This is a genomic window from Micromonospora sp. NPDC007230 (genome assembly GCF_042869115.1).
Classification (GTDB): domain Bacteria; phylum Actinomycetota; class Actinomycetes; order Mycobacteriales; family Micromonosporaceae; genus Micromonospora.
The window spans coordinates 1-110,460 of record NZ_JBIAFE010000008.1 but is presented as its reverse complement, the minus strand read 5'-3'; the positions used below and the strand labels follow the sequence as shown (position 1 = coordinate 110,460).

Annotated in this window: 106 protein-coding genes and 3 pseudogenes (1 of these 109 only partly in view); 65 read left to right on the top strand and 44 right to left on the bottom strand. The window is 73.5% G+C overall.

The window, feature by feature from the left end:
- Both ACFYML_RS13835 and ACFYML_RS13830 read left to right on the top strand, forming a co-directional pair.
- Positions 1–64, top strand: partial view of a type II toxin-antitoxin system PemK/MazF family toxin gene (locus ACFYML_RS13835; protein ID WP_073836525.1) — the end only. It extends 431 nt beyond the left edge of the window; only the last 64 of its 495 coding nucleotides appear in the window; its start codon lies beyond the left edge, outside the window; it ends in the stop codon at positions 62–64.
- 39 nt (positions 65–103) lie between these two features.
- The gene (locus ACFYML_RS13830) at positions 104–1,129 is read left to right on the top strand and encodes a phosphotransferase (protein ID WP_387420921.1); all 1,026 of its coding nucleotides are present in this window, start codon (positions 104–106) and stop codon (positions 1,127–1,129) included.
- Positions 1,130–1,159: 30 nt separating this feature from the next.
- Here the strand turns inward: ACFYML_RS13830 and ACFYML_RS13825 are convergent, their stop codons facing one another.
- Positions 1,160–1,810 carry a GGDEF domain-containing protein gene (locus tag ACFYML_RS13825; RefSeq protein ID WP_387420920.1) on the bottom strand — a complete coding sequence of 217 codons (651 nt, stop codon included), beginning with the start codon at positions 1,808–1,810 and terminating at the stop codon, positions 1,160–1,162.
- Between the two features lie 264 nt (positions 1,811–2,074).
- On the opposite strand from ACFYML_RS13825, the gene ACFYML_RS13820 reads away from it, so the two are divergent.
- The 5 genes from ACFYML_RS13820 to ACFYML_RS13800 all read left to right on the top strand — a co-directional run bounded on the left by ACFYML_RS13820 (position 2,075) and on the right by ACFYML_RS13800 (position 6,294).
- Entirely contained in the window at positions 2,075–2,329 is a 255-nt protein-coding gene (locus ACFYML_RS13820) for a DUF397 domain-containing protein (protein WP_387420919.1), read from the top strand.
- Positions 2,330–2,443: 114 nt separating this feature from the next.
- A complete protein-coding gene (locus tag ACFYML_RS13815) occupies positions 2,444–3,325 on the top strand; it encodes a helix-turn-helix domain-containing protein (protein WP_387420917.1) in 882 nt (293 codons plus the stop codon).
- Between the two features lie 130 nt (positions 3,326–3,455).
- A complete protein-coding gene (locus tag ACFYML_RS13810; protein ID WP_387420916.1) occupies positions 3,456–4,520 on the top strand; it encodes a LacI family DNA-binding transcriptional regulator in 1,065 nt (354 codons plus the stop codon).
- A 2-nt stretch (positions 4,521–4,522) separates the two neighbouring features.
- Entirely contained in the window at positions 4,523–4,726 is a 204-nt protein-coding gene (locus ACFYML_RS13805) for a hypothetical protein (RefSeq protein ID WP_387420915.1), read from the top strand.
- Between the two features lie 128 nt (positions 4,727–4,854).
- On the top strand, positions 4,855–6,294 hold the full coding sequence (locus tag ACFYML_RS13800; protein WP_387420914.1) for a protein kinase: 1,440 nt from the start codon (positions 4,855–4,857) through the stop codon (positions 6,292–6,294).
- Positions 6,295–6,378: 84 nt separating this feature from the next.
- Here the strand turns inward: ACFYML_RS13800 and ACFYML_RS13795 are convergent, their stop codons facing one another.
- The gene (locus ACFYML_RS13795) at positions 6,379–7,236 is read right to left on the bottom strand and encodes an alpha/beta fold hydrolase (protein ID WP_387420913.1); all 858 of its coding nucleotides are present in this window, start codon (positions 7,234–7,236) and stop codon (positions 6,379–6,381) included.
- Positions 7,237–7,434: 198 nt separating this feature from the next.
- Here ACFYML_RS13795 and ACFYML_RS13790 point away from each other — a divergent pair, with 198 nt between their 5' ends.
- Entirely contained in the window at positions 7,435–8,187 is a 753-nt protein-coding gene (locus tag ACFYML_RS13790) for a DedA family protein (protein ID WP_387420912.1), read from the top strand.
- A gap of 816 nt (positions 8,188–9,003) precedes the next feature.
- Here ACFYML_RS13790 and ACFYML_RS13785 read toward each other — a convergent pair.
- Positions 9,004–10,128 (bottom strand): annotated as a pseudogene (locus ACFYML_RS13785) (RNA-guided endonuclease InsQ/TnpB family protein).
- Between the two features lie 182 nt (positions 10,129–10,310).
- Between ACFYML_RS13785 and ACFYML_RS13780 the strand changes: the two are divergent.
- On the top strand, positions 10,311–11,399 hold the full coding sequence (locus ACFYML_RS13780) for a CapA family protein (RefSeq protein ID WP_387420911.1): 1,089 nt from the start codon (positions 10,311–10,313) through the stop codon (positions 11,397–11,399).
- Between the two features lie 73 nt (positions 11,400–11,472).
- Here the strand turns inward: ACFYML_RS13780 and gdhA are convergent, their stop codons facing one another.
- Together gdhA and ACFYML_RS13770 are read right to left on the bottom strand one after the other, a co-directional pair.
- Positions 11,473–12,810, bottom strand: coding sequence for an NADP-specific glutamate dehydrogenase (gene gdhA / locus ACFYML_RS13775; RefSeq protein WP_387420910.1), 1,338 nt, complete (start codon positions 12,808–12,810; stop codon positions 11,473–11,475).
- A 214-nt stretch (positions 12,811–13,024) separates the two neighbouring features.
- Entirely contained in the window at positions 13,025–14,491 is a 1,467-nt protein-coding gene (locus ACFYML_RS13770) for a PLP-dependent aminotransferase family protein (protein ID WP_387420909.1), read from the bottom strand.
- Positions 14,492–14,513: 22 nt separating this feature from the next.
- Here ACFYML_RS13770 and ACFYML_RS13765 point away from each other — a divergent pair, with 22 nt between their 5' ends.
- From ACFYML_RS13765 to ACFYML_RS13755, 3 genes are read left to right on the top strand one after another with little or no spacing between them, the layout of a single operon-like run.
- On the top strand, positions 14,514–15,458 hold the full coding sequence (locus tag ACFYML_RS13765) for a DMT family transporter (protein ID WP_387420908.1): 945 nt from the start codon (positions 14,514–14,516) through the stop codon (positions 15,456–15,458).
- A gap of 32 nt (positions 15,459–15,490) precedes the next feature.
- Positions 15,491–16,462 (top strand): pirin family protein, encoded by a 972-nt coding sequence (locus ACFYML_RS13760; protein ID WP_387420907.1) that lies wholly within the window; start codon positions 15,491–15,493, stop codon positions 16,460–16,462.
- Positions 16,463–16,493: 31 nt separating this feature from the next.
- Positions 16,494–17,159 (top strand): hypothetical protein, encoded by a 666-nt coding sequence (locus ACFYML_RS13755; protein ID WP_387420906.1) that lies wholly within the window; start codon positions 16,494–16,496, stop codon positions 17,157–17,159.
- Between the two features lie 211 nt (positions 17,160–17,370).
- Here the strand turns inward: ACFYML_RS13755 and ACFYML_RS13750 are convergent, their stop codons facing one another.
- Together ACFYML_RS13750 and ACFYML_RS13745 are read right to left on the bottom strand one after the other, a co-directional pair.
- Positions 17,371–18,033, bottom strand: a complete 663-nt coding sequence (locus ACFYML_RS13750) for a DUF1345 domain-containing protein (RefSeq protein ID WP_387420905.1) — start codon at positions 18,031–18,033, stop codon at positions 17,371–17,373.
- Between the two features lie 9 nt (positions 18,034–18,042).
- Positions 18,043–18,312, bottom strand: a complete 270-nt coding sequence (locus ACFYML_RS13745) for a DUF2795 domain-containing protein (RefSeq protein WP_357445842.1) — start codon at positions 18,310–18,312, stop codon at positions 18,043–18,045.
- Between the two features lie 153 nt (positions 18,313–18,465).
- Between ACFYML_RS13745 and ACFYML_RS13740 the strand changes: the two genes are divergently transcribed.
- Entirely contained in the window at positions 18,466–18,873 is a 408-nt protein-coding gene (locus ACFYML_RS13740) for a DUF2267 domain-containing protein (protein WP_387420904.1), read from the top strand.
- 88 nt (positions 18,874–18,961) lie between these two features.
- Here ACFYML_RS13740 and ACFYML_RS13735 read toward each other — a convergent pair whose 3' ends face one another.
- Positions 18,962–20,110 carry a CaiB/BaiF CoA transferase family protein gene (locus ACFYML_RS13735; RefSeq protein WP_387420903.1) on the bottom strand — a complete coding sequence of 383 codons (1,149 nt, stop codon included), beginning with the start codon at positions 20,108–20,110 and terminating at the stop codon, positions 18,962–18,964.
- Positions 20,111–20,371: 261 nt separating this feature from the next.
- On the opposite strand from ACFYML_RS13735, the gene ACFYML_RS13730 reads away from it, so the two are divergent.
- The 4 genes from ACFYML_RS13730 (at position 20,372) to ACFYML_RS13715 (ending at position 23,155) form a co-directional block, all read left to right on the top strand.
- Complete coding sequence (locus ACFYML_RS13730) at positions 20,372–21,391, top strand: TerC/Alx family metal homeostasis membrane protein (protein ID WP_387420902.1); 1,020 nt, start codon at positions 20,372–20,374, stop codon at positions 21,389–21,391.
- 94 nt (positions 21,392–21,485) lie between these two features.
- The gene (locus tag ACFYML_RS13725) at positions 21,486–22,085 is read left to right on the top strand and encodes a sulfite oxidase-like oxidoreductase (RefSeq protein WP_387420901.1); all 600 of its coding nucleotides are present in this window, start codon (positions 21,486–21,488) and stop codon (positions 22,083–22,085) included.
- Position 22,086: 1 nt separating this feature from the next.
- Positions 22,087–22,848, top strand: a complete 762-nt coding sequence (locus ACFYML_RS13720) for a ferredoxin reductase (protein ID WP_387420900.1) — start codon at positions 22,087–22,089, stop codon at positions 22,846–22,848.
- 13 nt (positions 22,849–22,861) lie between these two features.
- Positions 22,862–23,155, top strand: coding sequence for a DUF6510 family protein (locus tag ACFYML_RS13715; RefSeq protein WP_387420899.1), 294 nt, complete (start codon positions 22,862–22,864; stop codon positions 23,153–23,155).
- Between the two features lie 143 nt (positions 23,156–23,298).
- Here the strand turns inward: ACFYML_RS13715 and ACFYML_RS13710 are convergent, their stop codons facing one another.
- Positions 23,299–24,522 (bottom strand): MFS transporter, encoded by a 1,224-nt coding sequence (locus ACFYML_RS13710; protein WP_387420898.1) that lies wholly within the window; start codon positions 24,520–24,522, stop codon positions 23,299–23,301.
- Positions 24,523–24,957: 435 nt separating this feature from the next.
- Here ACFYML_RS13710 and ACFYML_RS13705 point away from each other — a divergent pair, with 435 nt between their 5' ends.
- Complete coding sequence (locus tag ACFYML_RS13705) at positions 24,958–25,491, top strand: GNAT family N-acetyltransferase (RefSeq protein ID WP_387420897.1); 534 nt, start codon at positions 24,958–24,960, stop codon at positions 25,489–25,491.
- A gap of 49 nt (positions 25,492–25,540) precedes the next feature.
- On the opposite strand, the gene ACFYML_RS13700 is transcribed toward ACFYML_RS13705, so the two are convergent.
- The 3 genes from ACFYML_RS13700 to ACFYML_RS13690 form a co-directional block, all read right to left on the bottom strand.
- Complete coding sequence (locus ACFYML_RS13700) at positions 25,541–25,699, bottom strand: hypothetical protein (protein ID WP_387420896.1); 159 nt, start codon at positions 25,697–25,699, stop codon at positions 25,541–25,543.
- Positions 25,696–26,307, bottom strand: a complete 612-nt coding sequence (rpsD, locus tag ACFYML_RS13695; protein ID WP_387420895.1) for a 30S ribosomal protein S4 — start codon at positions 26,305–26,307, stop codon at positions 25,696–25,698. Before rpsD ends, ACFYML_RS13700 begins: the two co-directional genes overlap by 4 nt.
- An 83-nt stretch (positions 26,308–26,390) precedes the next feature.
- The gene (locus tag ACFYML_RS13690; protein WP_387420894.1) at positions 26,391–27,839 is read right to left on the bottom strand and encodes a M20/M25/M40 family metallo-hydrolase; all 1,449 of its coding nucleotides are present in this window, start codon (positions 27,837–27,839) and stop codon (positions 26,391–26,393) included.
- A 170-nt stretch (positions 27,840–28,009) separates the two neighbouring features.
- Here ACFYML_RS13690 and ACFYML_RS13685 point away from each other — a divergent pair, with 170 nt between their 5' ends.
- The gene (locus ACFYML_RS13685) at positions 28,010–29,308 is read left to right on the top strand and encodes an NAD(P)/FAD-dependent oxidoreductase (protein ID WP_357445873.1); all 1,299 of its coding nucleotides are present in this window, start codon (positions 28,010–28,012) and stop codon (positions 29,306–29,308) included.
- 53 nt (positions 29,309–29,361) lie between these two features.
- On the opposite strand, the gene ACFYML_RS13680 is transcribed toward ACFYML_RS13685, so the two are convergent.
- From ACFYML_RS13680 to ACFYML_RS13670, 3 genes are all read right to left on the bottom strand, one after another.
- Positions 29,362–30,540: an AI-2E family transporter gene (locus tag ACFYML_RS13680; RefSeq protein ID WP_387420893.1), complete on the bottom strand. Its 1,179-nt coding sequence runs from the start codon at positions 30,538–30,540 to the stop codon at positions 29,362–29,364.
- A gap of 42 nt (positions 30,541–30,582) precedes the next feature.
- Positions 30,583–31,374: a spermidine synthase gene (locus ACFYML_RS13675; RefSeq protein ID WP_387420892.1), complete on the bottom strand. Its 792-nt coding sequence runs from the start codon at positions 31,372–31,374 to the stop codon at positions 30,583–30,585.
- Positions 31,375–31,438: 64 nt separating this feature from the next.
- Positions 31,439–32,416, bottom strand: a complete 978-nt coding sequence (locus tag ACFYML_RS13670; protein ID WP_387420891.1) for a DUF2267 domain-containing protein — start codon at positions 32,414–32,416, stop codon at positions 31,439–31,441.
- 203 nt (positions 32,417–32,619) lie between these two features.
- Between ACFYML_RS13670 and ACFYML_RS13665 the strand changes: the two genes are divergently transcribed.
- The 4 genes from ACFYML_RS13665 to ACFYML_RS13650 all read left to right on the top strand — a co-directional run bounded on the left by ACFYML_RS13665 (position 32,620) and on the right by ACFYML_RS13650 (position 34,588).
- On the top strand, positions 32,620–32,931 hold the full coding sequence (locus ACFYML_RS13665; RefSeq protein ID WP_357445885.1) for a hypothetical protein: 312 nt from the start codon (positions 32,620–32,622) through the stop codon (positions 32,929–32,931).
- A 138-nt stretch (positions 32,932–33,069) separates the two neighbouring features.
- Entirely contained in the window at positions 33,070–33,417 is a 348-nt protein-coding gene (locus ACFYML_RS13660; protein ID WP_387420890.1) for an STAS domain-containing protein, read from the top strand.
- Between the two features lie 69 nt (positions 33,418–33,486).
- Positions 33,487–33,933: a response regulator gene (locus ACFYML_RS13655; RefSeq protein ID WP_387420889.1), complete on the top strand. Its 447-nt coding sequence runs from the start codon at positions 33,487–33,489 to the stop codon at positions 33,931–33,933.
- A gap of 133 nt (positions 33,934–34,066) precedes the next feature.
- Positions 34,067–34,588: an ATPase gene (locus ACFYML_RS13650; RefSeq protein ID WP_387420888.1), complete on the top strand. Its 522-nt coding sequence runs from the start codon at positions 34,067–34,069 to the stop codon at positions 34,586–34,588.
- A gap of 7 nt (positions 34,589–34,595) precedes the next feature.
- Here ACFYML_RS13650 and ACFYML_RS13645 read toward each other — a convergent pair whose 3' ends face one another.
- Positions 34,596–35,429, bottom strand: a complete 834-nt coding sequence (locus ACFYML_RS13645) for a hypothetical protein (RefSeq protein WP_387420887.1) — start codon at positions 35,427–35,429, stop codon at positions 34,596–34,598.
- 330 nt (positions 35,430–35,759) lie between these two features.
- Between ACFYML_RS13645 and ACFYML_RS13640 the strand changes: the two genes are divergently transcribed.
- On the top strand, positions 35,760–36,710 hold the full coding sequence (locus ACFYML_RS13640) for an endonuclease/exonuclease/phosphatase family protein (RefSeq protein ID WP_387420886.1): 951 nt from the start codon (positions 35,760–35,762) through the stop codon (positions 36,708–36,710).
- A gap of 3 nt (positions 36,711–36,713) precedes the next feature.
- On the opposite strand, the gene ACFYML_RS13635 is transcribed toward ACFYML_RS13640, so the two are convergent.
- The gene (locus ACFYML_RS13635) at positions 36,714–37,142 is read right to left on the bottom strand and encodes an OsmC family protein (protein ID WP_387420885.1); all 429 of its coding nucleotides are present in this window, start codon (positions 37,140–37,142) and stop codon (positions 36,714–36,716) included.
- A gap of 152 nt (positions 37,143–37,294) precedes the next feature.
- On the bottom strand, positions 37,295–38,239 hold the full coding sequence (locus tag ACFYML_RS13630; protein ID WP_387420884.1) for a serine/threonine-protein kinase: 945 nt from the start codon (positions 38,237–38,239) through the stop codon (positions 37,295–37,297).
- Between the two features lie 164 nt (positions 38,240–38,403).
- Here ACFYML_RS13630 and ACFYML_RS13625 point away from each other — a divergent pair, with 164 nt between their 5' ends.
- From ACFYML_RS13625 to ACFYML_RS13600, 6 genes and pseudogenes are all read left to right on the top strand, one after another.
- Positions 38,404–38,637 (top strand): hypothetical protein, encoded by a 234-nt coding sequence (locus ACFYML_RS13625; RefSeq protein ID WP_357445906.1) that lies wholly within the window; start codon positions 38,404–38,406, stop codon positions 38,635–38,637.
- Between the two features lie 191 nt (positions 38,638–38,828).
- Complete coding sequence (locus ACFYML_RS13620; RefSeq protein WP_387420883.1) at positions 38,829–39,575, top strand: response regulator transcription factor; 747 nt, start codon at positions 38,829–38,831, stop codon at positions 39,573–39,575.
- Positions 39,553–41,052, top strand: a complete 1,500-nt coding sequence (locus ACFYML_RS13615; RefSeq protein WP_387420882.1) for a sensor histidine kinase — start codon at positions 39,553–39,555, stop codon at positions 41,050–41,052. Before ACFYML_RS13620 ends, ACFYML_RS13615 begins: the two co-directional genes overlap by 23 nt.
- Before the next feature lie 88 nt (positions 41,053–41,140).
- A pseudogene (locus ACFYML_RS13610) lies at positions 41,141–42,577 on the top strand (RNA-guided endonuclease InsQ/TnpB family protein); the annotation flags it as partial.
- Positions 42,578–42,589: 12 nt separating this feature from the next.
- A pseudogene (locus ACFYML_RS13605) lies at positions 42,590–43,084 on the top strand (GtrA family protein); the annotation flags it as partial.
- 31 nt (positions 43,085–43,115) lie between these two features.
- Positions 43,116–43,913 carry a helix-turn-helix domain-containing protein gene (locus ACFYML_RS13600; protein ID WP_387420881.1) on the top strand — a complete coding sequence of 266 codons (798 nt, stop codon included), beginning with the start codon at positions 43,116–43,118 and terminating at the stop codon, positions 43,911–43,913.
- Between the two features lie 28 nt (positions 43,914–43,941).
- On the opposite strand, the gene ACFYML_RS13595 is transcribed toward ACFYML_RS13600, so the two are convergent.
- Positions 43,942–44,340, bottom strand: a complete 399-nt coding sequence (locus tag ACFYML_RS13595; RefSeq protein WP_387420880.1) for a VOC family protein — start codon at positions 44,338–44,340, stop codon at positions 43,942–43,944.
- 177 nt (positions 44,341–44,517) lie between these two features.
- Here ACFYML_RS13595 and ACFYML_RS13590 point away from each other — a divergent pair, with 177 nt between their 5' ends.
- From ACFYML_RS13590 to ACFYML_RS13575, 4 genes are all read left to right on the top strand, one after another.
- Positions 44,518–44,667, top strand: a complete 150-nt coding sequence (locus ACFYML_RS13590) for a hypothetical protein (RefSeq protein WP_167666652.1) — start codon at positions 44,518–44,520, stop codon at positions 44,665–44,667.
- 5 nt (positions 44,668–44,672) lie between these two features.
- A complete protein-coding gene (locus tag ACFYML_RS13585; protein ID WP_387420878.1) occupies positions 44,673–46,088 on the top strand; it encodes a class I SAM-dependent methyltransferase in 1,416 nt (471 codons plus the stop codon).
- The gene (locus ACFYML_RS13580) at positions 46,081–48,123 is read left to right on the top strand and encodes a sulfatase-like hydrolase/transferase (protein WP_387420877.1); all 2,043 of its coding nucleotides are present in this window, start codon (positions 46,081–46,083) and stop codon (positions 48,121–48,123) included. Before ACFYML_RS13585 ends, ACFYML_RS13580 begins: the two co-directional genes overlap by 8 nt.
- Positions 48,124–48,321: 198 nt before the next feature.
- Positions 48,322–49,605 carry a citrate synthase gene (locus ACFYML_RS13575; protein WP_073836571.1) on the top strand — a complete coding sequence of 428 codons (1,284 nt, stop codon included), beginning with the start codon at positions 48,322–48,324 and terminating at the stop codon, positions 49,603–49,605.
- 70 nt (positions 49,606–49,675) lie between these two features.
- Here ACFYML_RS13575 and ACFYML_RS13570 read toward each other — a convergent pair whose 3' ends face one another.
- The 5 genes from ACFYML_RS13570 to ACFYML_RS13550 all read right to left on the bottom strand — a co-directional run bounded on the left by ACFYML_RS13570 (position 49,676) and on the right by ACFYML_RS13550 (position 57,822).
- A complete protein-coding gene (locus ACFYML_RS13570) occupies positions 49,676–52,498 on the bottom strand; it encodes a M14 family zinc carboxypeptidase (RefSeq protein WP_387420876.1) in 2,823 nt (940 codons plus the stop codon).
- 99 nt (positions 52,499–52,597) lie between these two features.
- Positions 52,598–53,305, bottom strand: coding sequence for a fasciclin domain-containing protein (locus ACFYML_RS13565; protein ID WP_387420875.1), 708 nt, complete (start codon positions 53,303–53,305; stop codon positions 52,598–52,600).
- Between the two features lie 76 nt (positions 53,306–53,381).
- A complete protein-coding gene (locus tag ACFYML_RS13560) occupies positions 53,382–55,484 on the bottom strand; it encodes a M14 family zinc carboxypeptidase (protein ID WP_387420874.1) in 2,103 nt (700 codons plus the stop codon).
- A gap of 123 nt (positions 55,485–55,607) precedes the next feature.
- Positions 55,608–56,264, bottom strand: coding sequence for a response regulator transcription factor (locus ACFYML_RS13555; protein ID WP_387420873.1), 657 nt, complete (start codon positions 56,262–56,264; stop codon positions 55,608–55,610).
- Positions 56,265–56,433: 169 nt separating this feature from the next.
- Entirely contained in the window at positions 56,434–57,822 is a 1,389-nt protein-coding gene (locus ACFYML_RS13550) for a glycosyltransferase family 4 protein (RefSeq protein WP_387420872.1), read from the bottom strand.
- A 320-nt stretch (positions 57,823–58,142) separates the two neighbouring features.
- On the opposite strand from ACFYML_RS13550, the gene glgX reads away from it, so the two are divergent.
- Both glgX and treZ read left to right on the top strand, forming a co-directional pair.
- Positions 58,143–60,263 (top strand): glycogen debranching protein GlgX, encoded by a 2,121-nt coding sequence (glgX, locus tag ACFYML_RS13545; RefSeq protein ID WP_387420871.1) that lies wholly within the window; start codon positions 58,143–58,145, stop codon positions 60,261–60,263.
- A gap of 189 nt (positions 60,264–60,452) precedes the next feature.
- On the top strand, positions 60,453–62,177 hold the full coding sequence (gene treZ / locus ACFYML_RS13540) for a malto-oligosyltrehalose trehalohydrolase (RefSeq protein ID WP_387420870.1): 1,725 nt from the start codon (positions 60,453–60,455) through the stop codon (positions 62,175–62,177).
- 9 nt (positions 62,178–62,186) lie between these two features.
- Here the strand turns inward: treZ and ACFYML_RS13535 are convergent, their stop codons facing one another.
- On the bottom strand, positions 62,187–63,665 hold the full coding sequence (locus tag ACFYML_RS13535) for a glutamate--cysteine ligase (protein WP_387420869.1): 1,479 nt from the start codon (positions 63,663–63,665) through the stop codon (positions 62,187–62,189).
- A 185-nt stretch (positions 63,666–63,850) separates the two neighbouring features.
- Between ACFYML_RS13535 and ACFYML_RS13530 the strand changes: the two genes are divergently transcribed.
- Positions 63,851–64,189, top strand: a complete 339-nt coding sequence (locus tag ACFYML_RS13530) for a DUF3817 domain-containing protein (RefSeq protein WP_387420868.1) — start codon at positions 63,851–63,853, stop codon at positions 64,187–64,189.
- 30 nt (positions 64,190–64,219) lie between these two features.
- Here ACFYML_RS13530 and ACFYML_RS13525 read toward each other — a convergent pair whose 3' ends face one another.
- On the bottom strand, positions 64,220–64,765 hold the full coding sequence (locus ACFYML_RS13525) for a hypothetical protein (protein WP_387420866.1): 546 nt from the start codon (positions 64,763–64,765) through the stop codon (positions 64,220–64,222).
- 143 nt (positions 64,766–64,908) lie between these two features.
- On the opposite strand from ACFYML_RS13525, the gene ACFYML_RS13520 reads away from it, so the two are divergent.
- The 3 genes from ACFYML_RS13520 to ACFYML_RS13510 all read left to right on the top strand — a co-directional run bounded on the left by ACFYML_RS13520 (position 64,909) and on the right by ACFYML_RS13510 (position 69,045).
- The gene (locus tag ACFYML_RS13520; protein ID WP_387280365.1) at positions 64,909–66,033 is read left to right on the top strand and encodes a Vms1/Ankzf1 family peptidyl-tRNA hydrolase; all 1,125 of its coding nucleotides are present in this window, start codon (positions 64,909–64,911) and stop codon (positions 66,031–66,033) included.
- A gap of 240 nt (positions 66,034–66,273) precedes the next feature.
- Positions 66,274–67,686, top strand: coding sequence for a hypothetical protein (locus ACFYML_RS13515; protein ID WP_387420865.1), 1,413 nt, complete (start codon positions 66,274–66,276; stop codon positions 67,684–67,686).
- A 222-nt stretch (positions 67,687–67,908) separates the two neighbouring features.
- Positions 67,909–69,045, top strand: a complete 1,137-nt coding sequence (locus ACFYML_RS13510; RefSeq protein WP_073838182.1) for a SigB/SigF/SigG family RNA polymerase sigma factor — start codon at positions 67,909–67,911, stop codon at positions 69,043–69,045.
- Positions 69,046–69,106: 61 nt separating this feature from the next.
- Here ACFYML_RS13510 and ctaD read toward each other — a convergent pair whose 3' ends face one another.
- The 5 genes from ctaD to ACFYML_RS13485 all read right to left on the bottom strand — a co-directional run bounded on the left by ctaD (position 69,107) and on the right by ACFYML_RS13485 (position 74,778).
- Positions 69,107–71,110 (bottom strand): cytochrome c oxidase subunit I, encoded by a 2,004-nt coding sequence (ctaD, locus tag ACFYML_RS13505; RefSeq protein ID WP_387420864.1) that lies wholly within the window; start codon positions 71,108–71,110, stop codon positions 69,107–69,109.
- Positions 71,111–71,193: 83 nt separating this feature from the next.
- Entirely contained in the window at positions 71,194–71,925 is a 732-nt protein-coding gene (locus ACFYML_RS13500; protein WP_387420863.1) for an ATP-binding protein, read from the bottom strand.
- Positions 71,926–72,014: 89 nt separating this feature from the next.
- The gene (locus ACFYML_RS13495) at positions 72,015–72,482 is read right to left on the bottom strand and encodes a DUF4383 domain-containing protein (protein WP_387420862.1); all 468 of its coding nucleotides are present in this window, start codon (positions 72,480–72,482) and stop codon (positions 72,015–72,017) included.
- 69 nt (positions 72,483–72,551) lie between these two features.
- Positions 72,552–73,706, bottom strand: a complete 1,155-nt coding sequence (locus ACFYML_RS13490; RefSeq protein WP_387420861.1) for a glycosyltransferase — start codon at positions 73,704–73,706, stop codon at positions 72,552–72,554.
- A 58-nt stretch (positions 73,707–73,764) separates the two neighbouring features.
- Positions 73,765–74,778, bottom strand: a complete 1,014-nt coding sequence (locus ACFYML_RS13485; protein ID WP_387420860.1) for a glucosyl-3-phosphoglycerate synthase — start codon at positions 74,776–74,778, stop codon at positions 73,765–73,767.
- 191 nt (positions 74,779–74,969) lie between these two features.
- Here ACFYML_RS13485 and ACFYML_RS13480 point away from each other — a divergent pair, with 191 nt between their 5' ends.
- From ACFYML_RS13480 to ACFYML_RS13455, 6 genes are all read left to right on the top strand, one after another.
- A complete protein-coding gene (locus ACFYML_RS13480) occupies positions 74,970–76,010 on the top strand; it encodes a Gfo/Idh/MocA family protein (RefSeq protein ID WP_387420859.1) in 1,041 nt (346 codons plus the stop codon).
- Positions 76,003–77,091 (top strand): zinc-binding alcohol dehydrogenase, encoded by a 1,089-nt coding sequence (locus ACFYML_RS13475; protein ID WP_387420858.1) that lies wholly within the window; start codon positions 76,003–76,005, stop codon positions 77,089–77,091. Before ACFYML_RS13480 ends, ACFYML_RS13475 begins: the two co-directional genes overlap by 8 nt.
- Before the next feature lie 152 nt (positions 77,092–77,243).
- The gene (gene secA2 / locus ACFYML_RS13470; protein WP_387420857.1) at positions 77,244–79,538 is read left to right on the top strand and encodes an accessory Sec system translocase SecA2; all 2,295 of its coding nucleotides are present in this window, start codon (positions 77,244–77,246) and stop codon (positions 79,536–79,538) included.
- A 183-nt stretch (positions 79,539–79,721) separates the two neighbouring features.
- Positions 79,722–80,462 (top strand): GAF and ANTAR domain-containing protein, encoded by a 741-nt coding sequence (locus ACFYML_RS13465; RefSeq protein WP_387420856.1) that lies wholly within the window; start codon positions 79,722–79,724, stop codon positions 80,460–80,462.
- A 77-nt stretch (positions 80,463–80,539) separates the two neighbouring features.
- Positions 80,540–81,064 carry a DUF2231 domain-containing protein gene (locus tag ACFYML_RS13460; RefSeq protein ID WP_387420855.1) on the top strand — a complete coding sequence of 175 codons (525 nt, stop codon included), beginning with the start codon at positions 80,540–80,542 and terminating at the stop codon, positions 81,062–81,064.
- A gap of 42 nt (positions 81,065–81,106) precedes the next feature.
- Positions 81,107–81,865, top strand: coding sequence for a class I SAM-dependent methyltransferase (locus ACFYML_RS13455; RefSeq protein ID WP_387420854.1), 759 nt, complete (start codon positions 81,107–81,109; stop codon positions 81,863–81,865).
- Between the two features lie 158 nt (positions 81,866–82,023).
- On the opposite strand, the gene ACFYML_RS13450 is transcribed toward ACFYML_RS13455, so the two are convergent.
- A complete protein-coding gene (locus ACFYML_RS13450) occupies positions 82,024–82,971 on the bottom strand; it encodes a DUF3500 domain-containing protein (RefSeq protein ID WP_387420853.1) in 948 nt (315 codons plus the stop codon).
- A gap of 167 nt (positions 82,972–83,138) precedes the next feature.
- Between ACFYML_RS13450 and ACFYML_RS13445 the strand changes: the two genes are divergently transcribed.
- The 9 genes from ACFYML_RS13445 (at position 83,139) to ACFYML_RS13405 (ending at position 89,233) form a co-directional block, all read left to right on the top strand.
- A complete protein-coding gene (locus ACFYML_RS13445) occupies positions 83,139–83,516 on the top strand; it encodes a signal peptidase I (RefSeq protein ID WP_387420852.1) in 378 nt (125 codons plus the stop codon).
- 116 nt (positions 83,517–83,632) lie between these two features.
- Positions 83,633–84,085, top strand: coding sequence for a cysteine dioxygenase (locus ACFYML_RS13440; protein WP_387420851.1), 453 nt, complete (start codon positions 83,633–83,635; stop codon positions 84,083–84,085).
- 56 nt (positions 84,086–84,141) lie between these two features.
- Positions 84,142–84,633 carry a rhodanese-like domain-containing protein gene (locus ACFYML_RS13435; protein ID WP_387420850.1) on the top strand — a complete coding sequence of 164 codons (492 nt, stop codon included), beginning with the start codon at positions 84,142–84,144 and terminating at the stop codon, positions 84,631–84,633.
- Between the two features lie 51 nt (positions 84,634–84,684).
- Positions 84,685–85,275, top strand: a complete 591-nt coding sequence (locus ACFYML_RS13430; protein ID WP_387420849.1) for a winged helix-turn-helix domain-containing protein — start codon at positions 84,685–84,687, stop codon at positions 85,273–85,275.
- A 311-nt stretch (positions 85,276–85,586) separates the two neighbouring features.
- The gene (locus ACFYML_RS13425; protein ID WP_387420848.1) at positions 85,587–86,192 is read left to right on the top strand and encodes a winged helix-turn-helix domain-containing protein; all 606 of its coding nucleotides are present in this window, start codon (positions 85,587–85,589) and stop codon (positions 86,190–86,192) included.
- A gap of 111 nt (positions 86,193–86,303) precedes the next feature.
- Positions 86,304–86,933, top strand: a complete 630-nt coding sequence (locus ACFYML_RS13420; protein WP_387420847.1) for a uridine kinase — start codon at positions 86,304–86,306, stop codon at positions 86,931–86,933.
- Between the two features lie 257 nt (positions 86,934–87,190).
- Positions 87,191–87,589, top strand: coding sequence for a TraR/DksA C4-type zinc finger protein (locus tag ACFYML_RS13415; RefSeq protein ID WP_357442374.1), 399 nt, complete (start codon positions 87,191–87,193; stop codon positions 87,587–87,589).
- Positions 87,590–87,636: 47 nt separating this feature from the next.
- Positions 87,637–88,509: a DUF72 domain-containing protein gene (locus tag ACFYML_RS13410; RefSeq protein WP_387420846.1), complete on the top strand. Its 873-nt coding sequence runs from the start codon at positions 87,637–87,639 to the stop codon at positions 88,507–88,509.
- 295 nt (positions 88,510–88,804) lie between these two features.
- Complete coding sequence (locus tag ACFYML_RS13405) at positions 88,805–89,233, top strand: DUF2267 domain-containing protein (protein ID WP_357442378.1); 429 nt, start codon at positions 88,805–88,807, stop codon at positions 89,231–89,233.
- 51 nt (positions 89,234–89,284) lie between these two features.
- Here the strand turns inward: ACFYML_RS13405 and ACFYML_RS13400 are convergent, their stop codons facing one another.
- Positions 89,285–90,055 carry a DUF72 domain-containing protein gene (locus ACFYML_RS13400; protein WP_387420845.1) on the bottom strand — a complete coding sequence of 257 codons (771 nt, stop codon included), beginning with the start codon at positions 90,053–90,055 and terminating at the stop codon, positions 89,285–89,287.
- Between the two features lie 9 nt (positions 90,056–90,064).
- Positions 90,065–90,808: a PIG-L deacetylase family protein gene (locus tag ACFYML_RS13395; RefSeq protein ID WP_387420844.1), complete on the bottom strand. Its 744-nt coding sequence runs from the start codon at positions 90,806–90,808 to the stop codon at positions 90,065–90,067.
- Between the two features lie 228 nt (positions 90,809–91,036).
- Here ACFYML_RS13395 and ACFYML_RS13390 point away from each other — a divergent pair, with 228 nt between their 5' ends.
- Together ACFYML_RS13390 and ACFYML_RS13385 are read left to right on the top strand one after the other, a co-directional pair.
- Positions 91,037–91,324 (top strand): hypothetical protein, encoded by a 288-nt coding sequence (locus ACFYML_RS13390; RefSeq protein WP_357442384.1) that lies wholly within the window; start codon positions 91,037–91,039, stop codon positions 91,322–91,324.
- 9 nt (positions 91,325–91,333) lie between these two features.
- On the top strand, positions 91,334–92,659 hold the full coding sequence (locus tag ACFYML_RS13385; RefSeq protein WP_387420843.1) for a cupin domain-containing protein: 1,326 nt from the start codon (positions 91,334–91,336) through the stop codon (positions 92,657–92,659).
- Between the two features lie 124 nt (positions 92,660–92,783).
- On the opposite strand, the gene ACFYML_RS13380 is transcribed toward ACFYML_RS13385, so the two are convergent.
- Positions 92,784–93,452 (bottom strand): hypothetical protein, encoded by a 669-nt coding sequence (locus ACFYML_RS13380; protein ID WP_387420841.1) that lies wholly within the window; start codon positions 93,450–93,452, stop codon positions 92,784–92,786.
- A 98-nt stretch (positions 93,453–93,550) separates the two neighbouring features.
- Here ACFYML_RS13380 and ACFYML_RS13375 point away from each other — a divergent pair, with 98 nt between their 5' ends.
- Positions 93,551–94,687 (top strand): RNA-guided endonuclease InsQ/TnpB family protein, encoded by a 1,137-nt coding sequence (locus tag ACFYML_RS13375; RefSeq protein ID WP_387420839.1) that lies wholly within the window; start codon positions 93,551–93,553, stop codon positions 94,685–94,687.
- A gap of 118 nt (positions 94,688–94,805) precedes the next feature.
- Here ACFYML_RS13375 and ACFYML_RS13370 read toward each other — a convergent pair whose 3' ends face one another.
- From ACFYML_RS13370 to ACFYML_RS13355, 4 genes are all read right to left on the bottom strand, one after another.
- Entirely contained in the window at positions 94,806–97,478 is a 2,673-nt protein-coding gene (locus tag ACFYML_RS13370; protein WP_387420837.1) for an FtsK/SpoIIIE domain-containing protein, read from the bottom strand.
- A complete protein-coding gene (locus ACFYML_RS13365; protein ID WP_387420836.1) occupies positions 97,471–98,361 on the bottom strand; it encodes a hypothetical protein in 891 nt (296 codons plus the stop codon). Before ACFYML_RS13365 ends, ACFYML_RS13370 begins: the two co-directional genes overlap by 8 nt.
- 9 nt (positions 98,362–98,370) lie before the next feature.
- Positions 98,371–98,631 carry a hypothetical protein gene (locus ACFYML_RS13360; RefSeq protein ID WP_387420835.1) on the bottom strand — a complete coding sequence of 87 codons (261 nt, stop codon included), beginning with the start codon at positions 98,629–98,631 and terminating at the stop codon, positions 98,371–98,373.
- Between the two features lie 200 nt (positions 98,632–98,831).
- The gene (locus tag ACFYML_RS13355; RefSeq protein WP_387420834.1) at positions 98,832–99,236 is read right to left on the bottom strand and encodes a hypothetical protein; all 405 of its coding nucleotides are present in this window, start codon (positions 99,234–99,236) and stop codon (positions 98,832–98,834) included.
- 116 nt (positions 99,237–99,352) lie between these two features.
- Here ACFYML_RS13355 and ACFYML_RS13350 point away from each other — a divergent pair, with 116 nt between their 5' ends.
- From ACFYML_RS13350 to ACFYML_RS13340, 3 genes are read left to right on the top strand one after another with little or no spacing between them, the layout of a single operon-like run.
- A complete protein-coding gene (locus ACFYML_RS13350) occupies positions 99,353–101,899 on the top strand; it encodes an ATP-dependent Clp protease ATP-binding subunit (protein WP_387420833.1) in 2,547 nt (848 codons plus the stop codon).
- Entirely contained in the window at positions 101,896–102,084 is a 189-nt protein-coding gene (locus ACFYML_RS13345) for a hypothetical protein (RefSeq protein ID WP_357442568.1), read from the top strand. Before ACFYML_RS13350 ends, ACFYML_RS13345 begins: the two co-directional genes overlap by 4 nt.
- Positions 102,084–102,434, top strand: a complete 351-nt coding sequence (locus ACFYML_RS13340) for a DUF3140 domain-containing protein (protein WP_387420832.1) — start codon at positions 102,084–102,086, stop codon at positions 102,432–102,434. Before ACFYML_RS13345 ends, ACFYML_RS13340 begins: the two co-directional genes overlap by 1 nt.
- A 48-nt stretch (positions 102,435–102,482) precedes the next feature.
- Here ACFYML_RS13340 and ACFYML_RS13335 read toward each other — a convergent pair whose 3' ends face one another.
- The 3 genes from ACFYML_RS13335 to ACFYML_RS13325 form a co-directional block, all read right to left on the bottom strand.
- On the bottom strand, positions 102,483–102,722 hold the full coding sequence (locus ACFYML_RS13335) for a hypothetical protein (protein WP_387420831.1): 240 nt from the start codon (positions 102,720–102,722) through the stop codon (positions 102,483–102,485).
- A gap of 19 nt (positions 102,723–102,741) precedes the next feature.
- Complete coding sequence (locus tag ACFYML_RS13330) at positions 102,742–103,728, bottom strand: LysR family transcriptional regulator (RefSeq protein ID WP_387420830.1); 987 nt, start codon at positions 103,726–103,728, stop codon at positions 102,742–102,744.
- A 101-nt stretch (positions 103,729–103,829) separates the two neighbouring features.
- Positions 103,830–104,447, bottom strand: a complete 618-nt coding sequence (locus ACFYML_RS13325; protein WP_387420829.1) for a hemerythrin domain-containing protein — start codon at positions 104,445–104,447, stop codon at positions 103,830–103,832.
- A 148-nt stretch (positions 104,448–104,595) separates the two neighbouring features.
- Here ACFYML_RS13325 and ACFYML_RS13320 point away from each other — a divergent pair, with 148 nt between their 5' ends.
- Positions 104,596–105,924: a M20/M25/M40 family metallo-hydrolase gene (locus ACFYML_RS13320; RefSeq protein ID WP_387420828.1), complete on the top strand. Its 1,329-nt coding sequence runs from the start codon at positions 104,596–104,598 to the stop codon at positions 105,922–105,924.
- Positions 105,925–105,984: 60 nt separating this feature from the next.
- The gene (locus ACFYML_RS13315) at positions 105,985–106,638 is read left to right on the top strand and encodes a hypothetical protein (protein ID WP_387420827.1); all 654 of its coding nucleotides are present in this window, start codon (positions 105,985–105,987) and stop codon (positions 106,636–106,638) included.
- 74 nt (positions 106,639–106,712) lie between these two features.
- On the opposite strand, the gene ACFYML_RS13310 is transcribed toward ACFYML_RS13315, so the two are convergent.
- Entirely contained in the window at positions 106,713–106,904 is a 192-nt protein-coding gene (locus ACFYML_RS13310) for a DUF5703 family protein (protein ID WP_073838148.1), read from the bottom strand.
- Positions 106,905–106,995: 91 nt separating this feature from the next.
- Positions 106,996–107,967, bottom strand: a complete 972-nt coding sequence (locus ACFYML_RS13305; protein ID WP_387420826.1) for an aldo/keto reductase — start codon at positions 107,965–107,967, stop codon at positions 106,996–106,998.
- Between the two features lie 170 nt (positions 107,968–108,137).
- On the opposite strand from ACFYML_RS13305, the gene ACFYML_RS13300 reads away from it, so the two are divergent.
- Both ACFYML_RS13300 and ACFYML_RS13295 read left to right on the top strand, forming a co-directional pair.
- On the top strand, positions 108,138–109,190 hold the full coding sequence (locus ACFYML_RS13300; protein ID WP_387420825.1) for an LLM class F420-dependent oxidoreductase: 1,053 nt from the start codon (positions 108,138–108,140) through the stop codon (positions 109,188–109,190).
- Positions 109,187–110,023 carry an undecaprenyl-diphosphate phosphatase gene (locus tag ACFYML_RS13295; protein WP_387420824.1) on the top strand — a complete coding sequence of 279 codons (837 nt, stop codon included), beginning with the start codon at positions 109,187–109,189 and terminating at the stop codon, positions 110,021–110,023. Before ACFYML_RS13300 ends, ACFYML_RS13295 begins: the two co-directional genes overlap by 4 nt.
- Positions 110,024–110,460 lie beyond the last annotated feature (437 nt).

Genomic DNA, 110,460 nt, shown 5'->3' with positions numbered 1-110,460 from the left:
GCTGGACCGGCGGCGGTTCGACCGGGTGGGCCAGGCCCTGCGCGCCGGTTACGGCTGGCGATAACTGCTCGCCCACTGGTCTGCGGAATGGCATCTTGGCCCGGTGACGAGCGACGTGACGACGAGCGTGGATGAGCGGCTCGCCCGGTGGGTGGCGGAGGACTTCGGCCTGGCCCTGGTCTCCGCCGTGCCCGTGGGGTACGGCGCGGACCCCACGGCCGAGCTGTGGCGGGCCACCACCGCCGACGGTGGCGACTACGCGGTCAAGCTGAGCGGCGGTGGCACTCCGGCCGGGCTGTTGGTAACAGCGCAGTTGGCCCGCCAAGGCGTACCGGGCATCGTCGCACCGCTCACCACCGCCTCCGGCGAGGTGTGCACCGTCCACGAGGGGCGGCGGTTGTCGGTCGTGCCGTGGGCGTCGGACGAACGGGCCCTCGGCGGCGGCATGCACGCCGCCCACTGGCGTGCGTACGGTGAGGTGCTGGCCGCGACGCACGCGGCCACCGCGACCGACGAGTTGGCCGGGTTGCCCCGGGAGGACCACACGCACGCGGCGATCGGCGCGGCGGTTCGGGAGATGGATCGCCGGCTGCGGGGAGTGGACGACCCCGATCCGTGGACCCGTGCCGTGGCGGCCCACTGGCGGGAGTGGGCCGATGACCTGGCGATCCTGCTCGACCGGGTGGACCGCCTCGGCGCGGAGCTGCGGTCCCGTCCGGCGGACCTGGTGGTCTGCCACGGCGACCCGCACCTGGGGAACCTCCTGCTCGGCCCCGACGGGCGGGTTTGGCTGATCGACTGGGACGACGCGGTGCTCGCTCCGCGCGAACGGGACCTGATGTTCGTCGTCGGCGGTGTGCTCGCGTTCGCGCCGGTGACTCCCGCGCAGCAGGCGGCCTTCTTCGAGGGGTACGGCCCGGTGGAGCTGGATCCGGTCCGGCTGGCCTACCACCTCGGGGTCCGCGCGTTGGACGACATCGGGAGCTGGGCCGGCGACGTGGCGGATGCCGGGCGGTCCGAGGCCGACCGGGTCCGCGCGCTGAAGATCGTGGCGGGCCTGCTGTCGTCGGTGGGCCTGGTCGGCCTGGCCCGTCAGGCGCTGCGAGACCTGGGCCGCTGGGACGACTGACCCGCCCCCGGCTGGCGGCCGGGTCGCCGATCAGCACTCGGCGAGGTGAGATGCCTCCACGAGTTGGCGGGTCGCGCGGCCGCCGCTGATGCTCTTCGCCTGGTACATCGCCGCGTCGGCCCGGCAGAGCGCGTCGGTGAGCTGGGCGGGACCGTGCACCGGGGCGAGCCCGACCGAGGCGGTCACCCGCACGGTGCGGGTGCCCAGCGGGATCGGCGCGGCGAGCGCCTCGCAGAGCCTGCGGGTGGCGTGCTCGATCCACCGCCGGTCCACCGTCGGGCTGGCGAGCAGGCCGGCGAACTCGTCCCCGCCGAGGCGGGCGACCAGGTTGTCCCCGGCGAACGCGGACAGCCGCTGCGCTGTGCTGACCAGCACCTGGTCGCCGGCGGCGTGCCCGTAGCGGTCGTTGACCTGCTTGAAGTCGTCGAGGTCCAGCACGATCGCCACCAGCGGCTGGCCGGCGGCGTCGGTCAGCAGGGCCGCCGCCAGCCGGAAGAAGGCGCGGCGGTTGGGCAGCCCGGTGAGCGGGTCGTGGCTGGCTGCGTGCCGCTCGGCCTCCAGTTCGGCCTGGAGCAGCTCGAGTTGCGTCTCCGCCCGCAGTGCCCGGCGGCGCAGTTGCCAGGCGGAGACGATGGCGCCGGCGGCGGAGAGACCGGAGGCGATGGTCATCGGATCCGGCACGCGCCCTCCTTTACCGCAGCCCTCGGCCTCGCCGGCCACTGGGGCCGACCGCGCCAGGCCCGTGTCTTCCCCGGTCGCAACCGGCGTCTGGGTAACCCAGAGTGAACCTGTGGGTACACCGCACGTGTGGTTATCATGCTTGCTGTCCAATGCAGATGCAATAGCAGATGCACGTGCATCTCACTCCTCAGTCGACAGAACCCGCGTCGCCACCCACCGCTCCTCCCCGCGGCATCGGCTGGCTCTTGCACAGAAAGACGCCCCATGCAGCAGCCTGAGAATGGCGTACCGACCAGTCAGCTGCCGCCGCTGCGCTGGCAGAAGAGTCGCCGGAGCAACCCGAGTGGCAACTGCGTCGAGCTGGCCGAGTTGCCCGGCGGCGCCGGAATCGCCGTCCGCAACTCCCGGCACCCCGACGGACCCGCGCTGATCTACACAGTGGACGAGATCGCGGCCTTCGTGCTCGGCGCCCGCGACGGCGACTTCGACGACCTGATCACCCGCCGCGCCGCCGGCTGACCGGCGGGTCGGCCGTTCGGAGGGGTTCACCTCACTGAGGGGTCATGGCATGCTTACACGTCGGCCGGGCCGGGGCGTCCGGTCGGCGACAGTCGGCATGCGAAGGACGGCCAGGTGACGACGGTACCCGCGGGTGATCCGGCCAGCGGGCCGACGGTGCTGCGCATGCTGCTGGGGGCGCAGCTGCGGCGCCTGCGCGAGGGCGCCGGAGTGAGCCGGGAGAGCGCCGGCTGGGAGATCCGCTCCTCCGAGTCGAAGATCAGCCGGATGGAGCTGGGCCGGGTCGGCTTCAAGGAGCGCGACGTCGCCGATCTGCTCACCCTCTACGGCGTCACCGCCGCCGAGGAGCGGGAGGCGTTGCTCAAGCTGGCCCGGGACGCGAACAGCCCCGGCTGGTGGCACCGCTACGGGGACGTGCTGCCCAGCTGGTTCCAGTCCTACCTGGGGCTGGAGGCGGCCGCCGCGCTGATCCGCACATACGAGGTGCAGTTCGTGCCGGGTCTGCTCCAGACCCCCGAGTACGCCCGGGCGGTGATCCTGCTGGGCCACCGCGGCGCTCCCGACGAGGAGGTCGACCGGCGGGTGAGCCTGCGCACGAAGCGCCAGGAGGTGCTGCGCCGGGACAAGCCGCCCCAGCTCTGGGCGGTGCTCGACGAGGCTGCCCTGCGCCGGCCGATCGGTGGCCCCGAGGTGATGCGCGCGCAGCTCGACGCGCTGATCGCGGCGACCGCCCAACCGCACGTCCAGCTCCAGATCGTGCCCTTCGCCGCAGGTGGGCACGCCGCCGCCAGCGGCGCGTTCAGCATCCTGCGCTTCGGCGACCAGGACCTGCCGGACGTCGTCTACATCGAACAGTTGACCAGCGCGATCTACCTCGACAAGCGCGACGATCTCGACTACTACGCGCTGGCCATGGAGCGGCTCTGCGTGGAGGCCGCGCCGCCGGAGCGTACCCGGGAAATGCTCGTCGAGATCCGGGACGAGTTCTCGGCCTGATCCGGCTGATCCGCCTGCCGGCCGGGGCCGGGCCCGGCTCTTCGCCGATGTCCATTGACGCGTGCCGACCCGCGCGGGTAATCTCTGGATCGATACAGTTCTGAATCGATCCAGAAGGGGTGGCGGTCCGGTGAAACCGACCCTGCAGGACGTCGCGGACGCCGTGGGCGTGTCCCGGAGCACCGTGTCCAACGCCTACAGCCGCCCCGACCAGCTCTCCACCGCCCTGCGGGCGAAGATCCTCGACGCCGCGCAGGGCCTCGGGTACCCCGGCCCCGACCCGACCGCCCGATCGCTGCGCCGCGGGTTCGTCGGCGCGATCGGCGTCCTCTTCACCTCCCAGCTGTCGTACGCCTTCACCGACCCGTTCGCGGTGCGTTTCCTCGCCGGGGTCAGCGCGGCGGTCGAGCAGCACGACATCAGCCTGCTGCTCGTCCCGCTGCCGGCCGAGCACACCCGGGTCCGCGCCGCCGTCGAGAACGCCGCCGTCGACGGCTTCTGCGTCTACTGCGTCGGGGACGAGGACTGGGTGTTGGGCGCCATCCGCGACCGGGGACTGCCCTACGTCACCACCGCGTCCCGCGCCGACGCCGGCCCGACCGACCGTTACGTCGGCATCGACGAGCGCGCGGCGGCCCGGTCCGTCGCCGAGCACGTCGCCGCCCTCGGCCACCGCCGGGTGGCCCTGCTCGGCGACGCCGTGCTGCCCGACGCCCCGCCCGGGCCGCTCCGCCTGGCCGACCCGTCCGACGCGCCGCACCCGACGACCCGTGGCCGCCTCACCGGCTTCGCCGACGCGTTCGCCGCCACCGGCGTGCCCTGGCCCGCGATCACCGTGCTCAACGCCAGCGTCAACAGCCGCGCCGCCGGGGCCGCCGCCGTCGCTACCGTCCTGGCCGGAGACGCCCCACCAACCGCCGTCCTGGCCTGCTCCGACGTGCTCGCCCTCGGGGTGCTCGACGCGCTCGCCGAGATCGGCCCGCGGCTGGCCCACCCCGTCTCGGTCACCGGCTTCGACGACATCGCCGAGGCCGCCACCGCCGGGCTCACCACCGTGCGCCAACCGGCCGAGGAGAAGGGGCGACTCGCCGCCGCGCTGCTGCTGGCCCCGCCGGCCGACCCGGCCGCGGGACACGTACTGCTCCCCACCGAACCCGTCATCCGAACCTCCACCCGTCCCGTCACCAGGAGTTGACCATGGAACAGCCCACCGGTTTCGTCCTCGCCGTCGACGCGGTGACCCGGCACGTCAACTCGGCCCGGCCCGACGCGCCGGTCCGCCCCGACCGGCCGCGCGCGCCCCGCCTGGCCCCCACCCGGCTGGCCGTCGCCGGCGCCCTGCGCCGGCTCGCCGACCGGATGGAACCCCACCCGGCCTCCATGCCGTCCTGCACGCCCTGACCTCGACGGCTCGCCCGGGCGCCGACGCCACCCGGGCGACCCCCGTTTCCGCCCACCCGTGCCTGCTCGGGGCGGAACCGGGCACCGGGTTGGTGGGGCGCGCGGATCGCCAGGCAGACTGGACCATCATGTCGCCGTTCACACCCACGCTGCGGCTCCACGATCGGTACGTCCTGCGCGAGCGCATCGGGCTCGGCGGGATGTCCGAGGTGTGGCACGCCGACGACGAGGTGCTGCACCGCCCCGTCGCGGTCAAGGCCCTCGCCACGGAACTCGCCGCCGACCCGCAGCTGCGGGCCACCATCCAGCGCGAGGCGCGCGCCGCGGCCCGCCTCACCCACCCGCACGTCACCCAGGTCTACGACTACGGCGAGGCGACCCTGCCGGACGGTTCGGTGGTGCCGTACCTGGTCATGGAGCTGGTGGAGGGGCGGACCCTCGCCGACCGGCTCGCCGGCGGGCCGCTCGCCTGGCCGGAGGCGGTCCGGCTGGCCGGCCAGGTAGCCGCCGCCCTGGCCGCCGCGCACCGGATCGGCGTCGTGCACCGCGACATCAAGCCCGGCAACGTGATGCTCACCGAGACCGGCGCGAAGGTGCTCGACTTCGGCATCGCCACGCTCGCCGGTCCGCGCCACCCCCTCGCCGGCCAGACCGGCGAGCTGATGATGGGCACCCCCGCGTACTTCGCCCCGGAGCGGATGACGCCCGGCCCGGCGAACCCCGCCAGCGACGTGTACGCCCTCGGCGCGCTGCTCTACCGCACCCTCACCGGGCGGGCCCCGCTGCCCGTGCAGACCTGGGACGACGTGCTCGACGTGCAGGCCCGGCGACCCCCGGTGCCGCCGCCGCACGTACCGGGGCTGCCGGCCGACGTCGCCGACCTCACCCTGGCCTGCCTCTCCGTCGACCCGGCCCACCGGCCCACCGCCGCCCAGCTCGCCACCCGCTTCGGCGCCGGCCAGCCGGCCGACCCGCCGACCGCGATCCTGCCCACCGTCGTCCGGGCCGAGCACCCGCCGACCCTCATCGACCGCGCGGCCGCGCCGGCCCGCCCGGCCCCGCCGCCGCCGTCGCGCCCGCCCGGCCGGTCGAACCGGCCCATCGGGATGCTGCTCGCGGCCGGGCTGGTGCTCCTGCTCGGCCTGGTCGGCGCATTGCTGCTCGACGGCAACTCCGGCAACCAGCCGGCCGCCGGGCCGAGCATCACCGCGCCCACGGAGGAGGCCACGCCGGAGTCGTCCGCCCCGGAGCCGGCCGCCACCGAGCCGGCCGCGACCACTCCGGCGGCGCCGGTCACCCTGCGCGAGCTCGTCGCGCGGTTCGGCGAGGTGCTCGCGCAGGCGGCCGGCCGCGACATCGACCGGAAGACCGCCGTAGACCTGCTGAAGAAGGCCCGGGAGCTGGAGCGGGGCAAGCCGAAGGATCGCCCCGAGCGCATCGAGGACCTGCGCGAACGCATCGAGAAGGCGGCCGACGAGGGCAAGGTCGATGAGCGGACCGCCGCCGACCTCCAGGACCTGCTCGACACGTACGCGCAGGTGCGCGGCGGCAGCCAGGACGAGGGCTGAGCCGACCCACCGCGCCGGATCACCCCGCCGCCGGCCCCGGGCTGGCGGCGGCGATGCTGTTCCTCGTGGGCCAGCCCGTCGGCGTCACCGCCCCGCGTCGGCTGTCACCTGTCCGCTCTCCGTGCGCTGCGCCGGCCCGACCAGGTCGGCGCAGCCGGCGAAGAAGTCCGCCAGCACGGGTGCCAGGTCGGCGTCGGGCACCTGGTGCCAGTCCCCGCGCATGCTGCGCCGGTGGCCGTGCGGCAGCGCCGCCACGACGCCGGCGGCCCACTCGCGCAGCCGCGCGTCGCTCTGCTCGCTGTCGACCACCAGGGTCGGCACGGTGACCCGGGCCAGTTCCTCCGCCGGCAGCGCGTCGACGATCGTCAGGTCGTAGACCAGGGTGTGGGCCAGCCGCTCCAGCGCCGGCCACCAGGGGCTCTCCCGCATGCCCACGGTCATCTCGGCCGGCACGCCGATGCTCGTCTGGAAGTGCGCCACGGCGTCGCCCCGGCGACCCGCCGCCACCAGCTCGGCGATCTCCGCGGCCAGCCCCGGCTCGCCGGTCGGGGCGCTGGCGAGATCCAGCGGGGGCTCGAGCAGCGCCAGCCGGTCCACCGGCAGCCCTCGCGCGGCCGCGATCAGCGCCAGCACCGCCCCGGACGAGAAGCCGAACAGGCACGCCGGGGCGGCGATCTCCTCGATCAGCGCCCGCAGGTCGTCGACCTCGCGGTCCACGTGGTAGGGCGCGGTGTCCGAGCTGCCGCCCCGGCCCCGCCGGTCGTAGCAGACCACGGTGAACTCGTCGGCCAGCCGGGCGGCCAAGGGACGCATCGGCCCCATCTCACGGAATCCGCCGGCGGCGTCCACCATCACCACGGTCGGCCCGGAGCCGCTGCGTTCGTACGCGATGGTGGTGCCGTCGGCGGACCGGATGGCGCCCTCGACGGGTGCGCGCGTCATCGGCCCTCTCCTCTCCGAGGCCGGCGGCCCCACCGGCTCACTGTAGGTCACCGGTCCGACACGATCGCCCGTGCTCAGTGGAGTGTCGCCTGGTCCGCGCCTGCGGGTGGCCGGCCTCGCGGGTGACGCTCTGGCCCTCCGCAGCCGGCCGGCGACGGTTTCGTGGTCGCCGGCCGCGGCGGACCGTAACGTAGTCGGATGATCGGAAACGCACCGCTCCTGCTCGGCCCCCGTGTCAACGCCCCGAGGGCCGCGGAGCCGGCCGGTGACGGGCCCGTCGGCTGGGTCACCGGCCTGGTCGAACGGCTCGGCGGCCCCGGCGCCGGTCTCGCCGTGGCACTGGAGAACCTCTTCCCGCCCATCCCCAGCGAGGTGATCCTCCCGCTCGCCGGGTTCACCGCCAGCCAGGGCCGGATGAGCCTGCCCGGGGCGATCCTCTGGACCACCCTCGGCTCGGTGCTGGGTGCGCTCGCCCTCTACCGGATCGGCGCCGCCCTCGGCCGGGACCGGATGCGCGCCATCGTGGCCCGGCTGCCGCTGGTCAAGCTGGAGGACGTCGACCGTACCGAGGCGTGGTTCCTCCGGCACGGCGTCAAGGCGGTCTTCTTCGGCCGGATGATTCCGATCTTCCGCAGCCTCATCTCCATCCCGGCCGGCGTCGAACGGATGCCCGTGCCGATCTTCCTGCTCTACACCACGCTGGGCAGCCTGATCTGGAACAGCGTCTTCGTACTGGCCGGCTACCTGCTCGGCGAGAACTGGCACGTGGTCGAGACGTACGTCGGGACGCTGCAGAACGTCGTCATCGTAGTCTGCGTGGGCGCGGTCGGCTGGTTCGTGTTCAGCCGGGTACGCCGGGCGCGACGGTCCCGGTCGGTCCCGGTCGAGCCGCCTCGCGGGACCCTGTACCGGGGCGGCTGGTACGTGCCCGAGGAGAGCGACGACCGGTAGCTCGCGGGTCCCGTCTCGCCTGTCGCCGCTGCTGGGCATGGCCCGCCGCTTGTTCGGTCGCGGATGGGGGTGCGGCCCGGCGCCGTCTCCGGTCGCTGCTGGGTGTGGCCCGCCGTGCCCGGCTCCGGGCGGTCAGGCTTGATCCCTGCGCCTGTCACGGCGGGCCACACCCGCGTCGTGCTTGCGCGCCGCCCGGCTGTGCGGGCCTGCGTGGTCCGCGCATCGGGTACGGGGTGTGCGCTGGCCCCGGAGGCACGCCTCGCTGCGGGTGCCTCTGCTCGGGGCTGTACTTTCGAGGAAAGTGTGGTCTTTCGGCGGTCGGAGGGCCACTTTCCCGGAAAGTGGTGGCTCGACGGCCGGCTAGACGTTGATCGACTCGGTGTGCGGTATGCGGCGGCATTGGTCGTTGCCGGATGGCGGCGCCGTTTACGCGACATGGAGTGGATCACCCGAGGTTTGCTGCCGCCGATCGGGGTGGTGGCAGGACATACCGCTGACCGAGGCTGCGCAGACGGTGCAGGTGTCGGCGTACCCGGACGCGTACGCCCAGTGGGAGCAGCAGGCCGCTGACCTAGTCGCCCAGCACTGGAACAGCTGACAACCACGCGGCAATCCGAATGGGCCCTCCCTCTTGAGAGGGATCCTTTCGTGTTCGTCCCTCCTAGCGGACCGGAGCTGAGAAGACTTCCGGAGTTGACATCTCCCGGCCTTGAAGGGGCCGGGGTTCTCACGGTTGCCCGTGAGGTTTCCTGTTTCATTGCCGACTGCCTTTCCGGGAGGTTTCCCTTGAGGTCTTACATCAGCTCCGCAGGCGTTTTACCTCTCCGCCAGCCCGGCGGCGAGGATGTTGCGTGCAGCGTTGATGTCCCGGTCGTGCTCAGCTGTGCAGCCTGGGCATGTCCAAGTGCGGATATTGAGTGCGAGGGTGGTGTTGACCTGTCCGCACTCCGAGCAGGTCTTGGACGACGGGTACCACCGGTCGACGGGGATGACCTTACGCCCGTACCACTGGGCTTTGTACTCCAGCATGCTGGGGAACTGGCCCCAGGCCGCGTCGGAGATGACGCGGGCCAGGCGGCGGTTGCGGAGCATGTTACGCACGCTGAGGTCTTCGATCGCGACCGTTTGGGTCTCACGGACGAGTCGAGTGGTCAGCTTGTGCAGGTGGTCGCGCCGCCGGTCGGCGATACGGGCATGAATCCGGGCCACTCTGAGCCGGGCCTTCGCCCGGTTCGCGGAGCCTTTCTCCTTGCGGGACAGGTCGCGCTGCGCCTTGGTCAGCTTGCGCCGGTCGGCCTGCCCGTAACGCGGGTTGGCCACCTTGCCCTGCTCGTCGCTCACCCCGGGCATCGGGTGGGACAGGGTGAGCAGGCTGGTGATGCCCGCGTCCACACCCACCTCGACCGCGACGGGCGGCAGCGGCTTCACCGTCGGGTCCTCCACCAGCAGGGACACGAACCAGCGGCCAGCGGCGTCCCGGGACACCGTGACCGTGGAGGGCTCCGCCCCCTCGGGCAGCGGCCGCGACCACACGATATTCAGCGGGGTGTTCATCTTCGCCAGAGTGAGCTGACCGTCGCGCCACCGGAACGCCGAGCGCGTGTATTCGGCCGACGCCCGCGACTTGCGCTTGGACTTGAACCGCGGGTACCGGGCCCGCTTGTCCCAGAACGCCACGAACCCCGCCTGAAGATGCCGCAACGTCTGCTGCAACGGCACCGAACTGACCTCGTTCAGAAACGCCAGGTCATCGGTGCGCTTCCACCCGGTCAGCCACCTCGACGACTGCACATACGTGGTGCGCTGGCGGTCCACCGCCCACGCCCGAGTGCGGGCTTCCAACGCCCGGTTGTACACCAGACGTACGCACCCGAACGTCCGGTTTATCTATTCGGCCTGCTCAGGAGACGGGTAAAAGCGGTACTTGTAAGCCCGCTTCACCACCTCACCCACGCCCCCACCCTACCAACCGTCCATGTAAGACGGTCACCGAAGGGGAGGGGGCGGCGTTTCCTCCCGGCCGTAAACGGCCGGGTTTCCACGCCGCAATTCCGATGAGGGTGAAGCTGGGCCTTGCGGCCATGCTGGCGTTGCTGGTGGGGGCCTGTACCGAATCGGCGCGAGTGAGTCCGGGACCGTCCACCACCCCGCGCGCCGTGGCGCCGGCCCCGGCGCCGAAGAACCAGCTCACCGTGGTGGCCGCCGGTGATCTGCTGGTGCACCCGCCGCTCACCGAGCAGGCCGCCGCCGACGCGCAGGCGGCGGGCCGCACCGGGCACGACTTCACCCGGGTGCTCAGCGCGATTCGGCCCCGGGTGAGCGCTGCGGACCTCGCCATCTGTCACATGGAGACGCCGCTGGCGGATCCGCAGGGCCCGTTCACCGGATGGCCGGCCTTCAGTGTGCCGCCGGAGTTGGCCGACGCGGCGGCCTGGGCCGGATTCGACACCTGCTCCACGGCGTCCAACCACTCGCTGGACACGGGCATGGAGGGCATCACCCGGACCCTGAACAACCTTGACCGGGTCGGGCTGCGGCACGCCGGCACAGCCCGCAGCGCCGAGGAAGCGGCCCGGACAAACATCCTCGACGTGGCGGGCGTGAAGGTCGCCCAGCTGTCGTACGCGCTGAGCTTCAACGACATCCCACTGCCGGAGGGCAGGCCGTGGGCGGCGAACCTCATCGACCGGGACGCCATCCTCGCGGCGGCGCACAGGGCGCGGGCGGCGGGCGCGGAGATCGTCATTCTCTCGATGCACTGGGGGACCGAGTACCAGAACGCGCCGAACGACGACCAGCTGGACCTCGCCCAGGAGTTGCTCGCCTCGCCCGACGTCGATTTGATCATCGGACACCATGTCCACGTGGTACAGCCGTTCGAGAAGATCGGCCGGAAGTGGGTCGCCTACGGGATGGGCAACCTGACCGCCCGGTTCGACGACGGCTCCCCGGAGAACACCCAGGACGCCGTGGTGCCCGAGTTCACCTTCACCCGCACCACTTCCGGGGGCTGGGAGGTCACCAATGTGAGCGTGCTGCCGACCTGGATGGAGTACCGCCCGGCGGCTCGGGTGGTCGACCTGGTCGGCGCGGCCAAGGACCCGGCGGTGTCCGCCGGGCAGCGGGCGCACTATGCCGAGACCGAGAAGCGGATCAACGGGTACGTGGGCATGCGCGGCGCCTTCGAGGCGGGGCTGCGCCCCCTCTCCTGACTCGCCGGCCGGTGTCGGGTGACCGTGACGGATGCGCCTCCACCACGGTCGCCCGGCCGCCCACAGTGGTCGCTCAGACCAGGCCGTGCGCGAGCATCGCCTCCGCCACCCGCCGGAAACCGTTGATGTTCGCGCCGGCCACGTAGTCACCCGGCAGGCCGTAGTCCTGCGCGGTGGCCCAGCAGCGGGCGTGGATGTCCCGCATGGTCTCCCGCAGCCGCTGCTCCGACTGGGCGAATGTCCACGAGTCGCGGCTGGCGTTCTGTTGCATCTCCAGTGCGCTCACCGCCACGCCGCCCGCGTTGGCCGCCTTGCCCGGGGCGAACTTCACCCCCGCCCGGCCCAGGATCCGCACGGCCTCCGGCGTGGTGGGCATGTTCGCCCCCTCCACCACCGCGACGCAGCCACCGGCCACCAGCGCCGCGGCCTCCGCGCCGCCGATCTCGTTCTGCGTCGCGCACGGCAGCGCCAGGTCGCAGGGCACCTCCCAGACGGTACGACCGGTGACCGCCACCGCGTCCGGCACGTGCTTGACGTAGTTGTCGAGCCGGACCCGGCGCTCCTCCTTCAGCTCCCGCAGCAACTCCAGGTCGATGCCCTGCTCGTCCAGCACGTACCCGTGCGAGTCGGAGCAGGCCACCACCCGGCCGCCGAGCTGGTGCACCTTCTCGACGGCGTAGATCGCCACGTTGCCCGAGCCGGAGATCACCACCCGCTTGCCTTCCAGGCTGTCCCCGGCCTGCTTCAGCATCTCCTCGGCGAAGAAGACCGCCCCGTACCCGGTCGCCTCTCGGCGCACCTGCGCGCCCCCGTACGACAGGCCCTTGCCGGTGAGGACCCCCGACTCGTACCGGTTGGTGATCCGCTTGTACTGGCCGAACAGGTAGCCGATCTCCCGGCCGCCGACGCCGATGTCGCCGGCCGGCACGTCGGTCTGCGCGCCGATGTGCCGGTACAGCTCGGTCATGAAGCTCTGGCAGAAGCGCATCACCTCCCGGTCCGAGCAGCCCTTCGGGTCGAAGTCCGCGCCGCCCTTGCCACCTCCGATCGGCAGGCCGGTCAGCGCGTTCTTGAAGATCTGCTCGAAGCCGAGGAACTTGACGATGCCCAGGTAGACCGACGGGTGGAAGCGCAGTCCGCCCTTGAACGGGCCCAGCGCGCTGTTGAACTCCACCCGGAAGCCGCGGTTCACCCGGATCCGGCCGCGGTCGTCCTCCCACGGCACCCGGAAGATGACCTGCCGCTCCGGCTCACAGATCCGCTCGATGATCCGTGCGTGCGCGTACTCGGGGTGGCGGGCCAGGGCCGGGCCGATGCTCTCCAGCACCTCCCGTACCGCCTGGTGGAACTCGGGTTCACCGGGGTTGCGGTTGACCACGTCCGCGAACACCGTCTCGATGGTCTCCGGCATCACCCGACACGTCCCTTCCGGTCCCGGGCTGCCCCGTCGCCCACACCGGATCGGCCTCGCGCCGACCGTCCCCGGATACGATAATCACCATCGTCCGGTTCACTGGTCCCGTGGACGAGTTGATCTGGGACGCCGCGCGAGCCTCCCGTGACTGGCTGGACGGCGCCAACGGCACCGGGGACGCCGAGCTGACCTGCCGGCGGCACCCTGATCCTCACCGCAGGTTGGTGCATCGGCCGGCTGGTGCGGGCGGCTCGGCCGACTGACCTCGTGGCCGGCGCGCGCCGGTGACGGCTTCGACGGCGCGAGCGAGGCGGCGGACGGCCTCGTCCATGAGATCGGGCGGGGCCGCGGCGTAGGTCAGGCGCAGGTGCGGCGCCGGGGGTTCGGCCGCATACCACGGGCGGCCGGGGAAGACGATGACGCCTTCGGTGGCAGCCGCGGCGGCCAGCGCGACGTCGTCGGTGCCGTCGGGCAGGCGGACCCACAGGTGCAGGCCGCCACGGGGGATCATCGCCGGGGCGAGCTGCGGCAGGTGCCGGCGCAGCGCCGTCAGCAGCGCCTCGCGCCGCGCCCGCAGCGCGGTCCGCAGGGTGCGGCGGTGCCGGGTCCAGGACGGGGCGGTGACGAACTCCAGCGTGGCCTGCTGCAGCGGACCGGCCACGAAGAAGTCGTCGAGCAACCGGGCCGAGCGCAGCCGGGCACCGGCCGGGCCGCGGGCACCGATCGCGGCGACCCGCAGCCCGGGAGCGGCGGACTTGGTCAGTGAGCGCAGGTAGACGACATGCCCGTCGGGGTCGTCGGCGGCCAGCGGTGGTGGGCACTCTCCGTCGATGGTGAGGTCCCGGGCGTAGTCGTCCTCGATCAGGAATGCACCGGCGTCTCGGACGGCGTCGGCGACCCCGGCTCGGCGGTGAGCTGCCAGGCTCGCACCGGTCGGGTTGGCGTGCAGCGGTTGGCAGTAGAACAGTCGCGCGCCGGTGCGGGCGAACGCGGCGGAGAGCTGGTCCGGGCGTACGCCGTCGGCGTCGGCGGGCACCGGCACCACCCGCAGCCCGGCCGCCCGGGCCGTGGCCAGCGCCCCCAGGTACGTCGGAGACTCGACGAGCAGGGTGTCGCCGGGCGCGGCGAGCGCGCGCAACGCCGACGACAGCGCCGCCTGCCCGCCCGGGCAGATCACCATGTCGTCGGCGTGCAGCCCGGTCCCGGCCTCGCGGGCGAACCAGGCGCGCAGGTCCGCGCGTCCCTCGGCCGGTCCGCGCTGCCAGGCGGCGGGCTGCCGGGCGGCGCGGGCGAGCGCTGCGCCCAGCGCCGCGGCCGGCTGCAGATCGGCGTCCAGGTAGCCGCCGGACAGCGGAATCGCTCCCGGCCGCGGTAACGCCAGTAACGCCTGCATCTCCTCCTCGCCCGGTCTGCGGGCGCCGAGCGCCACCGTCTGCCAGGACAGGTCGGGTGCGCGCCGCTCGTCCGGCCGGGCCGCCACGAAGGTGCCCTTCCCCGGTCGCGTCTCGATCAGCCCTTGCGCCACCAGTTGCCGGACCGCCTCGGCGACGGTGACCGGCGAGGCCTGGTGCCGGGCGGTCAACTCGCGCACCGAGGGCAGCCGGGTGCCGGCGGCCGCGGCGGCCGCTAGCCTGCGCAGATCTTGGATAACGCGATCCGCTGCGTTACCGTTGTCCATGAAGCGGAAGAGTAGCGCTACTGTGGCCGCCACGGTAACGGCGGAACGGTTCATCGGCCTCACCCTCGGCGCGCTGGGCGTGCTCGCCTTCAGCATGTCGCTGCCCGCCACCCGCGTCGCCGTGGGGCACCTCGACCCGTGGTTCGTGGCCTTCGGCCGGGCCGTCGGGGCGGCGCTACTGGCCTGGGCGTATCTGCGTTTCACCGGCGCGCCGCGGCCCACCCGCCGCCAGTGGCGGCGGCTGTCGATCGTGGCCGTCGGCGTCGTCGTCGGCTTCCCGCTGTTCACCTCGCTGGCACTGACCACCCAGACCGCCGCGCACGGCGCGGTCGTCATCACCGTGCTGCCCGCCATGACCGCCGTGTTCGCGGTACTGCGGGCCGGCGAGCGCCCACCGCTGTTGTTCTGGGTCGCCAGCGGCGGCGGGCTGGTCGCGGTGCTCGCCTTCCTGATGACCAGCGGGGCGGTGCACGGCGCACTGTCGACCGCCGACCTGTTCCTGCTCGCGGCGGTCGTGCTGTGCGGGCTGGGCTACGCCGAGGGCGGCTCGCTGGCCCGGGAACTCGGCGGTGCCCGGACGATCTGCTGGGCGCTGCTGCTCTCGCTGCCCGTCACCCTGGTCATCACGCTCGTCGCCGCCGCGGCGAATCCCCCGCACGCCGACGCCGCCGCCTGGTCGGCGTTCGGCTATCTCACCGCGATCTCCATGTTCCTGGGCTTCTTCGCCTGGTACGCCGGCCTGGCCCGAGGTGGCATCGCCCAGGTCGGCCAGCTCCAGCTCGCCCAGCCGGTACTCACCCTGCTCTGGTCCGCGCTGCTGCTCGCCGAGACCGTCACCCCGGCCTCGATCGGGGCGGCGCTGGTCGTGCTGGCCTGCGTCGTACTGATCCAGCGCACCCGCGACACCACACCGGCCAGCCCGTGCACCCGCTCCGCGTCGGCCCGGCGGAGGGCGTCAACACGGTGACCGCCGCGGCGAGCTGCGCGTAGAGTCGGGCGGTGGACCGTACCGAATCGCTGCCGGCGCAGACCGTTCCACCTGGCGCGGCGCCCACCGACCCGGGCAGCGTGCTGCTGCCCGGGCACGACGTGCCGCTGGGCCGCTACACCACGGTGCGGCGGCTGCTGCCGCAGCGGCAGCGGCGGATGGTGGGCGCCTGGTGCTTCGTCGACCACTTCGGACCGGATGACGTCGCCGAGCGGCCGGGCATGGAGGTGCCGCCGCACCCGCACACCGGGTTGCAGACCGTCACCTGGCTGGTCGACGGCGAGATCCTGCACCGGGACAGTCTGGGCAACGTCCAGCCGATCCGCCCGGGGCAGCTCAATGTGATGACCTCCGGTCACGGCATCGCCCACTCGGAGCGGTCACCGGCGGCGCACCCCCCGGTCATGCACGGCGTCCAGCTCTGGGTGGCGCTGCCCGATCCGGCGCGGGCCGGCGCGGCGGACTTCGCCCACCACGCGGAGCTGCCCCGCTGGCGCGACGGCGACCTCGACGTGACCCTGCTGGTCGGCGAGGTGGGCGGCGAGCGTTCGCCGGCCGTGGTGCACACCCCGCTCGTGGGCGTGCAGTTCGAGGTCCGCGGCCCGGCGCCGGCCACCCTGCCGCTGCGCCGTGACTTCGAGTACGGCCTGCTGGCGATGTCCGGCTCCGCCGAGGTGGACGGGGTGCCGTTCGCGCCGGGGGCGCTGCTCTACCTGGGCTCCGGTCGGGCCGTGCTGACCCTGCGCGCCGCCCCGGGCAGCCGGCTGCTGCTGCTCGGCGGTACGCCGTTCGAGGAGCCGCTGGTCATGTGGTGGAACTTCGTGGGCCGCTCACACGAGGAGGTCGCCGCCGCCCGGGAGGACTGGATGGCGGGCCGCCGGTTCGGCGCCGTCGCCGACGATCCGGCGCCCCCGCTGCCGGCCCCGGCACTGCCCACCACGCGACTGAAGGCGCGGGACCGCAGCGGCGGTGTGCTCGGCTGAATGCCTGGCTCCGGCGCGGGTAGACCCGGGCATGCCGATCAGTGTGATTTCCAGCATCGAGGACAAGAAGCGGCTGGTCCGCCGGCTCGCCGGGGACGGCCGGGGGTTCGCCGAACGGTACGGGTTCCGGGTCATCAACAACCCGTCCTCCCTGTTCCAGGTGCTCTACCTGTCCGTTCTGCTGGCCCGCCGCGGCGACTTCCGCAAGGCGGTCGACAGTGCGGTGGCGCTCCGGGACAGCGGATGGGACAGCGCCGCCCGGCTGGCCCGGTCGTTGCACGCAGACCGGGTACGCGTGCTGCGCGAGGCGGGCCAGCGCGGCGATGTGGACCAGTTGGCCACCGTGCTCGGTGACCTGGCCCGTGCCGTGGTGGACCGCTACCGGGGCGACCTGCGCCGGCTGCGGACCGCGGCGCAGCAGGATCCGGCCCGGGAACGGCGGTTGCTCCGCGACCTGCCCGGTGTGGACGACGACGTGATCGAGTTGTTCCTGCGCGAGGCCCAGGCGGTGTGGCGGGAGGTGGCGCCGGTGGCCGACAAGCGGGCCCTCGTCGCGGCCCGCCGGCTGGGGCTCGGCCGCTCCGCCGACGACCTGGCCGGGCTGGCCGGCAGCGGTGAGTCGGAGCGACTGGCCTGGCTGGTGGGCGCACTGGCCCGAGTGGACCTGGAGAAGCGGTACGCGGAGCTGACGAGCTGATCGGGACGTGCGGCGGGACACACTTTCGCGATAGTCACCCGTTCGGCTGATGTTGCATTGTATGATGATCGTGGCAGTGATGCCCGCCCGGTTCGGGCGAAGATCCACCGCTTGATGGTCGCGACCCGGTTCGGGCGCGGACCACCAAGGACAGGTGTTGCGTGGCGCCCCAGGTCGCGGTTCGTGACCCGGGGCGCCCGCCTGTCCGGGCTCATCGCGCCAGGCTGGCCACCAGGTTGACGGTGGCCGCGATGATGACGGATCCGAAGAGGTATGCGAGCAGCGTGTGGGCGAGCACGGTCCGCCGCATCTCGGTGCTGGACAGGTCGGTGTCCGAGACCTGGAACGTGGCCCCCACCGTGAACGCCAGGTAGGCGAAGTCCGCGTAGCAGGGCGGTTCGGGTTGGTGGAAGTTCACCCCGCCCGGCGTGCCGCCGTAGTACAGCCGGGCGTACCGCGCGGCGAACAAGGTGTGCACCACGAACCAGGAGACCACCACGCTGAGTACGCCCAACCCGGCGTTGGCGTCCAACGGAAGGCCGGACCGGGCGGCGTGCGCCTTGGTCAGCACCACCCCGACCCCGACCAGGCTGGCCATGCAGGCGACCAGCAGGAGCACGTCCCGGACCGCCCGATTCGGATCCTCGCTCACAGCCAACCGCGCCGTCCGGGCGGCGTCCAGCCGCCACAGCCGGCCCCACAGCAGGGCCAGCCAGGCCAGCGCGGCGGCGTCCCAGCCCACCAGCGGGCCGAGTGCCGGCGAGGCCAGCACCCCGAACAGTCCACCGCAGACGACCCCGACCAGCCCCATCACGGCGAGCTGGACCCGGGCCGGGGTGTGCCCGTCCGGGAGGCCGCGGCCCGGGCTCCGCACCGGCCGGTGTCAGATGCCGCGTACGTGCTGCGAGACCCGGTTGTGTTTGTCCCGGGCCTGCGCCGCGCGCTGCGACCGGTCGACCTCGGGGGCGGCGTCGATGCCCGCCGAGCGGGCCACCTCATTGCCGTTGGCGTAGTCCACCGGCGGCAGCGCCCGCAGCGCCTGCAACACGTCCGGCGGCGCGCCCTCCCGTTCGGCCTCCCGGATGACGTCGTCCTTGCCGGCCGGATAGTCCAGCGCCGACAGGTAGTCCAGGACGTCCGTGTAACTCGCCATGAGTCGGGCTCCTCGCGCCTCGGTTGCGGTCACGACCGGCGGCGGTTACCCGCCGGGCCGCCGGTCACGCACGGGACGGGCGGAAAATCCCGTCGTTTCCGCGCCCCGGTGGCGGGTAGGCGGCCGATCCGCAGACCGAAGGGGGCGCCACCGATGCAGTACCTCACCTTCGTCGACCAGGTCGCCCGGCGTACCGGGACGTCCGAGCAGCGGGCGGCGGAGCTGGCCCGGGCCACGTTGGAGACCCTGGCCGAACGGTTGACCGGCGGCGAATTGCTGGATCTCGCCGCGCAACTGCCGAAGGGGCTCCAGCGGGTGCTCAAGCCCCACCCGAGTGCCGAGGCGGCCGAACGGTTCGGGGCGGCCGAGTTCGTCGCCCGGGTCGCCCGACGGGCCGACATCGACGAGAACGCCGCGCGGGACACCATTCGGGCCGTGTTCACCACCCTGCGCGAGGCGATCACCAGCGGGGAGTTCAACGACGTGGTGGTGCAGTTGCCCCGCGACTTCCGGGACATCGTGGAACCGGCACTCGCGCCGGCCAGCGCGCGCCGCAGGTGAGCCACGCCGCTCGGCCGCCCTGAGCGGCCGCGCCGGCGCGCCGGAGGGCTGACGAGGCCGCCCGCTGCGGCGCCGCCCCCGATAGCGGTCAGGCGACCCGGCCGGCGGCGCGCAGGGCGGCGATCCGGTCGGGGTCGAAGCCGGCCTCGGCGAGCAGTTCGTCGGTGTGCTCGCCGGGCCGCGGGGGCGGCCGGCGTACGGCCGTGGGGGTCGCCGAGAAGCGTGGCGCAGGGGCCGGTTGGGTGATCCCGTCGTGGTCGACGAAGACGCCCCGGGCCGCCAGGTGCGGGTGCTCCGGCGCCTCCGTCCAGTCCAGCACCGGCGCGACGCAGGCGTCGGATCCGGCGAGCAGCTCCGTCCACTCGTCCCGGGTCCGGGTGCGGAACAGGCGTGCCCACGCCGTACGCAGCGCGGGCCAGTTGGCCGGGTCGGTCCGGTCCGGGGCCTCGTCGCCGGCCAGCGGAAAACCGGTGCGCCGGACCAGCTCGTCGTAGAACCGCGGTTCCAGCGCGCCCACCGCGAGGTACCGCCCGTCGGCGCACTCGTACGTGTCGTAGAACGGGGCGCCGCCGTCGAGCAGATTCACCCCGCGCCGGTCCTGCCACCTGCCGGCCGCGCGCAGCGCGTGGATCTGGGTGGCCAGCACCGACACGCCGTCCACGATGGCCGCGTCGACGACCTGGCCGGGCGCGCCGGCCCGGACCGCGTACAGGGCGGCGACGACGCCGAGGGCCAGCATCATCCCGCCGCCGCCGAAGTCGCCGAGCAGGTTCATCGGCGGCACCGGGCGCTCGCCGGCCCGGCCGATGCCGTGCAGCGCGCCGGTCAGCGCCAGGTAGTCGATGTCGTGGCCGGCGGTGTGGGCGAGCGGTCCGTCCTGGCCCCAGCCGGTCATCCGCCCGTACACCAGCCGGGGGTTGACGGCGAGGCAGTCGTCGGGGCCGAGGCCGAGCCGCTCGGTGACCCCGGGCCGGAAACCCTCGAGCAGCGCGTCCGCCCCGGCCACCAGCGCCAGCACCACCTCCCGTCCCTCGGCGGACTTGAGGTCGACGGCGAGCGAGCGGCGGTTGCGGGTGAGCAGGTCGCCGGGCATGCCGCCGAACCCGTCCGGGGCGGTGCGGTCGACGCGGACCACGTCCGCGCCGAGGTCGGCCAGCATCATCGCGGCGAACGGGCCGGGCCCGATGCCGGCCAGCTCGATCACCCGTACGCCGGCGAGCGGACCCTCATTGGTCATCGCGTCACCATAGGTCCCCGGCGCACCACACACCATGGTCCGCTGCGGCACCCAGCGGTTGACCAGGGCAATCATCTGGCCAGCGGGTGCGGCCCGGGACTTGGCGCGCGAGTTGAGGTTGCCCTAACCTGGAGCGCGCGAGGGGAGTACTTCCCACGAACCATTCCGGTCAGTACGGCGTGCCCGGCACGCCTCGGGTGGTTGCCCACGAAGGGTGGGTGAAGGAGACCTCGAACATGACACGGTGTTCGAGGAGATTCCATGACCGAATTGTCGTACCTGTCCGCGGCTGAGCTGTCCACGGTCGGCACCCCCACCCTGTGGGCGGTGACCATCGCCGGCGTGCTCGCCCTGCTGGTGCTCGACTTCCTGGTCACCCGCCGCCCGCACGAGGTGTCGCTCAAGGAGGCGCTGGGCTGGTCGGCCTTCTACGTCGCCCTGCCGCTGGCCTTCGGCGCCTGGGTCTGGTCCCGGTACGGCTCGGAGTTGGGCGTCCAGTACCTGACCGGCTACCTGGTGGAGAAGTCGCTCTCGGTCGACAACCTCTTCGTCTTCATGCTGCTGCTGGCGGCCTTCGCGGTGCCCGCGGTGCTGGCCCAGCGGGTCCTGCTCTACGGCATCGCGGGTGCGTTGGTGCTGCGCGCGGTCTTCATCGCCCTCGGCGCCGCCGCCCTGCAGAACCTCGACTTCGCCTTCCTGCTCTTCGCGATCATCCTGATCGCCACCGCGGTCAAGCTGCTCCGCGACGCGCTCTCCGGGCACGAGCAGGAGGTCGACATCAACAAGATGCGGTCGGTGAAGCTGCTCCGCAAGGTCATGCCGGTGGTCGAGGAATACCAGGGCACCAGGATGACCGTGCGGCAGAACGGCCGCCGCGCGCTCACCCCGCTCGCCCTCGTGGTGGTCGCGGTGCTCGCCACCGACGTGGTCTTCGCCGTCGACTCGGTGCCCGCCGTCTACGGCATCACCGAGGACCCCTACCTGGTCTTCGCCACCAACGCGTTCGCCCTGCTCGGCCTGCGCGCGCTCTACTTCGTGCTGCACGCGGCGCTGAGCCGCCTGGTGCACCTCAGCTACGGCCTGGCCGTCATCCTCGCCTTCATCGGCGTCAAGCTCGGCCTGCACTGGGCGCACGGCGTCTGGCCGGGGGTGCCGCAGATCCCCACGCTCGCCTCGCTCGGCGTGATCATCGGCGTCCTCGTGGTGGTCACCCTGACCAGCCTGCGCGCCACCCGGAACCAGGAAGCGAGCGACGCGGAGGTCGTCGCCGAGCGGCACTGAACCCGCCGGACGGAGCCGCCGCGGTGGTCACCCACCGCGGCCGGTCCGGCCGAACCCCACGCCCGGCCCACCCCTCGGGTGGTACGACTGACGGGTGGGAATCGTGTCGCCGGGCTTCCAGGGCCGGCCCCGCACGGCCGAGCCGGCCCTGCCGCCGGGGCAGTACCTCACCGAGGACTGGCCGGTGCTCTCCGCCGGTCCGACGCCGAAGGTGCCGCTGGACACCTGGGAATTCGTCGTCAGCACCGAGACCGGGGCCGAGTTCCGCTGGTCCTGGTCCGAGCTGATGGGCCTGCCGCAGGAGACGCCGACGGTGGACATCCACTGCGTCACCCGCTGGTCAAAGCTCGGCACCAACTGGCAGGCCGTCTCCCTGGACACCCTGCTCGAGGGCATCGACACCGAAGCGCGGTACGCGCTGGCCCACTCGTACGGCGGGTACACCACGAACCTGCCGCTGGACGACCTGCGCGGCGGGCGGGCCTGGGTGGCGCACACGTACGAGGGTGGCCCGCTCCCGGCCGAGCACGGCGGCCCGGCCCGGCTGCTCGTGCCGCACCTCTACTTCTGGAAGTCGGCGAAGTGGGTGCGGGGCATCCGGCTGCTCGTCGACGACCAGCCCGGTTTCTGGGAGACCGCGGGCTACCACGACTACGGCGACCCGTGGCGCGAGCAGCGCTACCAGGGCGACTGAGGTGTCCGCGCCCCCGGGCGGCAACCGGGTCGCCGCGCCGCTGACCTGGCGGGTGGCCCGCCTGGCCGAGCGCCGGATCGAGACGCCGACCGCGCAGACCCTGGTCCTGGACGTGCCCGGCTGGCCGGGGCACCTGCCGGGGCAGCACGTCGACGTCCGGCTCACCGCCGCCGACGGCTACCAGGCGGCCCGGTCGTACTCGCTCGCGGAGCCGGCCGACGCCGGCCGGATCGCGCTGACCGTGCAGCGGGTGCCCGACGGGGAGGTGTCGCCGTACCTGATTGACGTGTGGGCTGCGGGCGACCCGGTGGAGGTACGCGGGCCGGTCGGCGGCTGGTTCGTCTGGCGTACCGAGGAGACCGCGCCGGTGCTGCTGGTGGCCGGCGGCTCCGGCGTGGTGCCGCTGATGGCGATGCTCCGGGCCCGCCGCACCGCCGGCAGCCGGGCGCCGTTCCGGCTGATCTACTCGGTCCGCAGCCCCGCCGACGTCTTCTACGCCGACGAACTGCGCCGCCGCGTCCGCGAGGACCAGGGCCTGGACGTGGCGTACGTGTACACCCGCCAGGCGCCGGAGGACTGGCGGGACGAACCGCACCGGATCAACCTGGCCGACGTCAACACCCACGGCTGGCCGCCCGACCTGGACCCGCTCTGCTACGTCTGCGGTCCCACCGGCTTCGTGGAAACCGTGGCGGACCTGCTGGTGGGCCTGGGCCACCCGACCCGGCGGGTGAAGACCGAACGCTTCGGACCGACCGGGTGACCGAGGAGGGCGCATGACCGACATGTCCTACCTGGACGGCAACATGCTGGACGGGCCGCTGCGGGAGATCTTCGCGGTGGACCTCAGCACCGCCACCGGCCGGTGCGCGCACTGCGGCACGGCCGGCCCGATGGCCGGGCTGCACGTCTTCTCCCACGCCCCCGGCCTGGTCGGCCGCTGCCCGGTCTGCGAGCAGGTGATGCTGCGGCTGGTCCGCGCGCCCGACCGCGCCTGGCTGGACCTGCGCGGGACCACCGTCCTCGCGTTGCCGATGCCACTCGACCAACCCCACCCCGGCCCGCTGTAGCGCACCCTCGGCAGGAACCACCAGATCGCCAATGTCGCGCGATCAGCTCGCCCTCGAAACGCCCACCTCGGCCACCTGGAGTCCGATCCGTCGGTCTGCCCGGCTCAGCGGTGGGGAGGCCGGCCAGCCTCCCCACCGGCGGTTCAGCCGGCCGTGTCCGCGAGTCGTCGCCAGGCCAGGGAAGTGAGCACCGCGAGCGCGCCGGCGGCGAGCCAGAACGGCGCCAGGAAACTTCCCGTCACCTGGGCGACGAGCCCGCCGGTCACCGTGCCGACGGCGGCCCCGCCCAGGTCGGCGAGGGCGTAGACGCCGTTCACCCGGCCGCGCAGCCGGTCCGGCACGAGCCGCTGCCGCAGCGACACCACGAGTACGCCCCACACCATCGCGTGCACGCCCCAGACGGCGAGGGCCGCCCCGGCCACCCAGGGCTGCCGGGTGGTGGCCAGCGTGACCTGGAGCCCGACCTCCATCAGCAGCCCGGCGCGCAGCAGCGTGGGGGTGCCGAACCGGGCCCGCAGCCGGACCGCCAGGGTGCTCCCGGCGAGCCCGCCGAGCGCGGAGGCGGTCAGCAGCAGGCCGTACCCGACCTCGGTGAGGCCGAGCCGCTGCCGGGCGTACAGCACGAACGCGGCGAACGCCGCGCAGAACGCCACGTTCATCACCGCGATGCAGCCGGCGAGGGTCCGTAGCACTGGTACGGCCCACAGGGCGCGTAGTCCGGCAGCGATGTCCGCCCGCAGCGAGCCCTTCGGGCCGGCGTCCGCGGTCGTCGCGGGTGGGACCGGCCGCCAGCGCAGCAGGGACAGTATCAGCGCGGCCAGCCCGAAGGTGACCGCGTCGAAGCCGAACGGCACCGCCGCCGCGACCACGAAGAGGTACGCCCCGAGCGGCTTCGCGGCGAACTGGTTACCGATCACGAAGGTGGCGAAGAGGCGGCTGTTGGCCTGCTCCAGCCGCTCGGGCGGGACCACCGACGGCAGCAGCGCCCCGGCGGCGGTGTCGGCCAGGGTCTCCCCGACGCCGGCGAGGAAGAACGCCAGGCAGATCAGTGGCACGGTGGCCACCCCGGCGAGCACCGCCCCGGCCAGGGCGGCGAGGACCAGGCCCCGGCCGACGTTGACCCCGATGATCAGCCGGCGCCGGTCCAGCCGGTCCACGAGCGCCCCGCTGACCAGGGCAAACAGCAGCCACGGCAGCTGCGGGGCGAGGGCCGCGGCGGCCACCGCGGCCGGGTCCGGGGTGAGCGAGGCGACCAGCAGCGGGCCGGCGACCAGGGTGACGCCGTCGCCCAGGTTGGAGACGGCGGTGGCGGTCCAGAGGCGGCGGAAGTCGCGGCCGAGCCGGCCGGTGGGAACGGTGACCGTCATGCCGGCCACCGGACACGGGTACGCGGTCCGGGCACGACGGGGTGCCCGGACGGATTGTCCGGAAACACGAGGATCTCCCTCGGAAGCGATGTGGTGGCGTACGTACGCCAGGACGGAGGACCCGCGCGGGGCGGGTCGCCTGATCGCTTCGCGGCGAGGGGCGGTGTCGAGGGACCGACCCCGGGAACCCGGGAGAGGGCGTGGTGGGGTCGACGGTCCGGCGGGGGAGCGCCGGGTGGGCCGGGCGGCGGGCGCCGCCGGCGGCTCGGGTCAGGACACCTTGGTCCCCAGCGGCGAAGCGGAAACCAGCACCGTGCCGAACAGAACCTTCGCCATTCGGGACCTCCCGTCGTCCGGCCCCAGGCTAGGCGATCCCGATCCGGCGGGCGACCCCGATTGGACAGCGGACCGGCCGGTGGCCGAGAGTGAGGCCCCGTGAGATACCTGCGTACCGACGGTCGGGTGGGCATCCGGCGACCGCGGCCCGCCGACGAGGCCGAGTTCATCGCCGCCGCCCGGCGCAGCCAGGAGCTGCACCACCCGTGGCTGTCCGCCGCCGACGATCCCGAGCGGTACGCCGCGTACCTGCGCAAGATCCGGGGGCGGGACAGCTCCGGCTACCTGTTCTGCGACCGGGCCACCGGGGAGATCGCCGGATACGCCACCATCAGCGGCATCGTCATGGGCGCGCTGCGCGGCGGCTACCTGGGCTACGCCGCCTTCCTGCCGTACGCCGGCACCGGGCACGCCTCCGCCGGAATCCGCCTGGTCATCGCGCACGCCTTCAGCGCGCTCGGGCTGCACCGGCTGGAGGCGAACATCCAGCCCGGCAACGAGCCGTCGAAGCGGCTGGCCCGCCGCCTCGGCTTCCGGCTGGAGGGCTTGTCGCCCGACTACCTCTTCATCGACGGTGCCTGGCGGGACCACGAGCGCTGGGCGATCACCGCACCGGAGCCCGAGCGGCCCTGACGTGCGGTGGCGGTCGCCGTTCGGGCGACCGCCACCCCCTGCCGTCGGCTCAGCGGCCGGGCCCGCGCGCCTGCGGGCGCCGCCCGGTCAGCCGCTGCAACTTCGCCTCCTTGTGCTCCACCCGCCGGCGCTGCCGGGGAGTGAGCCGCGGACGGCCACTCTGCTGGTGGTAGTTGGACACGCGCCGGTCGGTCGGCAGGATGCTCACAGCGGGCCCCCTTCGATGGTCTGGACGGCGAGCGGGACGTCCCGCAGCGCCGGCACCTCCTGGCGCTGCGGCTCCCGGGTCAGCGTCGCGGTGCCACGGTCCGCCCGGACGTCCAGGTAGGGCGGGCTGTCGCCCGCGGCATGGTCGGCCATCGCCACGGCGACCGGGGCGCGGCACTGCCGGTCCGACCGGACCTGGATGGTCTGCCCCGGGCGGACCAGGTACGAGGCCCGGTTGACCTTGCCGCCGTCGACCGTGAACGTGTTGTGCGCGACCAGGTCGCGGGCCTCGTTGATGGAGCGGGCGAACCCGGCGCGGTGCACCAGCGCGTCCATCCGCTGCTCCAGCTGGCCGATCAGGTTCTCCGTCGAGTCACCAGGTTGGCTGACGGCCGCCACCAGGGCCCGGGCCAGTTGCCGGTCCCGCAGCTCGTAGCGGGCGCGTACCTGGTGCCGTGCGTTGTCGGCCAACCAGGGTCCCCCAGGCGCGGGTCGCGGTCCGCCGCGTACGCCCACCGGATGCCGCTGCCGCCGCATCCGGTAGCCGTACGCCGGGTGGATCGGGAACACGTCCTCGGGCGCGGGACGTACGGTGCTCCGGACCGCCATGTTGTTCTCCTCCCTCGGCTCTCGCGGTCCCACCACCCTCCGTCGCCACCGGGTGAGGCCACCCCACCCGATCCGGGTGACGCTCAGCTGCCGGGCCTCGGGAAGGCCACCGGGCTGCGGTGCCCGTCCCGGTCCACCGCCCGGACGCCGAAGAAGACGTTGTCCTTGGACAGGTCGATGGTCACCTCGGTGACGTCACCGACCGGGAGCACCTTCTGCCACTCGGCCGCGGTGGTCTCCCGCCACACCACCTCGTAGCCGGCGAGGTCGGGCTCGGTGCCGCGCTGCCAGCGCAGGGTGGTGTCGTTGGTCAGGTTGGTGGTGACGACGGTGACCCTCTTCGGGGTGCCCGGCGCCTGGGCCAGGGACCAGACCGTGGCGCCGTTCACCCGGGCCACCCGGGTGATGTAGTCGAAGTCGCAGAACTCCGGCAGGTCCCCGTACTGGACGCCGTCGACCGTCCGGACGTCCTGGTGCTGGTGGGCGAAGTCCTCGTTCGGCTCGGTGAACCGCCCGGCCGGCCAGCCCTGGCGCAGGAACGAGATGTGGTCGCTGCCGCGCAGGTAGCGGTCCCGCCGGTAGACCACCCGGACCCGCATCCCGGTCGCCCCGTTCTCCGCGACGTCGCTGACGAACCGGGCGAGCTGACGGGACGGCGAGTCGTTCTCGCCGCCGACGGACTGCCGGGTGTTCGCCTCGGCCGGGGTCTCGGCGGTCGGCACCCCCTCGGCGAAGAGTCGGACGACTCGCGGGTCGCGAGTGCCGTCGTCGGCGGTGCTGCTACCGACGATGTCGTTGCTGAACATGCCTTGCACGTCCACGCCCGCCGCCTTCAACTGCCCGGCCAGGTACGTCGAGCCGTACAGGTTCTGCTCCTCGCCGGCCACGGCGGCGAAGACGATGGTGGCCTCGGTGGGACGGGTGGCCATCACCCGGGCCAGTTCCATGACCACCGCCACGCCGGAGGCGTCGTCGTCGGCGCCCGGGGCGTCGCTCACCGCGTCCATCACGTCGGTGGCTCGCGAGTCGTAGTGGCCGGTGATCACGTAGACCCGGTCCGGGCTGGCGTCGCCGCGCAGGGTGGCCACCACGTTGGTGATCCGGGTGGCGGTGGGGATCCGGGAGGCGGGCTGCTGGACGTACGACTGGAGCTCCACCGTCATCCGGCCGCCGGAGGCGGCGGCGTATCCGGAGAGCTGCTGGTGGATCCAGTCCCGGGCGGCGCCGATGCCCCGGACCGGGTCGTCCTGGCTGGAGAGGGTGTGCCGGGTGCCGAAGGCGGCGAGCCGCCGTACGGTGGCCTCGATGCGGTCCCGGTCGACCTCGCGCAGCAGCGCGGACAGCTCCCGGCCGGGCGGCTGGGGCACGATCGGGTGGCCCGGGCCGGGCGGCGCGACCGCCTCCTCGGCGGCGGCAGGCGTGGCGGCGAACGGTGCGGCGACGGTGGCGGCGGTGGCTGCGGCGGAGGCGGTCAGGAAGGTGCGCCGGGTCGACCTCGTGGGCCGGTCGCCGGCGGTCTCGTGCGATCCCATCCGCGCATCCTCGTCCCTGCCCACGAGGTTTGTCTATATCGTCTGCCCTGGATGCGACGGCCGGGAGGTCACCCGGTACGGGTGAGTGGCCCATGCCGCGGCACGGGATTCGGCCGTCGCGGACGGGATGCCCACGTTTGTCGGGCGTGTCGACGGGAACGGCAGTGGACATGACGAAACCTCGTGTGGTGATCGTGGGTGCCGGGTTCGCCGGATACCACGCGGCGAAGACGTTGAGCCGGCTGGCCAGCAGGCGGGCGGAGATCGTCCTGCTGAACACGACCGACTACTTCCTCTACCTGCCGCTGCTGCCCGAGGTCGCCGCCGGGGTGGTCGAACCGACCCGGATCTCCGTGCCGCTCGCCGGCACCCTTGACGGCGTCCGGGTGGTGATCGGCGAGGCGAACCGGGTCGACCTGCACAACCGGTGGGTCGGCTACCGGTCGCCGGAGGGCGACGAGGGGCAGCTCGCGTACGACCGGCTGGTGCTCTCCGTGGGCAGCGTCAACAAGCTGTTGCCGATCCCCGGGGTCACCGAGTACGCGCACGGCTTCCGTGGCCTGCCCGAGGCGCTCTACCTGCACGACCATGTGGTCCGGCAGATCGAGTTGGCCGAGGTGACCGACGACCCGGCCGAGCAGCGGGCCCGGACCACCTTCGTGGTGGTGGGCGCCGGCTACACCGGCACCGAGGTGGCGGCGCACGGGCAGCTCTTCACCGACCGGCTCATCGCCCAGCGGCCGCACCTGAAGGTACGTCCGCGCTGGATGCTGCTCGACGTGGCGCCCCGGGTGCTGCCCGAGCTGGACCAGCGGATGTCGATCACCGCCGACCGGGTGCTGCGCCGGCGGGGCGTCGACGTCCGGATGGGGACCTCGGTCTCCGAGGCCACGCCGGACGGAGTCATGCTCACCGACGGCGAGTACGTCCCGACGTGCAGCCTGGTCTGGTGCGTGGGGGTACGTCCCGACCCGTTCGTCGCCGAGCTGGGGCTGCGTACCGAGCGGGGGCGCCTGGTGGTCGACGAGTACCTCAACGTCCCCGGCTACCCCGAGGTGTTCGCCTGCGGCGACGCGTCCGCCGTGCCCGATCCCAGCCGGCCCGGGCAGATCTGCGCCATGACCGCCCAGCACGCGCAGCGGCAGGGCAAGCTCGCGGCGCACAACATCGCCGCCTCCTACGGTCAGGGCGCCCGCAAGCCGTACAAGCACCACGAGTTGGGCTGGGTGGTGGACCTGGGCGGCAAGGACGCGGCGGCGAACCCGCTGAACGTGTCGCTGGCCGGCCTGCCGGCGAAGGCCGTCACCCGCGGCTACCACCTGTTCGCGATGCCGGGCAACCGGGCCCGTGTCGGCGCGGACTGGGTGCTCGACGCCACCCTGCCCCGGCCTGCCGTGCAGCTCGGGTTGGTGCCGGCGAACGCCGTACCGCTGGAGAGCGAGTCGCCCGAGGTGGTTCGCCGCCGCTGAGGCTGGCCGGCGCGGGGTGGCCGCCGGCCGGCGGGCGCGGAGGATCGTTCTGTTCACTCCGGTTGTTCTTCTTCTTGTTCGTCCTTGTCCCGCCCGCCGGGCGGACGCCCGGATGTGTCGTCGTCCCTTCGGGCGCTCCGCCGGCCCCACCAGGACCGGCCCGAGTCGTCGGTGCCGTTGGCCGGCGCGGGCAGCGTACGCAGCCCGGCGGGGGTGAACTCACGCAGCAGGATCTGTGCGATCCCGGCCGCCGGGATGGCCAGCAGGGCACCCACCAGGCCGCCCAGCGCGGCGGCGAGCAGCACGCTGACCAGCACGGTCAGGGGGTTGAGCCGGACGGCGCGGGACATGATGACCGGTGCCAGCAGGTGGTTCTCGGCCTGCTGGTAGAGGATGAAGAAGACCAGCACCACCACGCCGGTGGTGGGGGACTTCAGGAAACCGGCACCGGCCGCGAGGATCGCGCCGATCGTCGCGCCGACCAGCGGGATCAGGTCCGCGATGGCGACCAGCAGGGCGATCACCGCGGCGAACGGCACCCCGGTGACGAGGAGCAGCACGAAGGTCATCCCGCCCAGCAGCACGCTGATCAGCAGGTTGCCGCTGAGGTAGCCGGTGACGGTGCGGGAGGACTCCCGGCCGATCCGGCGCAGCCGCTCCGCGTGGCGGTCGCCGGCCAGGGCCAGCGTCGCGGCGATGACTTTCGGCGCCTCCAGCACCATCAGGTACGAGAGCACCACCACGGCGGCGATCCCGGCGCCGATCTGGGCCGCCCCCCGGAGCACCCCGATGGCCGGTTGGCCGAGCCGGGACGCGTACTGTTCGATCTGACCGGCGTGCGCGGTGGCGTACTGGCGGAGGTGGAGCCGGTCCAGCAGGTGGCCGATCGGCCCCTGCCCGGCCCTCGCCTCGCGGAGCAACTCCGGCGCCCGCTCGGCGAACCGGGCCACCTCGTGCACCAGCGGCAGCACGATCGCCGCCGTCAGCCCGGCGAGCAGCACAAAGGCGGCCACGAAGACCATCAGGGTGGCCAGCGCCCGGCGCCGGACGAGCCGGCGCTGCAGCCAGTCGACCACCGGCTTGAGGGCGACCGCGAAGAACGCCGCGACGAGCATCCAGGTGAGCACCACCCTGGTCGCCCAGACGAACCCCAGTGCGAGCAGGGTGGCGAGCAGCAGACCGATGACGATCAGCGTGCGCCGGACGGTGGACCGGTCGTCGGCGTTGCTCATCCGGCGCGCCTACCCCTGCGCGGGGCGCGGAAACCCGGCGGGTCAGTGGTCGGCGAGGTCGGCGTCGGTGGCCGGGCGGGTGCCGGCGAGGAACGCGTCCAGCGTCGCCCCGTGCAGCACGCCGCCGGGCACCGGGTCTCCCGCGGCGCGGGCCACGAGCCGGCGTACCGGCAGCCGGTCGGGGCGGTGGGCGGCGGCGAGCACCAGGTTGCCGTACCGCCGGCCGCGGAGCATCCGCCGGTCGGCGACCAGGCAGACGTCGGCGAACACGGCGCGCAGGTTGGCCACCTGCGTCCGGGCGAAGACCAGCGGCGGCAGGTCGGTGATGTTGACCAGGTAGATGCCCTCCGGGCGGAGCACCCGGGCCACCTCGGCGACGAACTCGACGCTGGCCACCTGCCGGGGCATCCGGGCCGCCCGGTAGACGTCGGCGAGGACCAGGTCGTACGCCTCGGCCGGCGCGGCGGCCACCGACTCCCGGGCGTCCCCGATCTCCACGGCGATCTCGGGCGGCACCGGGGGCAGCTCCCGGCGGACCAGCTCGACCACGGCCGGCTCCCGCTCGACGACCCGCTGCGCGGAGCCGGGGCGGGTGGCGGCGAGCCAGCGCGGCAGGGTGAGCGCGCCGCCGCCCAGGTGCAGGGCGGTCAACGGACGCCTGGCCGGGGCGGCCAGGTCGACCACCGCGGCCATCCGCCGGACGTACTCGAAGTGCAGGTGGCGGGGGTCGGCGACGTCGACGTAGGACTGTTCGACCCCGGCCGCGAGCAGGGTACGCCCGCTCGGCCGGGCCCGGTCCACGACGATCTCCAGATCCTCCGCACCGCTGCCCACGGCGGGCAACGCTACCCGTGCGGCGTGGGCCGGCGGGCGGCGTGCCCGCCGGCCCGGGGGCGGCTCAGCCGGCGTTCATGCCGGCGCCCACCTCGTCGATGGCGGCGTCGACCCGCTGGGCCAGGTCCACGTCCAGCGCGCTCACCCCGTCAACCTGCTGGGTCCGTACGGTGATCAGGGCGCTGTCCGATTCGGGCCGGCCGATCTGCGGGCCCCGCCCGGTCTCGGCCTTGAGCTGGTCGAGGCGGTCGAGCACCCGGTCCAGGTTGTCGGCCGGCAACTCGATGGTGCGCACCAGCGACTGCCGGTCGCTGGACCAGTACGGCAGGCTGGCGAGCGCGTCGCGCAGCTCCTGCTCGTTGAGCGGCGCGGTGGCGGAGGTCGGGCCCACCAGGCCACCGCCGGCCTCCGGCGGCGCGAGCAGGTCCCGCAACCCGTCCGGTACGCGCAGCGACTCGACCAGGTCGCCGTCGGCGTCGGCCAACGCGGCCAGGGTCGCCTCGGCCTGGTAGCGCGCCTGCTCCGGGCTGAGCCGGCTGCGCCGGCCCACCTCGGCCAGGAAGCCCGGCAGGTCCCGGTGTCGATCGATGCCGTCCACCGGCACCACGTCGTGCAGTTTCACCGGCACCGCCGCGAGCAGCCGTTCCCGCTCGGCCTCGTCCAACGCCCAGGCCAGCGCGAGCACGGTCGCCTCCGCGGCGACCTTGGCGGTGGAGAAGTCCACCCCCGCGCGCCGGCTGACATCCTCGACCAGATCTCGGTAGCCCACCCTGGTGACCCCCGCAGCCTGCGGGGTCTGGTTCGGCAGCGCCCGGGGTCGCTCCGGCACGCCGGCCGGCGGCGGGGCGGGACCGCCGCGCGTGGTGTCCGGCTTGCGCCGCCCGGCGGGCGCTGGCCCGGACCGTTCGCGCTGGTCCAGCGAGGTGATCTGCTTGGACGCGCTCAGGCTGGCGCCGGTCTGGCTCGGCCGCCGACCGCGTTCCCGGGCCTCCCGGGCCAGGGTCCGGCGGCGCTGGTTGTCGCCCTCCATCTGCTTGCGCATCGTCGCACCTCGTTCCTCTTCGGGTTGCGCCTTCCGCCGCTGGCCTTCCCGGCGCTGCGGGGAAGGAAACGGGGTGCGCCCGGCGACCGGGCCAAGCGGCCGGCGAGCTTCATTCGCTGCGGGTGAGGGTCGCTCACCCGGTGCGGCTCCACGATCGCAATGGACCGGAAGAACTTCCGACGCACGCGGAAGGGAAGGTCGCCATGAAGAGGATCGCCGAGATCGTTCCCGCCCGACCCGGCTGGTACGCACGGTGGCAGGTCAGCCCGGAAACCACCCGCTGCTACCCGGTCACCCTGTGGGCGCTGCTCGAGGAGGCCGACGGCAGCGGCCGCGAGGTCGTCGGCGTCGACTGTGTGGGGCAGTGGCCCGGTGCGGACGACAACGAGCCAGGTGGGACATTCGTCCGCTATCTCTTCCAGACACCCGACACGGGCGCACCGGAGGACGCCGAGCCCCCCACGCTCGGAGAGCTCCGGGAGTCCGGTCCGCGGCGGCAGCCGGTCACCGCCTGAGCCACCCTCCCCGGCCCCCGACCCCTGGTCCCAGGGTCGGGGGCCACCCCTGTCCCGGGTGGCGGCTCAACCGACCGGGCCCCGCGTATACTTGCTGCCCTGCAAGCGTCCGTCGCTGGTTGAGCGAGAGGGGCCCCGGTGGCGTTCACCGTCACGTACGCCCAGCGGGACGGGGGCGGAGCCTGCCTCCGGCTCGCCGGCGAGCTCGACCTGAGCACCGCTGCACAGCTCAACGCCGCCGTCGACCGGCTGGCCGCCGACGGGCACCACGAGCTGCTGGTGGACCTCACCGAGCTGACCTTCTGCGACTCGGTCGGCATCGCGGCCCTCGTCCGTGGCGACAACCACGCCACCGCCGAGGGCGGCTGGCTGCGCATCACCGGGGCGACCGGCCGGGTGGCCCGCGTGCTACAGGTGACCGGGCTGGCCGAGCTGCTGCGATACGAGGTGGACCTGCCCGACCCGGCCTCGCCGGCGGCCCCGTGATCGACTAGATTTCCCCGCCATAGGTGACCTCCCGGTCCCGTTCCGCCTTCGACCCGAAGCAGGTAAGCCATGGGCCCAGGCACCTCGAACCCGGTACGCATTCTCGTCGTGGACGACGACCCGGGTGACGTCCTGATGATCGAGGAGGCCCTGTCGGACTCGGACGTCGACAAGGTCATCGACGTGGTCAACGACGGGCAGGAGGCGATGGAGTTCCTGCGGCGGGAGGGCCGGCACACCGAGGCCCGGCGACCGGACGTGATCCTGCTCGACCTCAACATGCCCCGGATGGACGGGCGGCAGGTGCTCGGCGCGGTCAAGCGGGACGACGACCTGCGGACCATCCCGATCGTCGTGTTGACCACCTCCAACGCCGACACCGACATTCTCGGCAGCTACACCCTGCAGGCCAACGCGTATGTGACGAAGCCGATCGACCTGGACGACTTCAACGACGTGGTGCACCGCATCGACGAGTTCTTCGGCCGGGTGGCCGTCCTCCCCAGGCAGCGCTGAGTCGACGACGACGCCAGGTCGCGGGGCGATGCTCGGATACTGAACATTTTTTGGGAACCGCCGCGGCGGCAGCCGCGACCCCGCAGGATCGGCAGGTGGGGGAAGTGACACCAGCTGCCTGGGGGGCGACAGTATGAGGTTCTCCGTCGTTGAGACCGGCTATGACCAACGGCAGGTGGATGCCTGCCTGGACGAGCTGGGGATCCGGTTGGTCCGGCTCGCGGCGCGCGCGGAGAGTGCGGGCGGCGCCGGCCGCGAGTGGGACCAGGTCCGGCAGGAGGCGGGCCAGCTCTGCGACTTCCTGCACCGGCGTACCGCACCGGTCGACGTCGAGGTGGCCGCCTGGCGGGCCGGGGCGTCGACCCTGGAGTGGGAGGCGGCGGAGCTGCTGGCCCAGGCCCGCAGCGAGCTGGAGGCCGCCCGGGAGGAGGCCCGCCAGGTCCGCGAGCAGGCGTACGCCGAGGCGGTGCGGGCGCGCCGGGACTTCGAGGCGGCGCTGCTGGCCCGCCGCCGGCGCGCGGCCCACACGGAGGAGATCCTGGCCGGGGCGCCGGGCGACGTGGTGCCGGCGGACACCCCGACCGCCGCCGCCGGGGTGCCGGCCACCCGGGTCGGTGCGGGCGGTCCCGGGCCGGCCGAACGGAGCGCCGCCTGAGCGCTGCTCAGACCAGCGCCGCGACCACCGTGGTGGCCCGCTCCTCGTGCTGGGCGTACGCGTCGGGGAAGGCGGAGACCTGCACGGCCTGGGCGGCCTGGGTGACGCTGAGGTCCGCCCAGCCGGGCACCTCGTTCAGCGCCGTGAAAAAGGCGCGGGCCGCGTACGCCGGCCGCATCAGCTCGGCGACCGTGCCCCAGCCGCTGCTCGGTCGCTGCTGGAACAGCCCGACCGAGTCGTGGTCGGATCCGCTGCCCTGGTGCGGGTAGTCGTAGGACTCGGGCAGCACGTCGCTGGCCAGGTTGTAGAGGTTGCTCTCCTGCATGGCCGTGGCGATGGCCACGACGAGCGCCCGGCGTGGCATCTGCATGGCCCGCCCGACGTCGACGATCACCTTGGCGTTGTCCATCTGTAGCTGGTCCAGACCGGCGACCGGGCGGGGGCGCTTGGGCTTGGCCGGCTTCTTCGGCGCCTTCTTCTTGGTTGGAGTCGGGCTCGGTGTGGCGACCGGGATCGGGGTGACCGGCACGGCGGCCGGGGGAGCGGTGCGGGTGAAATCCCGGGAGGCTGGCTGCTCCGCGGCGGCGCGGTCGGCGAGTACCTCGCGGACGGGCTCGTGCCGCTGGCCGGTGTCCTGGGCGCCGACGAACCCGATCAGGCCGAGACAGCAGGTCACGCCGGCCGCCAGCGCGACCCGGGCGGGCGTTGACCGGAGCGGGCCGCGGCGCGGTGGTGCGGTCCGGTGCCGTCCGATCCTCCGTTCGGCCGAGGCCCGGTCGGTCGTCAGGCCACACACGCACGTCTCGGTCAGGTTCTGCTGCGAGGGGTCGTCGGGGTGCACCCGGAGAGGCTAGAAAGCTTCGCGGCGGTTGCCACCAGGGTAGTTAGTGGCATGCGCCACAATTTGCCATGATCCGCCCCGGCAATACGCTCGGTGAACCACGAAAGCCGCCCTTCCTTCCTTTCGCATTTGTCGGTAATAACGGGAAGGGCGAGATGAAGCGCGCGGATGATCATCTTTGCCCTGCTTCGCCCGCGCCTCCCCCGTTCGGCCCATGCGCACCCCCGCCACCTGCGGGTTTCGGTTCGGCCGGTGGGCCCAACCACACGGCGGCCGGGTGTGCCGGCATCGCGGCCACCGGGGGCGGGCCGGCTCGATACGATGCGGACGGTGACGGAGCAGATGGTGGATGAGCGGACCGCCGGTGACCCCAGCGGTCGCCCGGACCGGCGGGGACTGCTCGTCGGCCTCCTCGCCGTGCTGCTCGCCGTGCTGCTGGCCGGCCATCGGGTGGTGCCCAACGTGCACGGCCTGGGCAGCCTGGTCGACAGCGTCACCCCGCTGCTCGGTCTGGGCGTACCCGTGCTCGCGCTCGCGGCCCTGCTGCGCCGGTCCCGGCGGGCGCTGCTGGCCGTGCTCCTGCCGGCGGTCGTCTGGGCCGCGCTCTTCGGTGGCGCCTGGCTGCCGCCGGCGGCCGGCACCGGGCCGGCCTCGATCCGGGTGGCCAGCCAGAACCTGCGTTCCGGCAACCCCGACCCGGCGGCCACGGTCGACGCGCTCGCCGGCGCGGGCGCGGACCTGATCGGGCTGCAGGAGGTCGACGACGGCGACCGGGTCGACGTGGCGTTGGGCCAGCGGTACCCCCACCGGGCCGCGGTGTCGACGGTCGCGCTGTGGAGCCGGTGGCCGATCCGCGAGTCGGTGGGCGTGGACACCGGCCTGGGCTGGGACCGGGCGTTACGGGCCGTGGTCGCCGCCCCCCAGGGCGACCTCGTGGTGTACGTGGTCCATCTGGGCTCCGCCCGGGCCGGGCACACCGTCACCCGGGACGAGACCCTCGCCGCGCTGGCCGCCAAGGTCCGGGACGACCACGCCTCCCGCCTGGTGGTGCTCGGCGACCTGAACACCGCTACCACCGACCGGGTCTTCGCGCCGCTCACCCGGCTGCTGAAGAATGCGCAGGCCGACGCCGGTCAGGGCTTCGGGTTCACCTGGCCTTCGGAGCTGCCGGTGACCCGCCCGGACCACGTGCTCTACCGGGGGCTCACCCCCACCGCGGCGGGCGTGCTGCACACCCCGGACAGCGACCACCGCGCGGTGACCGCCAGCTTCCGCTGGTAGCGGTCAGTGCCGGGCGCCGTCCGCCGGCGTGACGGTCAGCCGGTGGCGGCTGTTGTCGCCGCTGGAGAACGGCCACAACCGATCGGCGTGTAGGACCAGGTCGGCCAGCTGGTCCCGGGTCAGGCCGGCGGAGGAGATCTCCGCGTGCACGTCGGCCCGGTACCGGCCGTCGTCGTCGCGGCCGAGCCTCGCCTCCGCGGTCACCTCGACGGTGTGCGCCTCGTCGGTGATCTCGGCGGCCGCCTCCACCGCCGCATGATGCAGGCAGGACGCGAACGCGGCGGCCAGCAGCTGCTCCGGCGTCAGCCCGGTGCAGTGCGGCGCCAGCGGGGACGCCAGGGCCGTGGAGAGCCCGCCGTCGTCGGTGCGTACGTGACCGCCCGCGGCGGTCGCCGTGGCCTTTTCGTGCAGCCAGGAACTCGGATCCGACATCGCGTTCCTCCCGTCGCTCACCCGCCCGGCTACCCGGCCGCCGCCCGGCGAAACCGGGCCGGGAGCACCGCGGACGGCCCGCCGAGCGGCGGCGTGACCAGCGCCTGCGGCGGCTGGATCAGCGCGGGCGCGTCCAGGTCACCGCGTCCAGGTCACCGCGCCCAGGTCGGCTCGTCCAGGCCCATCGCCTCGGTCGACGCGGCGGCGGCCTGCTCGGTCCACGGCGACACCGGGGCCGGACGCTGCCGGGGCGCGGCCGGCGGCATCATCGGCACGTACACCCGGGCATCGACCGCCTCCGCCAGCAGCAGCCCGGCCATCAGGCTGGTCGGGCGCCGGGCCGGATCCTCGGACAGGCACCGGTGGCAGAGGTCGGCGACCTCCGGCGGCAGGCCGTCGATCTCCGGCAGCGGCTCCGGCGCCTGCCGCCGGCGGCTGCCCAGATACTGCGCGGTGCTGTCGGCGGTGTACGGCAGCCGGCCGGTCAGGCAGTAGTAGAGGAGCACGCCGAGGGCGTACATGTCAGCGGCGGGGGTGGCTGGCTGCCGGTCCAGCTGCTCGGGCGCCAGGTACGCGGGAGTGCCGATCACCACGCCGTCCGGGGTCTGGTCGGGGGTGCCGGCCGGGGTGGCGATGCCGAAGTCGAGCACCTTCACCCCGGCCGGGGTGAGGATCACGTTCGCCGGCTTCACGTCCCGGTGCACGATGCCCTGCGCGTGCGCCGCGGCCAGCGCCGCGCTCACCTCGGCGCACACCCGGACCCCGATCCGCCAGTCCAGCGGGCCGCCCCGCAGGTGCGCGGCGAGCGTCTCGCCCTCGGCCAGCTCCATCACGATGTACGGCAGCTCGAGTCCGTCCGGGGCGGTGGCGGTGCCGAAGTCGTGCACGCTGGCCACGTTCGGGTGCACGAGGCGGGCCGCGGAGCGGGCCTCGCCCCGGATCCGCTCGACCGACGTGGCCTCGCCGTCCAGCCCGGGGGAGATCAGCTTCACCGCCACGGTCCGGTCCAGCACCAGGTCGTGGGCCCGCCAGACCTCCGACATGCCCCCGACGCCGACGCGCTGTTCGAGCTCGTACCGCCCGCCCAGCGTCCTCATCGACCCTCCTCGCCGTCGCGTCCGGTGCGGGAAGCGCCCCGGTACTGCGGGTCGCGGTACCCGGGCCCCGAGCAGGGCAAACCGCCGGGGGTTTCGCCCGCCGGGCCGGCGGCGCGGGTAGGTTCCCCGGAAGGGGTCGTGCCGGCGGGAACGGAGGGTGCGCGGTGGCTCTGGTGCGCGTACGGTTCGTCGGCGGACCTGCCCACGACCTGGTCCGGGAGTTGCCGGCCGAGCCGGACGGGGAGCCGCCGCGGCGGTGGATCATGCGGCACCCGGGCGAGGCGGCCGCTCCGCCCGGCGACGAGACCGACCACCTCTACGAGCGCGACCGGCGGGACGGCTGGGGCACCTGGACGATGCGGTACGTGCGCACCGAGCCCTTCGGCGCCACCGAGTGAGCGGGCTCAGGCCGGCCGCCGTCCACGCACCTGCCGACAGGTGATCCCGCAGCGACACCGCCCGCCAGCCGGCGGGCCACCAGGCGGCGGGCCGAGCGGCCGGCCCGCGCCGGAACGCCGTGTGCGGCCGCACAGCTGGTACACAGGATCGGGACAGGCGCGGCACAGCGGGGCGGCCCACGATGGGGGACATGGTGATGGACGGGCAGGCCATGCGGGGTCGGATCGAGCTGCGCCGACCGGACGGCGAACCGGTGCGCGTACTGGTGGTCGACGACGAGCCGACGCTGACCGACCTGCTCGCGATGGCCCTGCGCTACGAGGGCTGGGAGGTGGCCACGGCCGGCAACGGGACGGCCGCGATCAGCACCGCCCGGCAGGTCAAGCCCGACGTGGTGGTGCTCGACGTCATGCTCCCCGACCTGGACGGCTTCCAGGTGCTGCGCCGGCTGCGCGAGGAGACCCCGAGCGTGCCGGTGCTCTTCCTCACCGCCCGGGACGCGGTGGAGGAGCGGATCGCCGGGCTCACCGTCGGCGGGGACGACTACGTCACCAAGCCGTTCAGCCTGGAGGAGGTGATCGCCCGGCTGCGTGCCCTGCTGCGCCGCTCCGGGTTCGCGGTCCCCACCCGCGAGGAGGCCGTGCTCACCGTCGGCGACCTCAGCCTGGACGAGGACAGTCACGAGGTACGCCGCGGCGCCGACCTGATCACCCTCACCGCCACCGAGTTCGAGCTGCTGCGCTACCTGATGCGCAACCCGCGCCGGGTGCTCAGCAAGGCGCAGATCCTCGACCGGGTCTGGAACTACGACTTCGGCGGCCAGGCTAACGTGGTCGAGCTGTACATCTCGTACCTCCGCAAGAAGATCGACGCGGGCCGCGAGCCGATGATCCACACGCTGCGGGGCGCCGGGTATGTCCTCAAGCCGGCGGAGTGACCTGGCCGGGCGGCTGCGTCGCCGGCTGGCCGGCTGGTCGTTGCGCCGCCGCCTGGTGCTCTCCGTGGTGGCGCTGCTCGCCCTGGTCAGCGTCGGCATCGGCGGGCTGACCACGGTCGCCCTCCGGCACTTCCTGGTCAACCAGGTCGACAAGCAGCTCACCATGAGCGACCGGCGCGGCGCCAGCGTGCCGCCCTGGTTCCGCCCCGGCGATTCGAGGCGGCTGGGCCCCAACGCCGACCGGCCGGAGCCGCCGCCCGGCTTCCCACCCGGCTCGATCGCGATCCGGATCGACGGCGGGGTTCCGACGGCGACGGCGCGAACCGAGTCCGGGGGAACCGAAGCCGTGTCCGCCACCGACGTCACCGCAGTTGCCGCGCTGCCGCTCGACGGGCGGCCACGTACCGTCGAGGTCGGCGACCGGGGTGACTTCCGCGCGACCGCCCATCGGGCACCCGACGGCGACGTGGTCGCCCTCGCCATCCCGCTCGCCAGCGCCGAGCAGACGGTGATGTGGATGGTCGTCGCCCAGGCCGGGGTGATCGTGGCGGGGCTGATCATCGCCGGCGGCCTGGGCGCGCTGATCGTCCGGGCCACGCTGCGCCCGCTGAACCGGGTCGCCGCCACCGCCAGCCGGGTCACCGAGCTGCCGCTCGACCGCGGCGAGGTGGCGCTGTCGGTGCGGGTGCCGGCGGCCGACACCGACCCGCGGACCGAGGTGGGACAGGTGGGCGGCGCGCTCAACCGGATGCTCGGCCACGTCGCCGCCGCGCTCGCCGCCCGCCAGGCCAGCGAGACCCGGGTACGCCAGTTCGTCGCCGACGCCAGCCACGAGCTGCGCACCCCCCTGGCGGCGATCCGCGGGTACGCGGAGGTGGCCCGGCGCGGCCGGGACGAGGTGCCGCCGGACGTGGCCCACGCGCTGCGCCGGGTGGAGTCCGAGAGCACCCGGATGACCAGCCTCGTCGACGACCTGCTGCTGCTCGCCCGGCTGGACTCCGGGCGGCCCCTCGCGGCCGAGCCGGTGGACCTCACCGCCCTCGTGGTGAACGCGGTCAGCGACGCGCACGTGGCCGGCCCCGACCACCGCTGGCAGCTGGACCTGCCGGACGAGCCGGTGAGCGTCACCGGCGACGCCCACCGGCTGCACCAGGTGCTGGCCAACCTCCTCGCCAACGCCCGGGTGCACACCCCGCCGGGCACCACCGTGACCACCCGGCTGGCGCCGGTGACCGACGGCGTCGAACTCAGCGTCACCGACGACGGCCCCGGCATCCCCACCGACCTCCAGCCGGAGGTCTTCGAGCGCTTCGCCCGCGGCGACAGCTCCCGCTCCCGGGCGCACGGCAGCACCGGGCTCGGTCTGGCCATCGTGGCCGCCGTGGTGGACGCCCACCACGGCCGGGTCGACGTGGCCAGCCGTCCCGGCCGGACCACCTTCACGGTGCGGCTGCCGGGATCCACAGCCGACGCATAGGTCGTTCATGGGGCCGGACCAGCGGGTCACCGGAGGCTGGCCGGCATGGACAGAACAGAGAGTCTGGGGACCGTTCTCCGCCCAGACCGGCTGGCTGCGGATGTTCGACACCGAGGTCGGCGGGCAGATCTCCTGGCTGCTGCCGGCCGCGCTGATCCTGCTGGTCGCCGGCCTGGTGCTGGCCGGCCGGGCGGCGCGGACCGACCGGACCCGGGCCGGCCTGCTGCTCTGGGGCGGCTGGCTGCTGGTCACCGGGCTGATCTTCAGCTTCATCGTCGAGCCGGCCATCGGGTTTGCGGCGTGGAAACCCGGCCGTTTACGGCCGGGAGGAAACGCCGCTTCCTCCCGCGGTGATCGTCTTACATGGACGGTCGGTAGGGTGTGGGGCGTGGGTGAGGTGGTGAAGCGGGCGTACAAGTACCGCTTCTATCCGTCTCCTGAGCAGGCCGAGCAGTTGTCCCGGACGTTCGGGTGCGTGCGTTTGGTCTACAACCGGGCGTTGGAGGCGCGGACCCGGGCGTGGGCGGTGGATCGTCAGCGCACCACCTACGTGCAGTCCTCGGCCTGCCTGACGGAGTGGAAGCGCACGCAGGAGTTGGCGTTCCTGAATGAGGTGTCGTCGGTGCCGTTGCAACAGACGTTGCGGCATCTGCAGGCGGGGTTCGTGGCGTTCTGGGACAAGCGGTCCCGGTATCCGAGGTTCAAGTCCAAGCGCAAGTCGCGGGCGTCGGCCGAGTACACGCGCTCCGCGTTCCGGTGGCGTGACGGCCGGCTCACCCTGGCGAAGATGAACACCCCGCTGGACATCGTGTGGTCCCGACCGTTGCCGGAGGGGGCGGAACCGTCGACGGTCACCGTGTCCCGGGACGCTGCCGGCCGCTGGTTCGTGTCGCTGCTGGTGGAGGATCCGACGGTGAAGCCGCTGCCGCCGGTTGCGGCGGAGGTTGGTGTGGACGCGGGTATCACCAGTCTGCTCACCCTGTCCTGCCCGATCCCAGGGGTGAGTGACGGGCAGGGCAAGGTGGCCAACCCGCGTTACGGGCAGGCCGACCGGCGGAAGCTGGCCAAGGCGCAGCGGAACCTGGCCCGCAAACAGGACGGCTCCGCGAACCGGGCCAAGGCCCGGCTCGCGGTGGCCCGGATTCATGCTCGTGTCGCCGACCGGCGGCGGGATCATCTGCACAAGCTGACCACTCGACTCGTCCGTGAGACTCAAACGGTCGCGATCGAAGACCTCGGCGTGCGGAACATGCTCCGCAACCGGCGTCTGGCCCGTGTCATCTCCGACGCGGCGTGGGGTCATTTCCGGAGCATGCTGGAGTACAAAGCCGACTGGTACGGGCGTGAGGTGATTCCCGTCGACCGATGGTTGCCCTCGTCCAAGACCTGCTCCGGGTGCGGGCGGATCAACACCACCCTCGCACTCAACGTGCGCATCTGGACGTGCCCGGGTTGCGGGGTCGAGCATGATCGGGACATCAACGCTGCGAAGAACATCCTCGCCGCCGGGCTGGCGGAGAGGTAAAACGCCTGCGGAGCTGACGTAAGACCTCAAGGGAAGATCCTCCCGGAAAGGCAGTCGGCGATGAAACAGGAAACCTCACGGGCGACCGTGAGAATCCCGGCCCTTTCAGGGCCGGGAGGATGTCAAGTCCGGGATTTTCCACGGTCGGTCGGGGTGGCCAGCACGCTCGCGTACCTGCTGCTGTTCGTGCTGGCCCGGGGGCCGCTCGGGGCGCAGCCGGCGAACCTGCTGGCGCTGCTGCTCACCGCGGTGGCCAACACGGCGGCCAACCGGCGGCTCACCTTCGGCGTCACGGGCCGTCGGCACGCCGGCCGGCACCACCTCCAGGGGCTGCTCGCCTTCGCCCTGGGCCTGGCCCTGACCAGCGGCTCCCTGGCCATCCTGCACACCGCCACGGCAGCCCCGCCCCGAGCGCTCGAACTGGCGGTGCTGGTCGCCGCGAACCTCGCCGCCACCGCCCTGCGCTTCATCCTGCTCCGCCTCGCCATGCACCACCGCCGCCCCTGACCGCCCACGGGTGGCGTGGCAGGGTGGAGTGATGTATCGGGAACGGGCAGCGGCGGGGATCGGTGGGGCGGTGGTGTGGGAGAGCGTCGCGGTGGGCGCGGCGCCGGCCCGGGTGCTGCCCGACGGGTGCCTGGACCTGCTCTGGTCCAGCCGTGCCGGGCTGCTGGTCGCCGGTCCTGATCGGACCGCCCACCTCTCCGTCAGCGTGCCGGGCGAGCGGTGGGTCGGGCTGCGGCTGCCGCCCGGCACCGGTCCGGCCGTCGTCGGTGTCCCCGCAGACGAGCTGCGGGACCGCCGCGCCCCGCTGACCGAGCTGTGGGGCCGGGCGGCCGCCGAGCTGGCCGACCGGCTGGCGGTGGCCGCCGAGGCGGGGCCATCCGCCGGCGCTGCGGGTGCCGGTCCGGCCGTTTCCCCAGCCGCGCCGGCCGATGTGGTGGCGCCCGCGCGGCCGGGCCGGGCCGCGCCGGTCGGCGTGGTGCTGGAGGCGGTCGCGGTGGGGCGGCTGCGCGCCGCCGGCGGGCCCGACCCGCTCGGCGCGTGGGTCGCCGCCCGGCTGGCGGCCGGCGCCACCGTGGCGGCCACCGCCGCCGAGGCCGGCCTCGGCGCGCGGGCGCTGCACCGGCGCAGCCAGGCCCTCTTCGGGTACGGGCCGAAGACCCTCGCCCGCATCCTGCGGATGCGCCGCGCCCTCGACCTGGCCCGTGCCGGCACCCCGTTGGCCGAGGCCGCCGCCCGGACCGGGTACGCCGACCAGGCCCACCTCACCCGCGAGGTGAAGGATCTCGCCGGGGTGCCCCCGACCCACCTGCTGCCGGCCCGCCGCGGCTGACCGGTCGCCGCCGGACGAGCGCCCGGGGTCAGGCCCGGTCGAGCGGGGCGAACAGGTCCACGCCGTTGCCGTCCGGGTCGTGCAGGACCGCGTACCGCTGGCCCCAGAAGGCGTCCCAGGGCGGCAGGTGGCCGTGGTGGCCGGCGGCGGTCAGCTCCGCGTACCAGCGGTCGACCTCGGTGGGGTCGGCGCAGCGGAAGGCCAGGTTCATCCGGGGGCTGCCGGTGGCCGGCGTGTAGCCCGGGTTGAAGGTGCGCACCATGTCGACCGCGTCCCAGGCCAGCCGGACGCCGTTGTCCAGGGTGATCTCCACGTGCGGTTCCCGCTCCGCGCCTGGCGGGATCGCCAGCCCCAGCCGGCGGTAGAAGTCGAGGGTGCGGCCCATGTCGGTGACGGCGATGCCGATCAGATCGAAGTGCGGTGTCATGGCCGCCACGGTAGGGGCGGGCGGGTCGGGGCGTCTTGAACGGAACGGACGTGGGTGGAGTGGCGGGTGTGCCCGACACGGACCGCCTCGGCGGCGTACGGTGAAGGACAAGTCCGGCTTAAAGGCCGAAAGCCCCTATATCGGGCCGGCCTCCATCAACAGGGGAAGGGGGCAGCCGTGACGCACCTGGCCTACCTGGATGCGGGATCCGGCAGCCTGATCGTGCAGGCGGTGGTCGGAGGGGTGGCCGGCGCGGCGGTGGCCGCCAAGCTCTACTGGCGACGGTTGGTGGCCCGGTTCCGCCGGCAGCCCACCGACCGGAGCTGACCGGCGTGGCCTTCTTCGACACCGGCGTCCGGGCCGAGCCCGGCTCCTTCCGCGACCCTGGCAACCGGGTCTTCCACCGCCACGGCGAGGTGCTGCGCGGGCTCGACGAGCGGTCCGCCCGGGACTGGCAGGCCCTGGCCGCCGCCGACTTCTTCCGCGACCTGCTCGCCGCCGGCAAGGTCTGCGGCACCGAGGAGCTCACCCCGGCCCCGGTTGACCTGCCCTGGGCGGCGGTGCTCCGGCACGAGCGCATCCCGTTCGTCTCCCACCCGTACGAGTGGACGTACGGCATGCTGCGCGACGCCGCCTTGCTGCACCTGGACGTCCTGCGGATGGCGCTGGCCGACGGCTTCACCACCAAGGACGGCTCGGCGTACAACCTCCAGTGGCGGGGCACCACGCCGGTCTTCATCGACGTCGGCTCGTTCGAGCCGGCCCGCGACGGGGAGCCCTGGGCCGGGTACCGGCAGTTCTGCCAGACCCTGCTCTATCCCATGATGCTCCAGGCCCACCTCGGGGTCGACTTCCAGCCCTGGCTGCGGGCCCGGATCGACGGCATCGAGCCGGACCAGATGCGGCGGCTCCTCGGCGGCACCCGACGCTGGCGGCCCGGGGTGCTCACCCACGTCCACCTGCACGGCGCGATGCAGGCCCGCAACGCCCGGGCCAGCACCGCCGACGTCCGCGCCCAGCTGCGGGCCGCCGGCTACTCGCGCGAGCTGGCCCTGGCGACCGTACGCGGGCTGGAGAAGCTGGTCCGGCGGCTGGACCACCGGCCGGGGGAGAGCTACTGGTCGGACTACCAGCGCACCTGCGCGTACTCGGTGCCCGACCGGCAGGCCAAGGAGGAGTTCGTCGACCGGGCGGTGGCCGCCGCCGCGCCCGGGCTCGTGCTCGACCTGGGCGCCAACGACGGCCGGTACGCCCGGATCGCCGCCCGGCAGGCCGGCTACGTGGTCGCGGTCGAGCAGGACGCGGCGGTGGCCGACGCGCTCTACCGCGCCCTGCGGGCGGCGGGGGAGCGGCGCGTCCTGCCGCTGGTGATGGACCTGGCCGACCCGTCGCCCGGCGGGGGCTGGCGCGGCGTCGAGCGGGCCGCCTTCGGCGACCGGGCACGGGCCGACCTGGTGCTCGCGCTGGCGGTGGTGCACCACCTGGCGATCGGCCGGAACGTGCCGCTGGCCGAGGTGCTGGACCAGTTCGTCGCATTGACCGCACCCGGCGGCAGCTTGGTCGTGGAGTTTGTCCATCCCGAGGACCCGATGGCACGCCGGCTGCTGGCCAACAAGCCCGACGGGCTCTTCCCCGACTACCGGCGGGAGGCGTTCGAGCCGCTGCTCGCGGCGCGTGGCCGGATCGTCCGCCAGGCCGAGCTGCCGTCCGGCACCCGCACGCTCTACCAGGTGGTGCTACATGGCTGACACCCTCGCGCCGCCCGAGGTACGCCCGGTCGCGCCGGCGCCCGCCGGCGGCCGGCGGGTCTGGCGGAGCGAACTGGGCCGGCTGTTGGAGGTGACGGCACTGGTCGGGCTGGTGGTCACCCAGCCGCTGCTGGACGTGCTGGGGCGCAGCCCCGACTTCTTCCTGTTCCACCGCGCCTCCCCGGCCGACGTCCTGCTCCTGGTGGCCCTGATCGCGATCGCGCCGACCGTGCCGGTCGCCCTGTTCGGCGCGGTCAGCCTGTGCGCCGGGCGGGTCACCCGGGCGGTCGTGCACACCCTCGTGGTGGGGCTGCTGCTGGCCGCGCTCGCCGTCCAGGTCGGGCGGCACACCACGTCGCTGCGGGGCGTACCGCTGCTGCTGGCGGCGGCCGTGGCCGGTGCCGTCGGGGCGGCCGCGCACCGTCGCTGGCGGGCGCCGGAGCGGGTGCTGCGGCTGGCCGCCGTCGGGCCGGCGATCTTCGTCGGCCTCTTCGTCTTCGCCTCGCCGGCCTCGGCGGTGGTGCTGCCCCGCGGCCACGCCGGCGCCGCCGGGGTGGCCGGCGCGGGCGTCCACCCACCGGTGGTCATGATCGTCCTGGACGAGCTGCCGCTGGTCTCGCTGCTCGGGCCGGACGGGCGGATCGACGCCACCCGGTACCCGCACTTCGCCGAGCTGGCCGCCGGTTCGACCTGGTACCGCAACGCCACCGGCGTCAGCGGCTGGACGCCCTACGCGCTGCCGGCCATGCTGACCGGCCGCTACCCGGCCGAGCCGGTCGCCCCGCACTACTCGCAGTACCCGGACAACCTCTTCACCGCCCTCGGCGGCCTGTACGAGATCAAGGCGGAGGAGAGCATCACCCGGCTCTGCCCGCCCAGTCGTTGCGAGCAGGCGGCCGCGCCGCAGCAGGGCCTCGGCGTGCTGGTCCGGGAGAGCGGCAAGCTGCTGCGGCAGGTCACCGCGCCGGTGGACATCCGGGTCGACCCCGAGACGTCGTACCGGGAGCTGACCCGGGCCGAGGCGGGGCTGGACGCGGCCGAGCCGGTCCCGGCGGACCCGAAGTTCCGCTGGGACGCCCTCAACGCCAACCAGCCGGCCCGGTTCACCAGCTTCCTCGCCGGGCTGCGCCCCTCGTCCCGGCCCACCCTGCACTTCCTGCACCTGCTGATGCCGCACGCGCCGTGGGCGTACCTGCCGTCCGGGGCCCGGTACGCCGCGCCGGAGGACCTGCCCAACGACGGCGCCGGCTGGGTGGACCTCGCCCGGCAGCGGCACCTGGCGCAGCTCGGCTACACGGACCGGCTGATCGGCGAGACGCTGCGGACGCTGCGTGCCTCCGGCCTCTACGACCAGGCCCTCGTCCTGGTCACCGCCGACCACGGGGTGAGCTTCCTGCGCGACTGGCAGGGCCGGGGGATGGACGCCATCAACCACGCCGCCGACCAGGTCGCCTGGGTGCCGATGTTCGTCAAGGAGCCCGGCCAGCGGACCGGCCGGGTCGACGACCGGAACTGGCAGCACGTCGACCTGCTGCCCACCATCGCCGACGAGACCCACATCCGGATCCCCTGGCGGGTGGACGGCCGCTCGGCGAAGCAGTCCCCGCGCGCGGGCGCCGACAAGCGCTTCTACGACCGGCCCGGGGAACCGGTGCCGATCACCGGCGGGGTGCCGTCGCCGCCCGCCACCCCCGCCCCGGATCCGCTGGTCGGCACCCGGCCCGGCAACCGACCCGCCGGCGGTACGGCCACCGTGACGAACCTCGCCGCGTTCCGCGCCGTCGACCCGACGAACGGCGACCTGCCCGCCCTGGTCTGGGGCACCGTGCCGGCCTCGGTGCCGAACGGGACGAAGCTCGCGGTGGCGGTCAACGGGACCATCGGCGCGGTGGTCCCGGTCGTCCCGCCAGACAAGGGTGGCCGGCGGTTCGCGGCGCTGCTGCCCGACGACCGGCTCTTCGCCGCCGGGGCCAACCGCCTGGACATCTACCGGGTGGGCGCGGACGGCGTCCTGCGCCGGCTCACCCTGTCCTGACTGCTGCCGCGGAGCCCTTCCGGCGCCCCGGCGCGCGGCGGCGTGGTCGCGCTTCCACGGGGTTTCCCAGCCGGCAAGTCGGGAATCGCGTGACGCATACCTCACCGTAGAACCATGACGAGCGGTGTCCTCCCGACCGTAAGTACGGTAAAAGCGAAGGCAATTCAACGAAGATCTTGCCGGCGAAGCGAGGAACACATGACGGAAGTCAAGCTCGACCACCCCGGTGGGCAGCTGTCGATGCCGGTGCAGTCCGCGGTCGAGGGCCCCGCCGGCATCCGGGTGGGCAATCTGCTCAAGGAAACCGGGATGACCACCTACGATCCCGGTTTCGTCAACACCGCGTCCTGCTCGTCCGCGATCACCTACATCGACGGTGACGCGGGCATTCTGCGGTACCGGGGCTACCCGATCGAGCAGCTGGCCGAGAACTCCTCCTTCCTGGAGGTCTCGTACCTGCTGATCTACGGTGAGCTGCCGACCCCGCAGCAGCTGACCGAATTCAGCGAACGGATCCGGCGGCACTCGCTGCTGCACGAGGAGATGCGCCGCTTCTTCGACGGGTTCCCGCGCGACGCGCACCCGATGGCCGTGCTCTCGTCGGCGGTCAGCGCCATCTCGACCTTCTACCAGGACAGCCTGGACCCGTTCGACTCCGAGCACGTGGAGATGTCCACGGTGCGGCTGATGGCGAAGGTCCCCACCATCGCCTCGTACGCGTACAAGAAGTCGATCGGCCAGCCGCTGCTGTACCCGGACAACTCGCTGGGCTACGTCGAGAACTTCCTGCGGATGACGTTCGGCGTGCCGGCCGAGCCGTACGAGGTCGACCCGGTGGTGGCCCGGGTGCTGGACATGCTCTTCATCCTGCACGCCGACCACGAGCAGAACTGCTCCACCTCGACCGTGCGCCTGGTCGGCTCCAGCAACGCCAACCTCTTCGCCTCGGTCTCGGCCGGCGTGAACGCCCTCTTCGGCCCGCTGCACGGCGGCGCCAACCAGGCCGTGCTGGAGATGCTCCAGCGGATCCAGGCCGACGGCGGGGACGTCCGTTCCTTCGTGCAGAAGGTGAAGGACAAGCAGGACGGCGTGAAGCTGATGGGCTTCGGCCACCGGGTCTACAAGAACTACGACCCGCGCGCCGCCATCGTGAAGAAGGCCGCACAGGACGTGCTCGGCCGGATGGCCAAGCCGGACCCGCTGCTGGACCTCGCGGTGCAGCTCGAGGAGATCGCCCTCGCGGACGACTTCTTCGTCTCCCGCCGGCTCTACCCGAACGTGGACTTCTACACCGGCCTGATCTACAAGGCCATGGGCTTCCCGACCAAGATGTTCACGGTGCTCTTCGCCCTGGGCCGGCTGCCCGGCTGGATCGCCCAGTGGCGCGAGATGATCAACGACCCGGAGACCAAGATCGGCCGCCCGCGCCAGATCTACACCGGCTACCCGCAGCGGGACTACGTCCCCGTCGCGGAGCGCTGATTCCGGTCCTGACGGCGAAGGCCGCCGACCCCCTACGGGGTCGGCGGCCTTCGCCGTTTCGGTTGGTGCGTCAGCCCACCAGGGAGCGCAGCGGGATCTGCGCGTCCCGGAGGGCGTGCACCAGCTCACGCAGGTACGGGTGCTCGTCGGCCAGCAGGCCGTCCCGGTTCGGGATCACCAGGTAGGCCGACCCGTTCACCACCGAGACCCGGGCGGTGTCGGTGTACCGGGCGACGACCGCCTCGGCGCGGTCGCGGTCACCGGCCGCCACCTCGACGGTGATCGGCCGCCACTCGCCGCCCAGGTTCTCCGCCACCGGCGCCGCCGCGGCGGCGGCCCGGGCGGGGTCGACGCCGGTCGTGCGGCTCAGGGCGGCCCGGCTCGGCGCGGCGCCCGCGCCCGCCGGGTAGAGCAGCGCGTTGGCCACCAGGTGCAGCCCGTTCTCGTTGTACGCCCGGAACAGCGGGTTGAACGCGAACAGCACCGCCCGGCCGGCCCCGGTGGGCTCGTCCACCAGCGCCACCGTCCCCTTGAGCGCGTCCGCGCGCACGGTGTAGCCGTTGGCCCAGAAGGTGTCGTCGGACGGGTAGGTGAGGACGTTGGTGCCGGTGGTGCTCGGCGTCAGGATCGAGTCGCTGTTGTTGAACTCGAAGTCCTCCGCCGGGCGGCCCAGCGCGACCGGGCTGCTGCCGTCGACGTCGACCCGCAGGTGCGAGCCGATCATCCGGTAGTCCGCCGGCTTCGTCTTCTCGGTGGTGGAGGTGAGGCCGGCGGCCCGGGCCATCCGGGTGCCCTCGTTGCGCAGGCCGAGGTAGGTGTGGCCCTGGGCGACCCAGTTCCGCAGGTTGGCCTGCCCGGCGGCGGTGAGCCCGCCGGTCGCGTTGCTGCCGTCCGGCACGAGCAGCACGGTCCGCTGGGTGAACGCCGGGGTGTTGTCGTTGATGTCGGCGGTGGTCACCGGCTTGAGGTCGAGGCCCCACCGCTTGCCCAGCACGTACCGGGCCTCGCCGTGCGAGCCGGAGGTGGTGGAGATGCCGGTGCCCTGGAACAGCCCGACGTCCGGCAGGTCGACCGCGGTCCCGCTGGCCGCCGCGTCGTGCGGGGCCAGGGTCACCCCGAGCGACCGGGCCAGCTGGTCGATCTCCGGGGTCAGGCTCTTCGCGGGGAAGCCGACCACGCTGGTCTCGAGGTCACGGACCAGCGGCACGCCCTGGCCGAGCAGCCGGAAGGTGAGCTCGGCCGACGCCGCGGAGTCCAGCGGGTACGCGTACGAACCCTTCGCCCCGGCGGCAAAGGGCTTGCCGCCCGAGATCTGCCGGACCAGCTGGGCCGGGGGCCGGACGTCGTCGCCGGTGTAGAGGGCGTTGACCCCCATCAGCAGCGGGTTGCTCCAGGACGACACGTCGTAGAAGTACGGGAACGGGACGTACGGGTCCTCGCCCATGATCCCCTGGATCCAGTGCTTCTGCGGCTGGTCCATCGGGATCCAGTACGCGCCCACCGGCACCGTCACGTCGGTCGCGGAACGCCCACCGAAGATCCGGGCCGTGGGCACCTTCGTCGGCTTGGTGACCTCGTAGACCTCGACGTCCATCCGGCGCAGCCGCTCGACCAGCTGGCGCACGTCGGCGAGCTGGCGGTCGGGCAGCAGGAAGTACGACCGGATCTTGACGTCCGGCACCGGGAACTGGACGGTGTTGGTCGGCTGGACCACCTCGTTCGGCTCCAGCGTGCCGGCCTTGCCCTCGGCGAGCGCGTCCGTCCAGATCTTGAAGTAGCTGCTCAGCACCTCGTGCTTGTTCGCGGCGGCCCAGCCGAGGGTCGACCACTGGGTGTGGAACTGCTGCTGGACCCGGTCGGCCACGGCCGACGCGCTGCCCTTCTCGAAGGTCATGCCGGCGGCGCCGAAGCCGGCGGCCGGAACGGTGTCGCCGTAGCCCATGAAGAACAGGTCGTACGTCGAGTAGTTGAAGTAGCACTCGGTGGTGACGGCCCCGCCACAGGCGCCGTTGAACCCGAAGCCGGCCTTGTTGGCCTCGCCGATCCGGTTGATCCAGTCGACGTTCTCGCTGGAGATCTCGTGGTGGATCGGGTCGGCGTTCGGCGGGAAGAAGTACTGCCGGCCACCCATCTCGTGGGCGTCGATGAAGACCTGCGGCGGGTACTGCCGCAGGAGTTCGATCTTGCCGTCGGTCTCCTGCTGGGTCCGGGCGAACCAGTCCCGGTTCATGTCGAAGCCGTACTCGTTCTGCCGGCGGCTGGCGTCGCGGCCGTCCGGGTTCTGCGTCGGCACGATGACGGTGACCAGGTTGTCGTTCCGCTCCGCGACCGCGCAGGACAGGCCGGAGGCCAGCTCGTAGAGGGTCTTCAGGGCGGCGTCGGTGCCGCTCTTCTCGCCGCCGTGCACGTTCGCGGTCACCCAGACGATGGCCGGGCGGTCGGTCGCGGTCTCGGCGGCCTTCTTCGCCGTGATCCCGCGCGGATCCCGCAGGTCGCGGATGTCCCGGGCGATCTGCTGCAGGGCGCCCGGCTGGACGTGCCGCTCGTTCGAGACGATGGCGTACGGCAGCGGCTGGCCGAGCACGCTCGTCGCCATGACGCCGGTGACCACCCGGTCGGAGGCGTCGTCGACGGCCTTCAGGTAGCTGCGGACCTCGTCGTTGGTGACGACGCGCTCCTGGCCGGTGCCGAGCGGGAAGCCCAGCGCGGACTCCGGGCTGGGCACGGTGGACAGCCGGGCGGCGGGGTCGTTGCTGCAGGTGGGGGCGGTGGGGGCGGCGCCGGCCGGGGCGCCCCCGAGCAACGGCGTCAGGCCGGCCAGCAGGAGCAGCGTGGCGACGCCGGCTGTTCTCTTCGGGGGGACCGCCCCGGGCGGACGCTTCGACAGGCGCATCGGGATGCCTCTCTTCGCTGATTGGGGGTAGATCAACTGAGGTGGATTCGAAACCCTATGATCTGCGGTTTCGTGCGGTCAAGATGCCTCTGGTGCCGTTCAGTGCGCCCGGTGCCCGCCGGGGCCGCCGGTGGTGGGCAGGTTGCCGAGCACCCGGTTGATGATGTGGATCCGCGCGTCGGCGGCCCGGTAGTCGGCACACACGGTGTCGGCCTGGTCGGCCAGGCGCGCGCTCGCGCCGCCTCCGGTGACCGTGAGCTTGGTGCCGGCGAGCGTGGTGACCCCACCGGCGGTCACCATGTCGGACAGCGACATCGACCCGGCGACCAGGTGGTCGCGGAGCAGGCCGCGAAGCTTCTCCTTGTCGGTGATGAACAGTTGGTCCAGGTTGTCCTCGGAGAACTTGGCGGCGAAGGCGTCGTCCGTCGGGGCCAGGATGGTCAGCCCCGACCCGCCGTGCAGGTCGTCGGCCAGCCCGGACGCCCGTACGGCCGCCTCGAAGGTGGTGAGCACGGGAAGCCACTGCAGGGCCGCCTTGGCCGGCTGGCCGGCCAGGGCGTCCGGGTTGCCCGGCTCGCTGCCGGTGGGCAGCAGGTCGCACAGGGGTCCGGTCACCGCCACGGCCGCCGGTGCGCCGGCCGCCGCGGGCCGCTCGGCGCCGGCGCCGGAGCAGGCCGTGCCGGTGAGCACCAGGGACAGGGCGGCCCCGGCGAGCGCCGCCATCCGTCGCCGGGGGTGGTGACGGCGGGCCGGCCACCGGAGCCGGGGGAGGGATCGGGGTGGCGGGGGCAGGACGGGCTGGTCCACGGCGTTCTCCAGGTCCGGAAACGGGTCGCACCGGCAGGCCCGGGAGGTCGGGCCTGCCGGTACGACGATCAACGGGTCAGAGGCTCGCGCACTGGTCGCTCTTCGGGCCCTCTACCGAGTTGCTCAGCCCGATGTTGACCGGTGCCTGGGTGTTGCCGCTGCACTGCAGCGGGCCGGTCACGGTGTTGGCCGCCACCAGGGGCGCGTCGCCCCGGTTGCCCGACACCTCGACCGGGCCGGTGACCTTCGCGTCGACGACCACCACCGGACCGCTGGTCTGCGCGATCCGGACCGGGCCCTCCACCGCGGTGTCGGTCAGGAAGACCCCGGCCGCGCCGCTGGCGTCCACCGGGCCGGTGATCGACGAGCCGGTCGCGATCAGCGTCCCGCCCGCCCGGACCCGGACCGGACCGGTCACCGTGGCGTCCCGCAGGCAGGTCACCCCGGAGACCACCAGCTGACCGTTGTGCTTGCCGGTGACGGTCGGGTACACCCGCTCGCCGTCCACCAGCTTCTCGACGCCCTGCCCGTCCAGCAGCAGCGGGATCAGCCCCCGCTCCGGCTGGGCCAGCGGGACCAGGTACCCGTCGGCGACCTTGACCACCTTGTGGCCGTGCGCGGCGAGGCGCTGGGCCACGGTGGTGCGCTGGCCGGCCGGGCCGTCGGTGCGCTCCCCGTTGTACTGCTCCTCGGTGAGCTTGTACGCGCACGGCACGTTGTCGAGAACCTGGCCGTCGCGCGGCGCGTCGAGCGGCGGCGGGGCCTCACCCGGGTGCGGCGCCGGGTGCGCCGGGATCGGACGGGAACCGCGGAAGACGATCCGGCCCGTGTTCGAGACCTGGAAGGTGATCGCGTCGGCCCGCGCCGTGGTGATCTCCTTCAGGTTCGCCCGGTGGTAGTCGAGGAACTGGTTGAAGGTCCACACCGCGGAGTACGTCTTGCGCCGCCGGTTGTTGGCCGTGTTGCCCTCGTCCGGCCGGGTGGTGCCACCGGAGCTGCGCAGCTCCAGGAGCGAGTTGACGACGTTCTTGAGGCCCAGCGTGTTGCGCAGGATCGTCTCCTCGCTCAGGCCCACGTTTCCGCCGCCGTTACACCCGTACGGGCACGGCCACCAGCCGTCCTTGGCGCCCTCGGTGTACATGTGGCCCTCGATCATGTGCTGCGACTCGTCGAAGATCGACTGGGCCACGTTCTGGTGCCGCGGCGGCAGCATCGGCAGGTCACCGGCGCTGGAGTTGCCGAACTCGTGCCCGTCGTAGCCGGCGATCGGGCGGTAGTCGCGCAGCATCTGCACCAGCGCGAAGGTCTCCGGCTGGCGGATCAGCGAGTAGTCGCGGTTCAGGTCCTGCCCGGTGGAGTTGCCCCGGGTGTTGGCCGCCCGCCCGTCGCCGTTGATGGTCGGCACGATGAGGACGGTGGTGTGCGACAGCAGGTCGATCGTCCGGGCGTCGTTGCTGAAGGCCAGCTTCCGCGCCATGATCAGGCAGCCCTCGCGGTCACCGGGCTCGTTGCCGTGCACGTTGCAGTTGACCATCAGCGGCGAGGTCGCCGCCACGGCCTCCGGGGTGGCCGGCGGGGTGGGGTAGCCGATGACGAACATGTTGATCGGCCGGCCGAGCGCGGTCTTGCCGATCTCCGTGACCCGGACCCGGTCGCTCAGGTCGTCGATCGCCTTGGTGTACGCGTACTCGTCGACGTCGCTGGTGTACTGCGCGGCGAGGGTGGTCTCCCACTGGGTCCGCAGGTTCTCGCCAGGCACGTTCGGGTCGCCCCACGGCGCCGACGTGGTGCCGGCCACCGGCGCCGAGTACGGCTGCGCATCGGTCCCGAAGCGGGCGCGTACCCGCCACTGGAACCGGGTGCCCGGGTTGAACCCCGCGTCGGCGAAGGTCGGCGAGGAGTTGTTGATCTGGCGGTTCGGCCGCCACACGCCGGTGATCACGGCGGGACCGGTGGCCGAGTTGTCGGCGGCGACCGGGGTGCGCTCGATCTGGTAGTCGGTGGCGCCGTCGACCGGCGTCCAGGCGAGGGTGGCGTAGCCGTCACCCTGCGTGACGGTGAGGCCGTCTACCTGGTTAGGCTCGGCCGCCGCCGCATATGCGGGCGTGGGCCCGGTGATCGCCGCGAGGCTGGCGGCGAGCAGGACGGAGAGGATCGCCGTCGTCCGTCTGTCTCTCATGGAAGCTCCAGAACAGGTGGGATGACACGTCCGGACAGCACACGCCAGTGACGCGCGCCACGGTCGGCGGTGCGGGATTTCTTGAGAATGATCTGAGGATTCGCCGGCCCGCGCCCCGGCGGGCTACCCGGACCGGAGCCGGTAGCCCACCCCGCGTACGGTCTCCACCAAGCCGGCGTCGTCGAGCTTGCCCCGCAGCGCCGCGACGTGGACGTCCAGGGTGTGCCCCGAGTTCCAGGTCGTCTGCCAGATGTCCATCAGCAGCCGGTCCCGGGGCACGACCGTGCCCGCCTGCCGGGCCAACGCCATCAGCAGCTCGAACTCCTTGCGGGTCAGGCTGACCTCCCGGTCGGAGAGCCAGACCCGCCGGGCGTTCAGGTCGACCCGCAGGTCGCCCACCTCCAGCGTCGTCTCCAACCGGGCGGCGCGGGCCGTCCGGCGCATCACCGCCTCGATCCGGGCCTGCAGTTCGGCCATCGAGAACGGCTTTACGACGTAGTCGTCGGCGCCGGCCCGCAGCCCCGCCACCCGGTCCCGCTCCTCGGATCGGGCGGTCACCAGGATGATGGCGACGTCCTCGTTGCGCCGGCGGATCTGCCGGCACAACTCCAGGCCGTCCCGATCGGGCAGGTTGAGGTCGAGCAGGACGAGATCGACCGGCCCCGCAGCGGTCGCCTCCGACGCGGTGGTGGCCGCGATGACCACATGGTTCCGCCGGCGCAGCGCCGCGGCCAACGCGGACGCGACTCGCAGGTCGTCCTCGACCATAAGCACCCGCACCGCGTCTCCTTGGACCTCGTCCCGACAGGTCCACGCGAGTCTGTCCGATGGCAGCGGTCGTGACCAGCCCGGACGGAAGATCGTGACCGCATGATGACGTGCCTCGACCCATCTCGGTGACCCCCGCCGTCGGGCGGGCGATCCACCGTCGCCCGCCCGCGGGTACGCCTCAGCGGAGCCCGGCAGCGGCCAGCAGGTTGCCTTCCGGCAGCGGCGGGAGCGCTCGGCCGAGGGCCATCCGCTGCTCGGCCCGTTCGGCGGTGAACGCGGCGTCCTTGGCGATGGCGGCGGCGTACGTGGCGGCGGTGCGGGACGCGATCGCCGACCAGCCGTACTGCTCGTGGACCATGGTGCGGGCGCGGCGGGCGAGCGCCCGGGCATGCTCCCGGTCGGCGAGCAGCGCGTGCACCGCCTCGACCAGCCCGTCCGGGTCCTGCGGGGCGAAGGTCATCCCGGTCACGCCCGGCTCGACGATCTCGGCCAGCCCGCCGGTCCGCGACACGGCGAGGGGTGCACCGGCCGCCGCCCCCTCCAGGGCGACCATGCCGAACGGCTCGTAGATGCTCGGCACCGCGAAGCAGTCCGCGGCGGCCATCACCGCGGGCAGGTCGGTGCCGCCGAGGAAGCCCGGCATGCTCACGGTGTCACCCAGGCCGAGCCGGTGCACCTCGGCAGCAAGGGCCGCCCGGTAGGGCCCGTCGCCGACGACCACGGCCCGCAGCCCGGGGTGCCGCTGGCGCAGCCGGGGCAGCCCGGCGAGCAGGTGCTGCACCCCCTTCTCGTAGACCAGCCGGCCGGCGAAGGTGACCAGCGGGCCGTCCCCGGCGAAGCGGGCCCGGGCGGCGGCGACCGCGGCCGCCGACGCCTGCCAGCGCTGCGGCTCGACGCCGTTGGGCACCACGTCGACCCGCCCGGCCGGCACGCCGAACAGGGCGGCCACCTCGTCGCGCATGTAGCCGGAGCAGACGATCACCCGGCCCGACTCGGCGGCCAGCCAGTGCTCGACGCCGTGGATGGTGCGGTTCATCTCCTCGGGCAGCCAGCCCTGGTGCCGGCCGGCCTCGGTGGCGTGGATGGTGCTGACCAGCGGCACGTCCAGGTGCTCGCGCAGGGTCATCGCGGTGTGCGCGACCAGCCAGTCGTGGGCGTGGATGACGTCGTACCCGCCGGACTCGGCGGCGCGCAGCGCGGCCCGGGTGAGGGTGTGGTTGAACGCCATGGTCCAGGCCAGCAGGGAGTTGGTGGCGAGGGGGAAGGTGACCGGGTCCTCGGCGGCGCGGACGATCCGCACCCCGTCGGCGTACTCCTCCAGGGGTGCGCCCTCGGCGTGGCGGGTGACGACGGTGACCTCATGGCCGGCGGCGGCCAGCGCGACGGAGAGGGCGTGTACGTGGCGGCCGAGGCCGCCGACGAGCACCGGCGGGTACTCCCACGACAGCATCAGGATGCGGCGGGTCCGGGGCGGCACGCCGGGCTGCTGCGGGATGGTCGGGCGGGCGGTGCGGTTCCGTGGTTCCGTCGCGGTGGCGGGCTGCTCGCCGACCCGCAGGATGGTCACATCAATCTCCGTCCAGGCATGGTGGTGCGCGCCGGCGACTCTGGCGGCGTGGTGAGCGTGGTGAGGGTGGCCGAACGGCCGGGCGGAGCGGCGCGGGCGCGCACGTCCGGATACCAGGAAACGGCATCTCGCGCGAACTTGCACCTGGAAAAGGGCGATCGTGACGGACAACACCTGAGGGTTCGGTCGATATCAGGTGGGTGGATTCCGGCTACTGTCCGAACGGGTGGGTTGGCGGAACGTACGGCGGGGCATTAGCGGCGTGCGCACCGGCGGCCCGCCCGTCCGGTGCGCTCATGATCATGGGCCGAAGGAGCGACATGCAGGTCTGGCCGGGCGAGAGCTATCCCCTCGGCGCCACCTACGACGGGATGGGCACGAACTTCGCGATCTTCTCGGAGGTGGCGGAGAAGATCGAGCTCTGCCTGTTCGACGAGTGGGACATCGGCGCCGAGCGGCGGGTCGAACTGCGCGAGGTCGACGCGTACGTCTGGCACGCGTACCTGCCGGGGATCGGGCCGGGGCAGCGCTACGGCTACCGGGTGCACGGGCCGTGGGACCCGGCCAACGGGGTCCGCGGCAACCCGCACAAGCTGCTCCTCGACCCGTACGCCAAGGCGGTCGACGGGGAGGTCGCCTGGGATCCGGCCGTCTACGACTACGAGCTGGGCGGCGACCCCGACCGGATGTCGGAGACCGACTCGGCCCCCTTCATGCCCAAGTCCGTGGTGGTGAACCCGTACTTCGACTGGGGCAACGACCGGCCGCCGCGGACCCCGTACCACCACTCCGTGATCTACGAGGCGCACGTGCGCGGGCTGACCATGCGCCACCCCGACATCCCCGAGGAGTTGCGCGGCACGTACGCGGCGATCGCGTCCCCGGTGATGATCGACTACTTCAAGCGGCTCGGGGTGACCGCGGTCGAGCTGATGCCGGTGCACCAGTTCGTGCACGACCACCGCCTGGCCGACCTGGGCCTGCGCAACTACTGGGGCTACAACACCATCGGCTTCTTCGCCCCGCACCACGGGTACTCGGCGCTCGGCGGCCGCGGCCAGCAGGTGCAGGAGTTCCGCGGCATGATCAAGGCGCTGCACGCGGCCGGCATCGAGGTCATCCTCGACGTGGTCTACAACCACACCGCCGAGGGCAACCACCTCGGCCCGACCCTCAGCTTCAAGGGCGTCGACTGCGCCAGCTACTACCGGTTGAGCGAGGCGGACCGGCGCCAGTTCGTCGACTACACCGGCACCGGCAACAGCCTCAACGTGCGTAGCCCGCACTCGTTGCAGCTGATCATGGACTCGCTGCGCTATTGGGTCACCGAGATGCACGTCGACGGCTTCCGGTTCGATCTGGCCGCCACCCTGGCCCGCGACTTCTACGAGGTCGACCGCCTCTCCACCTTCTTCGAGGTGGTGCAGCAGGACCCGGTGGTGAGCCGGGTGAAGCTGATCGCCGAGCCGTGGGACGTCGGGCCCGGCGGCTATCAGGTGGGCAACTTCCCGCCGCGGTGGACCGAGTGGAACGGCAAGTACCGGGACACCGTGCGGGACTTCTGGCGCGGCGAGCCGGCCACCCTGGCCGAGTTCGCCTCCCGGATCTCCGGCTCCGCCGACCTCTACCAGGACGACGGCCGCCGGCCCTTCCACAGCATCAACTTCGTCACCTGCCACGACGGGTTCACCCTCACCGACCTGGTCTCGTACGACGACAAGCACAACGAGGCCAACGGCGAGGAGAACCGGGACGGCGAGAGCCACAACCGGTCGTGGAACTGCGGCGTCGAGGGGGCGACCGACGACCCGGCGGTGCTCGCCCTGCGGGCCCGGCAGCGGCGCAACTTCCTGGCCACCCTGATGCTCTCCCAGGGCGTCCCGATGATCGGCCACGGCGACGAGCTGGGCCGCACCCAGCACGGCAACAACAACGCCTACTGCCAGGACGGCGAGCTGGCGTGGGTGGACTGGGAACGGGCCGACGAGGAGTTGCTCGACTTCGTCCGGCGGCTCACCGACTTCCGCAACCGGCACCAGGTGTTCCGCCGGCGCCGGTTCTTCACCGGGCTGCCGGTGGGCGGCCGGGCCGCCGGCTCCGCCCTGCCCGACCTGGCCTGGTACACCCCCGACGGCCGGGAGATGACCGGCGAGGACTGGGGGAACGACTTCGGCCGCTCGGTGACCATCTTCGTCAACGGCGACGGCATCCCGGAACGCGGCCAGTACGGCCAGCGCCACCGGGACGACTCCTTCCTGCTGCTGTTCAACGCGCACGACGCGCCGCTGGGCTTCACGCTGCCCGGGGCCGAGTTCGGGCCGCGGTGGCAACTGGCGATCAGCACCGCGGACCCGGATCCGGAGCAGACCCTGCTGGTCGAGGCGGGCGGCAGCGTGCGCGTGCCCGACCGTGCGCTGCTGGTCCTGCAGCGGGCGGCCTGACCGGGCCGGCCGCCCTCCGGACCCGACGGTCGGCGGCTGGCGGGACACGACCCTGTCGATTTCCGTTCATGGTGTTGCGGACATGTTCACCGGTCGGGTCTACAGTGGGTTTGAGCTGCTCCTTCATGATCTGTTGAGCACCTATCCCGTCGCCCTCCTCGCTCCCATTGACTCTGTGGAGGCCGCCGCATGACCGAGTTCACGGTGTGGGCGCCCGAAGCCGCCCGGGTTCGGCTGCGCCTGCCCGGCGTCGCCGACCGCGACATGCGTCCCGGGCCGGACGGCTGGTGGCGGGTCGAGGTGCCCGGCGCCGGACCGGGCACCGACTACGCGTTCCTGCTCGACGACGACGAGCGGGCCCTGCCCGACCCCCGGTCGGCCTGGCAGCCGGCGGGCGTGCACGGGCCGAGCCGCCGCTACGACCACGCGGCGTTCCGCTGGACCGACCAGAGCTGGACCGGCCGGCAGTTGCCCGGCAGCGTCCTGTACGAGCTGCACGTCGGAACCTTCACCCCGGAGGGCACCTTCGACGCTGCCATCGGCCACCTCGACCATCTGGTCGACCTCGGCGTCGACCTGGTCGAGCTGCTGCCGGTCAACGCCTTCAGCGGCGAGCACAGCTGGGGCTACGACGGGGTGTGCTGGTACGCCCCGCACCAGCCGTACGGCGGGCCGGACGGGCTCAAGCGGCTGGTCGACGCCGCGCACGCCAGGGGGCTGGGGGTGATCCTCGACGTCGTCTACAACCATTTCGGGCCCTCCGGGGCCTACGCGCCGATGTTCGCGCCGTACCTCGCCGAGCAGCGCAACCCCTGGGGCCGCACGGTCAACCTGGACGGGCCGCACTCCGACGGGGTACGCCGCTACATCATCGACAGCGTGCTGATGTGGCTGCGCGACTACCACGTCGACGGGCTGCGGCTGGACGCCGTGCACGCCATGCCGGACTCCCGGGGCACCCACCTCCTGGAGGAGCTGGCGGTCGAGGTCGAGTCGCTCTCCACCCACCTGGGCCGCCCGCTGTCGCTGATCGCCGAGTCCGACCTCAACGACCCGAAGCTGATCACCCCGCGGGAGGCCGGCGGCTACGGCCTGCACGCCCAGTGGAACGACGACGCCCACCACGCCCTGCACAGCCTGCTCACCGGCGAGCGGCAGGGCTGCTACGGCGACTTCGGCTCGCTGGAGTGCCTGACCGACGTGCTGACCGGGGCGTTCTTCCACGCCGGCACCTGGTCCAGCTTCCACAACCGCAGTCACGGGCGGCCGGTGGACCGGCAGCGCACGCCCGGCCACCGGTTCGTGGCGTACCTGCAGAACCACGACCAGATCGGCAGCCGGGCCACCGGTGACCGGATCTCCCAGACGCTCTCCGCCGGTCTGCTGCGCGTCGGCGCCACCCTGTTGATGACCGCGCCGTTCACCCCGATGCTGTTCATGGGGGAGGAATGGGCGGCCACCAGCCCGTGGCAGTTCTTCACCAGCCACCCCGAGCCCGCACTGGCCGCTGCGGTGGCGGCCGACCGGCGGCGGGAGTTCGCCGCGCACGGCTGGCCGGCGGGGGAGGTGCCCGACCCGCAGGCCTTCGTCCGGTCCCGGCTGGACTGGGCCGAACTGGACAAGCCCGAGCACCGGGAGATGTACGACTTCCACCGGCGGCTGATCGCGCTGCGCAAGAGCCGACCCGACCTGTCCGACCCGCGGCTGAACCGGGTCGAGGTGCGGCACGGCGACCAGTTCCTGCTGATGCGCCGGGGCGAGTGCCTGGTGGTGGCGAACCTGGCCGGCAAGCCGCAGCGGATCAACCTGCCGGGCGTGGTGCGCCGGGTGCTCCTCGCCACGGAGAGCGGGGTCACCGTGATGCGGGACGGGATCGAGCTGCCGCCGGAGTCGGCCGCGATCGTCGCACTCTGACAGTGCGGCTCAGGGAATCGGCCACTCGTGGACGGGTCGGTTGCTGTGCATCAGGTCCACGTAGTGGCGGACCACCTCGCGCAGCGCCTCCGGCCGGTCCAGGTGGTCGGCGGACTCCAGCCGGTGCAGCGTCTCCACCTGCCAGGTGGCGCCGTTGCGGCCGGTCAGGCAGCGCTGCTCGATGATGCCGAGCAGCCGGTCCCGCTCGTCCGGGTCGAGCCCCCACCGGTCCAGCCCGTGGTGGGCCAGCGGCAGCAACCGGCGCAGGACCAGCTCGGTGACCGGCAGGTAGCCCAGCCCGGGCCAGTACACCTGGGCGTCGATGCCGTGCCGGGCGCAGGTGGCGAAATTCTCCTCGGCGGCGCTGAACGACATCTGCGACCACAACGGCCGGTCCGACTCGGCGAGCGCCCGGACCAGGCCGAAGTAGAACGCGCCGTTGGCGATGGTGTCCAGCACGGTCGGGCCGGCGGGCAGTACGCGGTTCTCCACGCGCAGGTGCGGGCGCCCCTTGAGCACGTCGTAGACCGGGCGGTTCCAGCGGTAGATGGTGCCGTTGTGCAACCGCAGCTCGGCCAGGCCGGGCACGTCGCCGCTGGCCAGGGCCTCGGCCGGGTCCTCCGGTTCGCAGACCGGCAGCAGCGCCGGGAAGTAGCGGACGTTCTCCTCGAACAGGTCGAAAACGCTGGTGATCCAGCGCTCGCCGAACCAGACCCGCGGGCGTACCCCCTGGGCCTTGATCTCCTCTGCGCGGGTGTCGGTGGCCTGTTGGAACAGCGGCACCCGGGTCTCCCGCCACAACTCCCGGCCGAAGAGCAGCGGCGAGTTGGCGCCGAGGGCGACCTGGACGCCGGCGATCGCCTGGGCGGCGTTCCAGTGGTCGGCGAACTGGGCCGGGCTGACCTGGAGGTGGAACTGGGTGCTGGTGCAGGCGGCCTCCGGGGTGATGGTGTCCGCGGTGACCACCAGCCGCTCCACCCCGCTGATCGAGATCCGCAGGTCCTCGCCGCGGGCGGCGAAGATCTGCTCGTTGAGCAGCGTGTAGCGGGGATTCGTCGAGAGGGTGGCGGCGGTCAGGTGCTCCGGGCGCAGGGTCGGCAGGATGCCAATCATCACCATGTGCGCCCCGACGCTGCGGGCCTTCTCCTCGGCCGCGTTGAGGCTGGCCCGGACGTTCTCCTCGAACTGTGCGGTGCCGGTGCCGCCGAGCCGGCGCGGCGGCACGTTGATCTCCACGTTGAACTGGCCCAGCTCGGTCTGGAAGGCCGGGTCGGCGACCGCGTCGAGCACGTCCGCGTTGCGCATCGTCGGCTGCGAGTCGTCGTCGACCAGGTTGAGCTCGATCTCCAGCCCGGTCATCGGCCGCTCCACGTCGAAGCGGGACTCGCGCAGCATCTCGGCGAAGACGTCCAGGCAGCGCCGTACCTTCTCCCGGTAGCGGGCCCGATCCTCGCGGCTGAAGGTGCGTACGCCGACGTCCTCGCCCATGGTCACCACCCTGTCACCGTTGGTCCCCCTAACCTCGCACGGCACGGCGGGATGGGGAAAGACCCGAAGGACCCCTTACTACCCGCGCAGGGCCCCGGTGATCCCCGTCGCGTCGTGTCCGTGACCGCCCGGTCCCGACGCTTCGGCCGGTTAGCATGGCGCGGACGGATCGTGGGGGAGTGCGGATGCGCGAGAAGACGACCAGGCTGTTCGTGGCGGCGGCGATCGCCGAGGCGTGCTCCTGGGCGGGGCTGCTGGCCGGCATGGTGGTCAAGTACGGCCCGCCGCGCAACGAGCTCGGCGTGCAGGTGTTCGGCCCGATCCACGGCGCGCTCTTCGTGGTGTACGGGCTCCTCGTCCTCGTGGTGGCCCGGCAGCACCGCTGGTCGCTGTGGCACACTGCCGTCGCCCTGGCCTGCGCGGTGCCCCCGTTCGCCACCGTGCTGTTCGAGCGGTGGGCCCGCCGGCGCGGCCTGCTGGGCGCGCCCGCGCCGGTCGACCGTCCGCTCACCCCGGTGGGCTGACCGCCGCCCTGCCAGGGGCGGGGCGGTACCTCAGGTGAGCACCGAGCAGGAAGCGACGCCCAGCACCAGCAGCGCGCCGAGTGCCGCCTGGAGCAGCAGCGGCGGGCCGAGGTGGGACCAGACCGTGGCGGTACGCGGGGTCAGCAGCTGCCCGGTGGTCAGGTTGACGATCCGCTCGATCCGCGGCGGCAGGTCGTCGTCGCGCTGCGGCCGCAGGGTGAGCTGCAGGTGGTCGCCGGGGTGCAGCGCGCTCTGCGGCAGGTGACCGTGCAGCTCCACCTCCAGCAGCCGGTTCGCGGCGTCGCGCAGCCGGACCGGGGTGACCAGGAACTCCGGCCCCTTCTTCAGCTCCTTGAACCGGCGCCGGGCACCGCCGCCGGCGCTGAGCAGCGCCCGCGCCATCCGCACCGGCAGTCCCACCACACTTGCCGCGGTCAGCACCGCGACGAGCACCGGCTGCCCCACCCGCACCTCGCGCGCGTAGCCCTCCATGAGCCGGACCAGCCGGCCGTTGACGATCCGCTCCGTCGGGTGGACGGCGCGCCGGATGTGGAGGTCAGTGTCCATGGTCACCACCGAGAGTCCGGTTCAGTTCACTCATGGTATCGACCTCGCAGGTTGAAAGGCATGAATGAAAGCCGGTCACGGGCGCCGGCCCGGCCAGGTGACATCCCCGGTGGTGCGGGTATGCGTGCGGCCGAGCTGGAAAGGGGTCGAGCATGCAGCTGTCCTTCCTGCGCCCGCTCTACGACCGCCCTGGGCCGTGGTGTTCGGTGTACCTGGACGCCTCCCGGGACACCCACGATTCCCGTCCCGCGGTCGACCTGCGCTGGCGCTCCCTGAAGGGGAGCCTGCTGGAGCAGGGCGCCGACCAGGTGACCGTCGACGCGGTCGAGGAGGTGGTCCGCCGGCACGATCCGATGCCCGGCGACTACGGCGTGGCCATCTTCGCCACCCGCGGCCGGGTGGTGCTCACCGAATACCTCTCCGCGCCGCCGCTGCGGGACCTGGCCAGCTGGTCCGCCCTGCCGCACACCATGCCGCTGGTCGCCCAGCGCGGCGAGCAGATCGCCTGGGTGCGGGTGCTGGCCGACCGGATCGGGGCGGACGCGATCGCGGTCAGCGCGGGCGGGGTGCCGCGCAAGTCGCACGTCGTCGGGCGGGAGAGCTACCAGCTACGCCGGGTCAATCCCGGCGGTTGGTCCCAGTCCCGCTACCAGCGCGCAGCCATGGAGGCCTGGCACCACAACGCGGGCGACGCCGCGGCGGCCACCGCCGACCTGGCCGACCGGGTGGGCGCGGACGTGGTGGTGGTGGCCGGCGACGTCCGGGCCACCGGCATGATCGCCGCCCAGCTCCCGGAGCGCTGGCAGGACGTGCTGGTCCGCACCGACGCCGGCTCCCGCGCCAGGGGTGCCGATCCCATGCTCATGGACGACGTCACCGTGCAGACCATCGCCGAGGTCGCCGACCAGCGGATCAGCGTCGCGCTGGACAGGTTCGGCACCCAGGAGGACGTCGGGGCCGGGCTGGCCGCGGTGGTTTCCGCCCTGCAACGCAACCAGGTCGACACCATGCTGATCGTGGACGACCCGTCGGCCACCGGCGAGCTGTGGGTGGGCCCCGAGCCGACCGAGATCGCCACCGATCCACAGCAGTTGGCGGCCATGTCGGTGGCCGATCCGCAGCGGGTCCGCGCCGACGCCGCGCTGCTGCGCGCGCTGGTCGGCACCGACGCCGACCTGACGGTGCTCGCGCCGGAGGAGGCGCCCGAACTCACCGACGGGGTCGGTGCGGTGCTGCGCTACGTCGACGCGAGCACCCCCGGCCGGGGCAACGCCTGACCGTACGGGACGCCGCCACAACATCGGGGAAGTTGCTGCCTTCGCGCGCCGCGAGGCAGCAACTTCCCCGTTCCTGTGCGGATCTTGGGCGGACTCGACGTGCCTGGGGCCGGTGCGCGGCAAGCGCGGTGCCGCCGGACACCCGAGGATTGGTCCGGCCCGTGGGGGGATGCCCCGTTTAGACCCCATCGGGACGGGAAGCCGGGCCGCGTGGTGAGCGAACGAGGCAAGGTGGGGCCGGTGCGGAAGGGGCCCGTGGGGTCGACGACCGACGGCAGCGGCCTGAGCGGCGACCGGATCGTGGCGGCGGGCAGCACCGCGCGGGTGCTGGTGGCCGCGACGGCCCGGGCGCTGCGCGGCGACGACTGCGCCGACCTCGGCCACCCCACCCCGTTCTCGCGCTTCGCCGGCGCCCCCGAGCCGGTGCGCCGGGCCGCCGCCGCCCGCGCCGCCGGCCGGATCGCGCTGGCCCCGGCGCAGGTCGCCGAGGTGGACGCGGAGCGGGTGGCCGGCTGGATCGTCGACCAGTACCCGGCCGGCCGCTGGCCGGGCGTGGTGCTCGGCTCCCCGCACGGCGCTGCGGTGCACCTCGCGGTGGCCCTCGGCGTGCCCTGGCTGCCCGCCGGCTTCGAGTTGACCGTGCACTGGACCCGCGGGGCGGTGGACCGGCCCCGGGCCGCGCTCGACCACGGCGCCGCCCTCGCCGGCCGGCTGCTCGCCGCCAATCGGGACGTGCACGTCCGCCAGGTGCACTGCCCGGCCAGCCGGGGCGCGTCGGCCGGCGCCACGGTTGCCCTCGCGGTGCGCTGGCGCGCCCTGCCCGGGGCGTACGCCCGGTTCCTGGCCGACCGGCTGGAGCCTGCCGCGCCGGTGCTGCTGCTGCACGACGCGCGCACCTGGCCGGTGCTCGACGAGGGGGCCGGGCACAGCTTCCAGGTCGGCACCCCGGCCAGCGGCCTCGACCCGGTCGACTTCCACCCGGACGCGCACGCCCTGCGCCAGGTGCTCCGCTCCGCCGGCGGGGACAGCGCGCACTGGGCGCCGCCGGACGTCTCCTGCCCGGCGGCGTACGGGGAGAACGGCGTGGAGTCCGGTTTCGAGCACAACGCCCGGGAGTGGACCGGCCGGCACGGGCATCCGTTGCACCGGGTGCTCGTCCCGCAGCCGGACGCGCTGAGCGCCGCCACCGCCGACCTGTACCGGCGCTGGCTGCGCCGGGCCGGCAAGACCGGCGACCGGCTCGTGGTCGAGTGCGGCCGGCTGCTCGACCCCTGGCAGGTGGTGCGGGCCGGGCTGGTGCCGTACTGGTGCGAGAACGCGACCCGGCGCCGGGTGCAGGGGGCGGAGTGGTGGCTCGCCGGCAGCGAGCCGTTCAGCTCGGTGGACGTGCTGCCGGAGCCGCCCGGAGTCCGGTCGCCCGCCCTGGCCGGCCTGCCGCAGTGGCTCGCCGTGGCCGGCTTCGGGCGCCGGCGCCGGGCGCTGGACCGGGCTTCGGCCCGCGGCTACCCGGTCACCTCCGTGCCGACCCGGCGGGCCACCGAGGTGTTGCGCAACCAGCCGTACGATCTGCCGACCCCGCCGCCGCTGCGGATGGCCGAGGCCCTCGCGGCGCTCCGGGACGCGGGCGCCCACCAGGGACTGCTCGTCTCCTGACCGAACCCCGGCGAAACATCCTCACGATCCCGCGGTCCGTGATTGAGTACCTACGGAGCGGGAACACCGCTCGCTGCGAGACGGCCGACGACGCCGTGCAGCGAGCTGCCGCCGCTCCTGGCGTTCCGTCACCTAACCCATTTCCGGCCCGGTGCGTGGCCCGACCACGCGCACGACCGGTCTTCCCAATCCGGGCGGGGGACCTTCCTGAGGGAGGCGCGGATGTTCGGACAGACCACCACACCCACCACACCACCACCCACCGAGCGGGGCCTGGAGGACCTCGACGCGGCGGCCCTGGCGTACGCGGCCCGGATCGAGGGCCTGCCGCCGGAGCGGCGGCAGGAGGCGCGGGACGATCTCGTCCGGTTCGCGCTGCCGTTCGCCGGCCGGCTGGCCCGCCGTTACCGGGGCCGCGGGGAACCGCTGGAGGACCTGGAGCAGGTGGCCCGCCTCGGCCTGGTCAACGCCGTCGACCGGTACGACCCGGAACGGGGTTCCTTCACCGCGTACGCGGCCATCACGATCGTCGGGGAGATCAAACGGCACTTCCGGGACCGCACCTGGGGCGTGCACGTGCCCCGCCGGCTGCGCGACCTGATCCTGGAAGTGGGGCAGGCGACCGCGGCGCTGACCAGCGAGCTGTCCCGGGCTCCGACCGTGGCCGAACTCGCCCAACGGCTGGAAACGCCCGAGGAGGAGATCCTCGCCGCGCTGGAGTCGGCCGCCGGCTACAGCCCCGCCTCGCTCAACGCACCCGTCGGCGGGGAGAGTTCCGCCGAGTTCGGCGATCTGGTCGGCGAGTCGGACAACGCGCTGGAGTCGGTCGACGACCGGGTCACGGTCAGCGGCCTGCTGCACCGGCTCCCCTGGCGGGAGCGGCGGATCCTCGCCATGCGCTTCTACGGCAACCAGACCCAGGCGGAGATCGCGGCCCGGTTCGGCATCTCCCAGATGCACGTCTCCCGACTGCTCTCCCGGGCGCTGACCTGGCTGCGACAGGCGATGCTCGCCGACGCTCCGCCCCCATGGCAGAACGGCGCGAACGAGTCCGAGCCGGCGAAGGCGAAGATCTCGGTCCGGCAGAACGGGGACCGGGTGGTCGTCGAGGTCGGCGGCGAGGTCGACCGGGACGGCGCGGACCAGCTCCGCAAGGCGATGTTGGAGGCGGTGACCGGGCAGCCCCGGGAGGTGGTGGTCGACCTGGTCGGTGCGGGCGGCTTCGACGCCGGCGGCATCGCCGCGCTGATGGCCGGCCGGGACGCGGCGGCCCGGACCGGGGTGCCGCTGCGGCTGACCCGGGTGCAGCCCGCGGTACGCCGCTCACTCGCCGCGGCCGGCCTGCCGGCCGCCGACTGACCCCGTGCGCCCGAGAGGGCCGACGCCCCCGTGGCGCCGGCCCTCTCGCGGTGACTCCGGGTCAGTACTCCTCGGTGTCCCCACGCCCGCGCGGGTGGCGCCACTCCTCGTTCTCCACCGGTGTCCGCTCCGCGCCCAGGATGGTTTCCTCGGGCTCGTCGCTCTCCTCGAAGCTGGGCCGCAGGATCTCCTCCGGCTCCGGCACGTCGACCGGCCGGGCGCCGGACTGCGGCGCGGGGTGGTAGGCGACCGCCTCCCGGGCGCCGTGCGCGCCCTCGGCGGCCGGCGCCTCGGGGACGTGCCGCTCGCGGTGCAACTCCTCGGCGAGGTGCTGCGGCGGCTTGGTGGTGCGCTGCGGCAGGTCGCTGCCGAGGCTGGCGACCAGGCGGCCGTACTTGAGGTCGAAGGCGGGTCGTTCGGAGCGGATCCGGGGCATCCGGTCGAAGTTGCGCAGCGGGGGCGGGCAGGTGGTGGCCCACTCCAGCGAGTTGCCGTAGCCCCAGGGGTCGTCGACGGTGACCTGCGCGCCGTACCGCCAGGACTTCCAGACGTTGTAGATGAAGAACAGCGTGGACGCGCCGAGGACGAACGACCCGATGCTGGAGACGGTGTTCAGGGTGGTGAAGCCGTCGCTGGGCAGGTAGTCGGAATAGCGCCGGGGCATGCCCTCGTTGCCCAGCCAGTGCTGGACCAGGAAGGTGGTGTGGAAGCCGATGAACATGGTCCAGAAGTGGGCCTTGCCGAGCGTCTCGTCGAGCAGCCGGCCGGTCATCTTCGGGAACCAGAAGTAGACCCCGCCGAAGGCGGCGAAGACGATGGTGCCGAAGAGCACGTAGTGGAAGTGCGCTATCACGAAGTAGGAGTCCGTCAGGTGGAAGTCCACCGGCGGGCTGGCCAGCAGCACCCCGGTCAACCCGCCGAAGAGGAAGGTGACCAGGAAGCCGACGGCGAACAGCATCGGCGTCTCGAAGGTGAGCTGTCCCTTCCACATGGTGCCGATCCAGTTGAAGAACTTCACCCCGGTCGGCACCGCGATGAGATAGCTGAGCACGCTGAAGAACGGCAGCAGCACCTGCCCGGTGCCGAACATGTGGTGTGCCCACACGCTCATCGACAGCACGGTGATCGCGATGGTGGCGAGGACCAGACCGGTGTAGCCGAAGATCGGTTTGCGGGCGAAGACCGGAATGATCTCGGTGATGATGCCGAAGAACGGCAGCGCCACGATGTAGACCTCGGGGTGCCCGAAGAACCAGAACAGATGCTGCCAGAGCATCGGCCCGCCGGTGGTCGGGTCGTACACGTGCGAGTGCAGGAGCCGGTCCGCGCCGAGCGCGAGGAGCGCGGCGGCCAGCAGCGGGAACACCAGGATCACCAGCACGCTGGTGAGCAGCAGGTTCCAGGTGAAGATCGGCATCCGGAACATGGTCATGCCCGGGGCGCGCAGGGTCACGATGGTGGTGATCATGTTGACCGCGCCGAGGATGGTGCCGAGCCCGGAGATGACCAGGCCGACGATCCACATGTTGCCCCCGACCCCCGGGCTGTGCTGGGCCTCGCTCAGCGGCGTGTACGCGAACCAGCCGAAGTCGGCGGCACCGCCGGGCGTGGCGAAGGAGCCGACCACGATCGAGCCGCCGAACAGGTACAGCCAGTACGCGAGCGCGTTCAGCCGGGGGAACGACACGTCCGGCGCGCCGATCTGAAGCGGGACGATGTAGTTGCCGAACGCGAACACCAGCGGGGTGGCGAAGAGCAGCAGCATGATCGTGCCGTGCATGGTGAACGACTGGTTGTACTGCTCGGGCGAGAGGAACTGCAGCCCCGGTCGGGCCAGTTCGGCGCGCAACAGCAGCGCCAGCACCCCGCCGATCAGGAAGAAGATGAACGACGTCGTCAGGTACAGCAACCCGATCACCTTGGCGTCGGTGCTGCGCAGCAGCCGCCAGAGCGAGTTGCCCTTGACCGCCTCCCGGACGGGCCCGGGATACCCCCCGAAGTGGGCCGGCGCGAGGATCGCGGGCCCCCGGTCCCTGCCCGGTTCCGTGACTACCCGCTTGGGCATCGCTCTCACCCCGTCGATGACAGAACGGACGGGCAGGCATACCCGCCCGATACCCATAAAACCAGGCGAGAGTGAAATTTAGGTCAATTCGCGGGCAGCATGGCCCAGACCACCTTGCCGGTGCCGGCCGGGGCGCTGCCCCAACGCTGGCTCAGCTCGCGGACCAGCATCAGTCCGCGGCCGCCCTCGGCCCGCAGGTCGGGGGCGGCCGCGGGCCGCGCGTCGGCCGGGCTACCGTCCAGCACGGCCACCCGCAGGTACGGCCTGCGCAGGGTCAGCGTCACCTGCATCGGGGTGCCCGCGTGCCGGACCACGTTGCCGACCAGTTCGGTGAGCACCAGCGCCGCCGGGCCGGCCAGTTCCGGGATGTTCCACCGGCGGCAGCCGTCGGTGACCAGCTCCCTGGCCCGCCGGCACGCCCCGGCGACCGGCTCCAGCCGTTCTCGCAGCCGGGGGGCCGCCGCCGCGCCGGCCAGCGCCGCGGCCTCGGCGCAGTCCGGGCGTACCGGGAGCTCCCGGCCCACCGTCATCTCGTTGAGCCAGCTCGCCGCGGCCGGCGGGGGAGCGCACAGCACCAGCGGCACGGCGGGCCAGTCGGCGGCCCGCCGGGCAGCCGCCGCGAAGACGGAGAGCGCCAGCGGGTCCGCGACGTCCAACCGTCCCAGGTCCACCACGAGCGCGTCGGGCTGGGCGGCCAGGCACCGCTCCAGCACCGTGTGCACCGACCGCATCGTGTCCACGTCGAGCTCGCCGGTGAGCCGTACGACCGCGACCGGCGATTCGTCGCGCACCTCGCAGCTGATCCGGGTCGACATCAGGCCCTCGTTTCCGGGGTCGTCGCGAACCTGCGAACTACCCGCGACCACGGCGGATGAAACCGGACCAGCCGCCCACCCCGCCCCGGTCAGCGTCGAGCGGCGACCCGGGTGGTGGCCAGCCCGAGGGCGATCATCCCGATGCCGAGCCCGAGGTGCAGCCAGTTGTCCGCGCCGTTGACCGGGATGAAGTTCGCGGCGCCGGTGCTGTGGTAGACGATCAATCCGTAGAGCCAGAGCACCAGGTAGATCGCCCCACCGCCGACCAGGAAGGCCCGGGCCGCGGAGACCGTCGCGGCCAGCGCCAGGCCGGCCACCCCGAAGGCCACGTGCACGATGTTGTGCAGGACCGAGACCTGGAAAACGCCGAACAGCTTCGCCATCGACTCGTGTCCGGCGAAGTAGAGGTCGCCGAAGTTGGTGGTGATCCCCGGGATGAAGCCGAGCACCCCGACGATCAGGAAGATCACCCCGATGGCCGCGGCGGCCCGGCTCACTGGGGCGCGGCCGTCGGCCGGGTTCCGTCGCGCCCGCGAGTGGGCCATCGAGTTCGTCATGCCGGGCCTCCTGAGCTGGGTCCGGACGGCTTCCCCGCGGGCCGGGGCGGCAAACGCGGGTGGCCTCCCTCAGGCGAGCTGGAGGGTCGGGGCGGCCGGCTGGCGGACCCGCTCGTACAGGCCCACGTACCGCTCGGCCATCACCGCCGGGGTGAACCGGGCGGCCGCCTCGCGCCGGCACTCGTCCGCCTCGAGCAGCCCGGCGGCCATGACCAGATCGCCCAGCTCCTCCTCGTCCGTGGTGAGCAGACCGGTGCGGCCGTGCTCGACGAGCTCCGGCAGGCAACCCCGGGCGACGGCCACCACCGGGGTGCCCAGCGAGAGCGACTCGACCACCGCGGTGCCACCGGGCTCCTCCCAGCGCAGCGGGAAGAGCGCAACCCGCGCGCCGGCGAGCAGGTCGTCCCGCTCCTGGCCGGCGACCGTGCCCACCCAGCGCACCAGGTCACCGTCCAGATACGGGGCGACCTGTTCGTAGAAGAAGCGCACGTCCGGGTTCTGCCGGGCCTCGTCACCCGCCGCGGCCAGGTCCTGCGGCCGGTGGTACGGCCCGACCGGGCCGGCGAGCACCAGCGGGAAGCCGACCTGCTGGGCCAGCCGGGCGGCCAGGTCCTGCCCCTTGCCCGGGTTGACCCGGCCCAGCACGATCACGTGGTCGCCCTTGGCCGCCGGCGGGCGGCGGTCCGCGTCGACCGCCAGCGGAGTGGACAGGTGCACGTGCCCGACCGAGTGGTCCTGCAGGGCGCGGGGCGCGCGGGCCAGTTGCGCCGCGGAGACCCCGTTCACCCGGATCCGGTCGCCGCCGTCGAGGTTGCCGTACAGCTCGGGGTGCTTGGCCAGGTCCCAGTGCAGGGTGTGCAGCACCGGCGGGGCCTCCGGTCCCATCGCCGCCAGGGTGGCCAGCCCGACCGCCTCCACGTGGTCGTGCACCAGGTCGATGTCGTCGCGGGTGTGCAGCGCGCGCACCACCCCGTTGAGATGCGCCTGGGAGATCCCGCAGACCTGGTTGTACGGCCGTTGCAGGGCGTGGAACTGCCCGTCCGGGAAGACCGAGATCTTCTCGTCGACGGGCAGGGTGCTGGTCTCCACCGAGGCGAGCACCACCCGTACGCCGAGTTTGCGCAGCTCCGGGACCAGGGTGGCGACGATGTTCTCGATCCCGCCGTAGCCGGGCGGCGGCACGGACAACCAGGGGCCCGCGTTCATCAGGACCGTGAGACTCATCGTGGATTCCTTCCCTCGGCGGCGCGACCCGCCCGGCCGCTGAGCCGGACGCGCCCGCTCACGCCGCGACCCGTCGCCGGGGCACCCGGTGCCGCAACTGGGCCAGCGGTGGGCGCTCCTCGATCGAGATGTCGCTGACCACGATCTCCCGGTCCAGGTTGGGCAGCGCCTCCGAGCCGCCCCGCCGGAACTGGGTCAGCAGGGTGCTCGGAACGGCGTCCGGGCTCGCCCAGCCCCGCCGCTGCAACCGGGACCAGACGGTGAGCATGATCTGGGCGGACATCCGGCCCAGCGCGGCGGCGTCCTGGTGGCGGTGCTTGCGCTGGCCGAGGTCCACCTGGGCCAGCGCGTCCAGCCCGACCAGCTCCAACAGGTCGATGAGCATGGCCGTCTCCACGCCGTACCCGGAGACGAACGGCACCTGCTCCAGCACCACTCGGCGGCCGGCGTACTCGCCCGCCAGCGGTTGCACGAACCCGGCCAGCTCGGGCCAGAAGAGATTCAGCAGCGGGCGGGCCGTCAACTCGGTGACCCGCCCGCCGCCGTCCGGCTCCACGCCGCTGGCCCGTACCAGGGGCCGGTGGTAGAAGCCCTTGACGAAATCGACCGACGGGTCGGTCAGCAGCGGGCCGATCAGCCCGGTGACGAAGTGTGGCCGGAACTCGCGCAGATCGGCGTCGACGAACGCGACCACGTCCCCCTCGGCCGCCGCCAGCCCCGCCCAGAGCGCGTCGCCCTTGCCGGAGAGCCGGGGCAGCCCCCGCGTCATCGCGTCCTGGCTGACCACCTCGGCGCCGGCCGCCCGGGCCACCTGGGCGGTCCGGTCGGTCGACCGGGAATCCACCACGATCAGCTCGTCCACCAGCGGGATCTGGTCCATCAGGTGCCCGCGGATCGTCGACACGATGGCGCCGACCGTGGCCTCCTCGTTGCGCGCCGGCAGCACCACGCTGACCCGGCTGTCACCCTTCGCCCGCAGCAACCGCTGCGCCGGCCAGTCGTCCGCCGAGGTGGTGCGGTACGTGGCCCAGGCTTCCACCACAGGTGAAACGATTGCTTGTGTATCCCGCACTGGCACCCCCAGGTTGTGGCGGAAACGCGGGTTTGCTTTTCCCATTACGCACCCCGCGCTAACCGGATCATGCCGAACAGCGTGATCACCCCCCACTCTCCGGCTGGTTCCTCGCCGGTGAACGTTTGGTTGCGCGCCGACCAGGGGAGAGCAGTCGGCAGCTTCGTGAGTCGCGGCGGGAGGGTCGACCGATGCGTACGTGCCGGGTGGGACTGGTCGGGGCCGGTGGGGTGGCGCAACGCCATGCCCGCGTGCTGACCGGCTTCGAGGACGTGGAACTGGTCGGGGTGACCGATGTTGCCCGGGACGCGGCGGAGGCCCTCGCCGGGACGTACGGCGGACGCCCCTTCGCCGACGTGGCGGAACTGCTCGCCGCCGGCCCGGACGCCGTGTACGTCTGCGTACCGCCGTTCGCGCACGGGCCGGTGGAGGAGGCGGTCATCGACGCCGGCGTGCCGATGTTCGTGGAGAAGCCGGTGGCGGTGGACCTGGAGACCGCGGAACGGATCGCCGCGCTGGTCGAGCGGCGGGGCCTGCTCACCGCGGTGGGCCACCACTGGCGCTACCTGCACGTCGTGGCGGAGGCCCGGCAGCTGCTCGCCGACCGCCCGGCGCGGATGGTCAGCGCGGCCTGGCTGGACAAGGTCCCGCCGGTGGCCTGGTGGGCCCGGTGCGACCGCTCCGGCGGCCCGGTGGTCGAGCAGGCCGCACACGTGCTCGACCTGGTCCGGGTGCTGGTCGGCGAGGCGTCGGAGGTGACCGCGTACGGCGACGGGACCCCGCCGCCGGTGGAGGGCGCCGACATCGACTCGGTCACCGCGGCGACCGTGCGCTTCACCTCCGGCGCGGTCGGCACCCTCGCCGCGGCCTGCGTGCTCGGCTGGAAGCACCGGGCCGGCGTGGAGATCCTCGCCGACGGGCTGGCGATGTCGCTGGCCGAGGACGGCCTGCTGATCTGCGACGGTGAGGGGGAGCGGCACCTGCCCGCCGACCCGGACGGCGCCCGGGTGGCCGTCGACCGGGCCTTCGTCGACGCGGTGCGGGGCATCGGCGACGACATCCGCGTCCCGTACGCCGAGGCGCTGCGCACCCAGCGGCTCGCCCTCGCGGTGGCGGAGTCGGCGCGGACCGGGCGCAGCGTGGCGTTGCCCACCGGGCCGGCCGCCCGGCCCACCACCCCGGTCGCCGACGCGGTGCCGGCCGAACCGACCGGGGTGACCGTCGATGCGTGACCGGGTGGTCGTGGTCAACGGACCGGGCGCGGTGGAGCTGGTCGAGCAGGAGGCGGGTGAGCTGCGCGAGGGCACCTTCCGGGTGGCGACGGTGTGCAGCGGGGTCTCCGCCGGCACCGAGCTGAGCTACGTCAAGGGCACCAACCCCTACCTCAACGTCACCTGGAACAGTCATCTCGGGCTGTTCCAGCCCGGCGCGGCGAGCACCCCGTACCCGGTGACCCGGCTCGGCTACATGCAGGTCGGCCGGGTGGTGGAGAGCCGCACCCCGGCCGTCCCGGTGGGCACCGTGGGTGCGATGACCTACGGCCACCGCACCGGATACGTCGCCGACCCGCTCGCCGAACGCTTCGTGCCACTCCCCGACGACCTCGACCCGCTGCTCGGCGTCTACGTCGCGCACATGGGCCCGATCTGCGCCAACGGGCTGCTGCACGCCGCCGCCGACCTGTGCGGCACCGACGTGCGCTCGCTCGGCGACGGCGTACGCGGCCGCCGGGTGGCGGTGGTCGGCAGTGGGGTGGTCGCCCTGCTCACCGCGCTGTTCGCCCGGCGGCACGGCGCCGCGTCCGTGGTGGTCCTCGACCCCACCCCGGCCCGGCGCGAGGTGGCCGAGGCGCTCGGCCTGGAGACCCTGGACCCGGCCGCGGACGACCCGGCGGTGGTGCTCAAGACCCGGTGGCACCACGCCGCCGGCGACCGGGGCGCCGACGTGGTGTTCCAGTGCCGGGGCCAGGCCTGGGCGCTGCACCTCGCGCTGCGCCTGCTGCGCCCCCAGGGCACCGTCATCGACCTCGCGTTCTACCAGTCCGGCGCGGACGAGGTCCGGCTCGGCGAGGAGTTCCACCACAACGGCCTGTCGCTGCGCTGCGCCCAGATCGGGCGGGTGCCCCGCGGGCTCGCCCCCACCTGGGACCGGGAACGGCTCTCCGCGGAGACCATCGAGCTGCTGCGCCAGTACGGCGACCTGATCCGCAAGCACGTCGTGACGGCGGTGGTGCCCCTCGACGAGGCGCCGGCGCTGCTGATCGACCTGGCCGAGCGCCGCCGGCAGGAACTCCAGGTGGTGTTCGCCGGCTGACCCGTGGGCCCGCGCGGCCGCCGGCGACCCTCCCGACGGTCATCGGCCGCAACCGCTCTGAGCTGCCGAAACGGTCAGGAAACCGGACACCGGACAGACCCGGCGACGGTCGGGGGCCACAATCGGCTCCGGTTCGCGTACCGTTGCCGCTCATGGGTGTGTCGCAACGGTTGAAGACCAGGTTCCGGCGGTTCCTCCAGCGCCCGGGGACGACGGTGGACCTGGCCCCGCTGGAGAAGCTGCTGCCGGCCGTCGAGGCCCGCGAGGCGGAGCTGGAGAAGCTCTCCGACGCCGAGCTGACCGAGGCCGCCGGGCAGGCCGAGGGGTACGAGGAGATCTGTGCGATCGGCCGGGAGGCGGCCCGCCGCGGCCTCGACCAGCGGCCCTACGACGTCCAGCTGCTCGGCGCGATGGCGCTGCTCTCCGGCAAGGTGGCCGAGATGGCCACCGGTGAGGGCAAGACGCTCACCGCGACCATCGCCGCGTACGGCCACGTCCGGATGGGCAACGGCCCGGTCCACGTGCTCACCGTCAACGACTACCTGGCCCGCCGCGACGCCGAGTGGATGGCGCCGGTCTACCGGCTGCTCGGGCTCACCGTCGGCTGGGTCAACGAGGCCTCCACCCCCGACGAGCGGCGCGCCGCGTACGCCTGCGACGTCACCTACGTCTCGGTCAGCGAGGCCGGCTTCGACTTCCTCCGCGACCAGCTCGTCACCGACCTCGACGACCGGGTGCAGCCGGCGCTGAAGACCGCCATCGTCGACGAGGCCGACTCCATCCTCATCGACGAGGCCCGGGTGCCGATGGTGCTCGCCGGCGCGGTCGCCGGCGAGCAGGACCCGGTGCACGCGGCCGCCGGGCTGGTCCGCGGCCTGCGCAAGGGCAAGCACTACACGATCGCCGAGGACGGCCGCAGCGTCGCCTTCACCTCCGCCGGCCTGGCCACCGTCGAGGCCAAGCTCGGTGGCATCGACCTGTACGACGAGGAGCACGTCGGGCAGCTCTCCGCGGTCAACGTGGCGTTGCACGCGCACGCCCTGCTGCACCGCGACGTGGACTACATCGTCCGGGACGGCTCGGTCGAGCTGATCGACGAGATGCGCGGCCGGGTGGCCCAGCGCCGCCGCTGGCCGGACGGGCTGCAGGCCGCGGTCGAGGCGAAGGAGGGCCTGGACGCCACCGCCGAGGGTGAGGTGCTGGGCACCATCGCCGTGCAGGCGTTCATCGCGCTCTACCCGAAGGTCTGCGGGATGACCGCGACCGCGGTGCTCGTCGGCGACCAGCTCCGCGAGTTCTTCGGCCTCGAGGTGGCGGTGATCCCGCCGAACACCCCGTGCATCCGGGAGGACGAGCCGGACCGGATCTACGCCACCCGGGCCGAGAAGGAGGAGGCGCTGATCGACGAGATCAAGCGCTGCCACGAGGCGGGCCGCCCGGTGCTGGTCGGCACCCTGGACGTCAAGGAGTCCGAGGGCCTGGCGGCCGGGCTGCACGCGGCCGGCGTGTCCTGCGTGGTCCTCAACGCCAAGAACGACGACGAGGAGGCGGCGATCATCGCCGAGGCCGGCGCGCACGGCGCGGTGACCGTCTCCACCCAGATGGCCGGCCGCGGCGTCGACATCCGCCTCGGCGGCAGCGACCAGGCCGACCGGGAGCAGGTGGCCGACCTCGGCGGCCTGTACGTGATCGGCAGCGGCCGACACGACAGCCGCCGGGTCGACGACCAGCTCCGCGGCCGGGCCGGCCGGCAGGGCGACCCGGGCGGGTCGGTCTTCTTCGTCAGCCTGGAGGACGACCTCGTCGTCCGGCACGCCGGCGACACCGTCCCGGCGTCGCCCCGGATGAACGCCGACGGCCTGGTCACCGACCCGCAGGTCGACTACGCGGTGGAGCACGCCCAGCGGGTCGCGGAGGGCGTCAACCACGAGATTCACCGCAACACCTGGCGCTACAGCGTGGTGATCGAGCAGCAGCGCAAGGCCCTCGCCGAGCGGCGGGAGCGGCTGCTGACCAGCGACATCGCCGCGCTCATGCTGCTGGAGCGGGTGCCGGAGAAGGCCGGCGAGATGGACGAGGACCTGCTCGCCGAGGTGGCCCGGAAGATCGCCCTCTACCACCTGGACCGGCTCTGGGCCGAGCACCTGGCCGAGCTCTCCGAGATCCGCGAGGGTGTGCACCTGCGGGCGCTGGGCCGCCTCGACCCGCTGGACGAGTTCCACCGCAGCGCCGTCCCGGCGTTCAACGCACTCGTCCCGGAGATCGAGGCACGGACCATCGCCACCTTCGAGGAGACCGAGTTCGACGAGGGCTGGGAGCCGGACGCCGCGAAGCTGGTCCGGCCGAGCGCCACCTGGACGTACCTGGTGCACGACAACCCGTTCGGCTCGGAGCTGGACCGGCTGATCGCCTCGGTGGGGCGGCGGCTCATCTCCGGATCCCGCTGACCCATCGACGAAGGGGTCCCTCCCCGGCGCACGGCGCGCCGGAAGGGACCCCTTTGCGCTGTTTCGAACCTGGTTTGTCAGGGTAGTAGGCCGGGGCTTCGAGTCAGGGAGAGAGCGGATGGGACAGGCAATGGCGCCGAACGGGGACACCGCGTGGTCGGAGGTGGCGGGGGCCGTGGCCCGGTGAACCTCGACACGCGGGAACCCGTGACCGACCCACTCAATGTGCTGGAGACCGCCGCCCTGCTGCGCGAACTGACCGCCGGCCTGATCGCCGTCGCCGACTTCGACGAGGCGTTGGCCCGGCTGGTCCGCGTCGCCCGGGACGCCGTACCCGGGGTGGACAGCTGCGGCTTCACCGCGCTGCGCGCCGGCGAGCCGGCCGGGGTGGCCGCCTCCGACGCCGCCCGGGCCGAGCTGGACGACCTGCGGCACGGCCCCGACACGCCGGCCCTGGCCGCCATCCGGCGGCGCGAAATGATCACCGCGGTGGACCTCGACCGGGAGTCGCGCTGGCCCGCCTGGACCGGGCGGGCCCGCGGGCTGGGCGTACGTGGGGTGATCTCCGCGCCCGTCGACGTGGACGAGCAGGTGATCGGCGCGATAAACCTGTACGCCGAGCCAGCCGACGCGCTCACCCCCCGGCACCAGCTCACCGCGATGCTCCTGGCCGAGCACGCCGGGCTGCTCCTCGCCGCCGTGCGGGACCGGGAGCGGCAGGCCGCCCAGGCCGGCCAGCTCGACGCGGCGCTGCTGGAGGAGGGCGTGATCGGGCAGGCCGTCGGGGTGATCATGACGCAGCGCGGCTGCCCGGCGCCGGAGGCGCTGGCGGTGCTGCGCAGCGCCGCCGCCTCGTTGGACATCCCGCTGCGCGAGGTCGCCGAGCGGCTGGTGTCCACGGTGTCCCGGCCCCGGGAGACCTGAGCGGGCGTTCGTTTCGCCCTGGTGGCGCGCGGGTAGCACCCTGGACTGGTGAGCTGCGCCGACCCGGGGAGGGACCGATGGAGAGCCGACTGCGGGTGCAGGGGCACCCCATCCAACCGATGCTGGTGACGTTCCCGTTCGGACTCTTCGTCAGCGCCGCGGTCTTCGATCTGGCCGACGTCGCCGGCGGCCCGGCCTTCCTCGGCGAGGTCGGCTACTGGACCGCCGTGGCTGCCCTGGTCGCCGCCGCGCTCACCGCGGTCGCCGGGATGGTCGATCTGTGGGACGTGCGCGCCGACCGGACCCGGCGCACCGCCGTCACAGTCAACCTGGTCAACGCCGCGATGGCGGCGCTGTTCCTGCTCACCTGCCTGATCCGGGCCCACGCGCCGCAGCGGGGCGCGACCGGCGGACAGTTGGCCACCGAGCTGCTGGCGCTGGCCGTCGGGTCGGTCGGGGTGTGGCTGGGCGCCGGGCTGATGCGGCAGTTCGACCGCGGCCGGGCCAGCGAGCAGGGCGGGCTCGACGCGCTCGCCGAGCTCCCGGCGTCCACCGTGGAGATCATCCGCCCGCCGGCTCGGGTGGCCGGTCGCGTCCGGTAAACCCGTTGCCGCGTCCGGCGCCGCTACGACAGGCTCGGCGGAATGAGCGCGGATGGTGACTTCGAGGAGCTGATCGCCGAGGGTTCGGCGGTGCCGGTCGAGGGCTGGGACTTCTCCTGGCTGGCCGGGCGGGCCAGCGAGGAACGCCCGCCGTGGGGGTACGCCCGTCTGGTCGGCACGCGGATGGCCACCGTCGACGCCGCGCTGGACATCGACACCGGCGGCGGAGAGGTGCTGGCCGAGGTGCCCGCCCCGCCCCCGCTGCTGGTCGCCACCGAGGCGTGGCCGCCGAACGTCGCGGTCGCCCGCCGTACGCTGCGCCGGGTCGGCGCCACCGTCGTCCAGGTGGCGGAGCGGCCGCCGCTGCCGTTCCGGGCCGGCTCCTTCGACCTGGTGGTCAGCCGGCACCCGGTGGACACCTGGTGGAGCGAGATCGCCCGGGTGCTGCGCCCCGGCGGCAGTTACCTCTCCCAGCAGATCGGCGCCGGCACCCAGCGGGAACTGAGCGAGGCGATCCTCGGGCCGCTCCCGCCGCCGGCTACGCGCCACCCGGAGCAGGCGGTCGCCGCCGCCGAGGCCGCCGGGCTGGCCGTGGTGGACCTGCGTACGGCCACCCTGCGGACGGTCTTCCACGACATCGCCGCGGTGGTGTACTTCCTGCGCAAGGTGATCTGGACGGTCCCCGGCTTCACGGTCGACCGCTACCGTCCGGAGCTGCGCCGCCTGCACGACCAGATCCGCGCCGAGGGCCCCTTCACCACCCACGCCCAACGCTTCCTCATCGAGGCCCACCACCCCTGACCCCCACCCCGCCCCCGAGGCAGGCGTTGATCAAGGAGTTCGCGTCGGAGTCGATCTCCAACCAGACCCGAACTTCTTGATCAACGGTGCGGGACCGGGGTGGGACCGGCGGCGGGACCCGGGCGGGACCGGCGGCGGGTGGGGTGGGGTGGGGTGGGTTAGTGGGCGGTGGCGTGGTGGGCGGCCAGGACGTCGGCGCCGAAGTCGCTGGCCGGGCGGCGCAGCACGGTGTGTGCGTGGTTGCCGTCATCGGTGGTGTTGTCGTACTCGATCAGCAGGTCGTCGCCCTGGACGCGGTAGTAGTGCCGCTGGCCCGGCCGGGTGGGGCCGGCCCAGGCGAAGTGCAGCTCCCCACCGTCGAGCCGACCGGCCTCGCGGGCCGCCAGCTCGGGCGGCAGCCGGTCCAGGTAGAGGGCGACGAGCTGGTCGAGCAGCGCCCGGCCGGTCGGGGTGAGCCGGTCCCGGGGCACGCCGAGCGGGTCGAGCCGGTCCGGTGCGGTGGGCCGGGTGGCGCTGATGATGTCGCCGGGCGCCTCGTCGGCGATGATCGCGGCGGCCCGGCCGGCCGGCCCGAGCGCGTCGAGCAGTTCGCGGGCCAGGTCCTCCTCGGGTCCGAGCGGGCGGGAGACCGGGCGGCCGGCGTGCCGGACGGTGGCCGGGTTGGCGCCAAGGAAGAGTGGGGCGGGGGAGACCTGGTCGTCGACCACGGTCATCGTCACCGACAGGTGGTGCCCCTCGAACCGCCATCCCCACCGGTCGTCGCGGGCCGGGTCGCCGAAGACGGCCACCCAGTAGTCGCCGCTGTGCCGGCCGCGCCGCCAGCTCTCCGCCCGGTCGAGCACCTCCTCCAGGGCGACGACCGCCATGGCCTGGGCGTACGCGGGCGGGCTGAGCGCGGTGGCGAGCAGTTGGTGGGCGGCCTTGCGGGCGGTGACGTCCACGGCGGCGAGGCTGACCCCGGGCCGGGACCGGGGCCGGTACTCCAGCCAGCGCCGCGCGGCCTCGTCGGCGAAGTCGTGCCGGGCCCGCTGTCGGGCCGGCTCGTCGAGCGCCGCCAGCCACGCGCCGGCCGCCGCGCGCATCTGCTCGGGCAGGGGATCCTCCACTGCCCTTGTATACCTGCCCGACCGGCCGTCGCGCCGGGGGCCCGGCGGGTCAGCTCGGACGGGGTGGGGCTTGCGTCGCGGGCGGGTCGAGGATCAGGGCGGCCGGAGGTGCTGCCGGGCCCGGGTCGGCGCCTGGTAGCTTGCCGAGCCGGCACGGGAGGGTACGGATGGACGATCGGGTGTACGTCGGCAACGCGGCGGTGGACGGGGCGACCGACGCGGGCTGGCTGCTCGGCCACTTCAAGCCGCTCGGGGACGTGCGGCACAGCACCGAGGTCGAGGTGAAGTGGGGCGTGCACCCGGCCGGGGAGACGCGCTCGGCGTGGGCGACGGGGGAGCGGCGCACCGCCCTGCTGGTGCTGATCAGCGGGGCGTTCCGGATCGAGCTGCGGGACCGGACGGTGCTGCTGCGCGAGCCGGGCGACTACGTGGTCTGGGGCCGGGGCGTGGACCACTCCTGGTACGCCGAGCGGGAGTCGGTGGTGCTGACCGTCCGCTGGCCGTCGGTGCCCGGCTACCGGGTGGACCCGCCGATCCGGCGCTGACCGCCCGGATCCGCTCGGGCCGTCCCAGCATCCGGTATTGCCTACTAAACCTATAGGGTTTGCCTCCTATAGTGAAGTGGTCCGCGCCGCTCCGTACCCGTGAGGACGAACCGCCGATGACCCGCATCGATCCGCCCGACCTGCTCGCCGTCGCCGCCCGTTGGGCCGACCCGGCGCGCTGGCCGGTGCCGCTGCGCTTCGACCCGGCGCAGCGGTGGTACGCGCGCCTGGCCGCCGAGGCCACGCACGAGGTGTGGGCGCTGAGCTGGCTGCCCGGGCAGGGCACCGACCTGCACGACCACGGCGGCTCCGAAGGCGCCTTCCTGGTGGTCGCCGGCACCCTCACCGAGGAGACCGTCAGCGGCGGAAGGCTCCGCCCGCACCGGCTCGCCGCCGGCGCGGGCCGGCGCTTCGGAGCCCGCCACGTGCACCTCGTCACCAACCGCGGGGACCGGCCGGCGGTCAGCGTGCACGTCTACCGGCCCGCGCTGCGCCGGATGACCCGCTACCGCCTCGTCGCCGGCCAACTCCTGGTCGCCGAGGTGGCCGAGGCGGGGGTGGCCTGGTGACGCCGCCGCCCGCCGCACCCGTGCCCCCGACCCACGCTGCCCGGAAGGACCCGACGATGCCCCAGCGCCCCACCCGTACCGAGAGCTGTCCGGTCCCGCCACCAGGCTCGCGGGGTATCGACGAGATCCTCGCCGCCGCCCGTCGCCGGCTGCGCCGCCTCGATCCCGAGCGGGCCCACCTCGCGTACCGGACGGGGGCGCTGCTGGTCGACATCCGCCCGGCCGGCCAGCGGGCCGCGCACGGCACGGTGCCCGGCGCCCTCGCCGTGGAGCGCAACGTGCTCGAGTGGCGCTTCGACCCGCGCTGCCCGGCCCGGCTGCCCGAGGCCGTCGACTACGACGTGCCGGTGGTGATCCTGTGCCAGGAGGGCTACACGTCCTCGCTGGCCGCCGCCGCGCTCCAGGACCTCGGCCTGCACCGGGCCACCGACGTGGTCGGCGGGTTCGCCGCCTGGCGCATCGCCGGGCTGCCCACCCTCGGTCCCACCCCGCCGCTCCGATCCTCGTCCGCCGCGCCCCCGGTCACCACCGGCCGGGCGCCCCGCTGACCGCCACGCCGCACCCGGCGTGGCGGGCGCGACCGCCACTCAGGAGGCTCCATGTCCGTCGTCGCCATCTCCCCGCGCCCGCACCGGTCCGGCCGCCCCGACCGGGCCGCGCCGCCGCGGCCCCGCACGACACCCACCGTGACCATCACCCTCGACCTGGGCGCCGCCGGGCTGACACCCGGCCTGGCCCGCCTGGTCGACCTGCTCGACGAACTCGCCGCGTCCGGCGCGGGAGTGGTCCCGACCGACGAGCACCAGGCCGTCCGCGCCGTGCCCGACCTGCGGCGCGACGCCGAGCCACCCGCTCCGGCCGCCCCGCCGCAGCCGGCCGAGAAGCCCCAACCGGTACGCATCCTGGCCGGCACCCGGGTGGTCCGCCGGGGCGGCGTGCAGATCCCGCTGACCCGGATCGAGTACGAGCTGCTGCTCTTCCTCGCCGAGCATCCCCGGCGGGTGTTCACCCGGCTCCAACTGCTCGCCAACGTGTGGGGGTACGAACACGCGGTGGCCCGTACCGTGGACGTTCACGTACGTCGGCTGCGGGCCAAGCTCGGCGTCGACACGCCGGTGGTGACCACCGTGTACGGCGTCGGCTACCGGCTCGCCGACGAGGCCCGGATCGTGGTGGACCGCGACCGCTGAGGGCGGGGTGGCGACGGCGCGGCGTACCGGGCGGCCCGATGCGCCGCGCTCACATTTTCGGCGCTGCCGCCCACGGCGACCCATCCAGGTGAACCGGTCAACCGGGTGGGGACCCCCCGTAACGGGCCATCTCGTCGCTCTGCTGTAATCAACGGACTCGTACGCAGAGCGAGCATCCGGCTCCGATGTGTTCGTCAATTGTCACAGTCATGCAACGTAGCCGCCCCTTGACCCGCGCACAGGCGCCCGGAAGCATCGATGAAGCGGTGTCCCGGGCCGTGGGGAAGCACCCGGACCAGCCAAGGAGGACCATGTCGGTCAGCCCCGCCTCGCCGCGCGCCGGATGGCATACGTCCCAACCCGCGGTCCCCGGTCGTCCGCCCGGCGGCCAGCGTCGCCCCGCCAACACCACCACCCCGGTGCTCACGGTCACCCTCAACATCCCGCTGGCCGGCGAGGAGTCGCTGAGCCCGGCCGCCCGGCGGCTGCTGGAGGCCGCCCGCGAGCTGCTGGAACGCGGCGACGCCGTGATCACCAGCGGCGGGCCGGCGGAACGTCGGGTCGACCCCGTGCCGGTCGGCCGGTCGCCGAGCCGCCCGCTCGCGCCGGCCATCCCGACCCTGCACATCCTGGCCGCGTCCCGGTCGGTGCTGCGCGACGGCGAGCCGCTGCCGCTCACCCGGCTGGAGTTCGACCTGCTGCTGCACCTCGTCGCCCACCCCCGCCGGGTGTTCACCCGGCTGCAACTGCTCAACGCGGTCTGGGGGTACGAGCACGCCGGCGTCCGCACCGTCGACGTGCACGTCCGCCGGCTGCGCGGCAAGGTCGGGGTGGACGTCCCCCTGGTCACCACCGTCTACGGCGTCGGCTACCGGCTCGCCGACGACGCCCGGGTCACCATCGATCGCACCGGCTGACCCGCTCGACCAACCCGCTGGCGCGACCGGACGGAGCCCCGCATCGTTCGACCCGACGCAGACCGGGGGCTGACCGCCCGGTCGAATCCCGGCGGACGGCAGGATGGTCGGATGCGGATCCGCCCGATCACGCCAGCGCGTCTCGTCACCGAGCTGACCGACCGGCTCACCGGCGCCGCCGTACCCGGGCGGCTGCGGGTGGCCGTCGACGGCCCGCCGGCCGCCGACCCGGACGCGCTCGCCGGAGCGCTGGTCGACCCGCTGCGCGCGGCCGGGCGGCCGGTGCTGCACGTGCGCGCCGCGGACTTCCTCCGGCCCGCCTCGCTGCGCCTGGAACACGGCCGGACCGACCCCGACGCGTACTACGAGGGCTGGCTCGACGAGGCGGGGCTGCGCCGCGAGGTGCTCGACCCGGCCGGTCCCGACGGCTCCGGCCGGGTGCTCCCGTCCCTCTGGGACACCGCCACCGACCGGGCCAGTCGGGCCGCGTACGTCGAGCTGCCGGCCGGCGCGGTGGTGCTGGTCAGCGGTTCGCTGCTGCTCGGCGGTGGGCTGCCCTTCGACGTCACCGTGCACGTGGAGCTCTCGCCGGCCGCGCTGGACCGGCGGACCGATCCCGAGCTGCGCTGGACCCTGCCCGCCTTCGCCCGATACGCCGACGAGGTCGCCCCGGCCTCCTTCGCCGACGTGGTGGTCCGCGCCGACGATCCGCGCCACCCGGCCCTGGTCGAGGCCGGCTGACCGGCGGTGCCGAGCCGGGCAGCCGGGCGGCATGCGGACGGCCCCGCCGGATCCGGGACGGCCGGGGACGGACCGGGCGGCGCAACAGCGCACGAATGCGATGGAAGACCGCGGAAATCCCCGGTTTGATCCTCGGAGGCGGCGGGTAATCGCCCGGCTCACAGAGCACGGGTGAGATCGCCCGTGCACCCCATCGATCCGTCCGGGGCGCTCGCCGCCCCGGACCGGTATGAGGCCCCGAGGAAAGGCAGGCAGCCATGCTCGTCCACGACACGACAGCCACGGGCCGTTCGCAGGCGGAGGTCGACCAGATCCGGCAGTCCCTGCGGTCGCGGTACGACGAGCTGACTGCGGAGTACGAGCAGGCCGTGCTGCAGAGCCAGGTGCTGCGCCTGGTCGAGGTCGGCGACACGGCCGGCGACGACCAGGCCGACAGCGGCACCAAGACCGCCGAGCGGGACACCGCGCAGTCCCTGCTGCGCAGCATCCTGGACCGGCGCGCCCAGTTCGAGCACGCCCTCAGCCGGCTCGAGGAGGGCACCTACGGCTTCTGCGAGGGCTGCTCGGCCCCGATCCCGGTGGAGCGGCTGGAGATCTTCCCGTCCGCCACCTCCTGCGTCTCCTGCAAGCAGACCCGGGAGCGGCGGGCGGCCTGAGCGCCACCCGGGTTGCCGGTCGGTCCCCGACGCGGTGGACTCGCCCCATGGGTGAGATCAAGGTGGGCACCGCCTCGTGGACCGACCGGACCCTGCTCGACTCCGGCTGGTACCCGCAGACCGCGGACACGCCGGAGAAGCGGCTGGCGTACTACGCCCGGCAGTTCCCGCTGGTCGAGGTGGACGCCACCTACTACTCGCCGCCGGCCGAGCGGACGGCGCAGCTGTGGGTCGACCGCACCCCGCCCGGCTTCACCTTCAACATCAAGGCGTTCAGCCTGCTCACCGGGCACCCGACCCGGGTCGGGGCGCTCTACAAGGACCTGCGCCCGGACACCGACAAGAAGAACCTCTACCCGGACGACCTGCCGCCGCAGGCCTACGAGGAGGTGTGGACCCGGTTCCTGTCCGCGCTCGACCCGCTGGTCGCGGCGGACCGGCTCGGCGTGGTGCTGTTCCAGTTCCCGCCCTGGTTCACCATCAAGCGGGACAACAAGCAGTACCTCCTCGAGGTGGCGAAGCGGTGCGCCCCGCTACGACCGGCCGTGGAGTTCCGGCACGCCTCCTGGTTCGACGGTGACAACCGGGAGGAGACCCTCGGCTTCCTGCGCAAGCACCAGCTTCCGTACGTCTGCGTCGACATGCCGCAGGGGCACCGGTCGTCCGTACCGCCGGTGCTGGCCGCCACCGCGGACCTCGCGGTGGTCCGCTTCCACGGCCACAGCGAGCGGTGGACCAGCAAGGACATCCACGAGAAGTTCGGCTACGACTACTCCGACCGGGAGCTGCGCGACTGGGCGCCCCGGTTGCGCGAGCTGGCCGGCGAGGCCACGCGGACCCACGTGCTCATGAACAACTGCTACCGGGACTACGCCCAGCGCAACGGCCAGCGGTTGCAGGCCCTGCTCGGCGTCGACTGACAGCCCGGGTTTCACCCGACCGGGGTGAGGCCGGCTCACCCTCTCCCCGGACAGTGTGGGCGGTGTGTGCGGTCCGTACGCGGCCGCGAGGCCGACAGGAGGTGGGCCATGACGGTGCGGGTGGTATCGGATCGACGCCGTGGCGGGGTGCTGCACGTGGTCGGGAAGTCCGCCGGCCCCCGGCGCGGCGAGCGGCCCGGTCGGTTCAGTCCGACCCGGCAGTGGCGGGGGCCCAGCGGGCCGCCGCGACGCACCGACGACCGACGGTGGGAAACCGACCTACGGGGGTGGGCAGATGGCTGAGCAGCTGAGTACCGCGATTGAGTCCTCCATCCAGAAGACCAACCTGATCCTCAAGGACATCGAGCAGGCCTACGGCTGGCCGAAGTCGCAACGCAACCAGTCCTACTGCGCGCTGCGTACCGTGCTGCACCTGCTGCGCGACCGGATGCCGGTGCAGGAGAGCGTGGAGTTCGCGGCGCAGTTGCCGGTGCTGGTACGGGGGATCTACTTCGACGGCTGGCAGCCGATGGACGTGCCGGTGAAGCTGAACCGGGACGACTTCCTGTTCGAGGTGCGGCAACGCTTCCCGTACGACGTCGAGGGCGGCACCGAGCGCGTGGTCCAGGTGGTGCTCGACGCCCTGAGCCGGCACATCACCCCGGGCCAGTGGGAAGACGTGAAGGACAACATGCCCAAGGACCTGGTGCAGAACTTTCCCTGACCGACGGTCCCGACCGGCCCGCCCCACCACCGGTGGAGCGGGCCGTTCGCGTCAGCCCGCGAGGTCGCTCGGCGCCGGCACGCGGCTCACCGGCCGGCCGGCCCGCCCAGCCAGACCGGCGAAGGCCACCGCGTCGACGATCGCCGCGCCGCCGGGGTCTTTGTTGAAGTAGACGTACGCCGGTTCCGCGGCGTCGAACGTCCCGGCCAACCGGCGTACCCAGGAGGCGAGCGCGTCCCGGCCGTAGCGCGGCCAGGGCCGGGCCCGCCCCTCGTGCAGCCGCAGGTAGCCGAAGTCGGCGGTGCGCCACAGCGGCGTGACCGGGCGGCCGAGCCGGTCCGCCCAGACCAGCGCGGCGCGGCGGCGCTCCAGCGCCCGTCGCGTGTCGTCCGTCCACCAGGAGGGGTGCCGCAGCTCCACCGCCACCCGCACCTCGGCCGGGAAGAGGCGCAGCGTGGCGTCCAGCGCCTCCGGGTCGGCCCGCAGGTTCGGTGGGAGCTGCACCAGCACCGGTCCGAGCCGGTCACCCAGCCCGGTGGCCCGGCCGAGGAAGCGGGCCACCGGTTCGCCCGGCTCCCGCAGCCGCTTGATGTGGGTGAGGTAGCGGCTCATCTTCACCGCCACGCAGAAGTCGTCCGCGGTCCGGTCCCGCCAGGCGACGAACGTGTCCCGCTCGGGCAGCCGGTAGAAGGCGTTGTTGACCTCCACGGTGGCGAACCGCGCCGCGAAGTGCTCCAGCCACAGCCGCTGCGGCAGCTTCGCCGGGTAGAAGCGTTCCCGCCAGTCCCGGTACTGCCAACCGGAGGTGCCGACCAGGATCATCGCCGCGGCCTAGGCGAGATCGAGGCGGAAGACCTCGAAGGCGGCGCCGTACCGGACGCCCAGGCGGGTGCCGGCCGGGCGGGCCAACCCCCCGAGGAACTCCTCCGCGTCGAAGCCACCGTCGCCGAGTCCGCTCAGGTAGGCCCCGTGTGCCCGCAGCGAGGCCACGCCCCGGTCGAAGGTGGCCGTCACGTCCACCCCGTGCCGCGCCCGCGGCGAGGCCGCCGCCCACACCTCGCGTACCCGGGCCCACGGCTCGACGCCGTCCACCAGCTGCTCCGGGAAGATCCACCGGTTGCCGGCGTCCCGGACCCCGTCCAGCACCGCCCGGCCGCAGGCGATGTGGTCGGCCTGGTTCAGCGCGTACGCCCCGTCCCACGTCTCCCGGAAGTTGTTGGTGATCACGATCTCGGGGCGGTGCCGGCGGACCACCGCGGCGATCTCCCGACGCAGCGGCACGCCGTATTCCAGCAGCCCGTCCGGCAGGCCAAGGAACTCCACCGTGTCCACCCCGACCACCGCCGCCGACGCGCGCTGCTCCTCCTCCCGGAGCACCCGGGCGCGGTCCGGCGGCATCCCGTCGATGCCGGCCTCGCCGCTGGTGAGCAGGAAGTAGCCGACCTGCTTGCCCTGCCCGGTCCAGCGGGCCACCGCGGCCGCCGCGCCGAACTCCAGGTCGTCGGGGTGGGCCACCACGGCGAGCGCCCGCTGCCAGTCCTCGGCCAGCGGCGTCAACGGCTCCGGCTGTCCCACGGCCACCTCCACTCCGGCGTTCCCTCCGCCATCCTGGCACCGACCGGGCCGGCCCGCCGTCCACGCGCGGGCCTCTCGGCCCGGGTGACGCCCGGCGGGGCCCGGCGAACCGTCCGTGTCGCCCGGCCCCGGCGTCTACGGTGTGGTTAGAGGAGATCGCGCGTGGGGTACCACCGCTCCACGACGAACCCCGGCCGACGGCGGGGCGGCACACCCGAGGGAGCACCCATGGCACTCAACGACGACGACATGCAGACCACCGGTGGCGGCGGGGCCGAGGGCCCGGCCGACGGTGGCGCGACCCCGGGCCAGCGGGACGGTGGCGCGGACGGCGGTGCGGACCGTGGCGCGGAGCGCGGGGCCGACCGCGGCGCCGACAAGGGCGCCGAGGGTCCGGCCGACGGTGGGGCGACCCCGGGCAAGCAGGACGGCGGCGCGGACGGCGGCGCGGAGGGTCCGGCCGACGGTGGCGCGACCCCCGGCCAGCGCGACGGCGGCGCCGACGGCAGCGCCTGACCGATCGCCATGACCCAGCTCGACCCGTCCGACAGATCCAGCTCGGCGCGTCTGACACCGCGCCACGACCGGGAACCGTCGCCGGGCGGCGACGGCCGCCCGGCGGTTCCGCCTTCCGCCGCCGAGCCCCTCGCCCGGTGCATCACGGTCGAGCCGGCCAAGTTCGCCGCCGACCACTGGGGACGCAGCCCGCTGCTGTCCCGGGCCGCCGAGCTGCCCAACCCGCGCGGTTTCACCGACCTGTTCAGCCCGGCCGACGCCGACGAACTGCTCAGCCGGCGCGGTCTGCGTACCCCGTTCCTGCGGATCGCCAAGGACGGCGAGCTGGTGCCGGCGGCGCGCTACACCGGCGGCGGCGGCGCGGGCGCCGAGATCGGCGACCAGGTCCTCGACGAGCAGGTTCTCCAGCTGTACGCCGACGGCGCGACCCTGGTCCTGCAGGGCCTGCACCGGACCTGGCCGGCGCTGAGCGACTTCGCCCGCGAGCTGGGCACCGCGTTGGCCCAGCCGGTGCAGGTGAACGCCTACCTGACCCCGGCCGGCAGTCAGGGCTTCGCCACCCACTACGACACGCACGACGTCTTCGTGCTGCAGGTCGACGGCCGCAAGCACTGGCGGATCCACCCGCCGGTGCTGCCCGACCCGCTGGAGCGGCAGCCCTGGGGCGGGCGGGCCGACGAGGTGGCCGCGACCGCCGAGGGGCACGCCGCCCTGGACGTGGTGCTCGCCCCCGGCGACGCGCTCTACCTGCCCCGGGGCTGGTTGCACAGCGCCCAGGCGCAGGAGCGCAGCTCGCTGCACCTGACCGTGGGCATCCGGGCGCTGACCCGGTACGCCCTGGTCGAGGAGCTGCTGGCGCTCGCCGCCGACGATCCCCGGCTGCGTGCCGGGCTGCCCTTCGGCGTCGACGTGGCCGACCCGGACGCGCTGGAGCCGGAGCTGACCGAGACCGTGGAGGCGCTGCGCGACTGGCTGCTGCGGGCCGACCCGGCCGCGGTGGCCGACCGACTGCGGGCACGGGCCTGGCCGGCCGCCCGCCCGGCGCCGATCCGGCCCCTGGCCCAGGCCGCCGCGCTGACCGCACTGGACCCGGACAGCCGCGTCGCGGTCCGGGACGGCCTGCGCTGGCGGCTCGACCCGAGCGGCGACGGCCGGATCGCGCTGCGCCTGTTCGACCGCGCCATCACCCTGCCCGGCAGCTGCGAGCCGGCGCTGCGCGCCCTGCTCACCGGCGAGGTCACCCGGGTCGGCGACCTGCCCGGCCTCGACGACGACGCCGACCGCCTCGTTCTGGCCCGCCGCCTCCTCAAAGAAGCCGTCCTAACCCCCGCCTGACCGCCCCCGCCTCGAGGTCGCGTCGATCATGGGGTTGGCGGCGTGACCGGCCGGGTGCCGCTCGCCGCCAACCTCATGATCAACCGGACGGAGCCTGGCGCCGGCAAGCCGCGGGTGATCGCGGTCAGCGGGGGGCTAGGGCGAGGAGGAGGACGGTGGTGACCAGGCCCGCGGCGGCCACCAGGGTGATGGCACGCGGGGTCAGCACGGCGTGCCGGCGGTCGGCCAGCAGCCGGGCCGGGGCCAACCCCACCAGCGGCCCGAGCAGCGTGACCACCAGCGCCAGCACCGGCAGGCCGACCGCCAGGTCCCCGCTGGAGCCCTCGCCCAGCGCCCGCGCGCCCATCCCCAACGCGTACGCGACCAGCGCGCCGCCGACCCCGCAGCCCACCAGCAGCGAGTTAGCCGAGCCGGGCAGCTCGCCCGGCTGACGGGTCCGGTCCAGCACCTCGCGTACCCCGTGCAGCAGCAGCACCGGATCGCCGGTCGCGTCCCGGGCCGGCCCGGGCAGCTCGCCCAGTCGCCGCCCGCCGCTGCCCATCCGGGCGCGCAGCTGCCCCCACAGGTGGGCGGCCTCGGCGTCGACCCGCTCCACCAGCTCCCGCGCCTCCGCCACCTCCGCCTCGGCCCGGCGGACCTGCTCGGTGGCCTCCGCCACCGCCCGGTCGGCGGTGGCGCACTGCTGCGCGTACCAGGTGTGCGCCTCGGCGCGCTGGGCGGCCACCCGGGCGGTCAGCTCGGCGAGCCGACGGATCTGGGCGGCGTACGTCTCACTGGCGACCGGTTCGTTCATCAGAACTGCAGCGTGGAAGCCCGGCCGTTAAAGGCCGGGAGGAAACGCCGCTTCCTCCCTTCGGATGATTGTCTTAGGTGGACGGTAAATTGTGAGTCGTGGGTGATGTGGTGAAGCGGGCTTACAAGTACCGCTTCTACCCGTCCCCTGAACAGGCTGGACAGTTGTCCCGGACGTTCGGGTGTGTGCGTCTGGTGTACAACCGGGCGTTGGAAGCCCGCACCCGGGCGTGGGCGGTCGACCGCCAGCGCACCACGTACGTTGAGTCGTCGGGGTGGCTGACCGAGTGGAAACGCACCGATGACCTGGCGTTCCTGAACGAGGTGTCGTCGGTGCCGTTGCAGCAGACGCTGCGGCATCTGCAGGCCGGATTCGTAGCGTTCTGGGACAAGCGGTCCCGGTATCCGAGGTTCAAGTCCAAGCGCAAGTCGCGGGCGTCGGCCGAATACACCCGCTCCGCGTTCCGCTGGCGTGACGGCCGGCTCACTCTGGCCAAGATGAACACCCCGCTGAACATCGTCTGGTCGCGACCCCTGCCCGAAGGGGCGGAACCCTCGACAGTCACGGTGTCCCGGGACGCCGCCGGCCGCTGGTTCGTGTCCCTGCTGGTGGAGGACCCCGCGGTGAAGCCCCTTCTGCCGGTCGCGGGCGAGGTCGGTGTGGACGCGGGCATCACCAGCCTGCTCACCCTGTCCCACCCGATCCCCGGAATCAGCGACGAGCACGGCAAGGTGGCCAACCCGCGGTACGGACAGGCCGACCGGCGGAAGCTTGCCAAGGCGCAGCGGAACCTGGCCCGCAAACAGAAGGGCTCCAACAACCGGGCCAAGGCCCGAATGAAGGTGGCCCGCATCCACGCCCGTATCGCGGACCGGCGTCGGGACCATCTGCACAAGCTGACCACTCGACTCGTCCGTGAGACTCAAACGGTCGCGATCGAAGACCTCAGCGTGCGCAACATGCTCCGCAACCGCCGCCTCGCTCGTGTCATCTCCGACGCGGCCTGGGGTCAGTTCCGCAGCATGCTGGAGTACAAAGCCGACTGGTACGGGCGTGAGGTGATCCCCGTCGACCGGTGGTTGCCCTCGTCCAAGACCTGCTCCGGGTGCGGGCGGATCAACACCACCCTCGCCCTCAACGTCCGCTCGTGGACGTGCCCGGGTTGCGGGGTTGAGCACGATCGGGACATCAACGCTGCTAAGAACATCCTCGCCGCCGGGCTGGCGGAGAGGTAAAACGCCTGCGGAGCTGATGTAAGACCCCAAGGGAAGATCCTCCCGGAAAGGCAGTCGGCGATGAAACAGGAAACCTCACGGGCGACCGTGAGAATCCCGGCCCATAGCCGGGAGGATGTCAACGCGACGGACCATAAGGGATGATCACCTGGCCGGTGCGGTGCACCGCCCGGTCGAAGTAGAGCCCTCGCCACGGGCGGGGGTACCAGTCCGGCCCGCCGGTGCCCGGGTAGAGCGAGGAGCCCAGCTCCGCGCCCTGCACGTCGAGCGCCACCCAGGCCCCGATCTGGTCGGTACGCGCCGCCGGCCCGCCCAGGTCGGCCCGCATCCGGGCCACCCCGCGCCACCAGGCCAGCACGTGCGTACGCCGTTCCGGGCCGTCGTGCAGGATCCGGCGCAGCTGCTCCAGCCCCGTCCGCCGGCCAGCCTTGCCGGCGAGCTGTCCGGCGGCCGCGTCGACCGCGTAGAGCAGCAGATAGTGCGGGCTGTTCGGGGTGCCCGGGGCGCCGAGCGAGTCGCCCACCTCGGCCATCAGCTCGGGGACGGTCTCCTCGTCGTACCAGGCGGCGTCGTCGGCGAGGTCCTCGTAGAGGGCGCGGGCGGCCGGGTCGGCGTCCGGGTCGAGGCAGGCGATGGAGAACCGGGCCGTGCCGGGGCGGTGCTGCCGGGCCAGCGAGCGGGCGGCGGCGTCCAGCACCGCGCACGCCTCGTCCACCCGGGTGCCGAGCACGGCCAGGTTGCGCCCGGGCGCCCGGGGCAGCCGCAGCGCCGCCGAGCGGGCCTGCACGTCGATGATCTCCCCGAGCAGCGCGACCGGGCTGCGTGGCACCCCCTGCTCCGGGCCGGTCAGCGCCCGGAAGTCCGGCGCCTCGGCCAGCTTCGGGATCGCGTCGCCGTCGAAGAGCCGGGCCGGGGAGGCGTCCTGCGGGCGCATCCGCCACAGCCGGTGCTGCAGTTCGCTCCACGTCTCCCAGTCGCCGGCCGACGGGATACGGGCCACCTGGTTCCCCTCGGCCAGCCCCGACTCGGCGTTCACCACCGCGTGGTGCCGGGGCAGCGACTGCGCCGCGTCGTTGCGCTCGGCCAGGATGCGCAGCGCCTTCGGCAGTGCGATCCGCAGGGTGAACTGGGCGACCAGGGCGGGTCGCCCCCACAGCGCCTCGATGCCCCGGACGTCCTGCGAGGCGAGCACCAGGTGGATGCCCTGCGACCGCCCGCGCCGGGCCAGGTCCTCCAGCAGGTCGGCGGCTTCCCGCGCGACCACGTCCCGGCCGGCCAGCAGCGCCTGGAACTCGTCCACCACGGCGACGATCCGCGGCCAGTGCCCGGTCGGGTCCACGGCGCGCAGCTCGGCCAGCTTGGTGACCTCGTGTTTCTTCGCCGCGTCCGCCCGGCGGCGCAGCTCCTCGGCGAGGAAGCGCAGCAGCGCCAGGCCGAACTCCCGGTCGGTGTTCACGTTGATCCCGACCAGCCGCATGTGTGGCAGCCAGCTCGGGTCCCGGCGGCCCTGGGCGAACCGCGCGAAGGACACCCCCTCCTTGAAGTCGAGCAGATAGAACTCCAGCTCGGCGGGGGAGTAGCGGGCGGCGAGCGCGCCGATCCAGGCGAAGATCAGGTTGGTCTTCCCGGTGCCGGAGGGGCCGCCGATCAGCGCGTGCGGCGGGTAGTCGCCGAGGCTGAGCTGCACCGGCCGGCCGTGCGGGCCCTCGCCGATCGGCGCGGTCAGGCCGTGCGCCGAGTCCGCCCGCCAGTAGTCCTCGGGCGGGGGCAGCAGGTCGGTGAAGGGCGCCGGCGGCGGCCCGGCGTTGACCCGGGAGGCTGTCTCCCGGCACGTCTCGGTGACCAGCCCGGGCGGGGGCGGGGGGTCGAGCGCCACCGGCAGTCCGCCGATCCGGGCGTCGTCCGGCTCCACCACGACCCGGGTGACCGTGGGGTCGTCGGGCAGTTCGATGCCGCGGACCACCAGGTGCACCCCGCAGGCCGCCCCGGTCCGCACCACCCGGTCGAGCTGGCCGCGCTCGTGCCGGGACAGTTCGTCGCCGCCGAGCAGCACCGCCACCCGCCACGGCTCCGGCCGGCGGCCGGTGGTCGCGGCCAGCTCGCGCAGCGACGCGTACTCCCCGGCCAGCACGGTCTCGTTGATCCGGCGGATCTGCTCCACCAGGTCGTCCAGCAGCCGACCCAGCCCGCCGGGGCCGACGAAGGTGAGCAGGCCGGCGGTGCCGAGCGGGGCGAACCCGGCGAGCCCGCCGCCCAGGTGCTCCGGGTCGTACCCGACGAGCCGGACGCTGCCCGGGTCGGCGCGCCCCAGGGAGCGCAGCAGCAGGGCCGGCACCACCGCGGCGATGCCCTCCCGGTCGCTGCCGGCGAGGTGCACGTGACCGGCGTCCAGCAGCGGCACCAGCGCCGGCAGCGGCTCCGCGCCGGGGATGCGCACCGTGCCGACGCGTACCGCACCGGGGGTCTCCGCGCGGTCGGCGGGGGTGGGTCGCCACCGGTCCCACGGCGCGGACGCCGCGCCCGGCGCCTCCCGCTCGGCCGCGGCGGCGGCCCGCCGGGCCAGCTCGGCGATCCGGGTGGTGTGCCGGGCGTCTATCTCGGCGAGCCGGCGGTCGCGGGCGGCGCCCACCCGCTCCGGTACGTCCGCCGCGGCGCGCCGCACGCGGACCAGCCGGTCCCGGTGGGCCGCCAGGTCGGCGTCGGCGGCGGCCAGCCGGTGCCGGGTGGCCCCGAGTGCCTCGGAGAGCAGCCCCCGGACCCGCGACACCACCTGGGCGCGGACGTCAGCCATGCGTACCCCGTCCGGGTTCCCGCTCGTCGGCGTCGTTGGGTAGGTCGCGGCCGAGCAGGTCCAGCAGCACCCCGGTGACCACCCCGGCGGTGACCGCCGGATCCGCGGCGTGCGGTTGTTCCTGCTCGCCGGAACGGCGGGGCGGGGGCATCCGACAGACCCGGGTCAGCAGGGTGTCCAGCACCGGCGGCGGCAGCCCGGGCAGCAGGTCGCGGACCCGCCCGTCCAGCTCCCGGCGCAGCCGGGCCAGGTCGTCGGCGCGGGGCGGGTGGCCGAGCAGTTCCCCGGCCAGCTCGCGCAGCAGTGGCGGGGCGATCGCGGCCAGCCCCAGCCCGACGTCGGCGTGTGCCCGGCGCAGCTCCGCGTGCAGCCGGGCCCGGTCGCCGGAGCGGACCCCGGTCACCACCCGGCGCAGCAGCTCGCGGGAGTCGCCGACCCGTGCGTCCGGCTCGTCCGGGGCGCCCTCCCGACCGCCGGTCAGCTCCGCCACCCGCACCGACCACCAGCGCCGCATCGCCGGCTGCTCGCCCGGCTCGGCCGCGGCGTCCGGGGCCGCCGGCGGCGCCTCACCCCGCGGTGCGTCGTGCTTCGGCCGGCGCTGCTCGCCGGCCGGGGCGGGCGCGCCGTCGGCGGCCAGCCCGATCGCGGCCAGGTACGCGGACAGCTGCTCCTGGGCCACCCGCAGCGCGTACCCGGCGGTCTCGGCGTGCTCGGTCGCGGCGGACAGCTCCGGCACCCCCAGCGGGCTCGCCGATTCCTGCCGCACCCAGCGCAGCCGCTCAGTGGCCTGGCCGAACTTCTCCAGCGCCACGGCGAGCTGGGCCAGCGGCAGCTCCTCGGCGGCGGCGCGCACCTGCCCGCCGACGTCCTCGATGATGGACACGTCCCGCCCCTACAGGGTGGCGACGTAGAGCTGCGCCTGCTCGACCGCGACCAGGGTGGCGGCGAGGCACTCCTCCAGCTCCTGGCTGGCCTGCGTCAGCGACGCCTGGGCCGCCTCCACCGTCTCGTGGCCGCTGCCCTCCAGGGCGCCGGCCAGGGTCTGCTGCGCCTCGGCCAGCTTCTCGCCGGCCGCCTGCACGGCTGTCTGCCCGTCACCTATCTGCTGGAGGGCGACATCGATGGCTGACTTCAGCTCGGCGACGCTCGCCACGGGGGACCTCCTGGGGGCAAGGGAGATATCCATTACAACCCATCCCGCCGGATGGGCGAACATCCGCCCTCGCGGTGTTCCTGCCCGGCTGTCCGATCAATCCCCTGACGTGCACGGAAGCCCTTTCGCCCGGACGACCCCGGTCCCGCCGGCGAACCGCCTGGTCCCGTGCACGAGTCACCCCGCCGGGCGTACCCCGGTCACCGCACGGGCCCGCGGCGCTGGACGTCCGGCGGCAGCCAGCGTGGCCCGTGCACCTCGGCGCCCAGCGCACCCACCCGGGCCCGCAGCTCCCGGTCGGCGGTGACCACCACCCGGCGTCGGTCCGGTGCCGCGGCGACCAGCTCGACCATGGTGTCGTCGCCGGATCCGGGTGCGGCGACCACGGCCACCCCCGGCGCGGCCGGCACGTTCCGCGCCGCGCCCTCCACCACCAGCACCACGTCCACCGGTGGCGGCAGCTCCGGTGGTACGCCCCGGTCGGCCAGCGGCGCGAGCGCGTCGCGCAGCCGCGCCGCCGCCCCGGCCCGGTCCCGCCACCAGCCGTCCGGCCGCGAGCCCACCACGTTCGCGCCGTCGACGATCAGCAGCGCCCTGTCCGCCATGCCCCCAGCCTGCCATCCGGAGGCGTTTGTCGCGCCGACCGCCGGGTAGCCACCGCCGACCGTGCCGCGCCAGTCGCCCGGCGGGGCGCGCCGCGTCTGAGGAGCGGAGGACAGAGATGATGGGACCCGGTGACTTCGGCTCCGACCCGTGGGACGAGTTCCTGGCCCGGTACTTCGGTCGCGGCGAGGGGGGACGCCGGCCGGCGCACCGGGTCGACATCACCCGGCTGATGACCGCCGACGCGCGGGAGATGCTGGCCGACGCGGCCCGGCGCGCGGCGCAGAAGCACAGCAACGACCTGGACACCGACCATCTGCTCTGGGCGGCGCTGCAGCGGGAGCCGCTGCGCGATCTGGTGCGCCGCGCCGGCGCCGACCCGGACGCCCTGGTCAACGCCCTTGGCGGGCGCGGTGACGGGGCGCCGCGCGGCGAGGTGCCGCCGAACCTGTCGCTCACCCCGGCGGCCAAGCGGGCGTTGCTCGACGCCCACCAGCTCTCCCGGGCGATGGGTGCCAACTACATCGGCCCCGAACACATCCTGATGGCCCTGCCGTTGAACCCGGAGTCCCCTGCCGGCCGGATGCTGGCCGCGGGCCGGATCCAGCCGGAGTCGCTCCAGGCGGCCAGCGCGGAACGCGGCGGCACCCCCCGCCCGGACCGCGGCACCCCCACCCTCGACCAGTACGGGCAGGACCTCACGGAGCTGGCCCGCAACGACCAGATCGACCCGGTCATCGGCCGGGCCGACGAGATCGAGCAGGCCGTGGAGATCCTGTCCCGGCGGACCAAGAACAACCCGGTGCTGATCGGCGAGGCCGGCGTCGGCAAGACCGCGATCGTGGAGGGGCTGGCCGAGCGGATCTGCGACGGCGACGTGCCGCAGACCCTGATCGGCAAGCGGGTCATCCAGCTCGACCTCGCCGGCCTGGTGGCCGGCACCCGCTACCGGGGCGACTTCGAGGAACGGCTGAAGAAGGTGATCGACGAGATCCGGGCGCACAAGGACGAGCTGATCATCTTCCTGGACGAGATCCACACCCTGGTCGGCGCGGGTGGCGCTGGCAGCGAGGGCGGCATGGACGCCTCGAACATGCTCAAGCCCGCCCTCGCCCGCGGCGAGCTGCGGGTGATCGGCGCGACCACGCTGGACGAGTTCCGGCGCAGCATCGAGAAGGACGCCGCGCTGGCCCGCCGGTTCCAGCCGGTCTTCGTGCCCGAGCCGAGCGTCGAGGACACCGTCACCATCCTGCGCGGCCTGCGGGACCGCTACGAGGCGCACCACCAGGTCCGCTTCACCGACGAGGCGCTGGTTGCCGCCGCCGAGCTCTCCGACCGCTACATCACCGACCGCTTCCTGCCGGACAAGGCGATCGACCTGATCGACCAGGCCGGCGCGCGGGTGCGGCTGCGTACCCGTACCCCCGCCGAGGACGTGCGCGAGCTGGAGCGGCAGCTCGACGAGGTGCGCCGCAACAAGGAGCAGGCGGTCGCCGGCGAGCAGTACGAGCGGGCCTCCCAGTTGCGTGACCGGGTGTCCGAGCTGGAGGAACAGGTCCGCCGTGCGAAAGGCGATGGGGAGAGCCCCGAAGTGCCGACGGTCGGGCCGACCGAGATCGCCGAGGTGGTCTCCCGAGCCACCGGCATCCCGATCAACCAGCTCACCGAGGAGGAACGCGACCGGCTGCTGCGGCTGGAGGGGTACCTGCACGAGAAGGTCGTCGGGCAGGACGACGCGGTCAGCGCGGTGGCCGAGGCGGTGCGCCGCTCGCGTGCCGGGCTGGCGGACCCGGACCGGCCGATGGGCAGCTTCCTCTTCCTCGGCCCGACCGGCGTCGGCAAGACCGAACTCGCCCGGGCCCTGGCCGAGGCGCTCTTCGGCGAGGCGGACCGGATGGCCCGGGTGGACATGAGCGAGTTCCAGGAGCGGCACACGGTCAGCCGGCTGGTCGGCGCCCCGCCCGGCTACGTCGGCTACGAGGAGGCCGGCCAGCTCACCGAGGCGGTGCGCCGCCGCCCGTACGCGGTGGTGCTGCTCGACGAGATCGAGAAGGCGCACCCGGACGTGTTCAACATCCTGCTCCAGGTGCTCGACGACGGCCGGCTCACCGACAGCCAGGGCCGCACGGTGAACTTCAAGAACACCGTCCTGATCATGACCAGCAACCTCGGGTCGGAGATGATCACCGGCACCCAGCGCACGGTGGGCTTCGGCGTCGGCGAGCCCGGCCGGGAGCAGGAGGCCAGCGAGCTGCGGGAGCGGCTGATGCGCCGGCTGCAGGAGAACTTCCGGCCCGAGTTCCTCAACCGGATCGACGAGGTGATCATCTTCCAGCGGCTGGAGGCCGAGCAGCTGCGGCAGATCACCGAGCTGATGCTGGAGGAGACCAAGCGTCGGCTGCACGCCCAGGACATCCAGGTCGAGTTCACCGCGGCCGGCATCGACTGGCTGGCCGAGCACGGCTACCAGCCGGAGTTCGGGGCCCGCCCGCTGCGCCGGGTGATCCAGCGGGAGGTCGACAACCGGCTCTCCCGGATGCTGCTGGAGCACCAGGTCTCGCCCGGCCAGAAGGTCGTCGTCGACGCGCGGGACGGGCAGCTGTCCATCGAGGTCGGCAGCGGGGACCGCGACTACGTCGCCGCCAGCACCTCGCACCCACGATGAACCGGAAACGGGACGAGATGACCGAGCCGGAGGAGAGCCGGGAGGAAACCGAGCGGCGCGAACCGATCGTGAGCCCGCCGACGGCGAACCCGTCGCGGGTCAAGGTGCCGCCGGAGGGTGTGAAGAAGCAGACCGACGAGGGCGACCGGACGCCGTCCGGGCCGCCGCCGGAAGAGGAGGCGTGATGGTACGCGAACAGCGCGTGGATACCGAGGTCGACGTGCTCTGGGACGACTTCCACGCCCTGGTGAACGTCCCCTCCGAGCAGTTGCGCCAGTGGCTGCTGACCCGTGGCTCGGGGGAGGAGTCGTTCGGCCCCGCCCCGAACATGGACCTGCCCGAGCCGGGCCGGCACATCCTGCGGGTGCTGAGCAAGCGCAAGGTGGACCTCACCCGGGAGGACCTCGAGGTGATGCAGGAGGCGGTCGACCGCATCCAGGACCTCATCGACGCCCGGCCGAGCGGCGGCAACGTCGACAACGAGTGGCGGTACTCGCTGCTCGACCTCGGGCACGACGTCCTGGTCGAACGCTGACCGGACCGGCCGACGGCACCCGGGGAGTCCCGGGTGCCGTGCCGTGCGCTACTCGGACGATTCCATGCTGGGTAGCTCCAGGCCGGCCGTGTCGGCGGCGGCCTGCCGCTCCGCGCGGGCGCGTTCCTCCCGGCTGAGCAGGTTGGCGTACTCGGTGATGTCCGCCGGGTCGGGCACCTCCGGCAACCGGCGCAGGAACGCCTCCAGGTCGGTGGAGGCGGCGGTGTGCGCGGCGGCCGCCTGGCGCAGCAACTCCCGCTGGTCGGCGGCAGGGTACAGATCAGTCATGTCGCCCTGATACCCGCGCTCAGGCGGTTCGCACCCCGCCGGCCGCCGCCACCTGCGCACCGAAGTCGGGACGACCCAGCAACCAGGCCAGGTAGTCCGGGTGCGGGGCCAGCGCGTCGGTGTACGCCGCCACGGCCGTCTCGAGCACCGTCTCGGCGACCCGGGCGGTCGGCGCGTCCGGGTGCCAGCCCAGCAGCAGCCGCCAGCGCAGCGGCGTACCGGCCAGCCGGCGGGTCACCAGGCCGGCGACGGGCCGGAAGGTGGCCTGGCAGAGGCCCACCGCCGCGCCGGCGTCGACCAGGTCCAGGCAGCCGCGCACGTCCGCCTCGTACAGCTTGCGGGGGGTGAAGCCGGCGCGGGCGCAGGCGGCGGCGAAGCAGTCGCCGAAGCAGCCCTCCCCGGGCGCCGCGACCCACTGCTCGTGCCGCAGGTCGACCAGGCGCACCTCGTCCCGGCCGGCCATCGGATGGGTCTGCGGCAGCAGCACGAAGATCGGGTCGACGGCGACCTCCCGCCAGCTCAGCCCGAACTCCGCCGACGGGGCGGCGTCCCCGCACACCCCGGTCAGCGCGAAGTCGAGCCGGCCGCCGGCGACCAGTTGGGCCAGCTCGTCCACCGACCAGGACGCGTACGTGCTGATCTGCACGTCGGGCCGCTCGGCGGCGAGCCGGTGCACCAGCCGGCCGAGGATCGGGCTGTTCACCCCGCCGAACCGGTACCGGGTCAGCGGGTCGGCCGCCCCGGCCAGCCTGGCCGCCTCGTCCTGCAGGCCCTTCATCGCCGGCAGCAGCACCCGGGCCCGGTCCAGCACCAGTTCGCCCAGTGCGGTGGGGCGGGCGCCGCGGCGGTCCCGGTCGAACAGCGGACCGCCGAGAGCCCGCTCGATGCGCTGGAGCTGGGCGGTCAGCGCCGGCTGGGCCAGGCCGAGCATCGAGGCGGCCTTGGTGACGCTTCCCGTCTCCGCGATCGCGCAGACCACCCGCAGATGTCGCAGCTCCAGATTCATACGGTGACGGTAGGACCACGAACGGGGATGCGGAAGGGCCCGTCCGCCATCGGTGTACGCCGATCAGTCGGCCGTCCGTCGACGCGGCGGCCGGGGTCGGCTCAGTGCTTCCCCGGCCGCTCCAGATCGGACAGCTGGGTAGGCCGGCCGGTCACCGCGTCGCGGACCTTGTCCAGGACCCCCACCGCCGGCTCGACGAGCTTGTTCCACGGCGGGGTGGCCGGGGTGCCCGGGTGCGGCCGGGTCGGCGCCGCCTCCTCGGCGATCTCCCACCGGTTGCCCAGCCGGATCAGCTCGGCGTCGGTGGCCACCTCGCGCAGCGGCGCCACCAGCGCGGCGACCCGGTCGACGTGCCGGCGTACCCGGTCGACCACCTCGGCCAGCGCCGGGTCGTCCGGCCCGGACAGTTCCCGCAGGGCGGTGAGCAGCCCGGCGTCCGCCTCGATCTCCCGGTCCAGCAGTTCGGCGCCGGCCGGCACGACGGCCCGGGCGGCGGGGAAGAGGTACTGCTCCTCGGCGGACAGGTGCCGGGACACGACGGCGGTGAGCACGTCGAGCACCTCGCGCCGACGCTCGGCGGGCAGGTCCGGGTCGGTGACCCGCCCGGCCAGGCCGAGCAGCGCGGCGTGCTCCCGCGCCACGAGGTCGATCAGGCTCCGGCCACCTGGCCGGTACACGTCGTCCGCGGCGGGCGGCAGCGGCGGCAGGGGGACGGTCACGGTGCCCTCCTCGACTGATGGCCGGCGGCGCCGCCGGCCCGGGTCAGCGGTGCGGGAACGCCACCGGCGATACCCGTACCCGCGATCCGTGAAACCGCCCGCCGGGCGGGGCGGACCGGGCGTCGGGACCGGCTGGTATGAAGAAGCGATGACGAGCGACCCCGCCTCCGCCCGACCCGACCCCTCCGACGAGGTCGTGGACCTCTGCCGCGACCTGCTGCGCATCGACACCACCAACACCGGCGACAACGACACCAGCGTCGGGGAACGCCGCGCCGCGGAGTACGTCGCCGAGAAGCTCGCCGAGGTCGGCGTCGACGCGGAGCTGCACGAGTCCGCGCCGGGCCGGGCCAACCTGGTCGCCCGGATTCCCGGCACCGACCCGGGCCGGGACGCGCTGCTGGTGCACGGCCACCTCGACGTGGTGCCCGCCGACCCCGACGAGTGGTCGGTGCATCCCTTCTCCGGCGAGCTCCGCGACGGCTACCTGTGGGGCCGCGGCGCGATCGACATGAAGGACTTCGACGCCATGGTGCTCGCCGTGGTCCGCGGCTGGCAGCGCGCCGGGGTGCGCCCGTCGCGGGACATCGTGCTCGCCTTCACCGCCGACGAGGAGGCCGGCAGCGACTACGGCGCGCACTTCCTCGCCCAGCGGCACCGCCACCTCTTCGACGGCTGCACCGAGGCGATCGGCGAGGTCGGCGGCTTCTCCTACTCGGTCGACGAGCAGCGCCGGCTCTATCTCATCGAGACCGCCGAGAAGGGCATCGACTGGCTGCGCCTGCACGCCAAGGGCCGCCCCGGCCACGGCTCGATGGTGCACGACGACAACGCGGTCACCGCGCTCGCCGAGGCGGTCGCCCGGGTCGGCCGCCACCGCTTCCCGGTGGTCGTCACCGACACCGTGCGGGCGTTCCTCGAAGAGGTCTCCGACGTGCTCGGCATCGAGATCGACCCGGAGGACCCGGAGACCGCGATCGCCAAGCTCGGCCCGATCGCCAACATCATCGGCGCCACCATCCGCAACACCGCCAACCCGACCCGGCTGGCCGCCGGCTACAAGGACAACGTCATCCCCGGCCGGGCCACCGCCACCATCGACTGCCGCAGCCTGCCCGGCCAGTCGGAGCTGCTGGAGCGGCAGCTGCGCGAGCTGATCGGCCCGGACATCGCCATCGAGTACATCCAGCGTCAGCCAGCCCTGGAGACCACCTTCGACGGCGACCTGGTCGAGGCCATGTCCGCCGCGCTGCGCGCCGAGGACCCGGGCGCCCGCCCGGTGCCGTACATGCTCTCCGGGGGCACCGACGCCAAGGCGTTCTCGCAGCTCGGCATCCGCTGCTTCGGATTCGCGCCGCTGCGGCTGCCCGCCGACCTCAATTTCTCCGGGCTGTTCCATGGCATCGACGAGCGGGTTCCGGTGGACGGGCTACAGTTCGGCGTGCGGGTTCTCGACCGGTTTCTCCGCAGCTGCTAGCCGTGTCCGTCACGTCACCGTCGGCGCGGAATCTCCCCCCATCCGAAGGGACTGCCACACATGACCGACCAGCACGGTGAGCTGGACGCCGCCCTGGAGCGGGTGATCGACGCGGCGCGTGCCCACCTGGCCGCCGTCCGCGCCGCCCACGGCCGGATCGACGACGACAACGTCTGGCAGGCGTACGTCGCTCTGAACAATGCCTCGTTCGCCTACGACGAGCAGTTGCTCGACGCGTTCGGCGAGGTGACCCCGTGGGACGTGGAGTCGATCGACCCGAACGAGGCCGACGAGCGCTTCGGCGGCGTCGAGGGGGTCGAGGCCACCGACCCGCACCCGCGCGTCATCTCGGTCCGGCAGCGCCGCGACTACCGGGTGCCGAGCGTGTCCGCCCTGATCCGGGCGGCCGAGGCGGCCCGCCGCGAGGGCACCCCCGAGGAGGACGAGCCGGCCCCGGTCGAGGGGGTCGGCGAGGCCGTGCTGGAGCTGCTGCAGAGCGGTGACGGCTCGCTCAGCGCGCTGGACGTCCCCGAGTTGGAGCCGCTCGACGGCCTGGTCATGGTCAGCGAGGTCAGCAGCCCGGTCGACCTGGAGTCGTTCGACGACGACGACCCGCTCGGCCCGTTCCAGCCGGCCGCCGACGACCGTCTCGTGGGCCGCCTCGACGAGCACCCGTTCCTGGAGCTCGACGAGGAACACGACCACGCCCACTAGGCCACGCCGCCCCCGGGGCCCGACCATCCGGTCCGGGCCCCGGGGCGTACCGCGTCGGCCCGATCCGGCCGTCCTCAGTACGACAGGCCCGGCTGCGGCTGGTTGACCCGGCGGCGGCGCAGCATCACCTGCCGCGTCCCGTCCCGGTACAGCCGCACCCGGGCCAGCTCCCATCCGGAGAACTCCGCCTGGATCGCCAGCTGCGCCGCGGCGGTCAACCGGTCGACATTCGCAGGCAACCGCAGCGGCGCGTATTCGTAGTCCATGCCCTCTATGCTGCCCAGCCCGGTGGTCCACCGCCACCCCCGGGCGGTGACCCGGATCGCCGCCGGTCGGCCGGCATCCGCGCGGCGGGCCTCAGCCGTCCCGTTCCGGGTAGCCCACCGGCACCGCCGAGACGTCGTCGAGCGCGGTGACGATCTCCTCCGGCAGGGTCATCCGCTCCACCTGCAGCGCGCCGAGGAGCTGCCCCACGGTGCGGGCGCCGAGGATCGGCGCGGTGACCCCCGGCCGGTCCCGGATCCAGGCCAGCGCCACCTCCAGCGGCGACACGCCCAGCCCCCCGGCCGCCGTGGCGACCGCCTCCACGATGCTGGAGCAGCGCGGCTCCAGGTAGGTGGCGACGAAGCGCTCGAAGTGCGGCGACGCGGCCCGGGAATCGGCCGGACGGCCGTGCCGGTACTTGCCGGTGAGCACCCCGCGGCCCAGCGGCGACCAGGGCAGCACGCCCAGCCCCAGCGCCGCGCAGGCGGGCAGCACCTCGCGCTCCACACCCCGCTCCAGCAGCGAATACTCCACCTGCGCGGCGACCACCGGGGCGCGCCCCGGCCAGGCGGCCTGCCAGGCGGCGGCCCGGGCGGTCTGCCAGCCGGAGAAGTTCGACACCCCCACGTACCGGGCCTTGCCGCTGGACACGGCGTGGTCCAGGGCGGCGAGGGTCTCCTCCAGCGGGGTGTCCGGGTCGTATCCGTGCACCTGCCACAGGTCGACGTGGTCGGTGCCGAGCCGGCGCAGCGACGCCTCCAGGGTCCGCAGCAGGTGCCCGCGGGAGTTGTCCCGCCGGCGGCCGCTGCCCGGCCGCAGCCCCGCCTTGGTGGCGATGAGCAGCTCGTCCCGATCGACCAGGCTGCCCAGCAGCGAGCCGATCACCGACTCGGCGTCGCCGTCGGCGTACACGTCGGCGGTGTCGACGAGGTTGCCGCCCGCGTCGAGGTAGCTCTTCAGCTGGGCGGCCGCGTCGTCGGCGTCGGTGTCCCGTCCCCAGGTCATGGTGCCGAGCGCGAGCCGCGAAACCGCCAGCCCGCTTCGGCCGAGCGGTCGCTGTTGCATGGGTGAACCTTATTTCGAACCTCGCGTCACGGATATCCTCGCCCGGAGTCAAGTTCCTGCTCCACCCAGCCCGGCGAGCTGTGACGCGGTCGGGGGTGAGCCGGTGACCGGCTCGGCCACCGGCATTGCGTAACCTGATGCGACCTGTGGTGCGGACGGTGGGAGGACCAGTGCGACTCGGGCTCAGCCTCGGATACCAGACGGCGTGGAGCACGCCGGCCGATCATCTGGCCCTGGCTCAGGAGGCCGACCGGCTCGGCTACTCGGTGGTGTGGGCGGCGGAGGCGTACGGCTCCGACTCGCCGAGCATGCTGGCGTGGATCGCCGGCCAGACCGAGCGGATCGACGTGGGCAGCGCGGTGATGCAGATCCCCGCCCGCACCCCGGCGATGACCGCGATGACCGCCGCCACCATCGACACGCTCTCCGGCGGCCGGTTCCGGCTCGGCCTGGGCGTCTCCGGCCCGCAGGTCTCCGAGGGCTGGCACGGCGTCCGCTTCGCCAAGCCCCTGGCCCGCACCCGGGAGTACGTCGACATCGTCAAGCTGGCGATCGCCCGCAAGGAGGTCGCGTACGACGGCGAGCACTACACGCTGCCGCTGCCGGACGGCTCGGGCAAGGCGCTCCGGTTGGGTTTCCACCCACCGCGCGAGCACATCCCGATCTACCTGGCCGCCGTCGGCCCGAAGAACCTGGAGCTGGCCGGCGAGATCGCGGACGGCTGGCTCGCCATCTTCTACGCGCCCGAGTTCGCCGAGGAGCAGCTCGCCGCGGTCCGCGCCGGCCGGGCCAAGATCGGCGAGGAGCTGACCGGCTTCGACGTGGTGCCGTCCGTCCCGGTGGTGGTCGGCGACGACGTCGCCTCCTGCGCCGAGCTGGTCCGCTGGTACGCCGCCCTCTATGTCGGCGGTATGGGCAGTCGGGAGCAGAACTTCTACAACCAACTCGCCATCCGAATGGGCTACGGCGACGCGGCCCGCGAGGTGCAGGACCTCTACCTCGCCAAGCGGCAGCGCGACGCGGCCGCCGCGGTGCCGACCGAGTTCATCGACCGCACCTCGCTGCTCGGTCCGAAGGAGCGCATCGCCGAGCGGATGCGGGAGTACGCGGAGGCCGGCGTCACCACCCTGTCGGTGACCCTCTTCGTCGGTGACCGGGAAAGCGGCGTGCAGACCCTGCGCACCGTCGCCGAGGCCCTCGAGCTGTCCGGAGTCGGCGAGTGACCTGGGTCGAGGCCATCGTCCTGGGCATCGTCCAGGGGCTCACGGAATTCCTGCCCGTCTCGTCCTCCGGGCATTTGCGGATCACCTCCGCGATCTTCTTCGGCCGGGACGCCGGCGCGTCGTTCACCGCGGTGACCCAGTTGGGCACCGAGGCGGCGGTGCTCATCTACTTCTTCAAGGACATCTGGCGGATCGTCCGTACCTGGGTGATCGGCATGTGGGACCGCTCGGTCCGGTCCAGCCTCGACTACCGGATGGGCTGGTACGTCATCGTCGGCACCATCCCGATCGGCGTCTTCGGCCTGCTGTTCAAGGACGCGATCCGCGACACGGCCCGGAACCTGTACCTGATCTCCTTCACGCTGATCTTCTTCGCGCTGGTGCTGGCCTTCGCCGAGTACTGGGGGCGGCAGACCCGCACGCTGGAGAACTTCCGGATGCGCGACGGCATCGTCATGGGCTTCGCCCAGGCGATGGCGCTCATCCCAGGCGTCTCCCGGTCCGGCGGCACGCTCACCTTCGGCCTGCTGCTGAATCTCACCCGGGAGACGGCAGCCCGGTACTCGTTCCTCCTCGCCATCCCCGCCGTGGTGCTGTCCGGCGTGTTCAGCCTCGGCGACGTCTTCGAGCCCGCCGAACCGGGCACTGCGGCACCCAGCGTGGCCCAGATGGTGGTCGCCACGGTGATCGCCTTCGCCATCGGCTACGCGGCCATCGCCTGGCTGCTGCGCTACGTCGCCCACCACACCCTGTACCTCTTCGTGCTGTACCGGGTGGCGCTCGGCACCCTCGTTCTTTGCCTGCTCCTCACCGGGACGATCCAGGCCACGTAGCCCCTCTTCCTCGGCTGGCTCTCGCTTTTCGGGGCTGGTTGCTCTTGTGAGGTGGTTGCGGTTGTGGGCTGGGGGCGAGGGTGACCGGCTCCGGGCGGTCAGGCTTGATCCCTGCGCCGGGCACGGTCGCCCCCAGCCCCGTCGTGTGCCCTGCCCGCCCGTGCGTTGCGGTCTTCCTTTCTGGTACGACCTGCTGCCGGGTTGGCCGTCGGGCGCTTTTTCGCCAGCGGTGAGCGCTTCAGGATCTTGGACGGTTTCCGGTCAGCGGTGACGGCGGCTGTCCAGGATTCGGAAGACGCTGCTGGCCGGCACCCGTGTTGGGGTGCCGGCCGGCGGTGTTGTTGCTTGTTCGGTTGTCAGCTGTGGTGCTCGGCTGTTTGGGTCAGCTGTTCCAGTGCTGGGCGACGAGGTCGGCGGCCTGCTGTTCCCACTGGGCG

Bases quoted from the DNA above. Each gene is read 5' to 3' on its own strand.
- ACFYML_RS13820 (WP_387420919.1), top strand. From the start codon at position 2,075: ATGCAGCAGCCTGAGAATGGCGTACCGACCAGTCAGCTGCCGCCGCTG.
- ACFYML_RS13805 (WP_387420915.1), top strand. From the start codon at position 4,523: ATGGAACAGCCCACCGGTTTCGTCCTCGCCGTCGACGCGGTGACCCGG.
- ACFYML_RS13800 (WP_387420914.1), top strand. From the start codon at position 4,855: ATGTCGCCGTTCACACCCACGCTGCGGCTCCACGATCGGTACGTCCTG.
- ACFYML_RS13795 (WP_387420913.1), bottom strand. From the start codon at position 7,236: ATGACGCGCGCACCCGTCGAGGGCGCCATCCGGTCCGCCGACGGCACC.
- ACFYML_RS13790 (WP_387420912.1), top strand. From the start codon at position 7,435: ATGATCGGAAACGCACCGCTCCTGCTCGGCCCCCGTGTCAACGCCCCG.
- gdhA (WP_387420910.1), bottom strand. From the start codon at position 12,810: ATGCCGGAGACCATCGAGACGGTGTTCGCGGACGTGGTCAACCGCAAC.
- ACFYML_RS13770 (WP_387420909.1), bottom strand. From the start codon at position 14,491: ATGGACAACGGTAACGCAGCGGATCGCGTTATCCAAGATCTGCGCAGG.
- ACFYML_RS13755 (WP_387420906.1), top strand. From the start codon at position 16,494: ATGCCGATCAGTGTGATTTCCAGCATCGAGGACAAGAAGCGGCTGGTC.
- ACFYML_RS13745 (WP_357445842.1), bottom strand. From the start codon at position 18,312: ATGGCGAGTTACACGGACGTCCTGGACTACCTGTCGGCGCTGGACTAT.
- ACFYML_RS13740 (WP_387420904.1), top strand. From the start codon at position 18,466: ATGCAGTACCTCACCTTCGTCGACCAGGTCGCCCGGCGTACCGGGACG.
- ACFYML_RS13735 (WP_387420903.1), bottom strand. From the start codon at position 20,110: ATGACCAATGAGGGTCCGCTCGCCGGCGTACGGGTGATCGAGCTGGCC.
- ACFYML_RS13730 (WP_387420902.1), top strand. From the start codon at position 20,372: ATGACCGAATTGTCGTACCTGTCCGCGGCTGAGCTGTCCACGGTCGGC.
- ACFYML_RS13715 (WP_387420899.1), top strand. From the start codon at position 22,862: ATGACCGACATGTCCTACCTGGACGGCAACATGCTGGACGGGCCGCTG.
- ACFYML_RS13710 (WP_387420898.1), bottom strand. From the start codon at position 24,522: ATGACGGTCACCGTTCCCACCGGCCGGCTCGGCCGCGACTTCCGCCGC.
- rpsD (WP_387420895.1), bottom strand. From the start codon at position 26,307: ATGGCGGTCCGGAGCACCGTACGTCCCGCGCCCGAGGACGTGTTCCCG.
- ACFYML_RS13690 (WP_387420894.1), bottom strand. From the start codon at position 27,839: ATGGGATCGCACGAGACCGCCGGCGACCGGCCCACGAGGTCGACCCGG.
- ACFYML_RS13685 (WP_357445873.1), top strand. From the start codon at position 28,010: ATGACGAAACCTCGTGTGGTGATCGTGGGTGCCGGGTTCGCCGGATAC.
- ACFYML_RS13680 (WP_387420893.1), bottom strand. From the start codon at position 30,540: ATGAGCAACGCCGACGACCGGTCCACCGTCCGGCGCACGCTGATCGTC.
- ACFYML_RS13670 (WP_387420891.1), bottom strand. From the start codon at position 32,416: ATGCGCAAGCAGATGGAGGGCGACAACCAGCGCCGCCGGACCCTGGCC.
- ACFYML_RS13665 (WP_357445885.1), top strand. From the start codon at position 32,620: ATGAAGAGGATCGCCGAGATCGTTCCCGCCCGACCCGGCTGGTACGCA.
- ACFYML_RS13655 (WP_387420889.1), top strand. From the start codon at position 33,487: ATGGGCCCAGGCACCTCGAACCCGGTACGCATTCTCGTCGTGGACGAC.
- ACFYML_RS13650 (WP_387420888.1), top strand. From the start codon at position 34,067: ATGAGGTTCTCCGTCGTTGAGACCGGCTATGACCAACGGCAGGTGGAT.
- ACFYML_RS13635 (WP_387420885.1), bottom strand. From the start codon at position 37,142: ATGTCGGATCCGAGTTCCTGGCTGCACGAAAAGGCCACGGCGACCGCC.
- ACFYML_RS13630 (WP_387420884.1), bottom strand. From the start codon at position 38,239: ATGAGGACGCTGGGCGGGCGGTACGAGCTCGAACAGCGCGTCGGCGTC.
- ACFYML_RS13620 (WP_387420883.1), top strand. From the start codon at position 38,829: ATGGTGATGGACGGGCAGGCCATGCGGGGTCGGATCGAGCTGCGCCGA.
- ACFYML_RS13615 (WP_387420882.1), top strand. From the start codon at position 39,553: ATGTCCTCAAGCCGGCGGAGTGACCTGGCCGGGCGGCTGCGTCGCCGG.
- ACFYML_RS13600 (WP_387420881.1), top strand. From the start codon at position 43,116: ATGTATCGGGAACGGGCAGCGGCGGGGATCGGTGGGGCGGTGGTGTGG.
- ACFYML_RS13595 (WP_387420880.1), bottom strand. From the start codon at position 44,340: ATGACACCGCACTTCGATCTGATCGGCATCGCCGTCACCGACATGGGC.
- ACFYML_RS13580 (WP_387420877.1), top strand. From the start codon at position 46,081: ATGGCTGACACCCTCGCGCCGCCCGAGGTACGCCCGGTCGCGCCGGCG.
- ACFYML_RS13575 (WP_073836571.1), top strand. From the start codon at position 48,322: ATGACGGAAGTCAAGCTCGACCACCCCGGTGGGCAGCTGTCGATGCCG.
- ACFYML_RS13570 (WP_387420876.1), bottom strand. From the start codon at position 52,498: ATGCGCCTGTCGAAGCGTCCGCCCGGGGCGGTCCCCCCGAAGAGAACA.
- ACFYML_RS13560 (WP_387420874.1), bottom strand. From the start codon at position 55,484: ATGAGAGACAGACGGACGACGGCGATCCTCTCCGTCCTGCTCGCCGCC.
- glgX (WP_387420871.1), top strand. From the start codon at position 58,143: ATGCAGGTCTGGCCGGGCGAGAGCTATCCCCTCGGCGCCACCTACGAC.
- treZ (WP_387420870.1), top strand. From the start codon at position 60,453: ATGACCGAGTTCACGGTGTGGGCGCCCGAAGCCGCCCGGGTTCGGCTG.
- ACFYML_RS13535 (WP_387420869.1), bottom strand. From the start codon at position 63,665: ATGGGCGAGGACGTCGGCGTACGCACCTTCAGCCGCGAGGATCGGGCC.
- ACFYML_RS13530 (WP_387420868.1), top strand. From the start codon at position 63,851: ATGCGCGAGAAGACGACCAGGCTGTTCGTGGCGGCGGCGATCGCCGAG.
- ACFYML_RS13520 (WP_387280365.1), top strand. From the start codon at position 64,909: ATGCAGCTGTCCTTCCTGCGCCCGCTCTACGACCGCCCTGGGCCGTGG.
- ACFYML_RS13510 (WP_073838182.1), top strand. From the start codon at position 67,909: ATGTTCGGACAGACCACCACACCCACCACACCACCACCCACCGAGCGG.
- ctaD (WP_387420864.1), bottom strand. From the start codon at position 71,110: ATGCCCAAGCGGGTAGTCACGGAACCGGGCAGGGACCGGGGGCCCGCG.
- ACFYML_RS13500 (WP_387420863.1), bottom strand. From the start codon at position 71,925: ATGTCGACCCGGATCAGCTGCGAGGTGCGCGACGAATCGCCGGTCGCG.
- ACFYML_RS13495 (WP_387420862.1), bottom strand. From the start codon at position 72,482: ATGACGAACTCGATGGCCCACTCGCGGGCGCGACGGAACCCGGCCGAC.
- ACFYML_RS13490 (WP_387420861.1), bottom strand. From the start codon at position 73,706: ATGAGTCTCACGGTCCTGATGAACGCGGGCCCCTGGTTGTCCGTGCCG.
- ACFYML_RS13480 (WP_387420859.1), top strand. From the start codon at position 74,970: ATGCGTACGTGCCGGGTGGGACTGGTCGGGGCCGGTGGGGTGGCGCAA.
- ACFYML_RS13475 (WP_387420858.1), top strand. From the start codon at position 76,003: ATGCGTGACCGGGTGGTCGTGGTCAACGGACCGGGCGCGGTGGAGCTG.
- secA2 (WP_387420857.1), top strand. From the start codon at position 77,244: ATGGGTGTGTCGCAACGGTTGAAGACCAGGTTCCGGCGGTTCCTCCAG.
- ACFYML_RS13460 (WP_387420855.1), top strand. From the start codon at position 80,540: ATGGAGAGCCGACTGCGGGTGCAGGGGCACCCCATCCAACCGATGCTG.
- ACFYML_RS13455 (WP_387420854.1), top strand. From the start codon at position 81,107: ATGAGCGCGGATGGTGACTTCGAGGAGCTGATCGCCGAGGGTTCGGCG.
- ACFYML_RS13445 (WP_387420852.1), top strand. From the start codon at position 83,139: ATGGACGATCGGGTGTACGTCGGCAACGCGGCGGTGGACGGGGCGACC.
- ACFYML_RS13440 (WP_387420851.1), top strand. From the start codon at position 83,633: ATGACCCGCATCGATCCGCCCGACCTGCTCGCCGTCGCCGCCCGTTGG.
- ACFYML_RS13435 (WP_387420850.1), top strand. From the start codon at position 84,142: ATGCCCCAGCGCCCCACCCGTACCGAGAGCTGTCCGGTCCCGCCACCA.
- ACFYML_RS13430 (WP_387420849.1), top strand. From the start codon at position 84,685: ATGTCCGTCGTCGCCATCTCCCCGCGCCCGCACCGGTCCGGCCGCCCC.
- ACFYML_RS13425 (WP_387420848.1), top strand. From the start codon at position 85,587: ATGTCGGTCAGCCCCGCCTCGCCGCGCGCCGGATGGCATACGTCCCAA.
- ACFYML_RS13420 (WP_387420847.1), top strand. From the start codon at position 86,304: ATGCGGATCCGCCCGATCACGCCAGCGCGTCTCGTCACCGAGCTGACC.
- ACFYML_RS13415 (WP_357442374.1), top strand. From the start codon at position 87,191: ATGCTCGTCCACGACACGACAGCCACGGGCCGTTCGCAGGCGGAGGTC.
- ACFYML_RS13410 (WP_387420846.1), top strand. From the start codon at position 87,637: ATGGGTGAGATCAAGGTGGGCACCGCCTCGTGGACCGACCGGACCCTG.
- ACFYML_RS13405 (WP_357442378.1), top strand. From the start codon at position 88,805: ATGGCTGAGCAGCTGAGTACCGCGATTGAGTCCTCCATCCAGAAGACC.
- ACFYML_RS13400 (WP_387420845.1), bottom strand. From the start codon at position 90,055: ATGATCCTGGTCGGCACCTCCGGTTGGCAGTACCGGGACTGGCGGGAA.
- ACFYML_RS13390 (WP_357442384.1), top strand. From the start codon at position 91,037: ATGGCACTCAACGACGACGACATGCAGACCACCGGTGGCGGCGGGGCC.
- ACFYML_RS13385 (WP_387420843.1), top strand. From the start codon at position 91,334: ATGACCCAGCTCGACCCGTCCGACAGATCCAGCTCGGCGCGTCTGACA.
- ACFYML_RS13380 (WP_387420841.1), bottom strand. From the start codon at position 93,452: ATGAACGAACCGGTCGCCAGTGAGACGTACGCCGCCCAGATCCGTCGG.
- ACFYML_RS13370 (WP_387420837.1), bottom strand. From the start codon at position 97,478: ATGGCTGACGTCCGCGCCCAGGTGGTGTCGCGGGTCCGGGGGCTGCTC.
- ACFYML_RS13355 (WP_387420834.1), bottom strand. From the start codon at position 99,236: ATGGCGGACAGGGCGCTGCTGATCGTCGACGGCGCGAACGTGGTGGGC.
- ACFYML_RS13350 (WP_387420833.1), top strand. From the start codon at position 99,353: ATGATGGGACCCGGTGACTTCGGCTCCGACCCGTGGGACGAGTTCCTG.
- ACFYML_RS13345 (WP_357442568.1), top strand. From the start codon at position 101,896: ATGAACCGGAAACGGGACGAGATGACCGAGCCGGAGGAGAGCCGGGAG.
- ACFYML_RS13340 (WP_387420832.1), top strand. From the start codon at position 102,084: ATGGTACGCGAACAGCGCGTGGATACCGAGGTCGACGTGCTCTGGGAC.
- ACFYML_RS13335 (WP_387420831.1), bottom strand. From the start codon at position 102,722: ATGACTGATCTGTACCCTGCCGCCGACCAGCGGGAGTTGCTGCGCCAG.
- ACFYML_RS13330 (WP_387420830.1), bottom strand. From the start codon at position 103,728: ATGAATCTGGAGCTGCGACATCTGCGGGTGGTCTGCGCGATCGCGGAG.
- ACFYML_RS13320 (WP_387420828.1), top strand. From the start codon at position 104,596: ATGACGAGCGACCCCGCCTCCGCCCGACCCGACCCCTCCGACGAGGTC.
- ACFYML_RS13315 (WP_387420827.1), top strand. From the start codon at position 105,985: ATGACCGACCAGCACGGTGAGCTGGACGCCGCCCTGGAGCGGGTGATC.
- ACFYML_RS13310 (WP_073838148.1), bottom strand. From the start codon at position 106,904: ATGGACTACGAATACGCGCCGCTGCGGTTGCCTGCGAATGTCGACCGG.
- ACFYML_RS13305 (WP_387420826.1), bottom strand. From the start codon at position 107,967: ATGCAACAGCGACCGCTCGGCCGAAGCGGGCTGGCGGTTTCGCGGCTC.